Annotated in this window: 88 protein-coding genes and 1 pseudogene (1 of these 89 cut by a window edge); 19 read left to right on the top strand and 70 right to left on the bottom strand. The window is 53.2% G+C overall.

The window, feature by feature from the left end; genetic code table 11:
• The 18 genes from WKJ03_RS09700 to WKJ03_RS09785 all read right to left on the bottom strand — a co-directional run.
• Positions 1-378 carry the 5' portion of a hypothetical protein gene (locus WKJ03_RS09700; protein ID WP_337841994.1) on the bottom strand. Its footprint begins 351 nt before the window's first position, so only the first 378 of its 729 coding nucleotides appear in the window; it begins with the start codon at positions 376-378; the stop codon falls past the left edge of the window.
• A complete protein-coding gene (locus tag WKJ03_RS09705; RefSeq protein WP_337841995.1) occupies positions 375-737 on the bottom strand; it encodes a cupredoxin domain-containing protein in 363 nt (120 codons plus the stop codon). Before WKJ03_RS09705 ends, WKJ03_RS09700 begins: the two co-directional genes overlap by 4 nt.
• A complete protein-coding gene (locus WKJ03_RS09710) occupies positions 734-2035 on the bottom strand; it encodes an ATP-binding protein (RefSeq protein ID WP_337841996.1) in 1302 nt (433 codons plus the stop codon). Before WKJ03_RS09710 ends, WKJ03_RS09705 begins: the two co-directional genes overlap by 4 nt.
• On the bottom strand, positions 2035-2694 hold the full coding sequence (locus tag WKJ03_RS09715; protein ID WP_337841997.1) for a response regulator: 660 nt from the start codon (positions 2692-2694) through the stop codon (positions 2035-2037). The genes WKJ03_RS09710 and WKJ03_RS09715 overlap by 1 nt, the downstream gene beginning before the upstream one ends.
• A 9-nt stretch (positions 2695-2703) precedes the next feature.
• Positions 2704-3348, bottom strand: coding sequence for a hypothetical protein (locus WKJ03_RS09720; protein WP_337841998.1), 645 nt, complete (start codon positions 3346-3348; stop codon positions 2704-2706).
• Positions 3345-4139: an SDR family oxidoreductase gene (locus WKJ03_RS09725; RefSeq protein WP_337841999.1), complete on the bottom strand. Its 795-nt coding sequence runs from the start codon at positions 4137-4139 to the stop codon at positions 3345-3347. The genes WKJ03_RS09720 and WKJ03_RS09725 overlap by 4 nt, the downstream gene beginning before the upstream one ends.
• The gene (locus WKJ03_RS09730; RefSeq protein ID WP_337842000.1) at positions 4136-4816 is read right to left on the bottom strand and encodes an iron-containing redox enzyme family protein; all 681 of its coding nucleotides are present in this window, start codon (positions 4814-4816) and stop codon (positions 4136-4138) included. Before WKJ03_RS09730 ends, WKJ03_RS09725 begins: the two co-directional genes overlap by 4 nt.
• On the bottom strand, positions 4791-6251 hold the full coding sequence (locus WKJ03_RS09735) for an AMP-binding protein (protein WP_337842001.1): 1461 nt from the start codon (positions 6249-6251) through the stop codon (positions 4791-4793). Before WKJ03_RS09735 ends, WKJ03_RS09730 begins: the two co-directional genes overlap by 26 nt.
• The gene (locus WKJ03_RS09740; RefSeq protein WP_337842002.1) at positions 6248-6940 is read right to left on the bottom strand and encodes a thermostable hemolysin; all 693 of its coding nucleotides are present in this window, start codon (positions 6938-6940) and stop codon (positions 6248-6250) included. The genes WKJ03_RS09735 and WKJ03_RS09740 overlap by 4 nt, the downstream gene beginning before the upstream one ends.
• Positions 6941-7087: 147 nt before the next feature.
• Positions 7088-8908 (bottom strand): ferrous iron transporter B, encoded by a 1821-nt coding sequence (locus WKJ03_RS09745; RefSeq protein WP_337842003.1) that lies wholly within the window; start codon positions 8906-8908, stop codon positions 7088-7090.
• A gap of 28 nt (positions 8909-8936) precedes the next feature.
• On the bottom strand, positions 8937-9173 hold the full coding sequence (locus tag WKJ03_RS09750; protein ID WP_337842004.1) for a FeoA family protein: 237 nt from the start codon (positions 9171-9173) through the stop codon (positions 8937-8939).
• Positions 9174-9269: 96 nt separating this feature from the next.
• On the bottom strand, positions 9270-10028 hold the full coding sequence (locus WKJ03_RS09755; RefSeq protein ID WP_337842005.1) for a 4'-phosphopantetheinyl transferase superfamily protein: 759 nt from the start codon (positions 10026-10028) through the stop codon (positions 9270-9272).
• An 89-nt stretch (positions 10029-10117) separates the two neighbouring features.
• Complete coding sequence (locus WKJ03_RS09760) at positions 10118-10297, bottom strand: hypothetical protein (protein ID WP_337842006.1); 180 nt, start codon at positions 10295-10297, stop codon at positions 10118-10120.
• Positions 10298-10319: 22 nt separating this feature from the next.
• Positions 10320-12140, bottom strand: coding sequence for an ABC transporter substrate-binding protein (locus WKJ03_RS09765; protein WP_337842007.1), 1821 nt, complete (start codon positions 12138-12140; stop codon positions 10320-10322).
• Positions 12140-13084, bottom strand: coding sequence for a prohibitin family protein (locus WKJ03_RS09770; protein ID WP_337842008.1), 945 nt, complete (start codon positions 13082-13084; stop codon positions 12140-12142). The genes WKJ03_RS09765 and WKJ03_RS09770 overlap by 1 nt, the downstream gene beginning before the upstream one ends.
• Positions 13081-14715: a cyclic peptide export ABC transporter gene (locus WKJ03_RS09775; RefSeq protein WP_337842009.1), complete on the bottom strand. Its 1635-nt coding sequence runs from the start codon at positions 14713-14715 to the stop codon at positions 13081-13083. The genes WKJ03_RS09770 and WKJ03_RS09775 overlap by 4 nt, the downstream gene beginning before the upstream one ends.
• Before the next feature lie 35 nt (positions 14716-14750).
• Positions 14751-15836 (bottom strand): DUF481 domain-containing protein, encoded by a 1086-nt coding sequence (locus tag WKJ03_RS09780; protein WP_337842010.1) that lies wholly within the window; start codon positions 15834-15836, stop codon positions 14751-14753.
• 87 nt (positions 15837-15923) lie between these two features.
• On the bottom strand, positions 15924-16484 hold the full coding sequence (locus WKJ03_RS09785) for a DUF697 domain-containing protein (protein ID WP_337842011.1): 561 nt from the start codon (positions 16482-16484) through the stop codon (positions 15924-15926).
• A 401-nt stretch (positions 16485-16885) separates the two neighbouring features.
• On the opposite strand from WKJ03_RS09785, the gene WKJ03_RS09790 reads away from it, so the two are divergent.
• Both WKJ03_RS09790 and WKJ03_RS09795 read left to right on the top strand, forming a co-directional pair.
• Complete coding sequence (locus tag WKJ03_RS09790; protein ID WP_337842012.1) at positions 16886-34774, top strand: amino acid adenylation domain-containing protein; 17889 nt, start codon at positions 16886-16888, stop codon at positions 34772-34774.
• Position 34775: 1 nt separating this feature from the next.
• Positions 34776-46235, top strand: a complete 11460-nt coding sequence (locus WKJ03_RS09795) for an amino acid adenylation domain-containing protein (RefSeq protein WP_337842013.1) — start codon at positions 34776-34778, stop codon at positions 46233-46235.
• Here WKJ03_RS09795 and WKJ03_RS09800 read toward each other — a convergent pair.
• Both WKJ03_RS09800 and WKJ03_RS09805 read right to left on the bottom strand, forming a co-directional pair.
• Positions 46224-47387 (bottom strand): ABC transporter permease, encoded by a 1164-nt coding sequence (locus WKJ03_RS09800; RefSeq protein WP_337842014.1) that lies wholly within the window; start codon positions 47385-47387, stop codon positions 46224-46226. The genes WKJ03_RS09795 and WKJ03_RS09800 overlap by 12 nt on opposite strands.
• Positions 47384-48343 (bottom strand): ATP-binding cassette domain-containing protein, encoded by a 960-nt coding sequence (locus WKJ03_RS09805; RefSeq protein WP_337842015.1) that lies wholly within the window; start codon positions 48341-48343, stop codon positions 47384-47386. Before WKJ03_RS09805 ends, WKJ03_RS09800 begins: the two co-directional genes overlap by 4 nt.
• 249 nt (positions 48344-48592) lie before the next feature.
• On the opposite strand from WKJ03_RS09805, the gene WKJ03_RS09810 reads away from it, so the two are divergent.
• The 6 genes from WKJ03_RS09810 (at position 48593) to WKJ03_RS09835 (ending at position 54297) form a co-directional block, all read left to right on the top strand.
• Positions 48593-50923 carry a catecholate siderophore receptor Fiu gene (locus WKJ03_RS09810; RefSeq protein ID WP_337842016.1) on the top strand — a complete coding sequence of 777 codons (2331 nt, stop codon included), beginning with the start codon at positions 48593-48595 and terminating at the stop codon, positions 50921-50923.
• Positions 50924-51065: 142 nt separating this feature from the next.
• Positions 51066-51746 carry a Fe2+-dependent dioxygenase gene (locus WKJ03_RS09815; protein ID WP_337842017.1) on the top strand — a complete coding sequence of 227 codons (681 nt, stop codon included), beginning with the start codon at positions 51066-51068 and terminating at the stop codon, positions 51744-51746.
• Positions 51743-52426: an energy transducer TonB gene (locus tag WKJ03_RS09820; protein WP_337842018.1), complete on the top strand. Its 684-nt coding sequence runs from the start codon at positions 51743-51745 to the stop codon at positions 52424-52426. The genes WKJ03_RS09815 and WKJ03_RS09820 overlap by 4 nt, the downstream gene beginning before the upstream one ends.
• Positions 52427-52471: 45 nt before the next feature.
• A complete protein-coding gene (locus WKJ03_RS09825) occupies positions 52472-53227 on the top strand; it encodes a MotA/TolQ/ExbB proton channel family protein (protein ID WP_337842019.1) in 756 nt (251 codons plus the stop codon).
• Complete coding sequence (locus WKJ03_RS09830) at positions 53228-53641, top strand: biopolymer transporter ExbD (RefSeq protein ID WP_337842020.1); 414 nt, start codon at positions 53228-53230, stop codon at positions 53639-53641.
• A 194-nt stretch (positions 53642-53835) separates the two neighbouring features.
• The gene (locus WKJ03_RS09835; protein WP_337842021.1) at positions 53836-54297 is read left to right on the top strand and encodes a hypothetical protein; all 462 of its coding nucleotides are present in this window, start codon (positions 53836-53838) and stop codon (positions 54295-54297) included.
• A 71-nt stretch (positions 54298-54368) separates the two neighbouring features.
• Here WKJ03_RS09835 and WKJ03_RS09840 read toward each other — a convergent pair whose 3' ends face one another.
• Positions 54369-55784, bottom strand: coding sequence for a serine hydrolase domain-containing protein (locus WKJ03_RS09840; protein WP_337842022.1), 1416 nt, complete (start codon positions 55782-55784; stop codon positions 54369-54371).
• Between the two features lie 145 nt (positions 55785-55929).
• Between WKJ03_RS09840 and WKJ03_RS09845 the strand changes: the two genes are divergently transcribed.
• Positions 55930-56166, top strand: a complete 237-nt coding sequence (locus tag WKJ03_RS09845; RefSeq protein ID WP_337842023.1) for a hypothetical protein — start codon at positions 55930-55932, stop codon at positions 56164-56166.
• A 167-nt stretch (positions 56167-56333) separates the two neighbouring features.
• On the opposite strand, the gene WKJ03_RS09850 is transcribed toward WKJ03_RS09845, so the two are convergent.
• The 8 genes from WKJ03_RS09850 to WKJ03_RS09885 form a co-directional block, all read right to left on the bottom strand.
• Positions 56334-56855: a transglycosylase domain-containing protein gene (locus WKJ03_RS09850; protein WP_337842024.1), complete on the bottom strand. Its 522-nt coding sequence runs from the start codon at positions 56853-56855 to the stop codon at positions 56334-56336.
• Positions 56856-56977: 122 nt separating this feature from the next.
• Complete coding sequence (locus WKJ03_RS09855; RefSeq protein WP_337842025.1) at positions 56978-57472, bottom strand: hypothetical protein; 495 nt, start codon at positions 57470-57472, stop codon at positions 56978-56980.
• A gap of 104 nt (positions 57473-57576) precedes the next feature.
• Positions 57577-58191, bottom strand: coding sequence for a hypothetical protein (locus WKJ03_RS09860; protein ID WP_337842026.1), 615 nt, complete (start codon positions 58189-58191; stop codon positions 57577-57579).
• 106 nt (positions 58192-58297) lie between these two features.
• Positions 58298-59575: an RES family NAD+ phosphorylase gene (locus WKJ03_RS09865; protein WP_337842027.1), complete on the bottom strand. Its 1278-nt coding sequence runs from the start codon at positions 59573-59575 to the stop codon at positions 58298-58300.
• A gap of 445 nt (positions 59576-60020) precedes the next feature.
• The gene (locus tag WKJ03_RS09870) at positions 60021-61970 is read right to left on the bottom strand and encodes a DUF5060 domain-containing protein (RefSeq protein ID WP_337842028.1); all 1950 of its coding nucleotides are present in this window, start codon (positions 61968-61970) and stop codon (positions 60021-60023) included.
• A gap of 15 nt (positions 61971-61985) precedes the next feature.
• Positions 61986-63167: a hypothetical protein gene (locus WKJ03_RS09875; RefSeq protein ID WP_337842029.1), complete on the bottom strand. Its 1182-nt coding sequence runs from the start codon at positions 63165-63167 to the stop codon at positions 61986-61988.
• A gap of 160 nt (positions 63168-63327) precedes the next feature.
• Complete coding sequence (locus WKJ03_RS09880) at positions 63328-64329, bottom strand: alpha/beta hydrolase (protein ID WP_337842030.1); 1002 nt, start codon at positions 64327-64329, stop codon at positions 63328-63330.
• Positions 64330-64389: 60 nt separating this feature from the next.
• Positions 64390-65523, bottom strand: a complete 1134-nt coding sequence (locus tag WKJ03_RS09885) for a glycoside hydrolase family 43 protein (RefSeq protein ID WP_337842031.1) — start codon at positions 65521-65523, stop codon at positions 64390-64392.
• Positions 65524-65819: 296 nt separating this feature from the next.
• Between WKJ03_RS09885 and WKJ03_RS09890 the strand changes: the two genes are divergently transcribed.
• Complete coding sequence (locus WKJ03_RS09890; RefSeq protein ID WP_337842032.1) at positions 65820-66494, top strand: GDSL-type esterase/lipase family protein; 675 nt, start codon at positions 65820-65822, stop codon at positions 66492-66494.
• A 35-nt stretch (positions 66495-66529) separates the two neighbouring features.
• Here WKJ03_RS09890 and WKJ03_RS09895 read toward each other — a convergent pair whose 3' ends face one another.
• The 17 genes from WKJ03_RS09895 to WKJ03_RS09975 form a co-directional block, all read right to left on the bottom strand.
• Complete coding sequence (locus WKJ03_RS09895) at positions 66530-67903, bottom strand: MATE family efflux transporter (protein WP_337842033.1); 1374 nt, start codon at positions 67901-67903, stop codon at positions 66530-66532.
• Positions 67904-68167: 264 nt separating this feature from the next.
• Entirely contained in the window at positions 68168-68653 is a 486-nt protein-coding gene (locus tag WKJ03_RS09900) for a transposase (RefSeq protein WP_337842034.1), read from the bottom strand.
• 113 nt (positions 68654-68766) lie between these two features.
• Positions 68767-69300 carry a hypothetical protein gene (locus WKJ03_RS09905; protein WP_337842035.1) on the bottom strand — a complete coding sequence of 178 codons (534 nt, stop codon included), beginning with the start codon at positions 69298-69300 and terminating at the stop codon, positions 68767-68769.
• Positions 69297-70346 carry a multifunctional transcriptional regulator/nicotinamide-nucleotide adenylyltransferase/ribosylnicotinamide kinase NadR gene (gene nadR, locus WKJ03_RS09910; RefSeq protein WP_337842036.1) on the bottom strand — a complete coding sequence of 350 codons (1050 nt, stop codon included), beginning with the start codon at positions 70344-70346 and terminating at the stop codon, positions 69297-69299. Before nadR ends, WKJ03_RS09905 begins: the two co-directional genes overlap by 4 nt.
• Positions 70343-71149 (bottom strand): nicotinamide riboside transporter PnuC, encoded by an 807-nt coding sequence (gene pnuC / locus WKJ03_RS09915; protein ID WP_337842037.1) that lies wholly within the window; start codon positions 71147-71149, stop codon positions 70343-70345. Before pnuC ends, nadR begins: the two co-directional genes overlap by 4 nt.
• 6 nt (positions 71150-71155) lie before the next feature.
• A complete protein-coding gene (gene leuE, locus WKJ03_RS09920) occupies positions 71156-71782 on the bottom strand; it encodes a leucine efflux protein LeuE (protein ID WP_337842038.1) in 627 nt (208 codons plus the stop codon).
• A 69-nt stretch (positions 71783-71851) separates the two neighbouring features.
• On the bottom strand, positions 71852-72097 hold the full coding sequence (locus WKJ03_RS09925) for a VF530 family protein (RefSeq protein ID WP_337842039.1): 246 nt from the start codon (positions 72095-72097) through the stop codon (positions 71852-71854).
• 37 nt (positions 72098-72134) lie between these two features.
• Positions 72135-72545, bottom strand: coding sequence for a VOC family protein (locus tag WKJ03_RS09930; protein ID WP_337842040.1), 411 nt, complete (start codon positions 72543-72545; stop codon positions 72135-72137).
• Positions 72542-73069, bottom strand: coding sequence for a GNAT family N-acetyltransferase (locus WKJ03_RS09935; protein WP_337842041.1), 528 nt, complete (start codon positions 73067-73069; stop codon positions 72542-72544). Before WKJ03_RS09935 ends, WKJ03_RS09930 begins: the two co-directional genes overlap by 4 nt.
• Positions 73070-73331: 262 nt before the next feature.
• Positions 73332-73574: a hypothetical protein gene (locus tag WKJ03_RS09940; RefSeq protein ID WP_337842042.1), complete on the bottom strand. Its 243-nt coding sequence runs from the start codon at positions 73572-73574 to the stop codon at positions 73332-73334.
• Positions 73575-73594: 20 nt separating this feature from the next.
• The gene (locus WKJ03_RS09945) at positions 73595-73738 is read right to left on the bottom strand and encodes a hypothetical protein (RefSeq protein WP_337842043.1); all 144 of its coding nucleotides are present in this window, start codon (positions 73736-73738) and stop codon (positions 73595-73597) included.
• A gap of 7 nt (positions 73739-73745) precedes the next feature.
• Positions 73746-74282, bottom strand: a complete 537-nt coding sequence (locus tag WKJ03_RS09950; protein WP_337842044.1) for a DUF4256 domain-containing protein — start codon at positions 74280-74282, stop codon at positions 73746-73748.
• Positions 74283-74350: 68 nt separating this feature from the next.
• Positions 74351-74710: a hypothetical protein gene (locus WKJ03_RS09955; protein ID WP_337842045.1), complete on the bottom strand. Its 360-nt coding sequence runs from the start codon at positions 74708-74710 to the stop codon at positions 74351-74353.
• Between the two features lie 130 nt (positions 74711-74840).
• Entirely contained in the window at positions 74841-75521 is a 681-nt protein-coding gene (locus WKJ03_RS09960; protein WP_337842046.1) for an endonuclease/exonuclease/phosphatase family protein, read from the bottom strand.
• Positions 75522-75944: 423 nt separating this feature from the next.
• Positions 75945-76736 (bottom strand): hypothetical protein, encoded by a 792-nt coding sequence (locus WKJ03_RS09965; RefSeq protein WP_337842047.1) that lies wholly within the window; start codon positions 76734-76736, stop codon positions 75945-75947.
• 164 nt (positions 76737-76900) lie between these two features.
• Positions 76901-77467, bottom strand: a complete 567-nt coding sequence (locus WKJ03_RS09970) for an HD domain-containing protein (protein WP_337842048.1) — start codon at positions 77465-77467, stop codon at positions 76901-76903.
• A 136-nt stretch (positions 77468-77603) separates the two neighbouring features.
• Positions 77604-78437: an AraC family transcriptional regulator gene (locus WKJ03_RS09975; protein WP_337842049.1), complete on the bottom strand. Its 834-nt coding sequence runs from the start codon at positions 78435-78437 to the stop codon at positions 77604-77606.
• 219 nt (positions 78438-78656) lie between these two features.
• On the opposite strand from WKJ03_RS09975, the gene WKJ03_RS09980 reads away from it, so the two are divergent.
• On the top strand, positions 78657-79448 hold the full coding sequence (locus tag WKJ03_RS09980; protein ID WP_337842050.1) for an alpha/beta hydrolase: 792 nt from the start codon (positions 78657-78659) through the stop codon (positions 79446-79448).
• 198 nt (positions 79449-79646) lie between these two features.
• Here the strand turns inward: WKJ03_RS09980 and WKJ03_RS09985 are convergent, their stop codons facing one another.
• From WKJ03_RS09985 to WKJ03_RS10005, 5 genes are all read right to left on the bottom strand, one after another.
• Positions 79647-80231, bottom strand: a complete 585-nt coding sequence (locus tag WKJ03_RS09985) for a hypothetical protein (RefSeq protein ID WP_337842051.1) — start codon at positions 80229-80231, stop codon at positions 79647-79649.
• Between the two features lie 552 nt (positions 80232-80783).
• A complete protein-coding gene (locus tag WKJ03_RS09990; RefSeq protein WP_337842052.1) occupies positions 80784-81722 on the bottom strand; it encodes a DUF6602 domain-containing protein in 939 nt (312 codons plus the stop codon).
• Between the two features lie 131 nt (positions 81723-81853).
• Positions 81854-83164, bottom strand: coding sequence for a serine hydrolase (locus tag WKJ03_RS09995; RefSeq protein WP_337842053.1), 1311 nt, complete (start codon positions 83162-83164; stop codon positions 81854-81856).
• A 52-nt stretch (positions 83165-83216) separates the two neighbouring features.
• Positions 83217-83738 (bottom strand): transglycosylase domain-containing protein, encoded by a 522-nt coding sequence (locus WKJ03_RS10000; RefSeq protein WP_337842054.1) that lies wholly within the window; start codon positions 83736-83738, stop codon positions 83217-83219.
• Between the two features lie 122 nt (positions 83739-83860).
• Positions 83861-84355: a hypothetical protein gene (locus WKJ03_RS10005; protein WP_337842025.1), complete on the bottom strand. Its 495-nt coding sequence runs from the start codon at positions 84353-84355 to the stop codon at positions 83861-83863.
• Positions 84356-84484: 129 nt separating this feature from the next.
• Here WKJ03_RS10005 and WKJ03_RS10010 point away from each other — a divergent pair, with 129 nt between their 5' ends.
• Entirely contained in the window at positions 84485-85639 is a 1155-nt protein-coding gene (locus WKJ03_RS10010; protein WP_337842055.1) for an IS110 family transposase, read from the top strand.
• 396 nt (positions 85640-86035) lie between these two features.
• On the opposite strand, the gene WKJ03_RS10015 is transcribed toward WKJ03_RS10010, so the two are convergent.
• The gene (locus tag WKJ03_RS10015; RefSeq protein ID WP_337842056.1) at positions 86036-86611 is read right to left on the bottom strand and encodes a hypothetical protein; all 576 of its coding nucleotides are present in this window, start codon (positions 86609-86611) and stop codon (positions 86036-86038) included.
• A 98-nt stretch (positions 86612-86709) separates the two neighbouring features.
• A complete protein-coding gene (locus tag WKJ03_RS10020) occupies positions 86710-87009 on the bottom strand; it encodes a hypothetical protein (protein WP_337842057.1) in 300 nt (99 codons plus the stop codon).
• Between the two features lie 628 nt (positions 87010-87637).
• On the opposite strand from WKJ03_RS10020, the pseudogene WKJ03_RS10025 reads away from it, so the two are divergent.
• Positions 87638-88681, top strand: a pseudogene (locus tag WKJ03_RS10025) (integron integrase).
• 88 nt (positions 88682-88769) lie between these two features.
• Here WKJ03_RS10025 and sucD read toward each other — a convergent pair.
• From sucD to sdhC, 8 genes are all read right to left on the bottom strand, one after another.
• Complete coding sequence (gene sucD / locus WKJ03_RS10030; RefSeq protein ID WP_337842058.1) at positions 88770-89642, bottom strand: succinate--CoA ligase subunit alpha; 873 nt, start codon at positions 89640-89642, stop codon at positions 88770-88772.
• A gap of 10 nt (positions 89643-89652) precedes the next feature.
• Entirely contained in the window at positions 89653-90819 is a 1167-nt protein-coding gene (gene sucC / locus WKJ03_RS10035; RefSeq protein WP_337842059.1) for an ADP-forming succinate--CoA ligase subunit beta, read from the bottom strand.
• A gap of 145 nt (positions 90820-90964) precedes the next feature.
• Positions 90965-92158: a 2-oxoglutarate dehydrogenase complex dihydrolipoyllysine-residue succinyltransferase gene (gene odhB / locus WKJ03_RS10040; RefSeq protein ID WP_337842060.1), complete on the bottom strand. Its 1194-nt coding sequence runs from the start codon at positions 92156-92158 to the stop codon at positions 90965-90967.
• Between the two features lie 137 nt (positions 92159-92295).
• On the bottom strand, positions 92296-95103 hold the full coding sequence (locus WKJ03_RS10045) for a 2-oxoglutarate dehydrogenase E1 component (RefSeq protein WP_337842061.1): 2808 nt from the start codon (positions 95101-95103) through the stop codon (positions 92296-92298).
• 102 nt (positions 95104-95205) lie between these two features.
• Entirely contained in the window at positions 95206-95925 is a 720-nt protein-coding gene (locus WKJ03_RS10050) for a succinate dehydrogenase iron-sulfur subunit (protein ID WP_337842062.1), read from the bottom strand.
• A gap of 12 nt (positions 95926-95937) precedes the next feature.
• Positions 95938-97710, bottom strand: coding sequence for a succinate dehydrogenase flavoprotein subunit (gene sdhA, locus WKJ03_RS10055; RefSeq protein ID WP_337842063.1), 1773 nt, complete (start codon positions 97708-97710; stop codon positions 95938-95940).
• A complete protein-coding gene (gene sdhD, locus WKJ03_RS10060; protein ID WP_337842064.1) occupies positions 97711-98058 on the bottom strand; it encodes a succinate dehydrogenase, hydrophobic membrane anchor protein in 348 nt (115 codons plus the stop codon).
• Positions 98049-98426 (bottom strand): succinate dehydrogenase, cytochrome b556 subunit, encoded by a 378-nt coding sequence (sdhC, locus tag WKJ03_RS10065; protein WP_337842065.1) that lies wholly within the window; start codon positions 98424-98426, stop codon positions 98049-98051. Before sdhC ends, sdhD begins: the two co-directional genes overlap by 10 nt.
• A gap of 432 nt (positions 98427-98858) precedes the next feature.
• Here sdhC and gltA point away from each other — a divergent pair, with 432 nt between their 5' ends.
• The 3 genes from gltA (at position 98859) to WKJ03_RS10080 (ending at position 101875) form a co-directional block, all read left to right on the top strand.
• Positions 98859-100139 (top strand): citrate synthase, encoded by a 1281-nt coding sequence (gltA, locus tag WKJ03_RS10070; RefSeq protein WP_337842066.1) that lies wholly within the window; start codon positions 98859-98861, stop codon positions 100137-100139.
• Positions 100140-100210: 71 nt separating this feature from the next.
• Positions 100211-101419 carry a cysteine desulfurase gene (locus WKJ03_RS10075; RefSeq protein ID WP_337842067.1) on the top strand — a complete coding sequence of 403 codons (1209 nt, stop codon included), beginning with the start codon at positions 100211-100213 and terminating at the stop codon, positions 101417-101419.
• On the top strand, positions 101420-101875 hold the full coding sequence (locus tag WKJ03_RS10080; RefSeq protein WP_337842068.1) for a SufE family protein: 456 nt from the start codon (positions 101420-101422) through the stop codon (positions 101873-101875).
• Here WKJ03_RS10080 and WKJ03_RS10085 read toward each other — a convergent pair whose 3' ends face one another.
• Entirely contained in the window at positions 101876-102877 is a 1002-nt protein-coding gene (locus WKJ03_RS10085) for an NAD(P)H-quinone oxidoreductase (RefSeq protein WP_337842069.1), read from the bottom strand. It abuts the gene before it with no gap.
• 112 nt (positions 102878-102989) lie between these two features.
• Here WKJ03_RS10085 and WKJ03_RS10090 point away from each other — a divergent pair, with 112 nt between their 5' ends.
• The gene (locus WKJ03_RS10090) at positions 102990-104180 is read left to right on the top strand and encodes a class I SAM-dependent methyltransferase (protein WP_337842070.1); all 1191 of its coding nucleotides are present in this window, start codon (positions 102990-102992) and stop codon (positions 104178-104180) included.
• A gap of 37 nt (positions 104181-104217) precedes the next feature.
• Positions 104218-104787 carry a YceI family protein gene (locus tag WKJ03_RS10095; RefSeq protein ID WP_337842071.1) on the top strand — a complete coding sequence of 190 codons (570 nt, stop codon included), beginning with the start codon at positions 104218-104220 and terminating at the stop codon, positions 104785-104787.
• 49 nt (positions 104788-104836) lie between these two features.
• Here WKJ03_RS10095 and WKJ03_RS10100 read toward each other — a convergent pair whose 3' ends face one another.
• The 6 genes from WKJ03_RS10100 to WKJ03_RS10125 all read right to left on the bottom strand — a co-directional run bounded on the left by WKJ03_RS10100 (position 104837) and on the right by WKJ03_RS10125 (position 112223).
• Positions 104837-105136 carry a PilZ domain-containing protein gene (locus tag WKJ03_RS10100; RefSeq protein WP_337842072.1) on the bottom strand — a complete coding sequence of 100 codons (300 nt, stop codon included), beginning with the start codon at positions 105134-105136 and terminating at the stop codon, positions 104837-104839.
• Positions 105137-105234: 98 nt separating this feature from the next.
• Positions 105235-105624: a response regulator gene (locus WKJ03_RS10105; RefSeq protein ID WP_337842073.1), complete on the bottom strand. Its 390-nt coding sequence runs from the start codon at positions 105622-105624 to the stop codon at positions 105235-105237.
• 67 nt (positions 105625-105691) lie between these two features.
• The gene (gene hrpA, locus WKJ03_RS10110; protein ID WP_337842074.1) at positions 105692-109573 is read right to left on the bottom strand and encodes an ATP-dependent RNA helicase HrpA; all 3882 of its coding nucleotides are present in this window, start codon (positions 109571-109573) and stop codon (positions 105692-105694) included.
• A 106-nt stretch (positions 109574-109679) separates the two neighbouring features.
• On the bottom strand, positions 109680-110099 hold the full coding sequence (locus WKJ03_RS10115; RefSeq protein ID WP_337842075.1) for a CBS domain-containing protein: 420 nt from the start codon (positions 110097-110099) through the stop codon (positions 109680-109682).
• A 44-nt stretch (positions 110100-110143) separates the two neighbouring features.
• A complete protein-coding gene (locus tag WKJ03_RS10120) occupies positions 110144-111163 on the bottom strand; it encodes an isoaspartyl peptidase/L-asparaginase (protein WP_337842076.1) in 1020 nt (339 codons plus the stop codon).
• A gap of 115 nt (positions 111164-111278) precedes the next feature.
• Positions 111279-112223 carry an endonuclease gene (locus WKJ03_RS10125; RefSeq protein ID WP_337842077.1) on the bottom strand — a complete coding sequence of 315 codons (945 nt, stop codon included), beginning with the start codon at positions 112221-112223 and terminating at the stop codon, positions 111279-111281.
• 309 nt (positions 112224-112532) lie between these two features.
• Here WKJ03_RS10125 and WKJ03_RS10130 point away from each other — a divergent pair, with 309 nt between their 5' ends.
• Positions 112533-114164 carry a response regulator gene (locus WKJ03_RS10130; protein ID WP_337842078.1) on the top strand — a complete coding sequence of 544 codons (1632 nt, stop codon included), beginning with the start codon at positions 112533-112535 and terminating at the stop codon, positions 114162-114164.
• 16 nt (positions 114165-114180) lie between these two features.
• Here the strand turns inward: WKJ03_RS10130 and WKJ03_RS10135 are convergent, their stop codons facing one another.
• Both WKJ03_RS10135 and WKJ03_RS10140 read right to left on the bottom strand, forming a co-directional pair.
• Positions 114181-114675: a DUF1543 domain-containing protein gene (locus WKJ03_RS10135; protein ID WP_337842079.1), complete on the bottom strand. Its 495-nt coding sequence runs from the start codon at positions 114673-114675 to the stop codon at positions 114181-114183.
• Entirely contained in the window at positions 114675-115271 is a 597-nt protein-coding gene (locus WKJ03_RS10140; RefSeq protein WP_337842080.1) for a nucleoside deaminase, read from the bottom strand. Before WKJ03_RS10140 ends, WKJ03_RS10135 begins: the two co-directional genes overlap by 1 nt.
• Positions 115272-115343 lie beyond the last annotated feature (72 nt).

Genomic DNA, 115343 nt, shown 5'->3' on the forward strand with positions numbered 1-115343 from the left:
GGCGATAGCCTGCCACTGGCTTGCTTCATGCCAGAGACCTGTGCCATACAGGCTCAGGTTGAGCAGATGAATGCCACATAAAACCGTCAGCGACAATGACAGCGCCCTTTGCCTGTACTGACGGGAACGGGCGGCAACCAGCAACGACAGCGTTCCGATCAGGTACAGCATGCAATAACTCCAGTCCAGTCCCATGCCATCCAGACTGCTGAGCAGCTCGTCCAGAAACCACCAGGCTGGCAACAGCAGCAGCGCAGTCTGCAACAGCACCGGCAGCAATAAAGCCCGTAGTCCGGGTTGCAGCCAGGCCAACGCAAAGCTCAGTAATATCACCAAAGGCAGTAACTCGCGCAGCCACATCAGCAGACTGTTGATCATGGCTGTTGCTCCCGTTTGGCCCATTCGTCCGCTGGTAGCGCTATCAGCGTGCCTTGGGCGCTGTCCGGGTTAAATTCACCAAAAAACGGATACTGGCCTGGTTGTAGCGGCCCCAGATACAGCAGTGCAGCCCGTTTGCCCAAAATGACCTTTTCCCGGTTCAGGCTGAAACTTTCAAATTCTTCAGGGGTTGGGTCCAGATTACTGACTTTTAACCGGATTTTTTGCCCGGCCGGCACATACAGCACTGAAGGGCTGAATAAATGTTGCCGGATCTCCAGTTCAAACTGCAGCGGCTCTGCCTGCACAGCGCCACAAAGAAAAACCCCAAGTGCAGCAAGCCGGTACATTGCGCTCATAAAGGCAACTCCACTGTCACTTTCAGCCCAGTCGCCCATTGCGAATGACTGAGCCAAACGCGTCCCTGATGCAGCTTCACCAGCTCTTTGACAATGGCCAGGCCCAGGCCAGAACCTGGCGTACGGGATTGGTGCCGGTCACCGCCCACGCGGTAAAAACGGTCAAATGCCCGTTCAAACTCCTTTTCATCCATACCTGGTCCGTTATCCTCCACCTCAAGCCGGGCCATATTAGGCATCCTGCTTAGCTTCAGCTGTAGCTGGCCCCCTGCAGGGGTGTATTTGCAGGCGTTTCCCACCAGATTGCTGATCAGCAGTTTCAGCGCGAAAGGATCAGCCAGTACCGTCAGTTGTTCTTCGCCAAGTAATTCAATTTGCTGCTGTTTTGCCTCAAGCTGAGGATACCTCTCGGCAATCACTTCCCGGCACAATCCGGCCCAGTCCAGGGGCTGCATTTGCGCCTGAAATACCTCCGGGTTGGTGCGGTTGAGCAGCATAATTTGTTCAATCAGCTGGCTCATCCGTTCAACCCCCTGCTGCAATTGGGCCATTGAATGCTCGCCCTGGGGCTGGCCTGACTGTTGCCAGGCAGACAACGCATTGTGCAGATTGATTTGCAGTGTGCTGAGCGGATTGCGCAGTTCATGCGCCACATCAGACGCAAACCGCTTTTCCCGCTCAAAGGCTTCATGCAGCCGGGTCAGCAGCTGATTGGTCGTGTTCAGTACCTGCTGCAATTCCTCCGGCACTGCGGGGAGCTGCACCGGTGTTAAGTCGTTGGCTTTTTTGCTGGCAAGCTGTGCCGAAAAACGTTTCAGCGGCGCCAATGCCCGGCTGACCACCAGCCAAATCAGCAGGGCCTGTAATGGCAAGCTCCAGAGCACAGGGTAAATGGATGCAATGACGACTTCGTCGGCCAGCGATTGGCGTTGCTGCAATGGCTGCGCTACCACCACCCACCAGTCATCCTGCTGATGGGCGTAGACACGCCAGCGTTTACCGGCAAAGTTTTGTTCGGTAAAACCGGGGGTTTGGGTGATGCGATGCTGTGGCGCTAAGGCGCTGGCAAAGCGCAACTGCTGGCTCTGCCATAACTGAATGGCCAGGCTTTCCAGCCCTTCCGGCGCTTTGGCGCCCACATTGGCCAGCACAGCAGCAGAGAGCAGCTGCAGGTCCTGATCAAACAACTGCTCGGAACGGGCCACACTTTGGCGATAACTTTGCACGGCCGCCAGGAAACTGGTCAGCGTTAGCAGCGCAATCAGAATGGTCAGCAAATAATGGCGGACAGAGCGCATCAGTGTTGGCTTACGCTGTAACCCACCCCACGGATGGTTTTAATAAAGCCATTGGGCAGTTTCTTTCGCAAGTTGGAAATATGCACTTCCAGTGCATTGCTGGCGACTTCCTCACCCCAGGCATAGAGGCTGGCTTCCAGTTGCTCGCGGGTTTTAATGCGCCCTGCCGATTCCATCAGGGCTTTGAGCACCATGTATTCGCGGCGGGACAGATCCAGTGGCTGTTCCGCCAGAAACACTTGCTGCTGGCTGCTGTCGAGCGCCAGCTCTCCCACCCGCACCAGAGAACTTGAGGCCGTACCAAGACGCCGCTCGATCACCCGAAGTCGTGCGAATAACTCAGCCATGGCAAAAGGTTTGACCAAATAATCATCGGCGCCTAAATCCAGGCCTCGAATGCGATCGTCCACACCGTCGCGAGCCGTCAGAACCAACACAGGCAAACGCGCAGCTTTCTGACGGGCATACTTCAGCACCTCAAGGCCGTCCATATCGGGCAGGCCAAGGTCCAGGATCACGGCATCGCAGTCAGAGGTGCGGATCACCATCTGCGCTTCCCGACCCGTGCTGACCGCATTGACCACAAAGCCCTGCTCGGTCAGCGCCAGTTGCAGCGCCTGACAAAGCGCAGCATCGTCCTCCACCAGCAAAATCCGCATTCGTTCACCTTAAGATTTTTTTAGCTTCTTCTGAAGTTTCTGTTCCAGCAAAGCAATCTCCTGTTGCCGTCCGGCATCGGCACTCAAGCGATCGGGTCTGGCCGGTGCCTGTTTGGCTTTTTGCAGGTAGTCCCAGGCTTTTTTATACTCGCGCTCTTCCGTGAGAAACTCAGCATAAAAGTAATTGGGATCAATACCTTGTGGATTTAAGCTTACTGCTTTTTCCAGTAACTGTCTGGCTTTTTTATCGCTGCCAAAACCAATGGGCCAGCCCGGCACTTTAAAATACAACGCCCCCAGACTGGTGTACGCCGACCCCTGCAAGGCGTCCGGGTTCAGTTCCAGCGCTTTTTCCAGATCCGCTTTGGATTCTTCACAGAGCTCCAGTGCCCCCAACCCACCTTTGGCACCGGCGTAACTGGATTTAATAATACCACGCCAAATCAAAGCTTCGGCTTGCCCTGGGTTGGTTGCCACCACCTGATCAGCTTGGGCGGCCAGCTCGGCAAAGGCCTGCTCTTTGGCTTTTTCGGCCAGGCTGTAATTCACTTCAGCCCAGCGCTCCTGCAGCGGTTTAATATCACTTAATACATCAGCCTGGCTGGCAGCACTAAAGGCCAACGCGCTTAACAGCACTAATTTTTTCAGCATCATCTTGGGTTCTCCTGTGATTTATTCAGCGCAAAATGTTTGATTTGTTTCAGTTTATGTTTAAGACCCACATCCAGTATCGCCGGGCACAAGCCATTCAGACGGACCAATAAACGTTCTGGCCAGCCGATAAAGCGGCGTTTGCGGCCTTGTTGCAGTTGCTGCACTAACAACTGAGCCACCAGCTCCGGGCTGTCGACCCCTTGTTGCATCGCCTGATTCAGCGCATCAACTTCTGCAGAGTTGATGGCGGTACGGGTAGCCCGTGGCGCCAGATACAGCACAGCTAAATCGCTGTCGGCGCTTTCCCGCAACAAAGCTTCGGTAAAGCCCCGCAGGCCGAATTTAGTGGCGCAATAGCCGGTAAAACCGGGAAAGCCTATGGAACCAAAAGCGGAACCAATATTGACCACAGCCCCACGACGGGCCCTCAACATAGGCACAAACAGCTGGCACAGCTGCATCGGCACCAGCAGGTTCACCGCCACCAGCGCGGCCAGTTGTTGCTCCGCCAGCAAACCAAACTGCGAAATACCGGCGTTGTTAATCAGCACATCAATACCGCCCTGGCTGCGGATAAATTCATGCAGCTGAGTTTGCGTGTCGGTATCCGTTAAGTCACCGGAAAAAAACACTGCATTGCCCGGCAGTTGCTGCGCCAGGTTTTTCAGTAACGCCCTGTCACGGCCGGTCAGAATCATGCGCGCCCCTTCGGCAGCCAGCCGCTGTGCAATGGCCTGACCTATACCACCACTGGCACCGGTTAACAGCACCGTTTTGCCCTGTAGTTTCATACCACTTGCTCCAGTTTATTCAGACCGTGGGGTTGTTCCAGGCTGCGGAAGATATCGCCATACAGGTGATAAAAACGTCTGGCGGCATGCACAATAACCGCCTGCTCGGCAGGGTCTGTGATGCGGTTCATCAGGCTTTCAAAAAACTTAATATGGTCCTGATCCAGGGCCCCATGCGAATTAAGGTAACTGAAGGCCTGACGCGGCAACTGCAAGGTACCGGCAATAGTGCTGGCAGCACGCTCCGCCAGCGCTGTAGAGGTGCCTTCCAGCACCAGCACCATGCCAAAAAATGCCAGGGGGCTGACACGGCGTACCGAGTCATAGGCGTAGGCCACCATCATTTCGGTGGCGAAGGCCGGCGTGCTGCGCCGCGCCTGTTCTTTGTCATAGCCACAGGCGGCAATATCGTTGAGCACCCATTCCTGGTGGCCAAGCTCCTCTTCAATGTATTCAGCCACAGCTTCACGCAACCATTCTTTGCTTTCGGGTAACAGTGCACCAACCAACATCAGCAGCGGTATGGTGTGTTTCACATGGTGATAGGCCTGCTGCAAAAAGGCGACGTAGTGATCCAGCGTAAAATCACCGGCAAAACAGCGTTGGATCATTGGCGCACTCAGAAGGTAAGCTCGCGCTTCGCTGGTTTGATCAAGCAGAGATGGATAAAAAGTCATGACGCACTCCTGAATACAACTGATAAATGTGCTGCTGATACAGCTGTTGAATAGCCTGACGGCGCAAGCGGCCATTGTCGGTCAGGCTGCCTTCGGCCACAGAAAAGGGTTGGCTGAGCCGGTTATAACGGGCGATGCGGGCATAATCCGGCAGCTGGGCGTTCATCGCCTCAACCACTGCAGCCAACTGTTGATCGCTGACTTCAGGCCGGGCAAACAGCAAAGCAACACAGGCTGGCTGACCGTCCCCCAATACGATCGCCTGCAGCACGGCGCCCGTGCTGATCAGGGCGGATTCCACCCACTCGGGCGAAATATTGCGGCCAAAACTGTTGATCAGCAGGTTTTTCTTACGGCCTGTGATCAGCAGCTCACCATTGGGTCCCCAACTGGCTAAATCGCCGGTGCGAACTTCAAGACTGGCACTGCCAGGGTCTCCGAGATAGCCTAAAAATGGGGTCTGCACCACCAGTTCGCCGTCGTCTATCCGCACTTGCCGTCCAGCCAGCGGCAGTCCAACGGACGCGCCCGCCAGTTCGGCGCGCTCGACAGACAAGGCGACCACAGACGCACATTCACTTAAGCCATAGCCCTGGTACACGGGTAAACCGGCTTTGGCGGCGGCTTGCAGTAAGCCAGGTGACACCAGGGCTCCGCCAACCGCAATAAACTCCAGACTCTTTGGTGGCTGCCAGCCCGCTTGGATGGCTGCCAGCAGAAATTGCAACAACTCGGGCACCAGGATCAGGCTTTTCGGTTGCACAGCACTTATCAGCGCCAGCAGTTTTTTCGGTTCGGTTAACCTGCTGCCGCTAAAACCGCGGTCGGCATCCTTGGCCAGCACCACTTCGCCGCCTTCCAGCAGTGGCGCATAAATACCGGCGATATTTTCCAGCAAGGTCGGTAATGGCAGCAGACACAAGTGCCGTGGCGTGCCAGGACTGACCTGCTGCACCCTGGCTGCCAGCCAGAGCGCAACATCCAGCTGCTGGGCTGCTGACAAACAGACGCCTTTGGGCTGGCCGGTGGAGCCCGAGGTAAAGGTAATTTTCTGCGTGCCCGCCGGCACCGCAGGGGCCGCGCTGACCTCACAGCGATACAACGACAGGCCTGCATATTCTTCCAGCGGTTCGGAGTACTGAGGCAACAACCTGTCTGTGATGTACAGATCAGGTTGCACCTGCGCCAGCACAGCCTGACGTTGGGATGCACTTAAATAGGTCGGCAGCGGCACCAGCAGCAAATCCGCCGCCAGACAGGCCAGGTCGACCATAGCCCAATGAACACCTGAATCAGCGTCCAACACAATACGACGGGCGCCATAGCCCTGCAGTAACTCCTGCCAAATCTGCACTTCACGCAATAACCCGGGTTGAGACAGCGACTGGCCCTGCCATTGGGTTAAACGGGCACTTTGGGGCAATTGCAGTGTCATGGCCGCACCTCCTGCAGCTCTGCCACTAAGTGATGTAAATCCGGCCAGTGCTGATGGATCAGCGCCTGCAATTTAGCGTCCTGTCCCAGCCTTTGTGCCACCTGCGCCAGCGACAACGAACAGACACGAGGCTGAGTCTGGTAATAACTGCCCCATAAACTGGCGTGTTCACCCAAACAGGCTGGGTCGGCAGCGCCCAAATCGGTCAGCTCAATACCGTGGCGCTTCAGTAACAACTGCACATCGCGGGTGGCACTGAACAGCAGCCGGGTCAGTCCCAGTTGATGCAGTGATTGCGCCATCAGCACAAAAAGTTGCATCAGAGCCTGACGGTTTACGGCCAGCAAATGGCCGATTTCTGCAATCTCTTCCCGTCTGGTGCTGATGCCGTTTTGCTGCAGCACCTGCTCTGCCGGGCTTTGCAGATAACCTTCAGTGAACAGCCTGGCTGAGGCCGCAAAGCGGATACCCAGCGCTGCCAGCCAGCCGTCCGCACTGCGCACACCCAGCAGCTGCGGCATAAAATCGGGGATCAGCGCCTGATAATGCTCGGCAAAACCTTGCTGAATAAAAGCTTGCAGTGACCCGCGCTCAGGGTCTTCCACAGGAACCAGCAACAGTTGATGTGCCGCAGTGGGCGTTGTCTGCCGTGGGCTTGGTACGGTCTGACATAAGGGCAAGCTACTCATAAGCGACTCCGGTTTCTCTTACTGAAACCAAGTCTGAGTGATAAAGCTTAAAGCAATCTTAAGAACTGCTGGGGGTGAACAGAGTTTGAAAAAATGGGGGAAAAAAAACAGGGAGCAGCAGGCTCCCTGTGTTTAATTCGCGTTGGATCAGCCAATAATCTGATAAGCCGCCATCGCCAGCAGGTACGCCAGCAGGCCGTAGCCAACCACCACGCTGAGCACCAGCCTGCCACGGCCTGTTTCCGCTTTTAAGGTCGCGACAGTTGCCACACATTGCAGCGCCACCACATAAAACAACAGAATACCTATACCGGCGCCAAGGGCCAGGCCGTCGGCCTGCAGTTGTGATGCCAGGTCACCAATATGCTCGTCGGCCCCATCAATCCCAAACAGGGTACCCAGCGCACCGACAAATACTTCCCGCGCCAGGAAAGACATCAGAATGGCGACACCATAACGCCAGTCCAGGCCAAGAGGCGCAAAAATCGGATCAATCCAGTGGCCGATCATGCCGAGATACGAATCCTGCAGGCTGCCATTTTGTGGGAAATACCCCAACACCCAAATGACCACAGACACTGCAAAAATAATGGGTCCAGCCCGGTAAATAAACAGCTTGCCGCTTTCCACTACCCGGCGGATCAGCGGTTTCCAGTGTGGTAAGCGGTACGAAGGCAATTCCAGGATAAAAGGCATATCGGATTGTTTACCGTCCAGAGCCGATGAACGGGATAACAGCAGGCTGATACACAGCGCCGTGACAATACCAAACAGGTACAAGCCAAAAAATACCACGCCCTGCAAACTGACCAATCCACCCAGATACTGAGTCGAAGGAACAAATACCGCCACCAGCAATGCATACACAGGCAAACGGGCCGAACAGGACATCAGCGGAATGGTCAACATGGTGATCAGACGCTTGCGTGGCGATTCAATGGTTCGCGCCGCCATAATGGCCGGTATAGCGCAGGCATGGGCTGACAGATAAGGCACGAAACTGCGGCCGGAAATACCAAAGAAACTCAAAGGCCGGTGACAAATCAGCGCGGCACGCGCCAGATAACCGCTGTCTTCCAGCAAGCCTATCACCAGAGTCAGCACCATAATTTGTGGCACAAACACCAGAAAAGCGCCCACACCCCCAAACAGCGCGTCACGAATAAAATCAGCGGCCATGCCCTCGCCCATCAGGCTCAGGCTCCATTCTGCAATCGCAGCTATACCCGCTTCGACCCCGTCCATCAAGGGCGTGGCAAAGGTAAAAATACTCTGGAACAGGAAAAACATCACCAGCAGGAACATCAGACTGCCACTGGCATGGTGCAATAGAAAGCTGTCGATCCGGTTTTGGTTTTTCAGCAGGATATCGGCTTTGGCCCCATAGCTTGCGGCCATCTGCCGGGCTTTTTGCTGAATGAGTTCAGGAGCCGCACTGAGCTGCTCTGGTTGCGCCACAGGTTGGTGGCCGCCGGCAATAGCTTTCAGTGCCTCTTTAAACTCGGCAATGCCAAACAAGGTACGGGCAGACACCGCAAAGACCGGACTGCCCAGTTCAGCACTGAGTTTTTCCGTGTCTATCGCATGGCCTATTTTCTGCATTTCGTCATAGAGGTTCAGCGCAAACACCACGTTTTTATTGTGCTGACGGGCCAGCGCCTGCATATGCAACGCAAACACCAGGCTGCTTTGCAGCCGGGTCGCATCCAGGTTACACACCAGCAATGCGGTGTTGTCGTCCGCCATGGCTTTATTGATTTGCGCAATCGCAATGTCTTCGTCTTTCGACAAGGTATGCACTGAATAAGCGCCAGGTAAGTCCACCAGCTCAAACCCGTCAAACTTGCCGGTTTTGATGTCCACTGTCACACCGGGGAAATTCGCCACTTTCTGGCGCAAACCTGTCAGCTGGTTAAACAACAGGCTTTTGCCTGAATTGGGTTTCCCCACAAGTAAAATTCGTTTCATAGATTAACTGCTTTATCGGAAATTGAACTCAGGCGGCGGGAGCAACAAGAATGCTGCTGGCAATTTGCCGTTCCAGCGTAAAGACGGCATCGGCAACGGACACCACCACAGGACCACCTAAAAATCCACGTTGCAGGCATAACACCTGCTGCGCCGGAGCGAACCCCATATCATGCAGCCGCAGCACCACCTCTTTGTTCAGGCTGGGCTCCAGAGCGGCAATCACAGCCGTCTGTCCTTTGGGAATATCCCACACACTTCGCATCAGCTACCTCTGGGAAAATACGATTTATTCTTATTTAGTATGGTATCATTAAAAATCGGCCAACCGGCAAGTTTTTCAGCCTGGGAAATCAGAAGCCTATCGTAACTCTGCTGAAGAACCACTGTGCAAAATGGTGAAAACATGTTCAGGCAGCAACTGATAATTCACAGAATAACGCTCTGCAACCTGCCAGGCTTTAGCCAGCTCGGGTTTCAACTCTAACCAGACGGTACCTGGCTCTGCGGTTTTTACTGTGGCCGCATCAAAGCCAAAAAACTGATGGGCATAAGGATGCACTGCTTTAAACAGACTTTCTTTCGCTGAGAAGATTAATGTGGTCGCTTGTGCCGCAGTCAGCCCCAGACTGCAGAGCAGTTCCTGTTCTTCTCTGTTGTGTATTTCGCCACACAGCTGCCGAGCTTGCTCAACCGTCAGCCACGTCTCCAGATCAATTCCCAGATAGCCGGTTTGCTCCGCTCTGCTGATCAGACAACAGGCCCAATGTGCAGCATGAGTGATAGAGCCCAACGCGCCTGCAGGCCAGAGCGGCTGCCGCTGAGCTGCAATGCCAATTTGTGGCAATGGCCGTAAAGGCCAAAGCAGTTGCATCGCCTTGAATGCTGCATAGCGGCCCGCCAGAAACTCGGCCTGACGCTTAATCACCGATGCCTGAAGGGGGGCTGGCATCTCAATAGCCATCGACGCGTATAAATCCGGCCTGTAGTGTTGCAGTTGGAAGTGGCAACACACCAGCACCCAACCTTGTGGATGCCGCCAGCACTCCAGGCTGTCAATAAACTGGTCCGGATACGAATTACTGTGAAGCGCTGCTGTATGAAAAGACAATAATGGCATTGAACAACTTCGGAATAAAACCAGAGGACTGATCGGTCACTGACACATTTTTGCAGTCAAACACAGACCGATCAGGATCAGAGACAGCTTTAGCTGGCGTCAGAAGACGCAGCCGCCACCGTTTTTTTGTCTGAAGCCAATAACAAAATAACGCCTACCAGAGGGGTCAGCAGGATGGAGGCAAACAAATACCCCCAAAACCCTAACTTCCGTTCTTTACCAAAATAGGCGACTACTGAACAAATAATTAAATACAGCAATACGTACATACCATGCTCCTTTTCCAGTTAGTTAGTGTGGAATGAGTTTCCGGACCCACATAGGGTCGACCATCACATCCCCCTCTGTTACACCTACATCTGCACAACTAAACATCAAACCTTTATCTGCAATTTCCTTATTGCCTTGTAACGTTAACGTATCGGCAATCACATTCAGCTCAAAGGTATTGGCGGCATTCAGGGTTTCTATCACAATATTGGCGGCCAGGTAGCCCTGTACTGCCCAATGATCAGCTTGTTTCCCATACCGTTGCTGATACTGACTGTCGAACTCAAGCAGGCGCTGATAAGACAGATCAAAACGGGAACATTCATACCTTTTTTTGATACATCCGTCGTTGTCAGCCGTACACTCTTCTGAACTGTCAGCGTTATTATGCTTCTGCTGATATCGCCGAGTATATTCGCTGATATCATGCATGGCTAAAGCATAGACATCTCCATACAATTCGCAATTCTTATCCTGACTGCATTGAGCACTTAGATCATTTAATGTGTTGCCGCCAAATATGGGGCTTTTAATATTTAATTCACGGATTTGCAGAATCACATCCGCCAGTTCTGGCAGAAAACCGGCCACAAAAATTGCGTCCACCTGGCCTGACTGGATCCGTACTATTTTTTTACGCATCTGCTTTAAAGTTTCCAGTCGCAGATCCTGACCAAAATCTACGGCCTGTAAGGTGTGCAAGCGCGGCGGCACACCAGCCTTCAGGTCGGCGGACAGCGTCAGGCTTTCACTGAACTGCTGCTCCAATTCAGTTATTAATTGCTCAACCAGCAGGCTGAACGCCTCCAGTTCCGCGTATTGCTGCTCGCGGTTCATTAAACTCAGGGTGTCCAGATGCCGCTCAAACACAGTATTGAGGTAGGACTGCTTTTTACTGAGCGTCAGCTCCTGATTTAAATACTCAATCAATTTCTCATAGGACAGAGCGGAAAAGAACTGATCGTTCTGGCTTTTATTCGTGCCATGTTCAGACAAAAACCGGATCAACTCCTGCCGTGTGCCCTGCGCTGCTAAGACCCGAATATGGTTCATTCGCTGCAATTGCTCCAGCCTGGCCCGCAACATCGCCAGCTCCTGCGTCAGATTGATGGGTCCAATCCGGGTCCGCAGCGGCGACAAAATAGGCAGAAAATCAATTTGCCCCGGTTCAAAAAAATGCGACGTCGGCACCTGCAAGCCACGTTGCACGGCGTACTCCATCAGGAAGTTAGAAAAATCTGAGCCGTACATATCGCGCTCGTACACCACATACAGGTTAATAAAACCTTCTTTGTACAGGTAATCTGCCAGTAAGGCGGCATTCACATCATCGGCCACCAGATGGCGGAACACGCGGCGAAAATCATAGTGGGTAAATTTGACATGGGTAGCGCCGGACGACAGCATCAAAATACCCTGGCGGTCATAGACTATAGCGGCTGGCACAGCTGCGTCAGAGCGCTGATAGCCAATCACCGCCAGCGTATTGAGGTTATCCGCTATTGCCTTGGCCTGCTGGACTGCATGCTCCCTGTCCTGGGTGCTTTCAGGGTAAGTTTTTAACCGCAACTGCCTTTTGGTGCAGTGTTGGGCCAAAGCGGCCACGCCCTGGCAACCCACCCCCCCTGCCTGATTGGCTAAATCCACCACCAAACGTGCGGCATCTGTGTACCCCTGAAAGGCAGCGCTGTCAGGCCAAACCACGGCCAGGTCCAACGTCTGGCTGGCCGAAATATGCTGTTGCCTCAGCTCAAGTGCAGTCACGGGCTGCGAGTGCATATAAAAGCGCCAGGCCACAAAACACAGGTAGCCAATCAGGCCAAACAAAATAAGCCTTGCCATCAGGGCTGTCCCTGTACTGGGTCTGCCCCTGCCGGACTCCTGCTGGGTTGTTGCTCCGGTAGTTTTACTTTTTCTGCCCCAGTTTCTGCATTCAGGATCACCGGCAAGGAGTTCTTATCGGGCCCGATCATAATGATTTTCGCATTGCTGGAGCTGGCTATTTCTTTAGTTGCTTCAATGCCTTTCCAAAGCAGAATATCCGCATTCAGGCTGGCATTGACAATGCTGTTGTAGCGGTTAAGACCTTCGGCCTCCACTCGTTTGCGTTCGGCTTCTTTTTCTTCACGCACGATACGGAAGTCATACGCCAGTGCCAATTGTTGTTGCGTCAGCTTTTCCTGAATGGCCTGATCAATTTGCGGCGGTAATAAAATGTCGGTAATCATGACCTCGTCAACAGTAATAAATTTGCGGGCTACCCGGCCTATGGCTTCATTCACTGCTTCCTGAAAAGTCGATTTGTTCGCCAGCGTCGCGTAAATATTGGTCAAATCATCATCCACCACATAAGAACGGACTGTGGCTTCAATTTCCGGCAAGACCACAATCTTGAAGTAGTCTTCACCGACAAATTTATGCAGCACCCCCACCATATTGCGATCCGGGTGAAAGCGAATTGCCATACGCACATTAAACTTCAGACCTTCTTTGGTCAGCACATTCAATTCGTGCATCACCGTCTGCACCCTAAGGTTGTACACCGCCATTTTGTTCCACGGAAAAATCAGATGCAGCCCTTCACCATAGAGCTCATCCACCACAGTTCCCCCGGCGAAACGCCGGTATAACACTCCGCCTTCACCGGCCTGCACTGTAATAAAAATGCGGTTCCAGAACAGGATCAGCAGAAACAGCAGCACAAAGACGATGATAATAATGTTGGGCAAGTTATCATCGACCTTTTTATGCACCCAGTCTGAACATTTTCGAATTGCGGCAATCATAGATGTTCCTGCCTTTGCACCGTGGCTACTTTGCCATATTCCAGTTTGATTAAGGTGTCAGCGACATCAAAGTAGCGGTCATCATGGCTGACCAGAATGATGGTTTTATTCTGGCGTTTTAATTCAGGCAGTATCACCCTGTAATACTCCTCACGGAATTCAGGGTCCTGATCGGCTGCCACTTCGTCAAACACCATAATGGGTTTGTCTTCCAGCAGCGCGACAATAAGGGCTATCCTTTTGCGCTGCCCGGTGGACAAATCCAGGTTGGTAAAACGGCCATGCTCAAACCGGGTTTTGCTTTCAATCTGCATACGTTTAAGCAGCGCATTGACCCGCTCGTCACTGTAGTTATGCAAGCCATACAATTTTTCAAACAGGTGGAAGTCGGTCAACACCATCGAAAACAGGTTGCGGTAATCGTCATAATCTTCTGCTTTGATAACATACTGATCGACCAGCACAGCGCCGGCACTAGGGGTATAAAGGCCGCACAGGTTTTTCAGTAAGGTAGTTTTGCCGCTGCCATTGCCACCCACCAGGAAAATAATTTCTCCGCGCGCAAAGTTCAGGTCAACAGGGCCAATGCTGAACATGCGTTGTCGGCTTTCATCCAGGTAGTCATAGGTTAAACCGCGCAGAGACAGACTGCTGAACAGGTTAAAATGCCCAGGCCTGTTGTGTTGCTTGCATTCAAGTGCCTGGTCAATTTTTTGCTCCATTTTGTCCAGATTGGCCAGGGCAATATCGGCTTTCATAATCAGCGGCATGGCTTCAACCAGCAAACCTATGGCACCTGACATAAAGAGCACCACAGCGGTAATAGACATCAGCACACTGGGTTCGGCGTCATCCAGTTGCGGCAACAAAAACACAATACAGGCCATCAGTACATAAAACAGGCTTTGGATAAAGGTGGTATTGGCCACGACCTTTTGCTCGGACAAAAGTTTAAGCCGCACCGACTGGTGCAGGTTCTGACTGAACTCATTCAGATAGATATCATCACTTTTTTCCCGGGAAATTTTCAGCTCTTTAAAGCCATCCAGAAAATGATTCAGCGCGTTGAAAAACTCTGCGTCTTTGGCCTGAAACTGGTGATACAGCGCCACCACCTGCTTTTGCGCCGTTTTGTAGGTGAAAATGCCGACAGCCAGAATCACAGCACAAATCCAAAAGGCGATAGTTGACATCCAGGCGATATAGAAAAAACAAAACACCAGCATCACGGACGCTGTGGCTATGTGGATCAGGATCCGCGTCGACTCATAGATGATTTGCGAATTTTCCAGCAAATTGGTGATCACACTCATCTTGCCAATTTTTTCGTAATGGCTGAGTGAGCTTTTGCGTAACTTGTCAATGATTTGCAGGTGGCGCTGCGCTATCGCCGACTGAATGCAGGCCTGAGTGTTGTATTCGGAGAAACGCCGGGCATAAATAAAACCGGAAATACAGAGCGCAAACAGGCAAAGATTACGGAAATTGATTTCATTAAAATCTTTGGCTGCATCGTTAATCACCAGCATCACCATGCCATTCGCCAAGCCAGCGAATACAATAGAGCTGATGATTTTGTTACGTTTTTCCCCTAACTGACCCAAAATAAAGCTGATCAAGTTAAATCTCATACATCCCCTGTGTTCTGATTTTTTCCAAGGTTCTGTTACTGAAATGTGGCTCTGATGCTCAGGCTATTGCTGGTGTCCGAGTCTTTTACGTTTAGCCAGGGCAAACTGTCTTTTTCGTAGCTGTAGTTGTACAGCAATGAAATGGCCGCGCTGATCTGATATTCCAGACCCAACATCAATTGCAAAGTCGATTTATTTTCTTCATTGACCACGCAGTAACTGGCTGTCGCGGAAAAGCTGTACAGACAAGCCGGATTGACCGCTTCCCCTGCAAGACTGGGCGCGAATTCAGGCATATCGTCCAGACTGTACACCCAACTCAGGCTTTGGTTCAGGTTGATCCGATCCGACAGTTTCCAGGTCAGTTCCTGCACCGCATAAGTCACGGCGTAATCCAACGAGCTGACACCTGTCAATACGGTTTGAGATCGCACAAATTTGTCGTCCTGATACCCCCCTGCCAGCATAGTGCTTAACGTCACATGCTGATTATTCACCAGATGCGCGCCTGCGCCGGCATAGAGAACCTGCTGCAAATCAAGCAACTGGCTGGTGTCCTGCTGTGCTATATAGCCCAGCTGGCCATACCAGGTCTGGTTGAAATCGTAACGGCCGCCATAGTTGAACGCATACTTTTTGGTGTCCAGTGCAACGATACCGGACTGTTTCACATCGTCTTTCTGATAAATCAGGCTGAGTAAATTGGTCCAGGCGGCATAACGGGAAAAATAGTTGGCACTGAGATCGTATTGCTCACCTTCAACATTGCCGTCCATCAGTTCAAGATCGGCGCTTAGCTGAGCCACATGCCACCATTGTTGTTTCGGCTGGCCGCCGTAGTAAGAGCTGGCGAACCACCATTTCCCTGGAGGGGGCGCAGTTTCTGCTGCCGCTGCAGTTTCAGCCACAGGCGCTGCTGCTGTGCTGTGGCTGGTTGCAGTGGCGGCCTGACATTCAGGGAGTTTGGCTTGTGTGCGACAGCGTTCAATCTGCATTAATTGCTGATACAGCTTGGGATTTTGTTGCTTCAGGTACCCTATATCAATACTTTGTGCTGCAGCTGACACAGAAAACCCGCTGCAACACAGCGCCACCAGGCTCAACCCCTTGCCATTGTTCATCACCACTCCGCAATTCAGTGTTTTACTAAAAATCCTTCTTGGGCAGAAACCTGCCTTCAAAAGGAAGGTTCAGCCCGTAAAGCCGGATTATTTGGCTGCTTTTTTGGCGCTTTCAGCCACTTGTTTGCCAATTTCAAACTCTTTGACAAAAAAGGCTTTCATTGCCGCGACATCAAAATCAAGGAAAGTCCCGCCTGAAGCGAAGTGACGGTCAAACACCCGGCCTATGGCATAAGTTGATGCTCCACCGAGGATTGACATAGTGATGGCTCCGGTAGTCTGGCCGATCAGCGGAATGGCTTTTATCAGACTGGCGACCGGCTGCACTATGGCCACTGGAATAAAGCCGCTGACCAGAGAGCCAATAATGGCTTTGCCTTTCGCTTCCGAAAATTCAATTTTGTATTTTTCTGCTAACTGACTCAGCATCTTCAGCTGAATGGCCGTCAAGCCAATAAAATCAACCCAGGGAATTGGAATTAACCCTACCCCTGCGGCGGCATAAGTATGATGACGGACTATGCTTTCTGCATCGGAATCACCGGCCTTTGCGCTTTGCGGATCGGGTTGTGATGTTGCAGCAGCCTGCTCTGCTGTACCGGCCTGACTGGCGTCCCTGGCTGACGCGGCTGCTTTGGTAGTTGCCATCTTCATATCCCTCGTAAGTTATTGGGTTTGAAAACCTCATGTTAAACAAAGAGTTCTAACGACTGCTCAGTAAATATACACAGGGTTCAGAATTTTGTAGTTTTTTTTTTCCTCAATTTGACAAGCCTCGGTTTTACTCGACTAAGCTGGTATGGCTTCGACAAGCACCAATGTTGCGGCTGACGGGCGCCAGAGGTGAATCAGGTTGTCAGCAGAAAATTTGCCACAATTTCGTTTACAGATTTGCCTTCAGCACAAATATTCACTAATTTGAAACAAATAGCGGATACAACAAGAAACAAATGTAGTTAAAACAAATACAAATAACAAGATTCGCTTTTATCAGAAATAATGCAGTTGTGAAGCGTCTCTGAGCCATCAGACAGGAGAGAAGAATTAATATGGCCCTGAGCAGCAGTTCTGAAGAGTTAGTTTTCCAGTGTTTCGCCAGTCCTCTCAGCCCTCATAATAATGCCATTCTGATCTACCGGTTGTCCGGTCCTCTGGACGTCGGGGATTTTTTACAGGGATGCCTGCATTATCTGGATTTAACTCTGGCAGAAAGACGGGATCTGGACACTGCCTACCGTCCTTCGGAGCAAAACACCACAGCTGCGGATTATCTTCAGTACCTGGACAGTATCGATCCGAATTGTTGCATTTATGAGTACATCAAACAGCTGACCAGTCAACCCTACGACTTGTCCTCCGCTATTCAGCCTCACCTTTTTTTGCTGCGCCAGGATACCAGCCTGCACTATTTTGTCGTCAATACCTTTGAGTTTGAGCTGACTGCACCTTTGTCACGTTGGTTGCTGCAGCAAATCTGGCAACATTGTTCAGACGCCGGCCAGGAGTTACAGCCGACGCTGGTCTGGCCCGAACAGGAACTGCAGCAGGAGCCGCCGCCATCGCCACAACAACTGGACTATTGGCGTCAGCAGTTGGACGGTATTCCGCTCTTTACCCCGCTGCCATTGCAACCGGAGCGGTCTGGTCGTTTTGTATCAAGGCAGTTCGGCTGGCCCCTGGCTGAGCTTCAGACCTGGCAACAACTGGCGGAGCAGCTGGACACAGAAGTAATGCCTTTGTTGGCCGCAGCGTTCAGCTGCAGCCTGGGTTTATTGATTGGTCAGTCACAGTTGCTGATCTCTGCACGGGATCTGAGCCGGTTAAGCCTGCAGCCGCTGGCGAGCAGCCTGCCACTGCGCTGTGATTTGCGTGCCGGTTCAGTGCAAGCGCAGAGCCAGGCATTGATTGAGCAGTTCCGTCAGGCCAGACAGCAGGGCTTGTCTGCATTAACTGCAGTGCTGCTGGAAAAACGTCAACACTGTGGGTCCGGCGCTGGCCTGAACATAGATTTTTCCCAAACCCTGCTGTCTGAGCTCGAATTGAGCGCTGACCCCGTGGCGGTCGCCCCTGTGCCTGTGCCCTGGACCACCACCGAAGATTACGATCTGTCCTTGCAGTTTGAACTGGCTGCTGACCACTGGCATTTTCAGTTACTGGCCAATGCAGCGCACTTCTGTGCGGACGATTTATCAGCTTTACAACAACAGATGCAGGACTTTGGCCTGGAGTTAGCCGCCCAGCTTTCCCAAGCGTCGTCGGTCCGGGGACTCTGTCTGCATCAGTGCTTTCAGCAGAGAGCACAGCAAAAACCTCATCAGTTGGCGCTGGTGGATGGCAATACAAAGCTGAGTTACCGCCAGTTAGATCAGTTAAGTGACCAGCTGGCCGCCTTGCTGCACACCAAACTTGCCTCTGCAGGACCTGTGACCGACCAGCCGGTGTTGTTAATGCTCAGCCGCAGCTGGCATGCCATTGTCGCCATGTTGGCGGTTCTCAAGGCAGGCGCGGCTTATGTGCCGCTGGACCCGGATGTGCCGGCCGAACGGCTGCAATACATAGCGTCGGACTGCCAGGCCGCTTTGTTGCTGACTGAAACCGCGTTGCAACACCTGGCACCGACCGGGCCTGAAGTGTTATCTGTTGATCAGTGGCTGAATGCGGCACTGGCCCAGTCTGACCGCATTCAGCCGGACCACAGTCCCGCCATCCCGGCAGTGGCCAGTCCCGGCCAGCTGGCGTATATCCTCTACACCTCCGGCACCACAGGCCAGCCCAAAGGGGTGATGGTGGAACACCGGAGTATCCTCAATACGCTGGAAGCACTGCGCCCGCTGTATGCGGTGCCGGGGGCCCGGGTGGCGGCCTTCACCAGTTTTGTGTTTGATGTGTCAGTGTCGGAAATTTTTGCCACCTTGCTGGCGGGCAATACCTTACATCTGCTGAGCCAGCCGGTGCGCCAGGACGCTTATCTGTTGTCGCAGTACCTGAAGCAACACAACATTCATCTGGTGTATTTGCCACCGGCCATGCTTGCGGTGTTGCCCCGGGTGCCTTACCCGGCCTTGTGTCAGATTATTTTTGCCGGCGAACCCTGCGATCAGAAAGTCGGTGCCTATTTTGCGGCGCGTTATGCCTTGTACAACTACTATGGCCCCACCGAAACCAGTATTTATGCCACTGGCAAAAGGGTGGATCCGGCTGACGTCAATGAAATAGGTTATGCGCTGCCGAATATCTGTGCTTATGTGCTGGATGAGCAGTTGCGCCCTGTCGCCATTGGTGCCACTGGTGAGTTGTACCTGTCGGGTCCGGGCCTGGCCCGGGGCTATCTGAATAAACCCCAACAAACAGCTCAGAGTTTTATTGCCAATCCTTATGCAGCACAACATACCGACCCCGCCCAGCACAGCAGGCTCTACAAAACCGGTGATTTAGTGCGCTCCGCCGCCGATGGCAACCTGAAGTACCTGGGCCGCAATGACTTCCAGGTCAAAATTCACGGTTTCCGTATTGAGTTGGGTGAAATTGAAGCGGCTTTATCAGCGCTGGACCCCACAGGCCAATGCCTGGTGCTGGTCAAAGAACGTAACGGACTGAAACGGCTGGTGGCTTATTACCAGGCGTTGCAGGCCGTCGACGAACAATGGCTGCGCGGGCAACTGGCCAAACGGCTGCCCGGTTATATGTTGCCGCATTATTTTGTTGCACTGCAGGCGTTTCCGCTGAACACCAACGGCAAAATTGATCGTCAGTTGCTGCCGGAGCCCAACTGGCCACGCCATGTCGGTGCCGTGCCACAAAATGCGCAGGAGCAACAAATGCTGGCATTGTGGCAACAGGTGCTGCAGTCCGATCAGTTTGGTGTCACCGATAACTTCTTTTTGGCCGGTGGCGATTCGTTAGCAGCAATGCGGCTGTCCCTGTTATTGCGGCAACACCAATTTGCTGCCAGCACGGCACTGCTGTATCAGCACAACACAGTGCGTTCTTTGTGTCAGCACCTGCACCAGGCCGAGCAGCAGCCACTACGGTATCAGGCGCTGGTGCCGGACCAGCTCAATGAAATGCAGCAGTTGATTTTAAACCACCAGTTGCTGACCAGCCCTGTGGTGTATAACGAAAACCTGAGCATTGATTTTGCCGGTATGGCGCTGTGCGAACAGGCGCTGCAGCAGGCGCTGCGCCGTTTTATCAACCATCATCCGGCGCTGCGGCTTTGTGTTGACGACGATTTGCGCCATTACAGCACCAGCGCGCCGCTGGAACTTGGCCCTGTGCTGCTGCATGAAGTGCTGCCCGACGCACTGGAGCCTGCACAACAGGAACAGCATTACCAACAACGCCTGAGTCACTGGCTGAACCGGCCCTTTGATTTGCAACAAGGGCCTTTGTACCGTTTTGTCCTGTTCAGCCGGCAACAACTGCCGTGCAAGCTGGTGTTTATCCACCACCATCTGATTGGCGATGGCGAAGCCATGTACAACCTTTTTGTGCCGCAGCTGTACGCCTTGCTCAAAGACCCTTTGGCCACCTTGCCGCCTCAGGCCGGGCAGCCGATGTTACCGGCACCATTGGCGCCGGACCCGGCCTGGCTGGCCGCCTTGCAGCGGGTTGATCTGTTCCAGGGCAAACGCAGCAGCCAAAGCGACGGCCTGTTTTTGCGTTATGCCTTCAGCACCGAACAGACCCGCCAACTGGAACAGCTGGCCTGGCACCATAAAATCAGCCTGTATGCACTGCTGCAAAGCCTGGTGGCTGTGCTGGTCTGTAAATTTTCCGGCCAGAGCCGCTTTAGCCTGGGGGGCGTCAAATCGGCCCGTGGCCTTGGCACCGACGGTCTGTATGGCAATTTTTTGTGTAATGACATCAGCCACTGCGAGCTGAATGCCCAACAAAGTTTTATTCAGCTGGCAAAAGAGCGTTTCGCCGACATTCAGCAGCGGCTCGATCAGTTTTTCAGTTACCAGTTGCTGCTGGAAAGGCTGCGCCAGGACGGTGAACCGGACGACCGCCTGCCCGGGGTTTATCTGACGCTCGAACCCAAAAGCAACATTGAGCTGCCCTGGCGCATCAGTCAGAACGATGCGTTACCGGCGCAGGTCAAATACCCGCTGTATTTTGAGTTTGATCATCAGCAGCAGTTATTGTTACGGCTGGAATACCGCACTTGTGTATACAGCACAGCGCAGGCCGAACAGCTGCTGCAGGCCCTCTGTCTGCTGACCGACCAGTGCCTGAGTGCGCCGCACAGCAGCCTGGCCGCCTTGCAGGTGCTGCCGGCAGCACAGCGGCAGGCCTTGCTCGCACCACCAACTGCAACCCCCGCCATCCCAGAAGAACAGCTGCTGCAGCTGTGGCAGCAGTCAGTCAGCCGCTTTGGCACTCAGACGGCGATCCACAGCAACGAAGGCCAATGGACTTACCAGCAGCTGGACCGCGAGTCCAGCCAGCTGGCGCTGCTGATCCGCCAGCAGATCGAGGTCAGTCCCGATGACCTGATCGCCTTGTTGTTGCCCCGGGGCTGGCACACAGTACTGGCCATTCTGGCGGTGTTAAAAGCCGGCGCCGCTTATGTGCCTGTGGATGTCAGTTACCCGGCCGAACGCATCGGGTTTATTTTGCAGGACACCGCCGCGCCTTTAGTGCTGACCAGCAGCGCTTTTACCGCGCAGCTCACTGGGTACCAGGGCAAATGCCTGGTGCTGGATCAGGCCGACTGGTCAACGCTGGATCCGGCTCAACTGCAGGTGACGGTGACACCGGCGCAACTGGCTTATGTGATTTACACCTCAGGCAGCACAGGCAAACCCAAAGGGGTGTTGCTGGAGCATCGCCAGGTAGCCCGGTTGCTGCGGGCCAGCGAAGCAAATTACGGTTTTAACAACCAGGACGTCTGGTGCCTGTTTCATTCCTATGTGTTTGACTTCAGTGTCTGGGAGCTTTGGGGCGCTTTGGCCTACGGCGGCACCCTGCTGATCCCAAGCCTGGCTCAGGTGCAGGACACTGAGCAGTTTGTGCAGTTTTGTGCGACACATGGCCTGACGGTGCTGAACCAGACCCCTTCGGCTTTTTATAACTTCAGCGCCGAGGCCTGCCGTCATGAGCGGCTGAAGGCCTTGCGTTATGTCATTTTTGGCGGTGAAGCGCTGAATCTGGTGCAGCTGACCGGCTGGTTCAGTCATTACGGGGATCAGCAGCCCTTGCTGGTCAATATGTATGGCATCACAGAAACCACAGTGCATGTGACCTATAAAGCCATCCACCTTGGGGATATAGGCGAATTGTCGCTGATTGGCCGGCCTTTGGCCGATTTGCAGGCCCTGGTGCTGGATGCAGAGCTGCAGCCGGTGCCCGCCGGTGTCACAGGGGAGCTGTATATTTCCGGCGCTGGCCTGGCGCGCGGCTACCTGAACAGGCCCGAGCTGACCGCCGAGCGTTTTATCCGTCACCCCTACCCGACACCAGGTTTTGAACGCCTGTATAAAACCGGCGACTTGGCCCGTTACAACGCCGAAGGCGAACTGGATTACAGCGGCCGGATCGACAATCAGGTGAAGATCCGTGGTTACCGTATTGAACTGGGTGAAATTGAAGCGGCCTTGTCCGCCATCAGCGGCATCAGCCAGTGCCTGGTGCTGGCCAGAGAAACCCCGTCCGGCAAAGTGCTGGTGGCCTATTACCGGGCTGATCAGACTTTAGATCCCTCTCAGCTGGCCGGGCGGCTCAGCCAGAGTCTGCCGCCTCATATGGTGCCTGTGCATTACCTGCAGGTGGACGAATTCCGCCTCACCGTCAACGGCAAACTGGACCGCAACGCTTTGCCGGCCCCTGTCGTCAGCCACAGCACAAAACGGGTCGCCCCGGTCAGTCCACAGGAGCAGCAGGCCTGTGCCATCTGGCAGGAGGAACTGGCGGTACCACAGATTGGCCTGACCGATGATTTTTTCCGCAGTGGTGGTGATTCCATCAGTGCCATCCGGGTGGTGGCACGGCTCAAAGCGCTGGGGCTTGGCATTTCAGTGCGGGATATTTTTCAGCACCGCACCATAGCCGCTTTACTGGCTCAGGCCAGCCAGCTCAGTCAGGACCAGCCGCCAGCTTACCAGCCGTTCTCTTTGGTCAGCCCACAGGTGCGCCAGCCTTTTCATTTGGCCTTGGACGATCTGTACCCGGCCACCCAGCTGCAACAGGGCATGTTTGTTGAAACCGAAAAAAATGCCGCCGTGTACCACAATATTGAAGTGAACCTGGTGACTCAGCCTTTTGACGAAGCCCGTTTTGTCCGGGTCTGGCAACAACTGGTCGACAAACATCAGTTGCTGCGTGCCAGTTACCACAAAGACCCGGCTTTGGGTTACCTGACGCTGGTGCACAGCAGCCTGTCCGTGCAGCACAAAATAACGCAGTACCAGGACTACTCCAGCGCTTATCAGCAGGAACTGCAGACCCCCATTCCGACCGACCAAGCCGGTTTATTCCGCCTCGCGCTGGTAAAAGAGCCCCAGCAGTTCCGCCTGCTGTTTACCTCACACCATGCCATTGAAGATGGCTGGAGTGTGGCGTCCCTGCTCAGTGAATTTATCCACTGCTACAGCCAGGATCTGGTCCCCCAGAGCGGCCATGCGCTGAGCTTTGCGCATTATGTGCAGCAGGAGCTGCAGGCGCTTTCAGACCCACAACAGCGCCAGTTCTGGGTTACTTACCTCAAGGGCTATGAGCCAGGCCAGCTGCAGCTGCGAGACAGCAAACCAGCAGCGGCTGAACCTGTGCTGCTGGAAGTCAGCCACCCGCTGAGCGCAGCCCAATGCCAGCAGGCACTGCAGCTGGCCTTTGCCCAGTCTGTGCCGGTGGACAGCCTGTTTCTGGCGCCTTATTTCACGCTGTTGCAGCTTTTTACCGACAGCAGCGATCTCTGTGTCGGTTTGGTGGTCAATAACAGACTGGAGCAATTGGGAGGCGACAGCCAGTTCGGCCTGCATTTAAATACCATGCCGCTGCGTATTCAGCTTGAGCAGGCGCAAACCACAGCCAACAGCAGCCATGCCTTAGTAACGGCCATTCAGCAGCAACGGCTGCAGCTGATGCCCTACAAAGTCTACCCTTACAGCCAGGTGAAAATTGATTTGGCGCAGGAACAGGATTTATACCAGGCGGCTTTTAACTACATTCACTTTTATCAGAAGCAGCAAACCTTGGCTAACACCGGCGCCAGGCTGCTGGATGTGCAGGCCATTACCAATATACCGCTGGCGCTGGTGGTCAGCCGCGACGGCGATCAGTTTGAACTGAGCTTGCAAGGCCACAGCCACTGTGTCGACCAGCCCCACCTGCAGTTAATGTTGCAGCATTATTTGCATCAGCTGCAGCAGTTGCTGGACCAGGGCCAGGTGACAGAGCTGCTGACCCCCACCCATCGCAGCGCACTGCTGGCCAGCCAGCAGCCGGATTTACCACCGGCTCCGGCTCTGCTGCACAGCTGGTCGGATGCGGTGCGCCGCTTCGGCACCGCTGTTGCCGTGCAGGATGCACAGGACACATTAAGTTTCGAGGCGCTGGACCGTCAGTCTTGTGCGCTGGCCGCGCAGCTGCAGCCGCTGTTGCAACAGAGCCCAGCCACGAAAGCCGGCAGCCAGCCCCTGGTGGCCGTGCTGACCAGACGCCACAACCAGATGCTGGTGGCGATACTGGCCGTACTGAAAACCGGGGCTGCTTATGTGCCTGTTGACCCGGCCTACCCGGCCGACCGTATTCAATTTATGCTGCAGGATTGTGGCGCCAGTCTGCTGCTGGGTGAAGCGCGTTGGCTTTCGCTGCGCCAGCATGCTCCAGAACTGCCCTGGCTGACCCTGGATGCGCCGCTGCCACAGTCCGGCGGCGACAGCTTCCGGCAAGTCACTGTACCTGCCGAAGCACTGGTGAATGTGATTTACACCTCAGGCACCACAGGCCGGCCCAAAGGCGTGATGGTGCAGCAGCAAGGCCTGATCAATCTGATCCAAAATCAGCAGCAGCTGTTTCAGCTAAACCCGTCCGATCGGGTGCTGCAGTTTGCGTCCTTCAGCTTTGACGCCGCCAGCTGGGAGATTTTTGCCACTTTGCTCAGCGGGGCCCGGCTGGTGATTTGCCCCGATTCCTGCAAAGAAAATCCCGCCGCTTTGCTGCAGCTGCTGGAGCAGCAGCAGATCAGCGTCGCCACCTTGCCACCGGCTTTGCTGAACCTGATGCCAGAGCACGAGCTGCCGGCTCTGCGGCTGCTGATCGTGGCCGGCGAAGCCACGCCCGAGGAGACGATGCGTCGCTGGAGCCAGGGCCGTCAACTGGTGAATGCCTATGGCCCGACTGAAACCACTGTCTGCAGCACAGTGCATTTTTATCAGGCCGGCGACAGTGCCAGCCGTATTGGCCGGGCTTTGGCCGGGTTGCACTGTTATGTGCTGACCAGCCAGGGCGGGCTTGCACCTTACGGTGTACCCGGCGAGCTCTGTGTGTCTGGCATTGGTATTGCCAAAGGATATTTGCACCGGCCAGAGCTGACGGAAGAACGTTTTGTTGCCAACCCTTTTGACCTGCGGCCCGAGCACCAGCGGCTGTACCGCACCGGCGATAAAGTCCGGCTCTTGCTGGACGGCAGCCTGGATTATCTGGGTCGTATCGATCATCAGGTGAAAATCCGCGGTCACAGGGTGGAGCTGACGGAAATAGAAGCTGTGGTCAGGCAATACCCCGGCGTGGGTCAGGCTGCGGCTGTGGTGCGCCAACTGCAGGACCAACAGGTACTGGCGGCTTATCTGACGTCAGAACCTATTGCCCCTGCACAGGAAGATATGCTGCTGACCAACTGGAATCAGGTGTATGAAGCCGAATACGGTAAAAAAACCGCGGCCGACCTGAACCAGGCCGATTTTGATGGCTGGAACAGCTCCTACACAGGCCAGCCGGTTGAGCTGAAAGCAATGCACGAATGGCGCGATGCGACAGTAGCGCGCATTCTGGCCCAGCAGCCCCGCCGTATTCTGGAATTGGGATCAGGCGCGGGTTTGTTGTTTTATCCGCTGCTGAGCGCCGTTGACTTTTATTTTGCCACTGACTTCTCGGCGCAGGCCATTGCCAAGCTGCGTTTTGGTGCCCGTGAACTGGCGGCAGAGCACAAAACCGCTTTTGCCGTCTGTGATGCCGCATCCTTTATCCAGGTGCTGGAGGACTATCAGCCGGACCTGATAATTATCAACTCAGTGGTGCAGTACTTTCCGTCCCGCGACTACCTGCTGCAGGTGCTGCGCCACTGCGAAACCCTGCTGGCTGGCCGGGGCAAAGTCTTTCTGGGCGATCTGCGTGATCAGCGCCTGCTGGAGCAGTTCCACTACAGCATTGCCCGCTACCGCCTGCCTGACGCAGCGGAACCTCAACTGCGCCAGCTGGCACAACAGCTGCAATTAAAAGACAAAGAGCTGCTGATAGCACCGCAGTTTTTCCTGCAGCCCCAGCTTTGGCCACAGTGCCGGGTGGATTTGCGGTTAAAAGCCGGTCAGCAGTCGTCCGAAATGCTGGACTACCGCTACGACGTGCTGCTGGATTTCAGTGAGACCAGCCAAAGCCCGGCCGCTCCAGCGCTGCCAGCGCGGTTCTATTTTTCAAAAAACCTGCAGCTGGCAGAGTTGTGCCCGCAGCACCAAAGTGGTTTTGTCGTGCATCATTACCCAAACCTGCGGCTCTACCCCAGCTACCTGCAGCACAGCAACCAGCCCGCCGATGAGGCACTGTCCCAGGTGCTGAATTACCATCAATTGCAACAACTGGCGCAACACCACCAGCTTGACTTTTATGCGCTGCCCGAGCCGGACCATATCGCCTGTATGACGCTGGTATTCAGCCGGAATCAGGCAGCGCTTTGCAGCCGCTCGCTGTTTCAGTCGCCAGAGCTGCCGCTGGCGCATTGGGTGCGTGAACCTTACTACCCGCTGGATCTGCAGGCAATTCGCCAGTTCCTTGAACAGCGGCTGCCCGCTTATATGGTGCCCAATCATCTGGTGCAGCTGGAGCGGCTGCCCCTGACCGCCAATGGCAAGCTGGACCGCAAGGCCTTGCCTGAACCTGATACCGGCCTGCAGCACTGTGGTTATCAGGCGCCTGTGACTGAGTTGGAGCAGCAGTTGTGCCGGCTGTGGCAGGAAGTGCTGGGGGTGGCACGGGTCGGAACTCAGGACGACTTCTTCCAGCTGGGTGGTCATTCGATTCTGGCGATCCGGCTGGTGCAACGTATTGCCGAGCAGGTGCAGCGAGAGCTGACAGTGGCCGCTTTGTTTGAACACCGCACCATAGCGGCTTTAATTGAGCATGGGTTGCACCGCCAGCAGCTGCAGATCCAACCAGCGGCTTCCGATGAAAAACCCCTGTCTTTTGCCCAAAACCGGCTTTGGTTTTTGGAGCAGTACGACCCGGACAACGGCGCTTACCATATTCCGCTGTGGTTAAAACTGCACAGCGCCGATACAAGCTGGCTGCCACCTGTGCTGCACCGCCTGGTGGAGCGCCATCAGGTGCTGCGTTCTGTCTACCGCCCTGCGGGTGACAGCACCGTGCTGCAGCTGGAGCCGGTCAGCCAGTTTAGCCTGCAGCAGTTGCAACTGGAGCCGGATCAGCTGGAAGCCCGGGTGCAGGCCTGCATCGGACAACCTTTTGCGTTACAGCAGCAGTTGCCAATCCGGGCTACTGTGCTTCAGGCCGGGCCAGACTGTTATTTGCTGCTGGTGATCCACCATATTGCCTTTGATGGCTGGAGCGTTGATCTGCTGCAGCATGAACTGGCGCTGGGCTACCAGCAGTATCAGCAGCACCAGCCGCTGCTGCCGGACGAGTTGCCACTGCAATACAGCGACTTTGCGCTGTGGCAACAGCAGTTTTTATCCGGCCCTGAGCTGAAACGCCAGCTGGCATATTGGCAACAGCAACTGCAGGGGTTCAGCCCGCTGCAACTGCCGTTGCAACATCAACGCCCGAAAAACTTTGATTACCGCGGCGCTGATCTGCAATGGTCTTTACCGGCCGGGCTCAGCCAGCAATTGCTGAAACTGGCCAAAGAGCAGCAGATCACCGCCAACAGTTTATTGTTGGCGGCCTACAAACTGCTGTTGTTTAAATACACAGGGCAACAGGATCTGCTGCTCGGCGTGCCCGTTGCCAACCGGCATTACGCCGGAACTCAGTCGATCATTGGCTTTTTTGTCAACGCACTGCCGGTGCGATGCCTGCTGGACCCGGCACAAAGTTTTACCAGCTGGGCCCAGTTGGTACACCAGCAACTGGTGCAGGCGCAAGGCCATCAGGATGTGCCTTTTGAACTCATTGTTGACAGCCTGCAGCTGGAGCGTGACAGCAGCCGCCATCCGGTGTTTCAACTGATGTTTGCGCTGCAAAACTTTGGACAGACGCCGCATGAGCCCTTTGAGCGGCTGGACACCAGCGCCTTGTACCCTGTAGCCAAACATGATTTGACCTGGTTTATCCGCCAGCAGCAGGACCAGCTGGTGCTGGAGCTGAATTACGCCAGTTCTTTATTCAGCGCTGGTTTTATCCGGCAAATGGCCGCCAGTTACCAGTTGCTGCTGGAGCAGCTGGTGACCACACCACAGCAGGCGCTGCGGCACTTCTCCCTGGCGCAGCAGGCCCTGCTGCCTTCTGCACTGACCCCCAGGCAGTGGCCAGAACAGCATCTGCTTGAGTTCTGGCAGCAGCGGCTGGCGCAACAGCCAGCACAGCTCGCCCTCTGTGAAGGCACAACCAGCCTGAGCGTGGCCGAACTTGATCAGCAGGCCAACCGGCTGGCGCAGCAGCTGATACGCCATATCCGCCTGGGTCAAACAGCGACACAGGCTCTGGCAGGCAACCCGACCGCCCTTTGGCCTGACCCTGTGGCGATTTGTCTGCCGCGCAGCCCGCACATGCTGGTGGCCCTGCTGGCCTGCCTGAAACTGGGCCTGCCTTACCTGCCGGTGGACCCTCAGACACCGGCAGGCCGGGTCGCTTTTATGCTGCAGGACAGTCACGCCCGGTTGCTGCTGACCCAGGCTTCATTGCTGGCCCTGTTACCAGCACCTGAGAGTCTGGCCTGCACAGTGCTCTGTATGGACACTCTGGAACAGCAGCCTGACGACGGAGCCGCAAGCCAGGCTCCGGTCATGCTGAGCGGGGCGGCGGCCGATCAGCTGGTGTATATGCTGTACACCTCTGGCACCACAGGCCAACCCAAAGGGGTGCTGGTGTCGCAGCAAAATCTGGTCAATTATCTGGCCAACCTGCGGCAGCACCAGGTGCTGGACGGCCAGAAAGTGGATTTTTCCTCCAGCCTGGCCTTTGACCTGAGTGTTACCACCAGCCTGGCCGCCTTGTTGTTAGGTGCCCCAATCCAGATCTTCCGTGAGGAACAAAAATACCTCGATCAGTACAGCCAGCATTTGCGTCAGCATCAGATCAGTTTTGCCAAATTGGTGCCCAGTCTGGCTGAACAGCTGTTTTTGCAGTACCCGGAGCTGCAGCTGGAGGTGCTGATGCTGGGTGGTGAGAAACTCAAAGCCAGCACCAAAGCCTTGTTGCAGCGTCACTGCAAACGGCTGCTTGATGAGTACGGCCCGACCGAAACCACTGTAGGTGCCTGTCTGGCCGATTTAAGCCGGGATCAGGGCATAGGCAGGCCTTATCAGAATATCCTGCCTTATGTGCTGGATGCGCAGATGCAGCCATTGCCACCTGGCGTCTGGGGTGAGTTGTATCTGGCCGGCTGGAGTGTGGCTTTGGGTTACCTGAACCGACCTGAACTGACAGCACAGCGCTTTTTGCCGAACCCCTTTTGTCAGCAACCCGGATTTGACCGGCTGTACCGCACCGGCGATCTGGTGCGTTATCTGGAGTCTGGTGAGCTGGAGTATCAGGCCAGAACCGACAGCCAGGTGAAACTGCGGGGTTACCGCATTGAACTGGCGGAAATTGAAGCGGCGCTGCTGGCACAGCCCGGCATCCGCCAGGCCCTGGTGCTGCTGCGTCAACTGCAGCCGGAGTCAGACCAGCGCAGCGGGCAGCTGCTGGTCGCTTATTATGTTGCTGAGCAGCCACAACAGAGCGAACAGCTGCACAGAGCGCTGGCTCAACTGTTGCCACACTATATGTTGCCTGGTGCTTTTGTCGCACTGCCCGCGTTGCCACTGACCCTGAACGGCAAACTGGATGAACGGCAGTTACCGGCACCGGACCTGCTGGCCCAAAGCCAAACGGCGGCCGACACCCCTGTGGAGCAGCAGCTGTTGACTATCTGGCAACAGTGCCTTGGGGCGCCGGAACTTGGAGTGGAGCAGGATTTTTTCCGCGCCGGTGGCGATTCCATTTTATCCATCAGCCTGGTATCCAGGTTACGTCAGGCCGGTTTTGCCGTCACAGTGCGGCAGATTTTTGACTGCCGCACTGTCCGGGCTTTGGCCCGCGAGTTGTCAGCGCAGCCCATGCACTCAGCCCAAGCACAGATCAGCAGCCAGCTGCCGGCTCAGTATGGGCTGCTGCCGGTTCAGCACTGGTTTTTCCAGCAGCTGGAACAAGGGCTGCTGCCTGAACCCCAGCACTGGAACCAGAGCTTTTTTATCCGGGTGCCCAGGCTGGACCCTAGCCGTCTGCAACAGGCACTGAATGCCTTACTGAAGCGCCAGCCTCAGCTCTGTGCCCGTTTTGCCCGGGATCCGCAGGGCCGGTGGCAGCACCAGTTCAGGCCGGACAGCGGGCTGACACTGACCTTGCTCAAGGCCAAAAATCAGACCGGGCTGCAACAGTCTCTGAACCAGCTGCAACAACGCCTGAATTTTATCGAAGGGCCACTGCTGCACGTTGCTTATATAGAACTGGCGGACCAGGCGGAACAGCCCCTGCTGTTTATCTGCGCCCACCACCTGCTGCTGGATGCAGTGTCCTGGCGTATTATCGCTTCGGATCTGGCCGCTTTGTACCAGCAGCAGAGCCCGGCGCCAGTTCGCAGTCAGTACCCGGACTGGGTCGCTTATCTGGCCGCCTATCCGGCGCAGCAGCCACAGGAAGCCGCGTATTGGCAGCAACAACAAAGTGCATTACAGGAAGCATTGCAGCAGTTGCCGGCCATCAGCACAGCCTGGCTTGACTACCAGATCGATTTCAGTCCGGCCTTGACCCAGGCCCTGCTGGGGCCAGCCCATCAGGCGTACGACAGCCAGGTGAACGACCTGCTGCTGACGGCCCTGTATCAGGCCATGGGCTTGTGTTTTGGTAACCAGACGCTGGCGCTGACCATGGAAAGCCACGGCCGCCATGCCCTGCCGGGCGCACCAGATTGTGGCCATACGGTGGGCTGGTACACCAGCCTGTACCCTGTCTGTCTGAAGACTGATCTGGCCCCAGAGGCGAACCCGGATTGGGGGCAGTTGCTGCGTTGTGTGAAACAACAGCTGCGTCAGGTACCGAACCAGGGCCTGGGTTTTGGCGCTTTTGCCAGCGCACTGCAGCTGGAATTGCCGCCTGTACAGCTGAACTACCTTGGAGTGCTGGACGCGGACCAGAACGATGGCCAGCTCTGGACAGTGCAGCTGGACCAGCTGTCCGAAGGCCTGTCGCCGCAGAATCAGTCGCCGCTCTGGTTGTCTTTGAATGGCGCCGTCGAACAGGGTTGCCTGAGTTTCAGCCTGCGCAGCCGTTTTCCGGCTCCCCAGAGCGAACAACTCGCCGCCGGATTTCAGCGGGCACTGGAGGCGCTGGTGGACCATTGCCTGGCACAGCCAGTTGCCAGCCTGGCGCAGCAGGTGCCGGCCGATTTTGGTCTGCCCTGTTCCCTGGCCCATTATGACCAGCTGCTGCGCCGTCAGAGGCTTGAAGCAATCTGGCCTGCCAGCTCGTTGCAGCAGGGTTTTATTGCCCATATGCTGGCCCAACCGGACGATGATGCCTACCGCGTGCAATTGCTGCTGGACTATCCCAATGAACTCAATACCTGCTGTTACCAGCAAGCCTGGCAGTTGGCGGTGCAGCATTACCCGGCTCTCAGAACCAGTTTTGACTGGACTGAACAGCCGTTGCAACTGGTGCACCCCAAGGCTCAGGCGCAGTTTGAACTGCTGGATTTCAGCGACCAGCCCCAGCCTGAACGGCAACTGACGCTGCTGCAGCAACAAGACCGGCTGTTGCCTTTTGACTTAAGCCGGCCCTGCCCGCTGCGGCTGTATCTGGTGCGCCTGGCGCCGGCTCATTATGCGCTGCTGCGCAGTGAACACCACAGCATCAGCGACGGCTGGAGTGGCAGCCGTCTGATGGAGTTTGTTCATCAGTGTTACCTGGCGTTGTGTCAGGGGCAAACCCCATCCCATGAACAGGACCACAGCTGGCACCAGGCGCAGCGTTATATGCAGCGCCAGCAACAGGCGGCGTTGGCACAGTGGCAACACTGGCTGCCGGATGAACGCACCGATCTGTCAGCGCTGTTTGACCTGTGCTCTGGCCAAAGCGCTGAGCCACTGCCAGTGACTCAGGTTGCGTCTGTGCAACGCAGCCTGGATCTGGAGGCGCTGCAACACAGCTGTCGTGAACAGGGCATCACCCTGAACAGCCTGCTGCAGTTTGGCTGGCATCATCTGCTGGCCCGTTACTGTTTCAGCCCCAGCACTGTGGTGGGCACCACACTGGCTGGCCGCGCTTTGCCTGTGCCAGGCATAGAGCACAGCGTTGGCCTTTATATCAATACCCTGCCGCTGCAACTGCATTGGGATCAAGGCCTGACCGTGCTGCAACAACTGCAGCAGATAGGGCTGCAGGTGGCGCAGATGAACCAGTGCTCTTTTGTCAACCTCGCCAGCCTGCAACGTGGCCGTGGCCGCCTGTTTGACTCCATTGTGGTCTTTGAAAACTACCCCGATGTGGAAAGCCCGGCGGCACTGCCGTTCAGTTACCGCGCTGCAATAGAAAAAGTCAATTACCCCCTGGTGCTGGTGGCCTGGCAACAGCAGGGTCAGCTGCAGCTGAAACTGGATTACAGCAGCAGCCATCTGTCGGCTGGCCGCGCTGAGCTGCTGTTAAGTCAGTTGCAGCAACTGCTGTTGTCCTTGCCTGACCAGTTGCAGAGCCCGGTGACCCAGCTTCGCAGCGGTCAGACAGACGTCATCTGTTTACAGGGCCCGCAGCGTGCATTGCCAACCCTGCATTGGCTGCCATGGTTTGAGCAGAGCGCCCGGCTTTATGCCAGCCAGCCGGCGCTGTTGTCCGGACAGCAACAGCTCAGCTATGCACAGCTGAACCAGGCAGCCAACAGGTTGGCGCACTACCTGCTGACAGAACTGCAACCTGCACAGGATGCAGTGATCGCCCTCTGCATGGACAAGTCCCTGCAGATGGTGATCGCCATACTGGCCATTCAAAAAGCCGGCGCCGCTTACCTGCCGCTGGCCCCGGATGCACCGGCGCAACGCCTGCAGTACATGCTGACCGACAGTCAGGCTCTGGTGGTGCTGGCGGACGCTGGTGCAGCGGCACGGCTGGAGAAGCTGAGTTCAGCTGCAGTCTGGTGCCTGGATCAGCTGGATCTAGGGTCCTGCCCGGACCACAACCCGGCGCTGGAGCGGCGCGCCACAGATTTGGCTTACCTCATCTACACCTCGGGCACCAGCGGTCAACCCAAAGGGGTGCAGATTGAACAGGCTGGTCTGGTGAATATCTGTGCGTCGCAGCAGCAGACGCTGGGGCTGAGCCCACAAAGCCGGATACTGCAGTTTTCCAACTATGTATTTGATGCCTCAGTCTATGAAATTTTCCCGGCGCTCTGTTCTGGTGCCAGCCTGCATCTGTTACCCACGGCGCTGCAAACCGATCTGCCGGCGCTGGAGCAGTACCTCTGCCAGCACAGTATCAGCCATGCTTTTATCAGCACCGCTGTGCTGAAGCAGTTGCCGGACTTATCCTGCAGCGCGTTGCAGCTGTTGTACACAGGTGGCGAAGCGTTGCAGGGGCTGCGCCGTTTGCCGCATTGCCGCCTGCTGAATCAGTACGGCCCGACCGAAGTCAGCGTCTGTTCGCTGCAGGCCGAGGTCGGGTCTCTGACCGATATTCCGATAGGCCGGCCTGTGCAAAACTGCCGCGCTTATCTGCTGGACCCCTGGCAACAACCGGCGCTGCCGGGCGCTGTCGCCGAGTTGTATTTAAGTGGGCCTGGCCTGGCACGGGGGTACCTGAACCAACCGGAGCTTGAACAGCAGGTGTTTTTGGCCAACCCCTTCAGCCAGGACAGCGACTACAGGCGTCTGTACAAAACCGGTGATTTGGTGCGTCAGGCCGCCGATGGTCAGCTGCATTACCTGGGCCGGCGCGATCAACAGGTGAAAATCCGGGGCTACCGTATTGAGCTGGCTGAAATTGAGCTGCAGATCCGCACACTGGCGCCTGAACTCAATGTCTGGATCCACCCCTGGCAACAGGGGCAACAACAACTGCTGGTCGCCTATTACCTGGCCGGTACTGAAGTGGACTTGCCTGAGCTGCAGGCTGGCTTGTGCAACCTCTTGCCGGATTATATGCGCCCAGCCGCCTGGGTGGCCCTGACGCAATTGCCATTCACTGCCAGCGGCAAAGTAGATAAAGCAGCCTTGCCTGCGCCTGAATTTAACCACAGCAGCGCAGCGCCTGAAACTGAACTGCAGCGCCAGCTGCACCAGTGCTGGCAGCAGTTGTTGAATGTGCCCGCCTTGGGTATTGATGACGACTTCTACCAGTTGGGCGGCGATTCGATCCTGGCGATCCGGCTGACTCAGCTGATCAATCAGCAACTTCACCTGACAGGCCAGGCCAGGCTGAATGTGGCCGCTGTATTGCAGCAAAAAACCATCAGGGCACTGGCGCTGACGCTGCAACAGCAATCACCACCAGAGACGATGGACAGCGGGGAGATTTAACATGACGGCATTGCAATTGTTGTATCAGGTCAATGCGCTTGGCATGTTGCTGTGGACCGAACGCCAGGGCGATGAAGACAAATTGAAATTCAGCCTGCGCCAACCGCTTGCCGACAAAGAGCAGTGGCTGGCGCTGCTCAAAGCGCACAAAGCCGAGCTGATAGCGCTGCTGCGTACAGCTGGCGCGGATTCGGAGCAGTTTACGCTACCGGCCATTTACCCCGGCCTGGCCGGGCCCTGGCCCTTATCTTATGCCCAGCAGCGGCTCTGGTTTTTGCAGCAGTACCAGCAGGACAGCATGGCGTACCATATTCCGCTGCTGATCCGGCTGCCAGAAGCCAGACCACAGCAGGCATACCAGGCGCTGAACACCATAGTGCAGCGGCATCAGGTGCTGCGCAGCAGCATCCGCACAAGCCAGGGCCAGGCCCGGCTTGAACTTAGGGAGGCCTCAGCGCTTGAGTTTGCCGAAAAAACCACCACAGACGAGAGTGCCATCCACGCAGAATTGAAAGCCGAAACAGCCCGGTCTTTTGACCTGGAGCAGGACTTACCGCTGCGCGCCTGTTATTGGCCGGACTATCAGGGCAAAGCACTCTTGATGCTGTGCCTGCACCATATAGCTTTTGATGGCTGGAGTCTGTCCTGTTTATTGCAGGAATTCAGCCAGCTGTTTGACCATTTCTGCACTGGCCGCTCCCTTGCGCTGCCCGACCTTGCGCTGCAGTACCAGGATTTTGCTTATTTTCAGCACCAACTGCTGCAGGGGGGGCTGGCTGAACAGCAATGGGCCTTCTGGCAACAACAGCTGCATGGGCTGCAAACGCTGGAATTACCGCTGGATCATGCCCGCCCGGCCAGCATTGATTACAGTGGCGCCAGCGAAACAGCGCTGTTAAGCCCGGCGCAGTACCATGACTTGCTGCAGCTGGCCCGCGCTGAACACACCAGTCTGTATGCGGTTGGCCTGTCAGCCTGGCTGGTGCTGCTTGCCACATACAGCCAGCAATGGGATGTCGTCACAGGCACAGCCGCTGCCAACCGGCATTACCAGGGCACAGAATCGCTGATAGGTTTTTTTGTCAACAGCCTGCCGGTGCGTTGCCAGCTGCAGCCAGAGCAAAGCCTGCGCCAGCTGCTGGCCCAGCTGCATCAGCAGTTGTTGCAGCTTCAGCAGCATCAGGATCTGCCCTTTGACTGGATGGTGGACCAGCTGCAATTGCCAAGAGACCCCAGCCGTCACCCGCTGTTTCAGGTGTTTTTCAGTCTGTCCTTGCAGCAGGACGATCCCCAGTCTGAGCTGGAGCTGTTAGCCCCAGAGCAGATTTACCCGGTCGCCAAATACGATTTGTCATTATTTATCAGCCAAAGCCCGGCAGGACTGGCACTGGAGCTGAATTACGCCACGGCGCTGTTTGCGCCACAGAGCGTGCGCCAGATGCTGCAGCACTACCAGCGGATTCTACAGCTGTTCCGGGAGCAGCCAGATACCCCGCTCGCCCAGCTGTCGTTGTTATCGGCAGAAGAAACTCAGCAGTTGCTGTTCGACTTTAACCAAAGCCAGCAGCCATTGCCCCAAGGCGCGTCGATGCCCCTGTTATTCTGGCAACAGGCGGCGCTGCGGCCAGAGCAGCAGGCGCTCTGGTTCAATGGGGAGTCACTGAGTTACCGGCAACTGGACCAACAAAGTTCCGCACTGGCACAGGAGCTGAAGCCACAGCTTGCCGGTCAGACCGAGGCTATAGTGGCGCTGCTGCTGGAGCGGTCGCTTGAGCTTGTTATCGCCATTCAGGCCATTTACAAAGCCGGTGCAGCTTACCTGCCAATAGCACTGGAACTGCCACAGCAGCGTCAGGCCTTTTTGCTGCAGGATTCGGCCGCGTCGGTGCTGCTGACCCAAAATTCGTTGCTCCCCAGGCTGGCCCAACTGAACTACAGCGGTCCTGTGCTGGCGCTCGACAGCTGGCGTGCTGAGCCTTCAGCCGCAGCTCCCGCTGAGCCCCCCAGCTGGCCAGCGCCGGCTGCCCATCAACTGGCATACCTGATTTACACCTCAGGCACTACAGGTCAACCCAAAGGGGTGATGCTGGAGCATCAGGCGCTGCTGAACCGGCTCGACTGGATGCAACGCGCTTACCCTATAGGGCCGGGCGATAAAGTGTTGCAAAAAACCCCTTACAGCTTTGATGTGTCAGTGTGGGAGCTGCTGTGGGCCACGGCACAGGGTGCGGAAATAGTGGTGGCCCAGGCCGGTGGCCATAAAGATCCGGATTATCTGTACCAGCTGATGGAACAGCAGCAGATCACTGTGGTGCATTTTGTGCCGACCATGTTGCAGGCCTTTTTGGATGACCTGCTGTTTCGTGGCCGGCGCCTGCCGGCCAGCCTGAAGTACCTGTTTTGTTCAGGTGAAGCGCTGGCCCCGGCCACTGCCGCGCTGTTTTACCGGCTGAACAGCCAGGCGACTTTGCATAACCTGTATGGCCCCACCGAAACCGCCATCGACTCCAGCTTTTACAACTGCCAGCCTAGCGATGCCGTGGTGCCTATTGGCTACCCGGTGCAAAACACCCAGCTCTATGTGCTGAACCCGCAAGGCGCGCTGGTGCCCAAAGGCGTGGCCGGTGAGCTCTGTATTGCCGGTGCCGGGGTGGCGCGCGGCTACTTAAACCGGCCTGAGCTGAGCGCAGAGCGTTTTATCTCCAACCCGTTTTTTAACCCGGAGCAGCCTGAAGCCGCCGGGCCACGGCTCTATAAAACCGGCGACCGGGTGCGGCAGCGCCAGGACGGTTGTATTGAATACCTGGGCCGTTTTGATTTCCAAATCAAATTACGGGGTATGCGTATTGAGCTGGCTGAAATTGAAGCAGCGCTGTGCCAGTTGCCAGGCGTCAGCCAGGCGCTGGTGCAGCTGCAGCCTGTAGCCGGACAACAGCTGTTGATTGCGTATTGCCAAAGCCCGGCACCGCTGCAGAAGGACAGCGCCCGTCAGGCGCTGCTGCAGCAGTTGCCCGATTATATGGTGCCCGATATTTATGTGACGCTGGAGCGTTTTCCGGTTGGCGTCAACGGCAAACTGGATCGCCAGGCCCTGCCTCCACCGCCTGTGCCGGAACGCGGCCACAGCGCTCCCGCCAACGCCACGGAGCAGCGGCTGCTTTGCCTGTGGCAACAGCTGCTTGGGACTGAACAGTTGGGGGTGGACGATGATTTTTTCCGCTCCGGCGGCAATTCCATTCTGGCGATCCGGCTGTGCCATGCGATGTCGGAAGTCTTGGGTGGGCATTACCCGCTGGCCCGGCTGTTCCGCGATAAAAGTATCCGTCAGGTCGCCAGTCACTGGGACAGCACAGAGGCGACAGCCGAAATCCCGGCGCCACAACCCGGGCAGCACAGCCCCAACAGCCTGCTGTCTTTTTCCCAGCGCCGTTTATGGTTTTTGCAGCAATACGACCCCCAGAACACCGCCTACCATGTGCCGCTGTTGTTTCAGGTGCAGCAGGGCCAGCGCGCTGACTATCAGCAGGTGCTGCGTCAATTGGTGGAGCGCCAGCAGATTTTGCGTTGCCTGATCATAGCGGATCAGGGCGAGGCCAGACTGGCGCTACAGGCAAGCGACCAGTTGCAGCTGCCAGAAGTGCAGCTGCCGCCCCAAGGCCTGATGCCTTATTTGCAGCAGCTGTGCAGCACCCCTTTTGATCTGTCGCAGGAATGGCCGCTGCGGGTGCGCTGGCTGCAAAGCCCGGGACAAGCCCCGGTGCTGCTGTTGCTGCTGCACCATATAGCTTTTGATGGCTGGAGCCAGGCCGTGCTGCAGCAGGAGCTGACTCAGTTACTGCGCCAGCAGCTGCAGCAGTGCCCGGCCCAGTTGCCGTCGCTGCCGCTGCAATACGCCGCTTATGCCGGCTGGCAGCGCCACAGTTTTGCACAGGGCAAACTGGCACCGCAGCTGCAGTACTGGCAGCACCAACTGGATCAAACCGAGCCGCTGTCTTTCCCAACCGACAGAGCAAGACCAGCTCGGCTCTGCTATCAGGGGGATAACCTGATCTTTGCCCTGCCCCAGCCGCTGGCTTCCGGCTTAAAACAGCAGGCCGCCCGGCTGCAGGTCAGTTTATACAGCCTGTTGTTGTCGGCCTTTGCACTGCTGGCCGGCCGTTACAGCGGCCAGCAGGATCTGCTGATCGGAAGCCCTTTTGCCAACCGGCAACTGGCCGACAGCCAGCATTTGATTGGCTGTTTTATCAATACCCTGCCACTGCGGCTGCACTACCAGCCACAGCAGCGCTGGTCTGACTGGGTCGCAAGGGTGGACGCCACAGTGCAGCAGGCGCAGCAGCATCAGGACCTGCCTTTTGAGCATTTGATTGAACAGTTGAACCTGCCACAGGACCCGTCGCGCCACCCGCTGTTTCAGCTGCTGTTTTCGCTGGATCAGTTCAGCCAGCAAAACACCGGCGACAGCAGCGCAGCGCTGGCGCCTTTCCTGCAGCCGATGGACCTCGGCAGCAGTTATCAGGTGGCCAAATACGACCTGTCGCTTTATCTGATCGATCAGGACACTACTTTGTCCGGAGCCCTGAATTTCAGCACCGCGTTATTTGACCGCGCCACTATGCAACGTTTTTCTGAACGTTATCTGCAGCTGTTGCAGTCGGCGCTGGACCATCAGGATGCGGCTGTGGCAGAGCTGAACTGGTGGAGCCCGGCCGACCCCATACCAACAGCACCGGACAAAGCGTCCAGTTACCGGACCCTGCCACAGCTGTTCAGCGCCCAGGTCCGCCGGCAACCCGACGCCATAGCCCTGGTCTGTGAGCAACAGCAATGGAGCTATCTGCAGCTGGACGAGGCGTCCAACCAGCTGGCGCATTATCTGCAGCAGTCCGGGCTGCAACCCGGCGATACGGTGGCGCTGGCACTGTCACGCACCGAACACTTAATTCTCGCCTTGCTGGCGGTGCAAAAAGCCGGCGCCGCCTATTTGCCGCTCAGTCTGGACAGCCCCATCACCCGGCTGCAGTTTATGCTGGACGACAGCCAGAGCTGCCTGCTGCTGACCGACCAGCCACAGCTGGCCCAACAGCTGTCCATTGACAGCTACAACCCGACAGAGCGGCTGCACCAGAGTGCAGCGAAAACCGCCTTGCCGGTGCACTGCCGGGCCGAGGCACCGGCTTACCTGATCTACACGTCGGGCTCCACAGGCCAACCCAAAGGGGTATTGGTCAGTCAGGCCAGCTTCTGTGACTTTTTGCTGCACTTTCCGCTGCCCTTGCCTGCACAGCAGCCTGTGCATTGCCTGTCGCTGACAGCCGCCACCTTTGATATTTTTGGTCTGGAATATGGCCTGCCGCTGGTGCGTGGCGGCACCCTGTATTTGTCCTGCCTGGAGCAGGCCAGTGCCTGCCTGGCGCAGCACAAATCCATCAATCTGCTGCAACAAACGCCTTCTGTGCTGCGCACCCTGCTGGAGCTGGGCCCACCGGACCTGTCCGGCCTCTGTTGCCTGGTCGGGGGAGAAGCGCTGGACGAGGATTTAAAACAGCAGTTGTTGCAGCGGTTTGCCACAGTACTGAATGTGTATGGCCCCACCGAAACCACCATCTGGAGCAGCGTTGAACGCTGCAGCCCCGACACCCCAGCCCACTGCATTGGCCGTGCTTTGCCTCATGAAGGGCTGTATCTGTGCTCAGATCAAGGCGAGCTGCTGCCTCCTGGTGTCATTGGTGAGCTCTGTATTGGCGGGGCCGGTGTCAGTCTGGGTTATCTGAACAGGCCCGAACTGGATCTGGAGCGTTTTGTCTACCAGGCACAACTGCAACAGCGCCTGTACCGCACCGGCGATTTAGCCCGGCAGCGGCTGGATGGCCGTTTTGACTATCTGGGCCGGCGTGATTTTCAGGTTAAGATCCGCGGCCACCGCATTGAGCTGGCCGAAATTGAACAGCAGTTGCTGCGTTACCCTGAGCTGCAGCAGGTGCTGGTGTGCCAAAGTCCGGAAGCCGAACCGCGGCTTATCGCCTATTTCCGTGCGAAACGCAGCCTTAACAGCGACAGTCTGCAGCATTTTTTAAGCCAGCAGTTACCGGCCTTTATGCTGCCGGATTGTTACCTGCAACTGGCCAGCTTTCCACTGAACAGCAACGGCAAAATTGACCGTAAAGCGCTGCCGCTGCCTGAGCGTTCAAGCCACAGCCGCCGCGAAGCCAGCACAGAACTGGAGCTGCAGCTGGTGGCTTTATGGCAACAACTGCTGGGCCAGAGACCAGGGCTGGATGATGATTTTTTCCGCCTGGGTGGCAACTCAATAAAAGCGCTGTTACTGGTGCATCAGATGAAAGCGCAGGCGGGCCTGACGGTCACAGTGGCGGATCTGTTTGAACAGCGCACTATAGCGGCCCTGCTGGCCCAACAGCAGACGGACAGCAGTGCAGCGCCAGACCGGCAGATCAGTGGCCCTGTCGCGGCTTCGGATCTGTACCTGGCGCCTTTATCTTCAGCACAACAAAGGTTTTGGTTTTTACAGCAACTGGAGCCGGACAGCGCTGTTTACCATATCCCTATGTTGCTGCAACTGGGGCCCTGTCAGCCAGAGCGGCTGGAGCAGGCACTGCGCCGCCTGATTGAGCGCCACCAGGTGCTGGGGTCGGTGCTGCAGACAAGCAGCCAGGGAACCTGCCAGCGTTACCTGGGGCCAGCAGCTTTTGAACTTCAGCGCTTCAGAGCCGAGCCTGCCGGGCTTGCGGCCAGCTGGCAGGCCTTTATCGCCCGGCCTTTTGTGCTGGAGCAGCAACTGCCGCTACGCGCCGCACTCTGGCAGCAGGCGGACGGTCAGCACTGGCTGCTGTTAGTGCTGCACCACATTGCTTTTGATGGCTGGAGCATGGATCTGTTTTTTGCTGAACTGGATGCGTTTTACCAGGGACACCCCGACCCTCTGCCGGCACTGCCTTACCAGTACCGCGATTTTGCCCGCTGGCAACAGCAGCAATGCAAAGCTGAGCAGCTGGCGCAGCATGCGCCCTATTGGCAACAATTTATCGAACCGGCAGCCTTGTCGCTGCCCTGCGATAAAGCCCGGCCTGCCGCTTTTGACCACAGAGGCGCTGAGATCCACTTCAGCCTGAGCCCTGAACTGACGGCCGCATTGCAGCAGCTGGCAGAACAGCAGCAACTGACTTTGTACAGCCTGCTGCTGAGCGCCTGGGCCATCACGTTGCAAAAGCTCTGCGGCCAACAGCTGCTGCGCATCGGCACCCCAAGCGCCAACCGCCAGCTGACTGGCACTGAAGCGCTGATCGGTTGTTTTATTAACAACCTGGTGCTGCAGCTGCAGATAGAGCCCCAGATGGCGGCAGATCAGCTGATGCAACAGGCGCAGGCCCAGCTGACGCTGGCACAGCGGCATCAGGACTTTGCCTTTGAGCAGTTGGTAGAACAGCTGCAGTTGCCTGCAGACCCCAGCCGGCACCCGCTGTTTCAGGTGATGTTTTCAGTACAGAACTTTGCCGCCAAAAGTGAACAGCTCGGCTGGTTAAGCCCGGCAGAGCTACCTGAGGCCGCAGTGTCCGCCAAGGTCGATTTATCCTTGCTGCTGGAACACAGGCCACAGGGCTTGTCGGCTGTACTCAATTACGCCACCTCTTTATTCAGCGCCGAACGGGCGGCGCTGTTTCAGCGCTGTTTTGTGCAGTTGCTGCACCAACTGGTGGTCAACCCTAGTCAGGCCGTGGCGGACCTGTCACTGCTCAGTCCGGCAGAACGAAGCAAGGCACTGGCCATGGGTCAGGCGCAACAAGCGCCGCAGCACAGTGGCATTGCCCGGCATTTGCTCAGCCATTTCCGTCGGACTGTTGAACGTTACCCGCAGCAGCAGGCTGTAATACTGGGAGCACAGCACCTGAGTTACCGCCAGCTGGACCAGGAGTCCAGCCAACTGGCGCACCTGCTGCGCTGCCAGGGGGTGACAGCGGGCCAGTTTGTGCCGCTGCTGCTGCCACGCAGCACCCAGATGATGGTGGCGCTGCTGGCGGTATTAAAAGCGGGTGCCGCCTGGCTGCCGCTGGAGCCCGATACCCCGACGGAGCGGCTGCAGCATATACTGCAGGATTGCCAGGCACCTTTGCTGCTCAGCCTGAGCAGCTGTGCCCCTGCCACCTCAACAGCAGTGCTTTGCCTTGATCAGCTGGACTTCAGCCATTACCCCACCAGCGCGCCTGAACTGGCGGAAGACCCAGGCGCTCTGGCCTATCTGATTTACACCTCAGGCACCACAGGCCAACCCAAAGGCGTGATGGTTGAGCATCAGGCGCTGCTGTCCACCTTGCTGGCACAGCAACAGCAGTACAGCTTTGGGCCGGATTCGGTGTTGTACCTTGGCCTGTCCTACGCCTTTGATGCGTCGCTGGCGGTGATCTGGAATGCCTGGTTAGCCGGTGGCACGCTGTTGCTGACCCAGGACATTGATTTCAACCACCCGGACCTTCAGCGCGTCAGTCATTTAATTTTGTCCGGCGCCGTACTGGATGCACTCACCCCACAAGCTTTGCCTGCGCTGAACTACCTGATTTATGGCGGCAGTGCGGCCAGCCCGGCGGCCTTACAGCGTTTTGCCGAATCTGAGATCTATGTTGAATATGGTGTGACCGAAGCCGCTATTACCTCCAGCTACGGCCGGGTCAGCGCCGGTGTCGCAGGTTACGCTGGTTTCGCGTTACCAGAAACCAGCCTCTATATTCTGGATGCTGCACTGCAGCCTGTGCCTGCCGGCATCATCGGCGAGCTCTGTATTGCCGGGCCCGGTCTGGCGCGTGGTTATCTGAACCAGCCGGAACTGACGGCAGAAAAATTTATCGCCCATCCCTTTGAGCCCGGCCAGCGGCTGTACCGCAGCGGCGATTTGGCCTGCTGGCGGGCCGATGGCAGCCTGCAATTGTGTGGCCGCGCCGATCAGCAGATCAAACACCGGGGTTACCGCATTGAACTGGCTGATATTGAACAGCAGTTGCAGCACTACCCAGCAGTGCAGCAGGTGGCGGTGATCCAATGCCATCAGAGCGGCCGGCCACAACTGCTGGCTTATCTGGTAGCTAAACCGGACGCCGGACCTCTGGACCTGACCGCAGTACAGGCAATGCTGCGTTGCCAGTTGCCGCTTTATATGCAGCCGGACCATCTGATGCAGTTAGCCGCCTTGCCGCTCAGCCGCAATGGCAAACTGGACCCGGCCCGCTTACCAAGGCCAAGCCTCAGCGACAGCTGCGAGCCGCCTGAAGGGGAAGCAGAGCTGCTGGTGGCGCGGTGCTGGCAGCAGCTGTTGCCCGGCAGCACCCCTGGCCGGATGGATGATTTTTTCCTGAGCGGCGGCGATTCCATTCTGGCGATGCAGCTGCTGACGTTGCTAAAACAAGCTGGTGCGACCCTCTCGCTGAAGCAACTGATGCAGCAGCGTTGCCTGGCCCGTATTGCCAGTGCTTTGCAACCAGCGCAACAGCAACCTCAGAGGGTGGCCGAACAGGGGGTGCTGTCCGGCGACTTCGACCTCTTGCCCATTCAGCGTTGGTTTTTCTGCCAGGTAGCCTCAGGCCGCATCGATACCCCAGCTTACTGGAACCAAAGCTTTTTGATCCGGGTGCAGCCGCTGGACCTGCAACGACTGCAGCTGGCCTGTGACCACTTGCTGTATCAGCACGATATGCTGCGCGCCCGCTTTATCCGCACCACAGAAGGCTGGCGCCAGACTTATGGCCCGGTGCTTTCTGCACAGATCAAGCTGTTGGACCGCAGCAACTGCACTGAGCAAGAACTGGAACAGCAGTTAAGCCAGTGGCAAGCCGGGTTCGACCTGGAGCAAGGCCCGCTGCTGCAGCTGGGTTATCTGTACAACTACCCGGACGGCAGCGCCCGTATTTACCTGGCCGCCCATCATTTACTGCTGGATGCGGTCAGCTGGCGTATTCTGCTGGACGATTTAAAACAGCTGTACCATGGCACGCCGCTCACCGATAAAACCAGCAGCTACCGCCAATGGGTGCTGGCTCAGGCCGATTTATTGCCAGTCTACCCGATTTGGTATTGGCAACAATTGCTGCAATCTGTGCCGGCCCTGCCTCTGCCAGCTGCCACAGCCCAGGCCCGCAGTCAGCACCGTTGGTCGGTGCAGGAAACCGGGCTGCTGCAACAACAGGCTGAGCGTCTGAAGGCTTCAGTGCAGGATTTATTGCTGATGGCCTTGGCCCAAAGCCTGGCGAAGCTGACAGGCCAAAGCCAGCAGTTAATCTGGCTGGAAGGCCATGGCCGACAGCAGCATCAGAGGTTGGATCTGCACCGCACTGTGGGCTGGTTCACCAGCCTGTTCCCGCTGCGGCTGGATGCGGCACAAGACCCAGCGGCACTGTTGATGCAATGCCAGCACAGCGCCCGGCTGGCCCAGCAGTATGGTCAAAGCTATCTGCAGGCCAGCTGTCTGGGGTTGGACGCCGCCGCCCCTGTGGTGTACCTGAATTATTTAGGCCAGCTGGGACAAAGTGACGATGACTGGCAACTGGCTGCCCAAAGCAGTGGCGCCAACTATCCGGCCTCGCAGCAGGCGCTGGAGCCTGTGTCAGTATTGGCACTGCAACAAAGTGGTCAGTTGCAGCTGGCCGTCAGCAGCCGCTTTGGCGAGCTGTTTACCGACCAGTTGCTGCAGCAGCTAAATCTGCAGTTGCTGCAGCTGTGTCAGTACAGCTTGCCAGCACTGCCTTTGTGTTATTGGCAGTACCCTGAATTCAGTCCTTACACAGTGCTGAACCCGGCCGGGCAACACAGCCTCTTTGTGTTGCCGCCCGGTGAGGGGGACCCTGAAGCCTTTTACCAGCCTCTGCTGCAGCGGCTGCCACAGACCCGCATAGTGCTGGTGCAAAACTTCTACCGTTATCTGGCCGAACAGTCGCCACAGCAAGCGCAACAGCTCAGCTTCCGCAGCCTGGCGCTGCAGCTGTTGCCGTTACTGCAGCACTGGCAACCCGCCGGGCCTTTCCATTTACTGGGCTGGAGTTTTGGTGGCGTCCTGGCGCTGGAGCTGGCCACGCTGCTGGAACAGCAGCAGTTGCCTTTGGCGTCTGTGCAGCTGGTTGACGCCTATTTTGACTTGCCGAAGGCCAGAGCCAGCTCCACGGCATTGCAGCAGGCATTGCAGGGCTTTGATGCAACAACCGACATCAATGGTCGCCATCAGGCCAGCCGTCCATTACAACAGCAGGTCAGGCTGTACAAAGCAACCAGGCTGTCGAAGCAGCCCCCGAATCCGGTACTGGCCGCACTGGAGCAGGCCTATCTGCCAGTCGCCGACAATTTTATCGGCGCCTATGCCCGTCAGGTGCAGATAGAAACCTTTGCTGCCGGGCACTTTGATGCCATGCCCGCCGAGCTGGCAGACTTACTGGCGCTTGGCTGCTCAGCCCCCTTAACGCGATGACACTAAAAAGGTTTTCAGCAACACAGACCAGTCTGGCTCTTTGCCATACATGCGAATGCCGAGCTCGAAAATCCGGGCTGCGGCAGCCCGGGCCCAATACAAAAAGGCGACCAGCACCAACAAAGAGCCCAGCCACTGCCACCAGGCTACGTCGGTGGACGCCATTCGCATTGGCATGGCGGCATAACTGGTGAGGGGAAACCAGCTTAAAAACTGCATCATGCCCCCTTCAATATTGTCCATCGCACTGAACACCAGAAACAAGGGTAAGCCCGGCAGAAACATCACCACAGACCGGCTGGAGTGGTTCGGATCATCTATGGTGGCAGCAAAACCGGCCATAAAGCTGTTGATCAGCAACAGGCCCAGCATGACAAAGACCAGCGTCAGCACTATATGCAGCGGCTGCAGCGGCAGAGCAAACAAAGCCTTATCCGACAGCATACGGACCGCCTGAATAACCACCAGCATAAACAAGCCAGTGGTCAACATGGTTTTCAGACAAAACAACGAAATCCCCAGAATTTTGCCGTCAATCCACTGAGACGGCGTGATCAGCGTCAGTAACTGCTCCGTCACCCGCTGCTGCTTTTCGCTGGTAATGGCGGTAAACATAAAACCAAAACCGGAAAAGACCCCAATCGACAACAGGATCAAAATGCCGCCGCCTATCAGTTGTTGTTGTTTGTTTTGTTCCCTGCTGTCTTTGTGCAGAAACTCAAATTCCGCTTTGGGTAACTGCTGCACCATGGCTTTTTGTGCCGGTTCCAGCGGCATGGCCGCAATAAGCTGTTGCTGCAGCCAGCGCTGCAGCTCTGGCACCAGCTTGTCTTGCCAGCTGGCGCTATTTTGCGCCACCAGCCTGAGCTGGTCGCCTTCTACCAGCACCAGCAGATCCCAGACCTCACCAAGACCGGCGCGGGCATTGTCCAGCGCCTCTGGCCGGATCTGGCTGATGCTGTACCCGTCCACCTTAGGCGCAGCCAGCTCAGACACCAGCGCCACTTTGTAGTCTTTATCCACCCAGCCCTTGATCAGCGGCCAGGCCGACATCAGGGCCACAGTCAATATCATCAGCCCCAGGCTGACCAGCTCCTGTTTCCACTTAAAATACCGCTGAAATTCAAAGACGGCGACTGTCCATCGGGTCATGCGGCTGCTCCTTTTGTATGGGGTTGACGGGCGTTTTCTGCATTGTGCTGTGCCACAGCGGTCAGGTACAGCTGATGCAAACTGGGTTCAATGCGGCTGAAATCGCTCAGTTCGCCTGCGCTGCCAAGCTGCTGCAACAACTGGCTGACACTGGCCCCCTGAGCCAGACGCAACTGAAAGGCGCTGTCGGACAGCACTTTAAATTCAGCCACTGTGCTCAGCGCCTGCACCATGTCGGCGCGGATGGGCTGGGCAAAACTCACTGCAAACCACTGCTCGGGCGATAACTGCCGGCGGATAGCCGCCAGGCTGCCCTGTGCCAGCTGCTGGCCTTTATTCAGCAATAACATCTGGTCGGCCAGCCGTTCCACCAGCGCCATCTGGTGGGCGCTCAACAGCACTGTGGTACCGGCGTCACGCAGTTCGGTCAGAATCACCAGCAGGTTTTCCTGATTCACCGGGTCCAGGCCGGAAAAAGGTTCATCCAGGATCAGCAGGGCCGGTTTGTGCAGCAGGCAACTAATCAGCTGCACTTTTTGCTGATTGCCTTTGGAGAGCTTGCTCAGGTTGTCATCCAGCTTATCGAGTAAATCCAGTCGGGTGCACCAACGGTCTATTTCTGCGGCCAACTGACTTTTGTCCAAACCGCGCAGCGCACCTATATAACTCAGGTTCTGCCGCACAGTTCGGTCCTGGTACAGCCCCCTGTCTTCCGGCAGGTAACCATAACTGCGCTGCGGCAGTTGCTGCACCACCTGTTCCTGCTGACGGATCAGAATAGCGCCGCTGTCGGGCCTGGTGAGCCCGACCAGCATACGGATCAACGAGGACTTGCCAGCCCCATTGGGCCCCAGCAACGCAAAAATCTGCCCGGGCTCAATGGCAAAACTGATGGCCTGCACAGCGGCAACCTCGCCATAGCTTTTACTGATCTGCCTGGCTTCGATATGTAACATAAATGATCCTTTCCTTTTATTCTCCATAATTTAACATCTGCTCAACATTAGCATGCCACTGTTTTTTGTCGCAATGCCTGCTCTGATTTCGGTAAAAACCCAATTATGCAAATGCAAACTGTTTGCATTTATATTTTGCTACAGATAAAATCGTGCCGCTCCGGCGCCGGAGTCCCTGGTTTGTAAACGACATTTGTAAATAAAAAAACATATCTGCATTCACACAGATTCACACAAGGATTTTGTCCGATGGCTTTTATCAAAGCAAAAAAACACTCGCAGGCGACCCAGTTCAACAGTACCCTGCTGGCTTCGGCTCTGGCGTTGGCTCTTCCTGCAGCGGCACAGGCTCAACAGACGCAAACCGAACTGGATGCAGTGGTGGTCAGTGCAGACGAAGTCGAAGCGCAGTACAAAGCCGACCACGTCAGCTCCACCAAACAAACCCAGCCGCTGGTCAACACGCCACAAACCATAGTGGTGGTGAAAAAAGAACTGATCCAGCAGCAGGCGGCGACCACCCTGTCCGACGCCTTACGTAATACGCCGGGTATTACCATGCTGATGGGTGAAAACGGCAATACCGCCACAGGCGATTCTATTTTTATGCGTGGTTTTGATACCCAGGGCAGCATCTTTGTCGACGGCATCCGTGACTTAGGCACCATCAGCCGCGATACCTTTAATACCGAACAGGTGGAAATTGCCAAAGGTCCGGCCGGTGCCGACAATGGCCGTGGTTCATCTTCTGGTTATATCAACCTGGCCAGCAAAATGGCGACCCTGGAAGACGCTTCTGTCGCCAACCTGACCGCAGGTTCTGGCTCGTACAAACGCGGTACTTTGGATATGAACCGCCAGATTGGCGACACCAGTGCCCTGCGGCTGAACCTGCTGGCGCAGGATTCAGGCGTGGCAGGCCGTGACGTGGTGGAAGACAACAGATACGGTTTTGCCAGCTCACTGGCACTGGGCCTGGGCACCTCGACCCGTACTTACCTGAACCTGTTCCATCTTTCACAAAACAATATCCCGGACGGTGGTATTCCGACCGTGGGCCTGGAAGGCTACTACAACGCCGCCTTTGACGCCGACCCAAGCAGCAACTACCCGAACGGCGGCCCGAATGCAGGCAAAACCATTGCACCGGTCGACACCAGCAATTTTTATGGTTCGACCAACGACAAAGATGATGTCAAAGCCACTATGGCCACAGTGAAGGTTGAGCATGACCTGAACGAACACACCGTGCTGCGTAACACCTCACGTTTTGGTCAGTCGGATCAGGATTACCTGCTGACCGGCGTCAATGCCATTACCACCACCACGGGTTCAGGCGCCGCCGCTGTCGCCATTGACGATCCGAATGACTGGACCATTTCCCGTTCACGTCAGGGCAAAGACCAGCGTAACCGCATTCTGACCAACCAGACTCAGCTGAACACCAGTGTGCAGACCGGCACTATCCGCCATGACATCAGCTCTGGCCTGGAATTTATTTATGAAAGCCAGCGCAACTACACTATGGCTCTGCCAACCGGCACCAGTCAGGGCGCAGCGAATCTGTACAACCCAAGCACCAGTGACAGCTTCGTGGACCCGGTGCGCACCGGTGCCAGCACCGAAGGCAGTACCATGACATCGGCGCTTTATGTGCTGGACACGCTGCATCTGAACGAGCAGTGGCAACTGAACCTGAGCGGCCGCTTTGAACACTACAGCACAGAGACCGATCTGGTCACAGTACAGGGCACCAACACGCCACAGACCATCCCTGTTGGTACTTTATTGGGTAGCACTTTAAAAGCATCTGACAACCTGGCCAGCTACAAAGTGGGTGCTTTGTACAAACCAGCCAGCAACGGCAGCCTGTATCTGTCGTATGCCACCACCCAGTTACCACCGGGCGGCGCTAACTTTGCATTAAGTGCCACAGCCAACAATATCAACAACGCCAATGTGGACCCACAAAAAGGCACCAACCTGGAGCTGGGCACCAAGTGGGATTTACTGGACAACAAACTGGCCGTCACCGCAGCCGTATTTGAAAGCACCAATGAAAATGAAATTGCCACAGACCCGACCGGTGTCGCTGCTCAGGTGGGAGAACGTCAGGTACGTGGTGTCGAACTGGGTTTAGTGGGTGCTATTACCCCGGCCTGGCAAATCAGCGCCGGTGCGGCCTACCTGGATAGCGAAATTACCCGCGGTAACCAGTCCGGTACCAACCCGACAGATGGTGGGGTGATCCAGTGGACACCTGAGCTGACCCTGACGCTGTGGAACAGCTACAGCTTTGGCAATGGCCTGGTGCTGGGTGGTGGCCTGCGGTATGTCGATACGGTGTCCCGTTCCAGCAGCACCACACTGAACCTGGCGAAAACTTCGGTGCCAGCAGTGCCGGATTATTGGGTGGTGGATGCGATGGCGTCATACCCCATTACCCCGACTGTGGATGTGCAGCTGAACCTGTACAACCTGTTGGACGAAGAGTATATGTCGTCGCTGAACAACGGTGGCTCCCGTTATTTTATGGGCACTCCACGCTCTGCCCGTCTGGGTGTCAATGTGAAGTTCTGATCGACAACAGAAAAGGCGTTGGACCTGTCACGGGCGCGGCAAGCTGCGCCCCTACAGTGAAAATGGATCCGTCAACATTGCCTTTGTGTAGGGGTGGGGTTTACCCCACCTCTTACGCCACAACAACAGACTCAGGTTTTTTATGTTATTGCATATACCCGAAGTATTAAGCAAGGCCCAGGTGGCGCAGTTTCGCCAGCAACTGGCTGCAGTGAACTGGACAGACGGCCGCGAAACTGTGGGGCCACAGGGCGCTTTGGTGAAACGCAACAAACAGCTGCCAGTGGACTCGCCGCTTGGCCGCGAGCTGGGTGCCATTATTCTGCAGGCGCTGTACCAGCACCCGCTCTTTATGGCGGCAGCCATTCCGCTGCGCTCTGTTCCCCCGCTGTTTAACAGCTACCAGGGGGGCGAACATTATGGTTTGCATGTAGACGGCGCTATTCGCAGTGTGCCGGGCTCCAGCCTTAGCCTGCGCACTGACTTATCGTCCACCCTGTTTTTATCCGAGCCGGATGAGTACGAAGGCGGCGAGCTGCAAATTCAGGACACCTTTGGCTTGCATGAAGTCAAACTGCCAGCGGGCGATTTAATTTTGTACCCGTCCAGCAGCCTGCATCAGGTAGTGCCAGTGACCCAAGGCGAACGGGTCTGCAGTTTTTTCTGGACTCAGAGCATGGTGCGTTCTGCCGAACAACGACAAATGCTGTTTGAACTGGACCAGGCCGTTCAGGCGTTGCGCCAGCAGTATGGCGAAAGTGCGCAGACAGTCGCCCTCACCTCGCACTACCACAATTTAGTGCGTATGTGGGCCGAGCTGTGAAACGCCCTGCACTGCTGTTTACTTTGGTGTTGGCCCTGCATCTGGCCGGTATTACCGCTGCCGTCAGCCTGGGCTCAGCGCCGCTGCCGGCGCCTGTGGCCAAAACCATTGAAGGCGTGATTATCCCAGTGCCAATCCCTGTGGCACCACCTGCTATTGAGCCACCCAAACCAAAGCCGGTTGAAGTGGAAAAACCCAAACCGAAGAAACCAACACCGGTCAAACCCAAAGCAGCGAAAACGAGGCCCAAACCGGCACCTAAACCTGTACCAGTGGCCGCAGCTTCAGAGCGGGCTGTCAGTGCGCCTGAGCCAAGCGCCAGAAAAACCGATCCAGCGCCCACGCCTGCTGTGCCGGTGAAAACCGCCGCGCCAGAGCCCAGCAGTACACCGCCCGTGGCATCCGCCAATAAAGCGGTGAACAAAGCGCCGGTCTACCCCAAGCTGTCCCGCCAGCTGAAAGAGCAAGGCACAGTGGTGCTGGACGTGCTGGTGCTGAAAAGCGGCAAAGTGGGCCAGTTGAACGTAAAAACCAGTTCCGGCTACCCACGACTGGACCAGGCGGCCGTTAATGCAGTGCGGCACTGGACTTACAGCCCGGCCAAAGCGATGGGCCAGCCGGTCGATTTCTGGTTCGCCCAGCCTGTGGTGTTTCAGCTCAATCCGGCGACTAAAAGTTAATGATGATCGGTCAGAAAATTTTTAAGGATGCAGAGAATAGTACCTATGAATGACGTGTTAACAGGAACCACCCTGATGCAGGAAAACCCCTACGGCATCGCTGCCCTGTGGGCCCAAGGCGATTTTGTCATTAAAACAGTGGCAGTGTTGCTGCTGTTGATGTCGGTCGCCAGCTGGACAGTGATAGTGCTGCGGGCGCTGAATTTATGGCGGCTGAAAAAAGTAGCGGCCGCCAGCCGCGATTTCTGGCACGCCCAAAGCTTTACCGAAGGCCTGCGTATTTTAAGCTCGGCTTCTGAGCAAGCTGGCCCGGCCAACCCATTCCGCTATGTGGCCGACGAAGGTCAGGCCGCGCTGGATCACCACCATAGCCACCAGCAGGATTTACACGGCCATTTGCCTTTGGCCGACTGGCTAAGCAGTTGTATGCGTGGCGCCATCGACGAAAGCGCCCAGCAAATGCAAAAAGGCCTGGCCATTCTGGCCTCCGTCGGTTCCACCTCCCCTTTTCTGGGCTTGTTCGGCACCGTCTGGGGCATTTACCACGCTTTGGTTGGCATTGGTGCTTCAGGCCAGGCCAGCATTGATAAAGTGGCAGGCCCGGTCGGTGAAGCACTGATCATGACGGCCTTTGGCCTGGCGGTGGCTATTCCGGCCGTGTTGGGTTACAACGCGCTGCAACGCGGCAACAAGGATGTGCTGGCGAAACTGAACCGTTTTGCTCACCAGTTGCACGCCTACTTTTTAACAGGTGCCGCGCCGAAAAGCGCCCTGGTGGTGCCATTAAAGGAGGCAAAATAAATGGCCTTTGGCGGCGGATTTGACAACGACGACGAGGTGATGAGCGAAATCAATATGACGCCTTTGGTGGACGTGATGTTGGTGCTGCTGATCATCTTTATTATCACAGTGCCGGTGATCACCCATAGCGTGAAGGTGGATTTGCCACGGGTCAGCAACGAACAGAACCAGACCAAACCCAGCACCATCACCTTAACGGTGAAAGCCGATGGCAGCGTATTCTGGAATAACAACGCCATTAGTCGGGAAGCCCTGCCGGTGCAACTGGCCGAACAGGCAGCCCTGCCCCAGCAGCCGGAAATTCATATCCGCGGCGACAAAGCCACGCCTTATGAGCAGGTGCTTAGCGTAATGGCGGCAGTGCAGCAAGCCGGTTTGCTCAAACTGGGCTTTATCAGCGAGCCTGCGTCCTAGGCCGCCCCCACCTGTTTACACGTAGAGGCGGGGTTTACCCCGCCTTTTTCTCCCCGGCTTTACTTCAGTCCGCGCCAAAATTTAATCAACCATTTACAACAAAATTACAGCTGACAAAAATCGCACAATCAGCGAGCATGATGAGCAAAGGAACAGATCACCCTCAGCGCTGCCGAGCTCACAAGGTCAACTGTATGAACTTTAAATTGGCGTTTCATTACCTGAGTTACCTGCAATACCCGCTGATGCTGTCGGCGCTTTATTGCGCATTCAGCCCTTACCTGGCAGGCTTTTCCACCCTCAAAGCCAACCCCAGCCTTATTTTTGAAAGTCTCAACACCGCACTAATTTTTATGGGCCTGGGCCTTAGTTTTTCGTCCTTGCAGGACACCAGCAAAATGCAGAACAAATTTTCGCAGAACATCTGGCAAAACCCGGCCAAAGGCAAACTGGCGATCGGCCTGATGTGTGGGATGATCCTGCTGTTTTTACTGATGGGTTTAGCTGGCTACTTCTTTAGCAGTCAGGGCATTCTGAAAGACTTATCCGTCGGCACCATAGTGCTGGCGCTTGGCATGTTTGGCTTTTTAAAAGCAGCCTTAGAGATTTTTGAACAGCACAGGCTAGATAAAAAGCCCGATACAAACAGCCTGTGAATTGGGCTTTTGTCTGAAAAGAAAAAAGCGCAGCACCAATAGCCCGGCGTGGACCATTGGTGCTGGTGTCATTACTGGTAAAGCGCAATAAGCTCGTTAATTTTTCTGCGCATTGGGCCTACAACGCCGGATTGGTTGGCCAGAATTACCACCACAAAACCTTTATCAAGATGAATATCCAACCTGCTATCGACACCCAAATAAGCGCCGCTATGGCCCACGATGCGATTGTCCGGCTTGCCACCCACCGCAAAACCATAGCCATACCAGGGCGCAGAATTAAACTCTGTTTTGGCTGAATAGGCTTGTTCCGTCAGTGCTTTGCCCAGCAGTTTGAATTCGGTCAGCGCCAACGAGAACTGGTATAAATCGTCAATGGTGGAAAAGCCGCCGCCGGCCGGGCTGCCTTTAATTTCTCTGGTGTACACACTGTCGACCCAGTCGTCGCTATGCATCCGTTTTAAATAGCCAGAGGCGATGTTTTCTGTGGTCGAATCCAATTCAAAACTGCCTGAGCCAGGCATCTTGGCTTTGTCGTAGATGTGCTTCTGGATATAGTCGTAATAGCTTTCACCGCTTACTTTTTCAATCACTAAGCCCAGCATCAGCATGCCGGAATTGCTGTAACGGTTTTGGCTGCCCGGTGTAAATAACAGCTCCGATTTGGCAATCAAGGGTTTGTAGCCGGCTAAGTCTCGGTAGATCTCTTTATTGCTTTGAATAAACGCATCATTAAAGAAATTGCCCAAGCCTGAGGTATGCGTCAGCAAATGCCGGATAGTGATAGCCTCGGCATGTTTCATCGGCAGCCAGCTTTTATCAACAAACTGGATCAGTTTGTCATCAAACGTCAGCTTGCCTTGTTCAATCAGCTGCAAGGCGGCAATAGCGGTAAACATTTTGTTCATCGAGGCTAACGAAAATCGGGTATCCACAGTGTTTTTCACTTTCCAGCGCCTGTCAGCAAAACCCACTGCGCCTTTAAAGATCACCTCTTTGTCTTTGGCTACCAATACAGCACCAGAAAATGCGTCGTGACTGGCTACCTTGTTAATAAAACCGGAAAGCTGCTGAGCAAACTCTGTGGCGGATACCGGCGTTTTGGCTTGGTCAACCGACCCGGCAGAGAGGAACTCAAAGTAGTTTATTTTGTGCGGTTCCTGCGGCTCTTTGTTAATGGTCAGGTTGTATGTAAATTGATTGTTCCCGGAAATCACTTCAAACACATCATTGCCATCAGCGTCTGGTAGGGTTTTGACAAAGGTCAGTTTGCCATAGGTGGCCTGGTCGCCCAGAAACATATCCACCTGAGCATCAAGACCATAAGTGTCGAGCTGGCTCTTCGCCATATTATCGCTAAGGTACTGAATAATCTGGGCCCGCTTGCCCTGGTTAAACATCTGGATAAAGGCAGGCTCAGCTTGACTGCCGGCATACAAAGGTAAAGACCAGATAAAAACCGACAACCACACTAAATATGCTTTCATTAACGCCCCTTGTCTTTTTTAATAATGATGCAAAAACCCGGCCCCCCGCAGTCAACGCAGCGGTTCAGCCTTAGTTTCCAATAAAGGTTGGCACAACAATGAAGGAGTTTGAGTAGCGGCTTTACAACACAGCGTCCGCAGGTCGATGCAATTCCCTTTGCTTGTGAAACCTGATGTTAAATATTCTGCAACAGAGCAAAAACAAATCTATCAGCAAAATTTTGCTTTGAAAACAGTTTGTTGTCAGAAAACCGAGTGCCTGATAATCCTGCTGTTTTTGCTGCTGGGTTTGGTCGGCTACTCTTACAGCGGCCCTGGTATTCTAAAGGATGTATCTGTCGGCACCATTGCACTGGTGCTTGGTATGTTCGGTTTTCTATAAGCCGCTATAGAGATTTTTGAGCATCATCGGCTGGATAAAAACAGTTTGTAGCTGAAGGGGTTTTGTTCTGTTGCAGCGACAATCCGTATAGAGTCTGGACTGGCGTTGCGACTTATATTTTGAATGGTTTTAAGGGCGGCTTTGAGCGAATAGCTGACATTAACGCTTCAAGCAACGGTGCGAAGCATCCGATGCCTTGACTTGTTAGTTGCACGCTGATGTCTAGCTTTAATATAGAGAGCCCTATGATGAATCTTACCTTCCCATCTGACGACATTGGTTGAAGGTTTTGGATACTTTAATCTGGCGACAATTAAAATTATTTGTTTTTCAGATGCTTGCTGAATACTGTTACCCAATATACTTTCAACTCCCTTTGTTCCAGCGCAATTATGACCATAATAAGCAATTGCCAAATATGCCTTAGCAATGTCCTCTTTACTTCTTTTCTTTGTGAGTAGTATTGCCAGCATCTGCTCTTTGAGTTTTCTTAGAATTGAATGCGAGTAATCACCTGTCACAACACGGACGAACTGTTGCTCAATGGTGCTTGCACCTTGAGTTTCCCCGTTTAAAATTCTACAAAACAAAGCCCGAAATATTCCAATATGATCAACTCCATAATGAAACGGGGATCGGTGGTCTTCTGCTGCAATTAAATAGGACGTGAATGAATCTGGTATTTCCATGCTCCTAGCATCAATAACCTGAATACACCTATGCAATTTCTCTTTAAAGTTAAAAGCATTAAAAATAAGAAAAAAACAACCTATTAAGTGGGCTGGTACAGTAAGAAAATAGTATATGTATCTCAAAATGGTTCTCTTTGGCATTTTACGGTGCCATCTTGGTTAGCTACCATGGAATTAAAAGCACCTATCATTTCTGACTCAGACTTTACCAACAAGTCATAGAAGTTTGTTGATTGTCTCCCGTGACCATTTTCCACTGAGTGAAGGTAGACTCTATCTTTGCCTAGATAATTTTTCTGGATATAGCCTTCTATCTCAGCTCTAGTTCTGTCATTTCCATTGTACTCACGCTCCCCAGTAGAAGAAATCTCGTATATTTTTTCAGCACTACCTTTTATGATATTTCCTTCTTTCCAGATAATAATCACATACCTGAGGATCATATCTTTGTAAGGGTTATAGGCTGTATTTACCGTAACCATTTCCAAGTACCACCTTCCCGTAACTTCAGGTATAGGAAACAGCTTCTCTCTAGCGAAAAAGAATAGAAATGTTAAGCCGACACCTCCAACTAAGGTTGCGATGATGTCAGCCCAAAAGCTTCCAAAGTCCATAATCTCTCCTTAATTGATTTCAGCAACTAACGCCCGCCACAAACGCGAGCAACTTGTTGCGAGTCGAGCCGCGGAGCGGCGTTTTGATGGCGCTTGTTAGGTATTCATTTAGTCCATGCTTTTTTTACTAATGGTCCAGATATACCTAGCTGCATTGCTGTTAGAGCGCTAACGTCATATATACCATGTGCAATTACTGGAAGTCCTGAAATTAATACAATAAATACGGACAAGCCCCAATCACTACCTGTACGCTCATTTAGTAGCTTTCTTTTACTCTGTGCGGTAGCTCGATGCGCCCTAGCTATAAAAGCTGACTCTGTAATTAAAGCTCCTATACACCCCCAGAGATAGACATTTCCCACTCCGGTTACGATTAAAACACCAGCAGTTGCACCTACACTTGAGTGAAATTTGGCCTTGGATTTTTTGGGGTAAAGAAAAGACTCAAGTCCTTTGAGACTTGTTATATTCAATGTTGCGTCAATAGTTAAGGAAACAAAAAAACTATAATGAAACATTATCGACATATTCGACAATGAACTATCAACAAAATAAAAATAAAAATAAGATATGGCTGCTGATGCGATAGATATTATTAAGCTTTTCTCTAAACTAAACTTTCTATTGTGCTTTCTTGTGAAGTAAAAAACTAAAACCTGAGCAATCGCAGCTCCACTCAATGCCCAAGCTATAATCATGGTTTCAAAATCTGTCATTTGATCATCCTTGTATGCCTAACGCCCGCAGCACGCGCAGCTTTGCAGTGAAGGCGAAGCCGCAACGGAAAAGATGTCGCCGTGCCTGCGATTGTTAGGTGCTAGCTCAATCACTATCAATCAGCTCCGACAACACTTTTACCGCTTTTACCGCATGTAAGTTAATAGATTCGTTTTCACAAAGTAATACTGGCTCGATTGAGTAACCTTTATATTTAAAATCAGAAAAATACTTATCATCTGAAAAAAACTGCTCCACTGAGCAACCGTGAGGATAATAGATCTCCCCTTCGCCATTTTGTGTTACCGAGTACTCAGGAAACAAAACTACATTTTTCCCCCTACCACCCCTTTGAACCGAAGAAAATGCGATGCCATGTACTTGATTCAGAAAGTTAACTCTTAAAACCTCGAAAAATAACTGAGTTAATCTATAAGTTTTGGCGTCTCCTGCGGTAGAAGGTTTTACCAGCTCCGAATATAGCTGACTAAAAAAGTAAACGGAGTCGATTTTATTGCCTAGACCTTCTTGGAAAGGATCTTGGTGCCAGCCAATATCGGAAGGCCTGATCTTTTGAAGTACGTCTAAATCGATTAACTTAAAACCGTTTATTGCTTTGAAAGCGCATGTAGCGATTTTTACTCCAGCTATTGGCCTCAACTCTGCTTGACATGTCTCTCTGTCCAGTGCGCCATAGAATGCAGAAACCCCGCTCGGTGTCATTCTCTGCTCAGAAGCTATCTCAACTGGTGGTGGTCCTAGCTGACGAAAAGGAGCGAGTTTAATATCTTCCTTTTCTTTATTGCTATTAAATATCCTACCACGGTACAGGATAGATCCTTTATTTATCCTTTTAAGGTATTTATTTACAAGTTTACCGTTTTCAACTGCAGGAGATAGTATTAACTCAATTAAGGATGTAATTTCTCTATTTGAATATCTATATTCATGATTTAGCTTGTTAACACAAATAGACCATTTCAATGAGTGTGATGAGCAAGTATCTTCAGGGTAGCGGAAAGAATCAACCAAGGAAATCAGAGGCTCTTTGCTGAAGAAATCATTTATATAATCGAGTAATTCATCAAAAAACATGCTGTTGAAAAACTCTTCATACCACTGAAAGAATTCGTAACCATCTGAATAAACAGTAATGTCCTCGTGAGCGTGATAATAATGTCCTTGCAGCTTGGTATAGTAGGAAAGAGGAGTTAGCAACTCTTCAAGCTTGGACTTTATGTATTCAAAAATGGTATCTCGTTGTAGCGTGAAATTTTCATTATCACCACAATAGCTACAAACAGAATTTTTACCATTATCGCGAATATACTTTTCAAGTGAGTAGATTGAAGCGCAACGTGAACAGACTAATTTTTCGCTCAAAATACACTCCAATAGTTCAAGATGTGCCTCTCACCTAACAATTTAATAGAAGGCAAAAAGCTCGCAAGTCGAACATTTTTCTGCCTTCTTTCATGATTTTTACTCATACCAAACTAACGTTCACGTACCTCTATTTCAACAACTTTTTCTAAAATCCATAAATTTATGCCCGACAAAATCTATACAGACAGTACGCTAGTTGTTCTTGAATTTACTCAAGCTATACACTTGGGAATTCATCCAGCGGTTTGTGCCAGTAAAAGCAATGATGAGCAGGGATTTACCACAATGCCGAATGTCAGGTATTGGCACAAAGTGACGATGCCGATGAGTCTGGGAAACGGACGGGTAACTGCGTTGCCGTTGACCGCTCCGTTGGATTCGGAAAAACATACTTCGCTTATTTTTCAATATCGCCTGAACATCAAATCAATCGAAACAGCCCTTATTGCTCCAACAAAATTTTTGCTGCCCAGTCGCGGCTGGCGATTTGTTTATCTTGCGGAAAAGCCGGTAGCACTAAAGTACCTTCATTATTCGCTGTTATAGAAAGCGGTTTTTGCCATTGACCATTGATTGGATCGAACCATTTCAAGCTATAAGTTTTACCTGGCAAGAAGCCTTTTAGCTTTGGCAACACAGCTTTGTTTTCAAAATACAGCAACGCCAGGTCTTTTTCTGCAGTGCGCATCATATACGACCAACCATCCAGCCCATCGTCCGGGCTGCCCGGGGCTTTGCGCACCGAAAGATCCTCTGAGGCTAAATCTAAATCCTGATAGCGGCGGCCTTCTGACAACATAAAAGCCTGCAGATGCTGCATATAGCTGGCGGATCCATACTTTAACGCATCCCAAAACTGCGGCCTGGCACCTGCCGGTTCTCCGGTTGAGGTGAGATCATAAGCCGCTGTGCCATGCACATGGCCGGATAAGCCACCCGACAGCACAGAGCCATACATTTGGGCGCGGGCAAAATAATTATCCCGTGCTGAATTGGCGGGCGGCTCTTCACCTGCGGGTTTGTTTATTTCGTGCAGCCAGCCGGTGTAATAAGGTTCGAAGTTAATAGTGGGATAAGCCGGAGTCAGCTTAAATTGGGTTTCCAGCGCGGCCCCCACTCTATGATCCCTTGGTTTATTGCCCACACTGTGCATGGTCAGCCAGGGCACTTGCCCGGCATGGCCAAAGGCGTCATAGGTAGAGCGGTCAATCAGCACTGTCACAGGCTGGTTAAAAGGTGGTGGGCCGTATTTTTTTAAGTGATACGTCAGCGCTTCATTAAATTGGGCCGCTGTCAGGCTGAAGTCTTTGGGGATCCAATCCAAATGAATACCGCTAAACACCAGGTTGTTGGCACCATAACGCGCAATTAAATACTGAGTGTAACGGGCGAAACTTTCATTAAAATCAAAATAGGCATGCCAGGAGGGGCCTACGTCGCGACGCACAGTTTCCAGCAGCGGCACAAAACCTTGTTGCGACAAATACTGCATTTTCCGGTCCAGGCTTTGGAAATAGGCCGGGTTGATGCGGTTAAAGTCCGACACGCCTTTATGCTGTGCCGACATCGCAAAGGGTAAATGGCCGTATTCATCGCGCATACTTTTGGCGGTAAAAGAGCCCCAATAACTAACGCCACCTGAGGCATCTGTGCCTTGTTCGCTTACAACGTCGTAACCGAATTTTTCCCAGGCATTGCGCAGGTAAACGCCATTGTGATCGGCATGGGTGCTGGGGTTTAGATCGGCATCCCAATTGGGAAAGGCGGCAATCATACTGACCGAGTTAAAGCCCTGTTGCTTGCGATAAGCCACGGCATCCTCAAAACCAATACCTGGGCCTGGTTGGTAATCTGCTGAAGTGGCGGCGCCACGAAACGGCAAGCGCCAGGTGCTGCCCGCCAGCCAGGTATCACCGACCATAAAAAAGGGGGTGCCATCGGCATATTCAAGGGCGTGGCCGTTGTTTGCTACCCGCACGAAACCTTGCCGGTTCGGGTTCTGCTGTTTTTCAGCCGCTGTCCATGCCACGGCAGTAAACGCGCCTGAGTGGCCATTTAAACCCGCATCATCCGGCTGGTTAGACGCACTTTGCCAGGTCCATTGGCCTGGCGCTGTGGCCACTACACGCACCACAAACCTGTTATCGCCATCCCAAAAGCCATACACGCGTTTATCAAACCCCGGCCCTTTTAGCTGCACCCAGAGATCAACCTCGGTGTAATAATTGGCGTAAGGTTTGGCTGCCAGCAGCACAATTTCCTGCATCTGCCAGGTATGGATTTGCTCGGATGCCGCTGTGTTTGTTGATGGCGCTGAACAGCCTGCAAGGGCCAGTGCAGCAATGAGCGTCAGTACTTTGTATCTGGAGAGCAGTTGAAGGAATCGATTCATGGGAGCCTCAGCTGGTTATTGCACGCTGCTACTGAAATGCAACTTAGGCGCCTGGCTGCCATCGCCATGCTCAGAGTCATAAAAGGACACTTTAATCGCACCTAAAGGCTGTAGTAACAGGCCACGCGTGGTGCCATCAAGCAAGCGTTGCAGCACTGGGCGCGGAATAGTCACTAGCGTTTTGCCTTGTGCGGGCGCCACTTCGGTATCAAAAATCATCTGGCCGTTAATAGCAGCTTGCAGCGCTTTGCCTTGAGTAAAACTCTGGAAGGTCACGTTATGTTGTTGCCAGTTTTTTTCACCCGCCAAAATCTCGAACACCCGCACTTTATCGAATTCAATACCAAAGTCCTCACCCAAAGCAGCAACGTAGTTACCGCCTTTTTGCAGTGACTGGGTGGTGAGCTCCAATACGCCGGCTGTATCAGCTTTTTGGCCGCGAAAACTTTGTAAGTCCCAGCGCAGCAAGGGGTATTGCCCGGCACTGACGGTGAAAACCCGGGCATTGTCGGAAGTCCAGTTGTTGAAGTTCACTAAAGGAAAAGCCGAATTAATGCTGGCATCCTGATTGACCTTCAGATGCTGTTTAAAGTTTTCCAGTGCAGGGATAGGCGGATGATAGACCAGAGGTTCGCCTAAATCGGCTTTGGCATTCTTCACCGGCACCACTTCAGCGCGGTAATAATCCACATCGAGATGGTATTGGCCTGGCCCCCAGTCAGTAACGCCAAGTTGCACATTCACCTGGTCACCCGGCACAGCGTCTAAATTGCGGGTGGTCATGCTGATCACTTGCCAGTCTGTGGTCTGGTCCAGATCATATTCGCGTAAATGTTGGTGATAATCCGTGGTGCGCTGGGTGTTGATCATAAAGTTGACCCGCCGTGGCGCATGGCTGGCCCGCACCCGCGCTTCCACACGCAGTTCGTAGTCCGGGCTTTTGAGTTTTTCCATATCCAAAGAGGGTGCAACATCTCGTTTGATAATGGTCCAATAGATATTGTGCTGGTCCTTAGTGGCATCGACCTGCATGCGGGCAAAGCCATCCATGGGGATAAAAGTTAACTGCGCCTCACCGTCTCCGGTCAGGCTTTGCCAGCCTGCAACTGAGTGATTAAAGTCGTCGACAAAGTCGGCATAAGCAAGCGGTGTGAAGATAAAGAGCCCGCCTAACAGAGTGGTTTTTATAGTTTTCATTATGCTTCTCTCTTGTTTGGTTGATGTAGAGCTGGCCCATAGGACCTGGATAAAGTGAGGAGCCCGGCAGAACATCTGAAAAACGGCGCCGACAAGGGGCGCCGCTACAGTAACAACCTAATAAATAACACAGCAGGAGGCGCTCATCGCCAGCTGGCTTTTAGGCTTTAGGTTGCATCATGCCGTGCATTTGCAGCCAGCTGGCGAATGCATTAAACCAGCCGGTACTGGTGGTTTCTTTGGGGTACATGCCAAAGCCGTGGCCGCCCTGCTCGTAGAAATGGAATTCCACCGGTTTTTTCGCAGCTTGCCAGCTTTCAATTAAGCCGAATTTGCTGTGGGCAAAAAACGGATCGTCGGCCGCCAGTGCCACAAAAAGCGGTGGCGCGTCTTGTGGCACTGGCACTGCGTCCAAAGGGCCGTAAATATTACCGATAAAGGCCGGCCTGGCGTCTTCCCCCACCAAGGCCGTCGCCATGGTCAGCATAGCGCCGGCCGAAAAACCCAGCATGCCAATGCGGTCTTTGTCGAGTTTCCACTCCGAAGCCCTGGCGCGCACCAAGGCAAAAGCTGCGCGGGCATCGGCAATTTGTGGCGCCAGCTGTGCTTTCATGGTGGAGGGATCAGGCCGAGGTGGGCGGCGGGCGGTGCCAGAAAACATTTGCGCCATTTCTTGCTGAAAGGCGGCCATATCGGCTGGTGTCTGGTTCAGCCGGTATTTCAGCACAAAAGCCGTGACCCCTTTGGCGGCCAGGGCTTGTGCTACTTGCCAGCCCTCATTTTCCATCGACAGGGTACGAAAGCCACCACCTGGTGCGACTATCACCGCCGCCCCACTGGCTTTGCCGGGTTCAGGAAAAAATGGCGTTAAGGTGGCTTGCGTGACATTACGGGTAAACTGGCTGCCGTACTGCGAATGCCAGGCTTCTGCGGCTTTGGCATTGGGCAGCGGGCCTGTGTCAAGCTCAATGGCCGTGGGCTGAGCCGGTGTGACTATCGGCGTCATGGCGTCATTCGCCTGAGCAGCTGCCTGGCTACTTGCCAACAAAGCCCAACAGGTAAGGCCAATACTGGCCAGTCGCGTCAACACCGCTTTGCGCTGCCGCAGTGCTGCATGGGGTTGCCGCCAGATGGCCTGCAGGCCAGTGCTGTGTGGGGTCATCCTATCTTTCTCCTTCTGGTCCATCGTAGAAGACCGCCGTTTCAGGCGGCCATGCCTGGGTTATTTGCTGGTGCGGACAATGGGCTTGATACTGCCGTCCGCGTTGAACACCACCCGGTCCAGCGCCACAGAACGGCGGTAATTGCCACCGCCCGGCAGGTCGGCGTTGTGGTAGGCCAGATAGGTGTGGCCTTTAAACTCAAACAGCGCCGGGTGGATAGTGGTGGTATTGGGTAAGGGGTCCATCAGAATACCGCGGTACTGCCAGGGCCCTGTGGCCGAGCTGCTGGTGGCGTAGGCCAGGCTTTCCGGAAAACCGGCGGCATACACCAGGTAATACAGGCCGTTATGCTTAGACACATAAGGCCCCTCTTCAAAATTAGGTAAGGTCTCCACCGCATGAATTTGCACCTGGCTGGCGTCGCGGTTTTGCATCTTGCCCTCTGCATCCAGACTGTACTGCTCGCCTTTGAGGTGAACCAAATCGTCTTCCAGCTCCACCCACCATAACTGTTTGTTGCCCCAGTACAGGTAAGCGCGGCCATCATCGTCGACAAAGACGGCCGGGTCTATATTGCGCCAGCTGTGGTCTTTGTAAGCGGCGGTGTCTTCCAGCAGGATCATCGGCATGCCACGTGGGTCGGTAAAAGGCCCGGCCGGGTTATCCGACACCGCCACCCCAATAGCAAAACCAAACTGGCCGCCGGTCTGGCCGCCTTCCACCGCGGCATAAAAGTAGTAACGAGCCTTGCCGGATGCGTCTTTACGCTGGATCACATGATGGGCATAAGCATTGCCGGTTTTTTCATCGCCGCGCGCCCAGTCAAAGTCGGAGTAACGAAACACAGCGCCTTTGTTTTGCCAGCTGACTAAATCTTTACTGGTCCAAAGCCGGTAGTCGTACATACGATAATCCTGGCCTTCGGCACTTTGCTCATCGTGCGTGCTGTACAGGTAGACGGTATCGTCCAGCACCATCACGGCCGGATCAGCAGTGTAAATAAGCTCCCCCACCTGGTGGGTCGGGTCAGCTGTGTCGTATTTAATAATGGGGTTGGCAAAGCTGTCGGGCACGGCCATGGCCGCCCTGTGTGTGTCCGTCTGTGGGGCTTTTTCCGCCGGGCAGGCCCAAAGCCCACCCAGCACTGCGGCCAGCAGCAGAGGCCTGAAGTGGTTAGCTGACATGCCACGCATGCGTTTCGTCCTGAGACTTGAGAAGTCAGTCATTGCTCATGGCCATAGTTTTTAAAGAAAAACGCGCCATAAGCCCATTACGAAAGCTGGGGACAGCTTTACCTTATTTTGCCTCTGGCCTCACTGCAAAGCCGCCCGCCAAAAGCAAGGTTGAGTTTGACTGAAGCCCTGGGCCAGGCCGCATATGCCAGGGGCCTTTCCACTTCAATTTGTCCAGGTCAAACCGCTTGACCCAGCGCCACAAAACTGAAAAATTAGCGGCCAGCTTAACGCCCCTGCCGCCAGCGGAGCCTGCCTTGACTGACACAGCCGATACGCCAAGCCCTTATGCCATCGCCCGATATGCCGGTATGGCGCATTACCAGAATGCCAACATGGCCTTGGGGCCGCCGCAGCCGGATGAGCGGCGGGTGGTGTTTTTTGGCGATTCCATTACCGAGTTTTGGCCGCTGCTGCAGCCGGAGTTTTTTACGCAACATGGGTTTATAGGCCGGGGCATTCGCAGCCAGGTCAGCCATCAGTTGCTGCTGCGCTTTCGTCAGGACGTGCTGGCACTGCAGCCCAAAGTGGTGGTGATTTTGGCGGGCGTAAATGATATTGCGCAAAACAGCGGCCCTGTGCCGCTGGAACAGACAGCCGGAAACTTGTTTTCAATGGCAGAGCTGGCGCTTAGCCATGGTATTCAGCCTGTTTTGTGTTCGGTATTGCCTGCGATTGATTTCCCCTGGCGGCGTGGTTTACAACCTGCAGAGTCTATTCAGGCGCTGAACCAGCTGATTTGCCACTATGCCAGCCAGCATCAGCTGATTTATCTGGACTATTACAGCCAGATGGCCGACCAGGACGGCGGCCTGAAAGTGCCGGATTACACCAGTGCCAACGACTTAGTGCACCCGAATAAAGCGGGTTATCAACTGATGCAGCAGTTGGTTTTATCCGCCATCCAACAGGCGCTGGCCGGGGCTGACTGAAGCTTAAACGGTCTAGTTTGCCCGCAAGCGCCGCTCTACAACTGCGGCGATGTCTGCACCGGGGCGGCAAACAACCCGACACCACGTTTTTTCATTTGCCGGTCCAACCAATAGAGCGCCAGCACAGCTTGCAGCAGCACTGTCACCACCGAGGTCCACCAGATTTGTTCGGCATCAAATCCAGCTTGTTGCTGCAATAACAGCACAGCCCCCATAAACAGCAGCAAGCGGCTTAACGACGCCAGCAGTGAAGGTAAGGTGTTGCCGAGCGCCTGGAACATGCCGGAGCAACACAGCACTAACGAGGACGTCAGGAAGTTCCAGGAGCTGATTTTGATAAATAGTGCCCCGGCTGCAATCACTGCGACGTCTGAGCTGAAAAATGCCACCAGATGTTCAGCCTGCCACTGCATCAGCAGCAAAGCGCAGCCCATCAGACCAAAGGAGATTTGCGCCGCTGCGACAAAGGTCTGACGAACCCGGTCGAGCCGTTTGGCACCAAAATTTTGCCCGGCCACTGCAGGTATCGCAAAGGACAGCGCCACAGCGGGTAACGACAGTGCCTGCACTACCCGCAAACCTATGCCAAAAGCCGCCTGTATTTCAGTGCCCATATCGGCAATCACCCAATACACAAAAGCGCTGTACAAAAAGATAATGCCGTATTCACCACCGGCCGGAAACCCCACCTTCAGCAGTGGCTGACTTAACCGCGCCGATAAACGCGTTGGTTTGGCACCACGCACAATAGGGCTTTGTTCACGCCGGACAAAACGGTACAGCAACCAAAACCCAAGCATACCGGACAAGGTACTGGCGAGGCCTGCACCCGCCACACCCAGCGGCAGCCCTGTGCCCCAACCGGCAATCAGCACCGGTGCCAGCACAATATTGCAGCCCACCGATGCCAGTTGCACCAGCATCGCCGGTTTCACAATACCTAAGGAGCGCAGGCCAGAGCCTAATACAGTCGACACATAGGCAAGAGATAGTCCCGGCAGATAGGCTTGCAAAAAGGCGTAGCCCTGGCGCTGCACCTCCGGGTCATCCGACAGCAGCTGCATATAATGGCCAATGCCAACAAACCCCAGCAGCGCCGTCAACACCGTCATGCCTAAGGCCAGGGTTAAGCCTTGCTGATACAGCTGGCGGGCTTTACGCCGCCGTTTGGCGCCAATTGCCACCGCCATCAGGCTGACTGTACCGACTCCCAGCACCTGGCTGAACGCCATCACCAAAAACATCAGCGCCGCCCCAGCCCCCACAGCCGCCACCGCGCTGGCCCCCAGCTCCGACACAAAATACAAATCGACAAACAAATACAGGCTATGTACGACCATGCCGATCATCATCGGCAAGCCCATACTGACCAGGTGTTTATGAATAGGCCCTTGGGTTAAATCTGTCATGCTTGGTATCTCAGTATTTGGTAATCCGGGCGGGGTAAACCCGCGCCCCTGCACCAAATTGTTGGTTGGCGGTAACCCACGCATTTTTATCATCGTAGGGGTGTAGCTTGCTGCGCCCCAAAACACCATCAACCGCCTTATGCCGCGCGGGGTAAACCCGCGCCCCTGCACCAAATTGTTGGTTGGTGGTAACCCACACATTTTTATCATCACAACGGTGTAGAGGCCTAGCTTGCTGCGCCCCAAAACCCATCATCAACCGCCTTATGCCGGGCGGGTAAACCCGCGCCCCTGCACCAAATTGTTGAAATAATCCAATTGCCATTGCAGGTGGTTATTTTTGATGTACTCCGAAATTCGCAGAAAATCCAACTCTGAACGTATCACATGGTCATAAAAACCACGTTGCCATAACTTTTGGGGGCTAAAGAGCTTACTGCTAAGCGACTTAAAAACACGAATAGGGTCATGCAACTTCACTTGCTGCGCTTGTGTCTGACAGGTCAACTCCACTAAGCCATGAAAGTGGTTTGGCATGATGCACCAGCTATGTAACAACAATCCAGTGAAACGTTGCGGAAGTGACAGCCAAAGGCTGCAGACTTCATCTGCATGCTCTTTCGGATGCCAGCCAGAATCGTCAATCCAACCCAAATGGTGCTGCCGGTGTTGGCAACAGACCGTCACAAAATAAAACCCTGGAGTTGCATAGTCGTAATTTGCCAATCTTGCTGATTTACGTTGAAGCATCCTTGCCTCCGTTATTATTCCCGGGCGGGGTAAACCCCACCCCTACGATTTGTATCTACTCCGGTCCAACTGGATAGCGTAGGGGCGTAGCTTGCTGCGCCCGTTTTAGCCGGTTAAAGAGTGCTGATGAATGCTTTCCAATACTGCCGCCAGGGTTCCAATTCAGCTTCGGCTTTCAGTTGTTCGTGCTGCACCGACAGCTGCGCTTTGTCGGCCGTTTTCTGGCTGAACATCACCACCAGTCGGCTGCCATCAGCCAGGGCGCAGCGCCAATAACGCCAGTTGGCACTCTGGCTGACCGCGGGCGGCTTGCTGATGGCCACCTGATTAAACTCAGTGCGGCTTTGCACATGGCGCAGCCACAATTCCAGCACCTGGTCCATGCTGCCGCTCAGGGTTTTATTGACCGACAACTTAAACTGGCCGGTGCAATCCTGCCCTGTCACCCGGCGGCCAATATGCTGTTCAAAACGCACAGTCAGGCTTTGCGCCCACCAATCTGTAACACCAGGCTGCGCCCGCAACAGGCTTGCGATGGCTTTGTGGTCGAGCTGCTCAGCTTGTTGCTGGTGCAAAAACTGCAGCCAGTGATCCCAACTGTGTCCTGTGGTGTCAGCAATAGTCTGTTCGTTAATGGCTTGACTCATAGCTTACCTTTTTCTCCATAAAGCAACTGTTCAACAGCGGCTATACAGGCGTCCAGCCGCTCCAGATAATCGGGCGAGTCCACCACCAACAGCTGTTCAGGTTGAAAGCCGTACTTCAGGTACAGTGCCTGCAGCTGCTCAAAGGCCTGCTGACGCACGGCCGGATCGCCCAGCTCACGCATGCCGTCGGCCACCCAGGGCACTGTGGGTTTCAGCAAAATCACTAAATCGTACTGAGTCGGGTCAATAAAGCTTTCAATACGGCTGGCCAGCGTGCCGAGCATTTGCTGGCTGAAAAAGGCAGTGACTACAGCGTCGGTGTCAAAAAAACACACTTTATTGGCACTGCGCAGCGCTTTTTGGTCCTGCTCGTACTGCAAATGGGCAATACGGTTAAAGTCTTCCAGGTTGAATAACTCCCCATTGCCTGCCACCACCTGCTCCTGATAATCCCGGCCCAGCTCTTCTGACCAGGAAGTGCAATACACTTTGGCCAGCTTACGGGTTAAGGTGGTTTTGCCACAACTTTCCGGGCCGGAGATCAGCACTTTACGGGCGAAAAACGGCCGCGCCGCACCGGCAATATAGTCCCAGTGCAAATAAGGCTGCTGACGTATTTCAGTGCCGCTAATCGGCCACTGGGTGCGCTGCGGGTCAATCAGCTGGTAATCAATGCCCGGGAAATGCTGGCTGTGGCCCTGACGGTAACTTTCTTCGCCGCCGAAAATCACGTGAACAGGCTCAGGCACCGCCGCTGTCAGCAGCGCGGCATACTGAGCCCAGCCATGCGGAAAGGCCGGAATGGCACTTTCGTCCAGCAGGACGATCTGAATACCTAACCCCACCAGTTCCTGGGCCAGCCAGCGTTGACGTAATACCCCCGGAATATAGGGGCAACCGGCCTGCCCACACAGCAACTTATCTTCGGTCTGGTGTTCGCTGATCACCACATAAAGCCGGTCGCACATGGCATGTGCGCGCAAGATGGCGGTTAAATGGCCGCGATGTGGTGGTAAAAACTTACCCGGAAAAACCCCAATCTTCATTTGTGCTGCGCAGCTCCTCTGCTCCAGTTGATGGCACCGTACACTGAATTGATAAAAAACGCGATCCACATCAGCAAGGTGGGCACGGCATAAGGCGCACTGTCTGCCGTGGTCAGCAGCACCACAGACCAGGCCAGAATATTCAATAAGTTGGTGAGCAACCAAAAAGTCCACTGCGCGGCAAAAAAGCGGATCATCAACAGCTGCGCCGCTATCTGGAACACCACTGTGCTGGCATCCAGCATGGGCCCGGCCAATGCAAAGCCGCTGTAGTTTTGTAGCTGCTGGTAAATCATTGAATTGCGCGCCAGTGCACTGCTTACAAAACCATCCACCTGGGTTAAAAACCAGCCAGTAAGGCCAATGCTCAGCAGCACCAGCGGTGTCAGCCACAACCAGTGTGTGCCCAACTCACGCATGCGCACCAGCTGAGTCTCACTGTGCAGCTGGTTTTTCCAGCACCACCAGACAAAAAACTGCGAGGGCACAAAATAAAACCAGTTCAGCAGCCAGTCGCCGTAATAGCCGGAAGTCCAGGCCACCAGGCCATAACAGGCACAGCTGAGCAGGCCCCATACCCAGTTGGAAATCAGCCCCTTGGCCACCAGCACCACACAAAACACGCCACTGATAGCGCTGATTGGGCTGACCAGCCAGTTCAGCACAATGGAGTAAGCGGAATTCCAGTCGGTGCCAGTCGCACTGAAATAACAAGTTGCGGCCAATACCAGCAGGCTAAAGCCCACTAACCACGCCCGCTCAGCCCTGTTTAACCGGCGTAAATCTGCCCATAGTTGGCTCATAGGCGGTTACACCATCACCAGCCGCACGGCAAAACCGGTAAACAACAACCCCAGTGCCAGGTTACCGACCTGCCCTACTTTGGGCTGATGGCGGAAAAACCCGGCAATGGCGGCACCGGCGTAAATCAGCAGGGTTAAATAGGCCAGACTGACCAGCTCCAGCACCACAGCCAGCGCCAGATAAGGCACCCAGGCCGGGCTGTAACTGGCGTCAATAAACTGAATAAAAAACGACAGGTAAAACAAAATGGCTTTGGGGTTAGTCAGGCTCAGCAACAGGGATTTGCGAAACACAGAACCGGCTTTTGGCAGCGTATCAGCCTGCTCAGACTGACCAAGGCGCAGGCTTAGCAGAATTTGCACGCCCAGGTACAACAAATAGGCAGCGCCCAGATAACGCAGTACAGTAAAGGCCTGTGGCGACGCAGCCAGCAGTGACGCCACCCCGAGATAAGATAAAAAGATTAAGATCCCATCGCCGATCAGCACCGCCGCCAGTGCCTGCCAGGCTTTGGCTGGCCCCTGGCTGATGCTGGTTTTCAGCACAAACAAACTGTTCGGCCCCGGCATTAAAATAATTACGATCAGCCCGGCTAAAAAGGTCCAGAACTGCAACACCCCAAAAACGTCCATTACATCCTCGCCATCGACCTAACCCATTCCGCTTCTCTGGTACAGCATGCTGCAGCAGCTGCTTTTAAGTCAGGCGCCCCAGGGAGAGCCAGCTGCCTGATGGAAAGTCCGTACATACAAGGCTTCCACCTCAGTGCGTGCCCACTGGGTTTTGCGTAAAAACTTCAGACTGGATTTAATCGACGGGTCCTGCCGGAAGCAGTTGATCTGCACCAGAGCGCCAAGCTGCTCCCAGCCATAGTGCCCGGCTAACCGGGTGACAATGGCCTCCAGCGTCAGGCCATGCAAAGGATTGTTCGGTTGTGTACTGCTCATGTGGAATTCACCCTGGTGATGACAAAGATGCCGTAGTTTAAACGTCTGGCGCTGCATGCACCATCCAGCGTACACCAAAGCGGTCAATACAGGCCCCATAAAGGCCAAATGGCTGTTCACTCATCGCTTCAGTCACTTGTCCTTGCGCCGACAGCTGCGCAAACAAGGCCCGGCTTTGCGCTGCATCGCCTTCAGAAACAAACAGGCTTAATGTGTTGCCCTGTATCGGACGCTCAGTGGGGTGCAGCCAGTCAGACGCTGAAATATCCAGCACTTCTGAGGTCAGGCGGCCATTAAGCACCTTTTGCTGTGCTTCAGCGCCAAACATGGCCGCCATGGGTGACTGCCCCACCAGAGTGTACTGCAGCTCACCACCAAACAGCTGTTGATAAAACTGCAGCGCTTGCAGGCACTGGCCATCAAATATGGCATATGGACTGACGTTCATTGTTGCTCCTGAGCAAGGTGCAGCCGAAAACCAAATACCGGCATGCTGACCTGGGTAAAATCAATATCACTAAAGCGTTCAAAGCCCAAACGCTGATACAGGCGCCAGGCACTTTGCATCGCAGCCGTGGTATGCAGCAACATCACCTGATGCCCACGGGAGTTCGCTTCGTCAATACAGCGCCGGGTTAACTGTTCGCCTATGCCCCGGCCCCGACAGGCTGCATCAACCGCCAGCAGTCGGATCCCTGAGGCCCGCCGGTAACTGGCTGCCGTACCGCCGGAGCCATAATGCGCCATATCAGCAAAATACAGCACTCCACCACACACCTGGCCAGACTCAGTTTCAGCGACAAAAATCTGCACACCGGGTTGTCGGGTAAACTGCCCCACCTGACTCAGCATCTGGTAGTACTGGGGCTGTTGCTCTGGCCCCGGAAAACCGGGCAACTGGCTATAACTTTCAACCAGCAGCTGGCCGTAAGCGGCAAAATCATGTTCCGTAGCGACCCGTACCTGAATCATTTATCCCTCCAACCCCGCCCTGATCAACACGGCACCATTCGAAAACGCCAACACTGCATCATAGGGCTCTGTGCCTTTATGGTAAATACGTCGTCAAAACCAACGCATGGCATGATTCACAACTCAGGGGTGGACAGCCTCTGCCGGATCTCCTGTTCAGATCGGTCAGCAGCCGCTATTTCGCCAGTCTGAACCAGGACTCCGTCATGCGCAGGCGGCAGAATCGACCGGCGCTCTGAGGCGCGCCGGTCTGGATTGATGGTCAGGCCCGGCCCCGACCAAGAGGTTCGCCTTTGATTTTGCAAATCAGCAGAAAACCAGCCGCAATGGCAACTATTGAACTCCAGAAATAAAGCGGAGCCTCATCTGGCGGAAAACTGTTACCGGCAAGAAAAACCAGCGCAATAGCAATGAATAAAGAGCACCAGCCCAGCCAGTGACTGGGGCGCCACCAGCCAAAACCAAAAGGAGTTGCAGAAAACCAGTACCGATCGTTAGTTGCCATTACTTTGTCCCCGTGCATTGTCAGTTGCAGTAATAATGACAGATAAAGCGACAGGCGTCTAAAGACCAGATCACGGAAAAAGCAGCGTCATCCTGCTCCCAGGCAGGTCGCCGGTATGACACCAGCTCTTTATCAACAGACAACACCGGCATGCAGGGTTTCATGCCGCTATCACAGACGCAACAACACCCGAAAGCCTCTGGAGGCGTAATAGGACTGAGCCCCATTGTGGTAGATAAAGACCCGGCCGTAACGGTAGTCACCAAAAATGGCGCCACCTTCGGCCCGCACCTCTGGCGGTGTTGCCAACCAGCTGGATGTTTTCTGATCAACAGGGCCACGTTGCTGCAACCGCCTGTATTCCTCCTCCGTCAGCAGGGTTACACCATACTGAGCCGCCAGCTGCATCGCCGACCCGGCCGGTTTATGTTCTTTGCGCTGCGCCAGGGCCGCCTCGTCATAACAGAGGCTGCGCCGGCCCTTGGGGGTTTCGGCACTGCCATCGGCAATCAGGTAATCACCGCTGTGTCCGTCAACCCCAATCAGCGCCGGTTCACCGCCACTGTCCTCCATCCACTGCAAGGCCCGTAGTTTTTCCGGTGCCTGTTGCAAGCGGCCACCAAATTCAGCCCAATCTGGTGTCAGCTCTGCCACCGGCTGCGCCACAAAACGTTGCTGTACTGCTTCAAGAATTGCCTGCAAAGACATCACGCTGCTCCTGTTTGCGCTTAAAAGTGACGGGTGTTTGAATGACCGAACCCGGCTTTCGCCTTTGGTCAGTCAAGAAACTGCCATGAATCTGCACCATCAAACTGCCGTACGGGTATCTTGTCCAGCAGTTTTGGATCGAAATTACGAAGGTTCACTCCATGGCGGGCCCCCGCAACCTCAGGCAAGGGGACCCAGTGGGTCACACATCCACAATGAGCGCAGCGCACCGTCGCCAGGGTTTTATCGCCTTGAACGTACTGCTGCGTATGCTCAGGGTGACCTTTCACCCGCACAGTACCAAATTCGTAATAGCCCCAAAGCCCGGCTATTCTGCGGCACAGCGAACAATTGCAACTCGTCAGTGTTTGTGGGAGGCAGGGGATCTGGATAGTTACAGCGCCACAATGGCAATGTCCTTTAATCATGACTCCCTCCTTGATGTTTGCGTCTGAACAATCATTTAATGTCCCAGACACCTTTGTGTGAGCTCAACCCAGCCAACGAGAGGTGTCGGCACTGCATCTGCCTGGCCAGAATAGCGAGTTCAGAAGGCGATCACCATGTAAAATTTTGCGGAAAATGGTCCGAAGCCGCCAGCAGCTGGCCTGAACTGACAAAAGCAAAACCTCCGGCATTGGTAATAGCGTAATCCAGCAGGCCACCGCCTTGTTGAGTGGCATGATTACCGCGCACCACAGCACCAGCTGGTGGTGCAACAAAAGCGCCTGAGGTTGGGTCGGCATTAAAATCCCCCACCACAGCCCAGGAGCCACCACCATTAATGGCAGCAATTTGTGGATTGGTGTAGCTGCAGGCATTGGCAGTGCCGGCTGAGGGGGCGTGGTACGAATAAATACGCAGCAGGTTGCCGCCCTCATTCACTGTCATCCAGGGCAGATTACGTGGGTTGCCCGGCTGGTACCCCGGAGGCGCCACCACCACAGGCTGATGAATACCCCAGGCACTAATGGTCAAACGGCTCATAATAGCCAGACTGTTGCGCGGGTTGTCGTCTACAGTGTTGTACCAGAACACCACATCGTAGATATGGTTGCCATTGACATAAACACCTGTGACTGAGTTTGGAAACCCAACTATTGCATTGCGGTTTTGCAACAAATGGGTCATATCGCCACTTTCCTGCAGGCAAATAACATCCGGGTTGTTTTGTGCCATCAGTGCCCCTAAGTACAATTGATTGGTACTGCCTTGCATATTCCATGTGGTAATTCTCATCGCTAAGCCCCTTGATTGGTGGTGAGGTAAATACCCAAAATAGAACCATGCGCTCCTGCCTGTCCAGCGCCCGCACTGAAATAATTCGCAGCTCTATCGGCCTGTCTGCACCTTGCCATTAAGTTTTTCACGAAACACTAACCAATTGATTTCTAATGAATTTACCTAATGACATTGCGGGTGTGGCTATATTTCTCCAACAAAATGGACGTTCGGCTCCATCCGCTGGCAGTTTCGTTTGACAAGGCTGGGCATCTGGAGCCGCGGTGAGTGGAAGAAATAGCCAGCAGAGCTGGCTTAAAAGGGCTCCAACCAGGCGTCACAGCGAGGTAAGGCAAAGGACGAAGCAGCCCCGCCATCACGCCCTTTGTTCTGCAAAGGGCCGGACACCGAACAACAGGCTGTGCTGCCTTCAGGGCTGGTTTAGGGCAGAAGGTGCGCCTGTGCACCGGGCTGCACCACATCAGGCCCACAACGCCCGTGCCGGACAAACTGTGCAATCAACTGGTTAATGGTTGCTTTTAATGCCTCAGAGCCTTGATCGGTTAAATCGTTATGGCGGGAACCCGCTATGGTACTGACACAGACCGACTTTCGCTGCTCCTCTGCCGTGGGTAATACGCCTGCATCGGCAGGAAAATCGCTGCCGCGGACAGACAGCACCTGCACGGCGTCGTGGCGTGGCAAGGGATAGCGCCTGTTATCCAGTGTGATCAGCCTGCTGGCAAAACCGGGCGATTCACGCAGAAGCAACGCAGAAATGTCGCCGCCATTGGAATGACCTATTAATGTCAGTGCTGTCCAGTCAAAGGCGGGGTAACGAGTTGCAAGGTGCTGCCGGACAAAACGCAGATTCTGCGCCCCCCGCTGCCACATGGGCAGACGAATACGGAACAAATCGCCGGTTTTAGCCAGCGGCGGATCCGTAGGTAAATCATGCTGCACCGCTACCACCAGATAACCTTCAGAGCGCAGCTGCTCCGCAATAAAGGCATAGCCGGTATGCGGCACTCCATACCCAGGGCTGAGCATCGCCACAGGGCACTGCTGTTCTGCTGTGCATTGCGCCTCATTTGGCCTGTACAACAGCACCGGAATAGCTCTGTTGCGGCTGTTGTCCTGCAGTATCTGAACTTCTGTTGTTTCTGCCTGAAGCTCATAAGCAGCCAAACCTACGGCCAGGCTGGCCAGTACCAGCCGCCTTAATAACTTCATCGGGTTTCTGTCTGTTGTCATCAGTGTTATTGGGACTTGCAAATAAAGCGCGGATATTACGCTTGTTTGCCAGCTTTTGCGCGTTGTTGTTTTAATAGCAAGGCCGCATTTATATTCATCCACAATCTCCTTTTGTTTGAATTTTTTGGGTTGGCAAGTGCCGCCTACCAGCGAAACATCGGCAATGGGTTAAGCGGGTGCCGGAAAAACCAGGCCATACCACGTTTGAACAAAAACCAATGAAAGCCCAGGTTGGGAAACTGACGTTTCAGTGCTGAGATGGTACTGCGTGGCAACCCCATCGCAAACACCCCCAGTGAAAAATCGGCAATGTCGGCGCGGCGAAAATTCTCTACCAGACGGCTGTGGTCCGCCGCGCGGGACCGCACCGCATGGTGCATTTCTATCATGGCACTGATTTCGTCAATCCAGCCCTCTTTGCCAATGTGGCGTAAATAATCAGCGGCACCATGCGCCGAGGGTGGCAAATAGTCCAGCGTTTGCGCTGTCCACAGCCCTATGTCATGAAAGGCACCGGCGATTTGAATTTTTTCGATGTCCTCAGCTGTGTTTCCTGCAAAGGACAGGCACAAATGCACCACCCGGTACACATGGTTACGGTAGCCTGCATAACCGGAGCCCAATCGGTGTTGGTGACTGGCCAAAATCTGCTCAACCAGAGGTAATGCATAGACAAGGCTGGCTTGCCTGTGCTGAAGGTCTGGGTTCATTGTGCTTCCCTTGTGTTCAACCGGGTTAACGGGCACTGGCCTGGTGGATCAGGCAACAGGGTTAACTGACTTTCCAATGCTTTCAAGGCCTCCGTCTGATAGTCCGGCACAAAATGCCCGCTCAGGTCTTTTTTATTCACTGCTGCAACTGCAGCCATTCTCTTGGGCTACTGCCGGTTTTTCGCCTGAAGGTGCGGGCTAAAGCCGAAGGACTTTCATAACCCACTTCATCAGCTATCAAAGCGACAGGACGGCCTTCCCTTAATAATTTTTGCGTCAGGCTCACCCGCCAGCTGACGAGATATTCCGCCGGGGTAATACCCACCACTTTATGAAACTTGGCGGCAAAACTGGCTCTGGACATACTGGCGGCGCTGGCCAGTTCAGCCACAGACCAGGCCCTGGCGGGCTGGTCGTGCATTAACGTCACAGCTTTTGACAACCGTACATCGGCAAGCCCGGCCATCATGCCTGTGGATACACTGCGATTAGCCATCATATACCGCAGCAATTGGATCACCACCAGCTCAAACAAGCGGTTTAATACCGCATTTTTGCCGCAATGCTGCGCAAAGGCTTCATCAAATAACCAATCCAGATTGCCACTGAGCATGGCAATGTCAGCCAAAGGCATCAGCACATAAGCAGGTAAAGCTGTGGTTAACGGATTATCTAAACCGCCGTCAAAACTCAGCGCAGCTGACACTAATTGTGGATGCTGAGCGCCCTGCAGCCCCACTGCCGGGCCCAGGCGATGACAACAAGGCCGGGGGATAAATAACAAACTGGGTTCAGTGATCAAAAGCGGCTTTTGCGGGTCCGGCTGAAACAGCAACTCACCGGAACGCAACAAATGCAGTTTGGCCGTTCTGTCTGCAGCATCAAAACGAAGTTCAGAGCCAAGCACACCAGCAAAGATGGTGGTGGCATGCATACCAAATTGCGCGAGCAGGGTCGATAAACGGTCCACACCAGTCCTCACACTGTAAAACAAATCAATTTAGACGATCTGTTGCATAACTTAGACTATTTGAAGCCAAAAAGAAAGCCAAGCCCCTTACTATAACCACAGCCGTTCACAAAGGGAAAACAACAGACCCGGTGCGAAGCGAGCAAAAACTACAGAGGTCGGCGCACCAAGAAGAGCCTGACCAATGAACTAAGCCTGCAAATCCAAAAGGAAACTGACATGACTCACTTTAAATCACCTTTATTTACCGCAGCCATCGCCACACTGGGCCTGGCCTTTGGTGCCACCGCATATGCTGCCGACAAACCCACAGTGGTATTGGTACACGGCGCTTTTGCTGAATCGTCCAGCTGGAACGGTGTGGTGGCAGAACTGCATGAACAGGGTTACCCGGTCATAGCGCTGGCAAACCCGCTGCGCAGCGTAAAAAGTGATGCCGCTTACCTGTCAGATGTAGTAGCCACCACCAAAGGCCCGGTGGTTTTAGTCGGCCACTCCTATGGCGGTTCAGTGATTAGCCAGATCACACCAGACCAAAATAAAGTAAAAGCTTTGGTTTATGTTGCCGCTTTTGCTCCTGAACAGGGTGAAAATATTGCCGAATTATCAGGACGTTACCCTGGCGGCACCTTAGGCCCAACCCTGGCTGCCCCTGTGGTGTTAAAAGATGGCAACAAAGATTTGTATATTCAACAGGACAAATTCCACACCCAATTTGCAGCAGACGTACCGGCTGCCGAAGCGGCCTTGATGGCCGCCACGCAGCGCCCCGTGACAGAAGCCGCGTTGCATGAAGCGTCAGGGGCACCCGCCTGGAAAAAAATTCCGTCATGGGCCATTTACGGCACAGCCGATAAAAATATCCCTGCCGCAGCGATGAAATTTATGGCAGAGCGCGCCGGAGCTAAAAAGATTGTTGAAATCGAAGATGCCTCTCATGTGGTGATGACCTCTAAACCAGAGCAAGTGGCACAGCTGATTGTTGAAGCCGCAGAAGCAACGGCGAAATAACCCCGCCGGTACAAGCAAACCACACGAGCCCTGAGCCAGAGTCAGGGCTCATTTTTTTAAAAAATAGCCGCACCAAGGAAAAATGGGGATACCTCAGATAAAAACCTCCGGCTATGCTTAACCAAAACATAGCCGGAGGTTAACTACTACACCCTAAAGGTTGGATGTCTTTGCTTTTAACTTTTGTCAAATCACATTTTAGCGACTTTTAGTTAAAATAAGCCCTTGGCGTTCCATTTCATCGGCAACCTGGTCAGCCGTTTTTTCGATCAGACTGTCCACATTGCCAGGGTTCTTGCTTTTGCTTTGTCCACCCCATACCAGCTTGTTTTGAGGTAACGCATACACAAGTGTCTCAATGACAAGTACAGTGTCAGACTCCAGGTTAGAGCCCCATCCAGGCCCCAAATTTCCTCCAATGAATCCACCAAAGGTTGGCCCCGAGTAACCTCTGGAGGATATCTCCTTATCCAGGTGCACTGGTCGCATAACCACTATCGCAGTGACTCCCGCCTTCTCTGCTGCGGCACGAACCCTGGCTTCGTCCACCACACTATCATTGGACGGCTTGTTCAGTGGTAATTCGGGTGAAGCGTCTCTTGGCAACGCCTGTGCGAGTGCTGCAAGGGGATCTGTCTTCGCCTGCTTTTCAACCGCATTCAAGTCACTAGCGGAAGGCTTGGGCATAGGCCCTCCCTCAGCTATTGCCTGTGTGAATGCGGCGAGAGGATCTGCCTTGGTCTGTGCTTCAGCCACATCTAAGTCTTCAAGCAGTTGATACATAGGGAGACCCTGGACTCCACGAGCGGACAACTCACGCGCGAGCGCCTCCTCCCCAGCGAGACGAATAGACGGATCATTTGCTATAACCACGGCAGCCACCTTCTCTCCATGCAATCTGAATGGTGCCGTACCGGGAGCCTTCCAGGAGGAAATGAGACTGTTAGTGCACCCCGATAAACCAACAACGGTGCACAACCCCATCGACAAATAGAACTTTCTCATAATTGTATTCTCGTTCAGAGTGATTTGTAGCCCAGCATCTGCGCTTAAGCGCTCCGGACAATGGTGTACTGGTCGTCAATATGCAAAATGTGCATGCTCTTCCAACCAGTGCTGAAACGCAGAATACCAGCAGCTCGTCGACGAGAAGTCAGGAAAGGGTCGGAATTAGGTCAGAAATACTCCTCCGACCGGTTGTACTTAGCGTTCCACCCGGAATAAGGCAATACAGATGAATATGCTGACTGATTACCCTTCACATAATGCTTCAAAAACCGGCGCGGCTTGCCGCGTCCGGCGTCAAAAGCGCACAGTTGATTGATTTGTTAGAAATCACCTTAAATCTTGCTCTGAGTCTATAAATAGAACATCTTCTCTATCGGAAATATAATTTGCCATTTCAGGAAATAAAACAGACACACTAGATAATGCTGTATACAGCATACTTGTAAAATGGCGTACATGCTCGAACGAACCTTTTTTAGGAGCAATAAATCTATGCTTCATTAGTTCAGCTGTTAGTCTAACTTCTTTAACTTGATCAGTACCATGGCAGTCATATTTAATTGTTGCTTTTGATGGAAACGGGTACGAAAATCCATCAGGATGAAGGTAAGTCAACAATCCATCGTTTATGCTCAATACCATGTTATGCCGATGACAAAATGGCCTATATGGAAGGTCATCTCGATAACAACTAAAACTATTAAACAGATTGTTATGTGAGTCGAATGAAAATTCTTCGCATATTATAAATGTTATGATCTGATCTCTTTCATCTATTTCAGGTTGATAACGACCACTTAAGCCTTCTTCTTTCCTGCTGTATATGTAGCATGGATTGTATAAATGATCTCTTAATGATTTAGTGTCTGCCAGTTTTCTAAGCGATTTTTTAAGATCATATTGCGATAATTTAGATTTTATTTCCCCGACACAAACGACAGATTCAATAGGAAAGAAGCGCTGCCCGCTCTCATTTCGAATTAGAGGCGTGACTGATTTGTCATAAATAATAATGTCACATTGAGTGCTTATCTTTCCTCCTGAAGTAACAATGAAACCTGACTCCATTCCCATTCTTTCAGGGAGAATATTGGTTAAATATTTTTTAACAACACCTTCTCTATAAGCACCAAATTCTCCAGGATGAACCAAATTACCTTCTGAATTTACAAATAAAGATCGTGAGCTATCAATAAATGATGCTTTAAATTCTCCGATCTTCTCATCCAATAGAATATCAATGGCATTTGTATTTTGCTGGTTCATCTTACTCCTTGTGTTTCTAACGCCCCGTTTACCCGCACATACTGCGGAAAGCGTTTTTGTGTATAGTGGCGCGAAGCGACACACAAAAACGAGCGTAGCAGTATGTGTCGGCGTGCAGCGTTTTGTCAGCCTTAGTTTTTGTTTTTTAGGTATTCCGCTACAGCTTGGTAAGCAGGCAGAGACGTTGGATCTATCTTTGCGTTTTTGGCCGTAGGGAAAGATGAGTACCGAACAATAACCATTTCAGCGGTCGGATCTATGTAAATCGTCTGCCCATGGACACCGCGAGCCGCTATGGCACCATGATCATTATGAAAAACCCACCACATGCTTTTATAGCTACCGCCGGGAAGAGTTTTGTAACCTGCCTTGGCAAAAGCGGCTTTATCACCACCGGCTAAGATGTTTTTAACAACCTTCTCAGGGAAAATTCGTTGTCCATTGATCTTCCCCCTATTAAGCATTAACTCCCCAATACGCCCAAGGTCTCGCAGACTAGCGCTAAGCCCGCCGCCAGCAAAAGGCATCCCTTTAGCGTCAACCGTCATATACCCATCCTGCTCCGCACCTATTTTGCTCCAGATACGCTCCGACAAAAGATGTGCAACGTCTTTACCAGTAACTCTGGCAATGATCCAGCCTAGTGCATCAGTATTAATGGTCTTGTACCCAAAGGCCTCTCCGTGAGCACCACTTTTCCCAACAGTTTGTAGATACTCAAGATAGCCATTCGGGCCTTCGTAATCTTTCGGCTTCGGTAAAGGGCTTGCCGCCTTGGAGTAAAGCCAGATATCGGCATTTGGATCAGAATAGTCCTCGCTGTACTCCAGAGCAGTTGTCATATCCATTACTTGCCGAACTGTCGCACTGCCAAATGCACTATCTTTGAGTTCTGGAATTATTGAAGATACTTTAGCGTTCTCGTCAAGTCTGCCTTCAACGACCATCATTTCTGCCAAGAGCCCCGTAAGAGACTTAGTCATCGACATTGCAGCGTGCTGCCCCAACTCGTTTAAACAACCCAAATATTTTTCATAAACAATCTGCCCCTTGTGCAGGATAAGAATACCGTCGGTATAGTTTTCTGACAGTGATGCGGCCCATGTTATCTCAAGCTCACTATTGAGCGGCTTGAACTTTATTGAATCGATATTTTTATCTTTGGCGTAAGCGAAAGAAGTTGGCGCACCGATTCCCCTGCTTACTTGTTTAGTCGGCATCAACTCTCGGATGTGGCAAACAGTCCACCTCATTTTTGGGAAACTAAAAAAATCAGATTCCGGCTGCATAATAAGTTTATCTGCGGATGGTGGAAATCCAACCATCCAATCCATTTTCACCGGGTCCGAATCTTCAGCACTCAAAATATTAGATGATGAATTACTTGAAAAGCTTAAACTGCTCAACGTCAATGAGAACAATATAATTGTTATTCTTATCATTATTTCCCCTTATTCTCCACTAATGTTGCTGCTTGGATTTCAGGCTAACGCTTTAAGCAGTGGTGCGAAGCATCCGATGCCTTGACTTGTTAGTTGCACGCTGATGTCTAGCTTTAATATAGAGAGCCCTATGATGAATCTTACCTTCCCATCTGACGACATTGGTTGAAGGTTTTGGATACTTTAATCTGGCGACAATTAAAATTATTTGTTTTTCAGATGCTTGCTGAATACTGTTACCCAATATACTTTCAACTCCCTTTGTTCCAGCGCAATTATGACCATAATAAGCAATTGCCAAATATGCCTTAGCAATGTCCTCTTTACTTCTTTTCTTTGTGAGTAGTATTGCCAGCATCTGCTCTTTGAGTTTTCTTAGAATTGAATGCGAGTAATCACCTGTCACAACACGGACGAACTGTTGCTCAATGGTGCTTGCACCTTGAGTTTCCCCGTTTAAAATTCTACAAAACAAAGCCCGAAATATTCCAATATGATCAACTCCATAATGAAACGGGGATCGGTGGTCTTCTGCTGCAATTAAATAGGACGTGAATGAATCTGGTATTTCCATGCTCCTAGCATCAATAACCTGAATACACCTATGCAATTTCTCTTTAAAGTTAAAAGCATTAAAAATAAGAAAAAAACAACCTATTAAGTGGGCTGGTACAGTAAGAAAATAGTATATGTATCTCAAAATGGTTCTCTTTGGCATTTTACGGTGCCATCTTGGTTAGCTACCATGGAATTAAAAGCACCTATCATTTCTGACTCAGACTTTACCAACAAGTCATAGAAGTTTGTTGATTGTCTCCCGTGACCATTTTCCACTGAGTGAAGGTAGACTCTATCTTTGCCTAGATAATTTTTCTGGATATAGCCTTCTATCTCAGCTCTAGTTCTGTCATTTCCATTGTACTCACGCTCCCCAGTAGAAGAAATCTCGTATATTTTTTCAGCACTACCTTTTATGATATTTCCTTCTTTCCAGATAATAATCACATACCTGAGGATCATATCTTTGTAAGGGTTATAGGCTGTATTTACCGTAACCATTTCCAAGTACCACCTTCCCGTAACTTCAGGTATAGGAAACAGCTTCTCTCTAGCGAAAAAGAATAGAAATGTTAAGCCGACACCTCCAACTAAGGTTGCGATGATGTCAGCCCAAAAGCTTCCAAAGTCCATAATCTCTCCTTAATTGATTTCAGCAACTAGACATAATGACTCCACAAGGTGCTGACCTCCGAAGACGTGGGTTAGCTTTGCAGCCAGAGCCATACTGTATTTGTTTACGATACATTACTGGAGGTCAGCATGGATAACAATAGCATCACTTTCATAGGTTTAGACACGCATAAAGAATTCTTTGAAGTGGCTTATATCGACGATAGCCGCGATTCCAAACCTGTCAGTCTTGGACGTATTAGCGGCACTAAACCAGCGTTGCAAAAACTGGTTCGCCAGTTCGAATCCAAACACCCTGGGTCTACATTGCACTTTGTGTATGAAGCCGGCCCTTGTGGTTACTGGATTTATCGCTATCTCACAAGTCTTGGTCATTGCTGCTATGTTGTGGCACCATCTTTAATTCCTAAAAAAGCCGGTGAACGAATTAAAACCGATAAACGTGATGCCCTTAAACTCGCGGTTCTGCTGCGTTCTGGTGATATTGACCCTATTTATGTACCAGAACCAGAAGATGAGGCGGTGCGAGATTTATCCCGTGCCCGTGAAATCTCCATGAAAGACTTAAAAGACGCTAAATATCAGCTCAAAGCCATGTTACTGCGTAATAACATTCGCTGTGACGTGCAAGACAATTGGTCGACCAAACACCTGCGCTGGCTGACTGAACTCATCTTGTCGCATCCCGCACAACAAATTGTGTTGCAGGAAGCTATACAGACTATTAGTGAGCGTATTCGTCGTTTAGAACGACTGGATAATGAACTCAGTTATCACGTCAAAAATTGGCGCTACTACCCTGTTGTTAAAGCTATACAGGCTATGCGAGGAGTCCGGCTGCTGGTCGCTGTTGGCGTGATTGCTGAGCTTGGCGATTTAGCCCGTTTCGACCATCCCAGAAAGCTTATGGCCTATCTGGGCTTAGTGCCATCCGAGCATACGAGTGGCAGCAAGCGCAGGCAAGGCTGCATTACCAGAACAGGGAATACCAGAGCCAGGAGGCTGTTGGTTGAAGGCGCACACACCTATCGTTATGCGGCCAATATCTCCACTGAATTGCAAAAACGACAAGAAAGCCTTCCTAAAGAAATCACTGATATCGCCTGGCAAGCCCAGCTTCGCCTCTGTCGTCGGTATCAGCGGTTAATCAAGCGCGGTAAACATTACAACCTTGTAGTGACCGCCATTGCCAGAGAGATGATTGCCTATATATGGGCTATCTCCCGGGAAGTTGTGCTGACACCAGTGAACCCAGCCAAACGGTTATCCAGGGTGCCCGCATGAGTGACAGGTTAGAGTTAATGCATTGGATCAAGCATCGAGTGTGGCACAACCACCGACGGCGTTAGGATGGCAGCAGCCTTACAGTTGCTGAACCTCGAACCTAGACTGAAGACAGGTGCCACGGCGGAATAAGTAAGGTAGGCTCTGTTAGCGCAAGCTGATAATCCACGTATACCAGCATGACAACCGACGAACATTACCTGCTTCATCTGATGCATTAACTCGCTTTAACAGCAAAATAAGGGCTCTTAAATGAGTAGGAATTTACTCAACCTGCTTGACGTGGGGAGTCATACCAACGCCCCAGTAAGCGGCGCAAAATAGTTGGCTGAAATTAGCGAAGAATGAACGCAAGCCAACTGTTTTGCGTCCGTTCTTGACTGGCTTGTTATATTTTTATGTCATTACCATTGGGTGAAGCTTCACGTGCTTTTCATTCATGTTTTTCATAAACTCAGTTTTTACTTGAAAGTTTATGAAATCATTTTGCGTAAAACTGAGTTTGCCCTTATTAAAAAGGTGCTCTATTGTGGTTAGCAATATTGATTCATTCAAGAAGCAAAAACGGTCTGACATTAAGTGGCGATAAGAAAATATAACTTGTGATTTAAAATATGATTTAAAGCCTCGAGTTAACTCTTCATTTTTACCAATAAGGCAGGATGAGAATATAATTACTTTATCATGATTTTTCTGCGGAAAATCTTTCAACTCATTTCCAGTAAAACATTCACCGTTAGATAAGTAAAAGCCATCTTCATTACCGTGACCAGAAAAGATGACAATGTCTTCTTTTATTTTTTTAGAAAAAAAATACTCTAAATCATTTAGCGAATGAACTCTTTCATGACTGAATTTCCAGCCTGCAGACTTACAAAAAGGTTTCCAAAAATCAGCTGAGTTTCTTGATACGGTATCTTTAATGTGTAGACCATCTAGAACAGTATCAAAAACTCTAATCCCATTTAGCATGAAAGCTCCTTAAAAATATAACGCACACAACACGGGCCGGAAACGCTTAGCGTGCGGAGGTCCAGCGCCACGCAGTGGTGCGAACGTGATTGTGCTTGTTAGGGACTTGATTTAGCCACTTCATCGTACAAGTCCATTGCTTTCTCTTTAGCCTTTACTCCGGCCACGATGGGCACAAGATAGACAAGCGCAAATAACCCGACATTCGCCCAAGTCATTCTCTGAATTATTGCGACAAAAGAAAAAGGCTCCTGGTTTCCGAAGATTGCCGCTAGAAACGCTGTAAGCGGAAAGACGAAGATGCTGACAAGGACTGCGCCATGAAGCGTGTTCGCAACCGCCATCAAGCTGTCGGCAAACTTTTCTTTCGATTTGGGTGACCTATCGCTAAGCTTCAATTGGATACTCCCTAACGCCCAAATTTAGCGCGGAAAACCGCGCAGCGGGTTGACGTCGCAGCCAGCGCTTTTTGCTGGCGATAATATTTGATTGTTATGTAACGTTTACTCCGGTTCATCGCTGTACAGCCTGAATGAAAGTATTGCTGCTAATGCCCCCGAGATCCCCGCTACCCCAGAACCACTGAACCCAGCGATAATTACAGCAGGTTTTAATATAAAAAAATGAAAGAGAAATGCTAAGGGGAGCAGTATTGCAAGTATCTTCCAATTTATCTTCATTTTTACTTTTTTGCTGCAATGAGGGCATTTCCTCTCTTTTCCGAAACCGTTTAGTGCTTTAGAGAAAAAACCAATATTACCTTTGCAATGAGGGCACTTCATTATCTATCCATAGTTACATAACAATTTAATAGAAGGCAAAACGCCCGCAAGTCGGAAATTTTTTTGCCTTCTTTCCTGATTTTTACTCATGCCAAATTAACGCCGAAGTTCCTATAAATCAACAACTTTTTCCAAAACAGAAAATTCACTAGCCCGAAAAAATACGTACTTGAAGTACGCTAGTTGGTGGATTTTTTACTCAGGGTGAATCACTGTTTATTTAAACAGTAGTTGGAGGCAAAAAATGGCTTCACCTTTTTTGGACTACGTGCGGGAGTTTATGGTGTCAAGACGATACGCAAAGCGTACTGTGGACACTTACCTGTACTGGATTAAGTTTTACATTCTCTTCAACCATAAATGCCATCCAAATCAGTTGTCTGATACAGATGTTGAACGTTTTTTGTCTTATCTGTCCAATCAACGCTCTGTCGCTGTGAAAACTCAGGCCACGGCTTTAAATGCTCTAAGTTTCTTGTATCGGCATATCATTCTCCGGCCGCTATCATTGGAGTTGAATTTTAACAAATCAACAATCTGCCAAAAATTGCCTGTGGTGCTTACCCGCATTGAAGTACAGCAGTTACTTGCCTTCATCGATCCTAAATACAAATTGCTGGCGCAGTTGATATATGGCAGCGGTCTAAGGCTGATGGAGGCGGTAAGGTTACGGGTTAAAGACCTGGATTTTGATTATTTGTCGGTATTGGTCTGGCAAGGAAAAGGCAATAAAAACCGCAGGGTTACCTTGGCCCCTGAGCTTGTGCCCAGCCTCAAAGTGCAAATTGAACATGTAAAGCAGTACCTGAACACCGATTTACATAACCCTGCCTATGCAGGAGTCTGGTTGCCCAACGCCCTTGCCAGAAAGTACCCTGCTGCCCCCAAAGAAATGGGCTGGCACTATATGTTTCCTTCCGCGTTACTGAGTCAGGACCCTGAATCCAAACAAATCCGTCGACATCATATGGATGAAACCAGCGTTCGTAGAGCTATTAAAGCCGCAGCCTATCAGGCAGGAATTGAGAAAAATGTCACCTGCCATACGTTACGTCACTTTTTAGAAACTACCTCCCTGTAGTTTCCCCTGCGGGCCAGCCTTCGGCTGTTCAAATTCATTCCCGATGAATTTGTCACTACACACTTGTTAGAATCTGGCGCCGATATCCGTACCGTGCAGGAGCAATTGGGCCACAGCGACGTAAAAACCACGCAAATTTACACCCATGTCTTAAATCGTGGCGGAAATGCGGTGAAGAGCCCGTTGTCGTTACTTTTGAATCAATAAAGCACGACACCTGAAATCCAAAAAATAAGGGCGGGTTAAACCCCGCCCTTATGGCAATTTACCGAATGGGCTTTAGCCCAATGGCAACTTACCAGCCAGTAATTTCTTTCAGAGCTTTACCGATATCGGCCAGGCTCTTCACTGTTTTCACGCCTGCGTCTTCCAGGGCTGCGAACTTCTCGTCTGCAGTACCTTTACCACCAGAGATGATGGCGCCAGCGTGGCCCATACGCTTACCAGCTGGTGCAGTGACACCGGCAATGTAAGACACAACAGGCTTGGTTACGTTTGCTTTGATGTAAGCAGCAGCTTCTTCTTCAGCAGAACCACCAATTTCACCAATCATGACGATGGCTTCAGTCTGTGGATCGTCCTGGAATAATTTCAGGATGTCGATGAAGTTAGAACCTGGGATTGGGTCACCACCGATACCAACGCAAGTAGACTGACCGAAACCGAAATCTGTGGTTTGTTTCACAGCTTCATAAGTCAGAGTACCAGAACGTGAAACTATACCAACTTTACCTGGCTTGTGGATGTGGCCTGGCATGATACCGATTTTACATTCGCCCGGAGTGATGACGCCTGGGCAGTTAGGGCCGATTAAACGTACGCCTAACTCGTCACATTTTACTTTGGCATCCAGCATGTCCAGCGTAGGGATACCTTCAGTGATACAAACGATCAGTTTGATACCGCCGTTGGCCGCTTCCAGGATTGAATCCTTACAGAAAGCAGCTGGAACGTAGATCACAGAAGCTTCAGCGCCAGTGGCTTCTACCGCTTCTTTGACTGTGTTGAACACTGGCAGGCCCAGGTGAGTCTGGCCGCCTTTGCCCGGAGTTACACCACCAACCATTTTGGTGCCGTAAGCAATGGCTTGTTCAGAGTGGAAAGTACCCTGAGCACCAGTGAAACCCTGGCAAATTACTTTGGTGTCTTTGTTAATTAAAACGCTCATTCTTTACCCCTTATACGCCAGCAGCTGCAGCGACGACTTTCTTGGCAGCGCCAGTCAGGTCTGTATCAGCGATGATGTTCAGGCCGCTTTCAGACAGCACTTTAGCACCCAGTTCAGCGTTGTTACCTTGCAGACGAACCACAACAGGAACTTTTACGCCAACTTCTTTCACTGCACCTATTACACCTTCAGCGATCATGTCACAACGCACGATACCACCGAAGATGTTGATGAATACGGCTTTCACAGCGTCATCAGACAGGATAATTTTGAATGCTTCAACCACGCGCTCTTTGGTCGCGCCGCCGCCAACGTCCAGGAAGTTAGCTGGTTGGCCACCGTGTAATTTCACGATGTCCATAGTACCCATAGCTAAGCCGGCACCGTTTACCATACAGCCGATGTCGCCACCTAAAGCGACATAGTTCAGCTCCCACGAAGCAGCGTGTGCTTCACGTGGATCTTCCTGTGAAGGGTCTTGCATGGCTTTCAGTTCTGGGTGACGGTACAGAGCGTTGCCGTCAATCACCAGTTTGGCATCCAGACAGTGCAGATTGCCTTCTGGCGTGATCACCAGTGGGTTGACTTCTAACAGCGCCAGGTCTTTTTCCTGGAACAGTTTGGCTAAGCCTAAGAAGATGTTAACGAATTGGTTAACTTGCTTGCCTTCCAGGCCCAGTTTGAACGCCAGTTCACGGCCCTGGAATGGCTGTGCGCCTACCAGTGGGTCAACAGTGGCTTTTAAAATTTTCTCTGGAGTTTCGTGGGCAACTTTTTCAATTTCCACGCCACCTTCAGTAGAGGCCATAAACACGATGCGACGTGAAGAGCGGTCTACTACTGCACCCAGGTACAATTCTTTGGCGATATCAGTACAGGTTTCCACCAGAATGCGGCTAACCGGCTGACCTTTTTCGTCTGTCTGGTAAGTTACCAGGTTTTGGCCCAGCCATTTTTCTGCGAAAGCGCGGATTTCGTCTTTGCTCTTAACCAGTTTCACACCGCCCGCTTTACCGCGACCACCAGCGTGAACCTGAGCTTTAACAACAAACATGTCGCCGCCGATCTGATCAGCTGCTGCAACTGCTTCTTCCACAGTGGCAGCGGCGATGCCTTTCGATACAGGCAAACCATATTGGGCAAACAGTTGCTTCCCCTGATACTCGTGCAAATTCATGGCTATTTTCCGTTCATTTTGACATTAAGGCTGCACCGGGGGATGCAGCCAGACTTTAAACCGGCACGGATTATAGTGCCGATCGGTTCGATAAAAAATGCCGGGGGTACAAATAAACCGGCATTTTTTTACCTGTTCGCTGAAATTAGATATCCAGCAGAATACGGGTTGGGTCTTCCAGCAACTCTTTTACAGTCACCAGGAAGCCGACTGACTCTTTCCCATCGATGATACGGTGGTCGTATGACAGAGCCAGGTACATCATTGGCAGAATTTCCATTTTGCCATCCACGACCATCACGCGGTCCTGGATCTTGTGCATACCCAGAATAGCGGATTGTGGTGGGTTGATGATGGGCGTAGACATCAGAGAACCAAACACACCACCGTTGGTGATAGTGAAGTTACCGCCAGTCAGGTCGTCCATGGCCAGTTTGCCGTCACGGCCTTTAATGGCTAAGTCTTTGATACCTTTTTCAATTTCAGCCAGGTTCAGCTTGTCACAGTCACGCAGTACTGGCGTGACCAGGCCACGGGGTGTAGACACCGCAATGCTGACGTCGAAGAAGTTGTGGTACACAATGTCGTCGCCATCAATAGCGGCGTTCACTTCCGGGAAGCGTTTCAGCGCTTCAGTGACCGCTTTCACATAGAACGACATAAAACCTAAACGGATGCCGTGTTTCTTCTCGAACACGTCCTGGTACTGCTTACGCAGGTCCATGATGGGCTTCATGTTCACTTCGTTGAAGGTGGTCAGCATGGCCGTGCTGTTTTTTGCTTCCAGCAGACGGTTGGCAATGGTCTTACGCAGACGTGTCATAGGCACACGTTTCTGTGAACGGTCACCAGTGACTGGTGCTACGACTGCGGCAGCAGCAGGAGCCGCTTTGGCCGGAGCAGCGGCAGCTGGCGCGCCAGCCAGGAATTTCTCTACGTCTTCTTTGGTCACACGGCCGTTTTTACCTGAGCCTTTGATTTTGCTGGCGTCTAAGCCTTTTTCTGCAATGAGGCGGCGTACTGACGGTGTTAATACATCGTCGCTGTCTGCCGCTTCAGCAGCCGGAGCTGCTGCAGGGGCAGCGGCGGCTGGTGCAGCAGCGGCTGCACCGGCGTTCAGGTGGCCAATGACTTGTTCAGCCAGAACGGTAGCGCCTTCGTCGTGCAAAATGTCGCCCATCACGCCATCGGCCTGAGCAACCACTTCTAACACCACTTTGTCTGTTTCGATATCGACCAGTACCTGGTCACGGCTTACGGCTTCACCTGTTTTTACATGCCAGGTGGCGATTGTTGCATCAGCAACTGATTCTGGAAGTACCGGGACTTTAATTTCCACTTTGTCACCTATTCTATTGGTCAGAGTTCAGTTTCATCTGCCAGCTTTCTGCTGGCAGCTAAAAGCCAAAGTCAGAGGTCCGCAAACCGGCCCCTGACTGGGATACAGCAAAGCGCGGTTCCAGACCGCGCTTTTAATTACACAAGAGTCAGGGCTGCGTTCACTAAAGCCTGTTGTTGCTTGTTGTGAACGGACAGGTAACCAACCGCCGGAGAGGACGATGCCTCGCGGCCAGCATAAGTCAGCTTGGCACCGGCCGGGACTGACGCCCAGAAGTGGTGCTGACTGCAGTACCAGGCGCCCTGGTTCTGCGGTTCTTCCTGACACCAGACAAAATCTTTCACGTGCTGGTAATCTTTCAGCGCTTCGGCCATTTCTGCCGCCGGGAACGGATACAGCTGTTCAATCCGCACAATGGCAATATCGGTGATATTGCGTTTACGGCGCTCGTCCAGCAGGTCGTAATAGACTTTACCGCTACACATCACCACGCGTTTGACGTCGCTTGGCTTCAGGGTGTCGATTTCACCAATCACGTTGTGGAACACACCGCTGGCCAGCTCTTCCAGTGAAGAGGTGGCTAATGGGTGGCGCAGCAGCGACTTTGGCGACATCACAATCAGCGGACGACGCAGTGGGCGCACCATCTGACGGCGGATCATCGCAAACACCTGCGCAGGTGTGGACGGCACCACCACTTGCATATTGTGGTCAGCGCATAATTGCAGGAAACGCTCCAGACGGGCTGAGGAGTGTTCCGGGCCCTGGCCTTCATAACCATGAGGCAGTAACAGGGTTAAACCACACAACCGGCCCCACTTCTGCTCGCCTGAGCTTAAAAACTGGTCGATCACCACCTGAGCGCCGTTGGCGAAGTCACCAAACTGGCCTTCCCAAATGACCAGTGCAGTCGGTTCAGCTGTGGCATAACCGTATTCGAATGCCAGCACGGCCTCTTCAGACAGCGCGGAGTCATACACCTGGAACGGGCCCTGGTCAGCACTGATGTGCTCCAGTGGCGTATAGGTGGATGCATCAGCCTGGCTGTGCAGTACGGCATGACGGTGGAAGAAGGTACCACGGCCAGAATCCTGACCGACGATACGGATGCGGTTACCCGCACCGACGATAGAGGCATACGCCAGAATTTCAGCGAAGCCCCAGTCGATTTTCTTCTCGCCTTTGAGCATCAGCGCACGGTCTTCGTACACTTTGCCAACCTGACGTTGCAGTGTGTGAGATTCCGGGAACTGAATGGCTTTGTTACCTAAATCCACCAGTTTTTCGACTGGCAGTGCAGCGTCGTAAGGCACATCCCAGTCTTTACCAATGTAGGGAGTCCAGTCGGCCATGCTTTCCGTCATGGGACGCCACTCTTCCACCACACAGTCGCCTTTATCCAGCGCGTCACGGTAGCCGTCGATCAGCTTCTGCACGTCGTCTGCTGCAATCACACCTTCCAGTGCCAGTTTCTGAGCGTACAGTTCGCGTGGCGTCGGGTGCTTTTTGATTTTTTGGTACATCAGCGGCTGGGTTGCATTCGGCTCGTCCGCTTCGTTGTGACCGTTACGACGGTAACACACCAGGTCAATCACCACGTCACGTTTAAAGGTGTTGCGGTAATCCACAGCTAACTGAGCCACAAAAACCACAGCTTCAGGGTCATCGCCATTCACGTGGAAAATTGGCGCCTGAACCATTTTGGCGATGTCAGTGCAGTACGGCGTAGAACGGGTATCTTCCGGGTTCGACGTAGTGAAACCAACCTGGTTGTTCACCACGATACGGATAGAACCACCCACTTTGAAGGCACGGGTCTGAGAAATGTTGAAGGTCTCAGCGACCACCCCCTGGCCTGCAAAAGCAGAGTCACCGTGGATGGTGATGGGCAGTGCCATAGAGCCGTCGACACAACCACGACGGTCCAAACGGGCCCGCACAGAACCCATCACCACAGGGTTGACGATTTCCAGATGCGACGGGTTAAAGGCCAGTGCCAAATGCACGTTGCCGCCTTTGGTTTCGAAATCTGACGAGAAACCCATATGGTATTTCACGTCACCGGCACCGACCACTTCGTATTTACCGGCAAATTCGTCGAACAGCTTGCTTGGGTTTTTACCCAGCACGTTGATCAGGGTGTTCAGACGACCACGGTGAGCCATACCAATGACACAATCTTTGGCGCCCTGCTCACCGGCACGGTGGATCATCGCTTTCAGCATGGGCACTAAGGCGTCACCACCTTCCAGACCAAAGCGCTTGGCCCCTGGGAATTTTGAGGCCAGGTATTTTTCCAGGCCGTCAGCCGCCACCAGGTTTTTCAGGATCTGCAGCTTCTGTTCTTTGCTGTAATTGGCCTGCGACTGCACAGACTCCAGGCGTTGCTGGATCCAGCGCTTTTCGTCAGTGGATACAATGTGCATATACTCAGCACCAATGGTGCCGCAGTAGGTACGCTCCAGGGCTTTGTACAGATCGCCCAGCTTCATGCTGGTTTCACCGCCGGCGAAGGAGCCTACGTTAAATTCACTGTCAAAGTCGGCTTCGGTCAGATCGTGGTGAGATAATTCCAGATCACGCACCCGTGGTTGTTTCCACAGGTTTAAAGGGTCGAGATTGGCGTGTTGATGGCCACGGAAACGGAAGGCGTTAATCAGTTGCAGTACTTTGACCTGACGCTGATCAGTACCACCGCCTGCCACCGTAATGACTTCACGGTGTTTGTTTTTCGCCAAGTCTAAGAACTGAGCGCGGACATCGCTGTGGCGGGTTTCAAGATCAACACCGTCAATCTTCGGAAGGCTGGCAAAAAACTGACGCCATTCTTCGTCAACACTAGCCGGGTCGGCTAAGTAGGATTCATAGAGTTCGTCCACATAGGCCATGTTGCCACCGCCTAAGTGCGAAGACTCCAACCACGCCTTCATTACACCTTCGTGCATTTGGTTTCCCTTTATTCGAAGCACCTGGAAAAACTAGCAATGCTATTGCTTGATGATTTTCACCAAGGCTTATTTTTCGACTTTGAACTAACGAAGGGCGCTTTACAGCGCCCGGTTTAATAACATGGATTTGATTTGACCAATGGCCTTGGTCGGGTTCAATCCTTTTGGACATACGTTGACACAGTTCATAATGCCATGGCAGCGGAACACGCTGAACGCGTCATCCAAATCGTTTAAACGTTGCTCAGTGGCCGTGTCACGGCTGTCCGCCAGGAAGCGGTACGCGTGTAACAGACCCGCTGGGCCGATAAACTTGTCCGGGTTCCACCAGAATGAAGGACAAGAGGTTGAACAGCAGGCACACAGAATACACTCGTACAGGCCGTCTAACTTCTCACGCTCTTCCGGGGACTGCAGGTATTCACCTGCTGGTGGTAAACCGTCGTTGATCAGATAAGGTTTTACTTTCTCGTACTGAGTGTAAAACTGAGTCATATCAACCACTAAGTCACGTACCACAGGTAAACCAGGCAGCGGACGGATCACCAGCTTGCCACCTTTGCCTTTGCCTAATGCAGACAATGGAGTGATACAGGCCAGACCGTTTTTGCCGTTCATATTCAGACCGTCTGAACCACAGACACCTTCACGGCAGCTGCGACGGAAGCTTAAGGTTGGGTCCTGTTCTTTTAATTTCAACAGGGCATCCAACACCATCATGTCGCGGCCTTCCGGATTGTCCAGCACATAGTCCTGCATCCGTGGCGCCGTATCCACATCTGGGTTGTAGCGATAGATAGAGAATACTAACTTATTCATTCTGTATCCCTCTTAATAAGTACGGGCTTTAGGTGGGAAAGCCGGACGGAACTTGGTTTCCATATTCACTTTGCGTTTGAACATAGATTCAGTCTCAGGCGAATAAACGCTGTGGCACAACCAGTTCTCGTCATCACGCTCCGGGAAGTCAAAACGGGCATGGGCGCCACGGCTCTCGGTTCTGTAGTTGGCAGCAACTGCAGTAGAGAACGCGGTTTCCATCAGGTTGTCCAGTTCCAGACATTCAATGCGCTGAGTGTTGAACTCTTTGCTCTTGTCGTCCAGACGGGCATACTTCAGACGTTCACGGATCACTTTTAACTGCTCTAAGCCTTCAGCCATAGCCGCACCTTCACGGAATACCGAGAAGTTCAGTTGCATACATTGCTGCAAGTCTTTTTTGATTTGCGCCGGATCTTCACCCTGACCTGGTTTGCTGTCTTCCCAACGTTGAGTACGGGCCAGCGAGGCTTGCAGATCAGAGTCAGAGGCTGCACGGTATTCGGAGCTTGCCGCCAAGGCTTCGCCCAGGTGCAAGCCAGTTGCACGGCCAAACACCACCAGGTCCAGTAACGAGTTACCACCCAGACGGTTTGCACCATGGACAGACACACAAGCGATTTCACCACAGGCGAATAAGCCTGGGATCACTTCTTCACGGCCATCAGCTGTTGGACGCAGTGCCTGACCATGAACGTTGGTCGGTACACCACCCATCATATAGTGACAGGTTGGGATCACAGGAATAGGTTCTTTTACCGGGTCCACGTGCGCGAAGGTACGAGACAGTTCACAGATACCTGGCAGACGGCTTTCTAAAACTTCTTCACCCAGGTGATCCAGCTTCAGCTTGATGTGTGGACCCCAAGGACCATCACAGCCGCGGCCTTCACGGATTTCTGTCATCATAGAACGGGCAACCACGTCACGACCGGCCAGGTCTTTGGCGTTTGGCGCATAACGTTCCATAAAACGTTCACCGTCTTTGTTCAACAGGTAACCACCTTCACCGCGACAGCCTTCGGTCACCAGGACGCCGGCACCGGCAATACCTGTCGGGTGGAACTGCCACATTTCCATATCCTGCATTGGCACGCCTGCACGCAGTGCCATACCCACGCCGTCACCAGTGTTGATGTGCGCGTTAGTGGTAGAAGCGAAGATACGGCCCGCACCACCAGTGGCCAGCACCACTGCACGGGATTTGAAGTAAACGATTTCACCGGATTCGATGTCGATAGCGGTACAACCGACCACAGCGCCGTCCTGGTTTTTCACCAGATCCAGGGCATACCACTCAGAAAACACCTGAGTTTTGTTTTTTACGTTTTGTTGGTACAGCAGGTGCAATAAGGCATGACCTGTACGGTCCGCTGCTGCTGCGGTACGGGCGGCTTGTTCGCCACCGAAATTCTTCGACTGACCACCAAAGGGACGCTGATAGACACGGCCGTTCTCGAAACGGGAGAAAGGTAAACCCATGTTTTCCAGTTCAGTAATGGCTTCAGGACCGGTTTTACACATGTATTCGATCGCGTCCTGGTCACCGATGTAGTCGGAGCCTTTAACGGTATCGAACATATGCCATTCCCAGTTATCAGGGTGCGAGTTGCCTAACGCAACTGTGATACCACCCTGGGCAGACACAGTGTGAGAACGGGTTGGGAAGACCTTAGATAATAAGGCACAGGTCAGGCCTGATTGAGTGATTTGCAGTGCGGCGCGCATACCTGCGCCACCTGCGCCGATCACCACGGCATCAAATTCGCGTACTGGAATAGCCACTTAAACACCCCACAAAACAAAGAGACCGACAGCTACATAACCGAAAGCCAGCGTGTACAGCAAAAACTGCAGCACAGCGCGCAGACGGGCGTTTTTGACATAGTCAGTCAACACCTGCCATAAGCCGATTTTGGTATGAACCGCGATACAAACTAAGGCTAATAAAGTAAAGGCTTTCACTAATACGTTGGAAAACAGCCCTTTCCAGCTGTCGTAGGTCACCTCTGGTGTACAGAGGAAATAACCCAGAATAAACAAGGTGTACAACGTCAGAATGATGGCTGTTGCACGCAGCGAGACATAGTCCTGAACACCGTCACGCTTTAAACTGGCTTGATTCAGAACCATAACCACACTCCTGCTACTACTGCTAACACAATCCACAATGCGATCGTTACTTTGGCGCTGGTGTTACCAGACTCCAGCTCTTCCCAGTGACCCATATCCATCACCAGGTGACGCAAACCACCCAGAATGTGATAGGTCAGCACTGTGATAGTGCCCCAAGCAATAAACTTGGCAATAAAGGATTGCATTACAGATTTGACGGTCTCGAAGCCTTCCGGAGAAGACAGAGACACTGCCCAGGCCCAAATTACGAACACCAGTGCAAAGAACATGGCAACGCCCGTTACACGGTGAAGAATGGAGGCTCTGGCAGACGCAGGAAAAGAGATAGTTGTAAGGTCGAGATTTACAGGTCTTTGCTTTTTCACAGTTTCTTGCCCATCGACGCCCTTTTACGAGCTTTGTTGTCATTATTTGTTGCTGATTACTCAGTCAACGCCCAATGGATATACAGGCTTTCGCTTTGAGAGGTTCAGCCAGGGTCTTATCTATCAAGCACTGAACAGGTTTAAAAACCCGCGACAGTATATATTTCGCTAATTCGGATTACAATTTACATTTGAATCCAAATCTTAAATTCTTCCTACAAAAGCGACCCAAGTGGTTTATTCCTAAAACCTGCTGCATCAAGTTATAGAAAAGATCAATCTGTTTAGCCTAACGAATGTGCAAAATCAGGCAATACGACCAGAGTCGAATACTTATTATGCATTCGCGCATTAAAATTGACTTTTACTCTGCGGTTGACGTTAGAATAGCCGCGATAAAGGTTCAACCCAATTAAAAACAGGAGAAATCCAATGACAGGCAAAAAAGCTGTCTTGCAGATCGAAGGCCAGGCCCCTATCGAGCTCCCCATTTACTCTGGCTCAGCTGGCACCGACGTAATTGACATCCGTACTTTAGGTCAACACGGTTACTTCACCTTCGATCCAGGCTTTATGGCCACCGGCTCCTGTGAATCAAAAATCACCTACATTGATGGCGACAACGGCGTGTTATTACACCGTGGTTACCCAATTGAACAACTGGCTGAAAAGTCAGACTATTTAGAGCTGTGCTACCTGTTGTTGGAAGGCGAATTGCCGGGCAAAGCTGAATACGAACACTTTGTTCATACCATTACCCGCCATACCATGGTGCACGAAAAGCTGGCGTCCTTCTTCCAGGGTTTCCGTGTCGACGCACACCCTATGGCCATGCTCTGTGGTGTCGTGGGTGCTATGTCTTCTTTCTACCACTCTGACCTGGACATCAACGACCCGGCACAGCGCAAGCGCTCTGCCCACCGTTTAATTGCCAAACTGCCAACCATTGCGGCTATGGCCTACAAATACACTGTCGGTCAGCCATTCGTGTATCCACGGAACGACCTGAGCTACGCCGAAAACTTCCTGCACATGATGTTCTCTGTGCCGGCAGAAGATTACAAAGTCAGCCCAACGCTGGCCAAAGCCATGGACCGCATTTTCATGCTGCATGCGGACCACGAACAGAACGCGTCCACCTCGACAGTGCGTTTAGCCGGTTCTTCAGGCGCGAATCCTTATGCCTGTATCGCTGCCGGTGTCGCATCGTTATGGGGTCCTGCACACGGCGGTGCCAATGAAGCCTGCCTGAAGATGTTGCAGGAAATCGGTTCTGTGGACCGTATTCCTGAGTTCGTCGCCCGCGCCAAAGACAAAAACGACAGCTTCCGTCTGATGGGCTTCGGTCACCGCGTGTACAAAAACTTTGACCCTCGCGCCAAAGTGATGCGTGAAACCTGCCACGACGTGCTCAAAGAACTGAATATCAAAGACCCGCTGCTGGATGTAGCCATGGAGCTGGAGCGTATTGCACTGTCAGACCCCTACTTCATTGAGAAGAAACTGTACCCGAACGTGGATTTCTACTCAGGTATCATCCTGAAAGCCATCGGCATTCCAACCAGCATGTTCACCGTAATTTTTGCGATGTCCCGCACTGTTGGCTGGATTTCTCACTGGGATGAGATGCTGTCTGACAAAGGCCACAAAATTGGCCGCCCTCGTCAGCTGTACACAGGTTACACTCAGCGCGATTTCGTGAAAAAAGACTAAGTCAGAAAGCACTTAGCATAACAAAGGCCGGATGTTAAAATCCGGCCTTTGTGTTTTCAGAGGCCTGACATGTGACTTTTTCAGCAGAGCTTTTTCGCGCCGAGTTTGGCTTTTTTCAGCAGCATCCGGAGTGGATCTACCTGGATAACGCCGCCACTATGCACAAGCCTGCAGCAGTCCTTGCGGCAGAACAGCAGTTTTATCTGACCCAGAACAGCAACGTGCACCGTTCAGCCCATGGCTTAAGCCAGCTGGCCACCGCCGCTTTTGAACAGTCTCGCCAGACAGTTGCACAGTTTCTGAATGCAGGTTCGAGCCATCAGGTGATTTTCCAGAGTGGTGCCACCGCCGCATTTAACCAATTGGTGTTTGGCCTGACAGGCACTGTACTTAAGCCGGGCGATCGGGTGCTGCTGACGGTACTGGAACATCATGCCAACCTGGTCCCCTGGCAGCTGCATGCCAAATCTGCCGGTATTGAGCTTGATTTTGTCCCATTAGACCAGCACAACAGGGTGGATTTGACCGCCTATCAGCAATTGTTACAACGCCAGCCGAAAGTCGTCAGTTTTGCTCAGGTGTCCAATGCGTTGGGTCATATCCAACCGATGGAGCAGATGGTGACGATGGCCAAAGCGGCTGGAGCTCTGGTGGTGGTGGACGGTGCCCAGGGCGTGGTCTGGCAACAACCCGATCTGCAGCAATTGGATATAGACGCCTATATTTTCTCCGGCCATAAACTCTATGGACCCACAGGTATTGGTGTGCTTTGTGCCAAAACTGAGCTGCTTGAGAAGTTAAGGCCGCTGTTTGGCGGTGGTGAGATGATCCAGCATGTCAGCCTGGATGCGGTCAGTTTTGCTGCCCTGCCTTACCGGCTGGAAGCCGGCACGCCCAATATGGCCGGTGCTGTTGGCCTGGCTGCTGCTATTGCCTGGTTGCAGAAACAGGACCAACAAGGCTTAAAACTGCATAAAACCCAGCTGTTGCAGCAACTTTATGCAGCCTGTATGCAGATCCCCGGACTGGAGCTGTTATCACAGCCCGATCTCAACGCAGGGATCCTGCTGTTTAACCTGAAAAATGAGCATCCTGCGGACGTGGCTGAAGTGCTGAACCAGTTTAAACTGGCCGCCCGGGCTGGTACGCATTGCGCCATGCCGCTTTTTCAGCAGCTCAATGTCAAAGGGGCGGTACGTTTATCGCTGGCTGGTTACACAACTGTCACTGAAATTGCGCAAAGTATCGACATACTGACGAAATTACCGGAGTTCTTTTAAGTGGTCCGACAAGATATCTTTACAAATACAGCGGTGGCGCTGGATACCATTTTGCAGGAACAGCTGCCGCTTTTGCTGCAAACCAACGACTGGCAAAGCAAATACCGGTCTTTAATGCAGTTGGGCAAACTACTGCCCACCCTGCCGGACGAGCTGAAACGGGATGAACTGAAAGTTCGGGGCTGCGAAAGTCAGTTTTGGCTGGTCCATTACAAAGATACAGCCACACAGCGGCATTATTGGGCTTTCGACAGCGACGCCCGCATTATAAAAGGCCTGGCCTGCATTCTGATTTGCCAGTTGAATGGCTTGCCGTCCAGCCAGTTACAGTTGGCACAAGCTGAGCAGTTGCTGGCTACACTGCAATTGGCCCAAAACTTAAGCCCGTCGCGCAACAATGGCCTGTATGCAGTGCTGGAAAAAATTAAAGTTCAGGCTGGCGTGAACCCGTCCTAGCTACCAACAGAGCACTAATTTGCCCACCACACTGTTGCTTTGCAGCAGCGCATGCGCCTGCTCAGCATCGTTAAAACAAAAGCTCTGCGCCAGCACGGGCTGAAGTTGCGACCCCAATGCCATACCACAGCGCTGCACAAAGCTCTGAATAAGCTTTGCTTTGTACTCATCTGTTCTGTTACGTAAAGTCGAACACAGCAACTGGCCACGTTTTTTCAGCATCAGCGCCATATCCAGCTCTCTGGCATACCGACCGCCCAGCATCGACAGAACCAGGATTTGTCCGTCCATGGCCAACAGTTGCAGGTCTTTGTTCAGATAGTCGCCGGCAACCGGGTCAATCACCAGATCAAATCCGGCGGGGCTCAATTGTTTGAATGCAGTAACAAAGTCCTGCGCCCGGTAATTAACCGCATAATCAGCACCAAGCGCCAGGCAAGCCTGAGCTTTCTCGTCGCTCCCCACTGTCACTGCAACTGTAGCCCCGAACAATTTTCCCAGCTGTATTGCAGCAGTACCAACACCACTGGCTCCGGCATGCACCAATAAGCGTCCTTGTGCAGGCAAATGCGCCACTTCGGCCATCGCCTGATAGGCAGTCAAAAACACCTCGGCGCAGGCCGCCGCCTGGCTAAAACTCCACTCAGGTGGTTTTTTCATCAGATGCGCGGCAGGCAATGCCACATACTCGGCATAACCGCCCCCCGGCACCAGGCCAAACACCTGTTGCCCCAGCCAGGGTTGATGCTCTGTGTCTGCGGCGGCGACAACAGTACCGGCCACTTCCAGGCCTAAAATGTCGGACTCGCCTGGCGGTGCTGGATAGAGCCCCTGGCGCTGCAATAGATCAGCCCTGTTTACGCCAGCTGCCGCAACTTTCACCAGGACCTGACTTGCCTGCAGTTGCGGAACCGCCCTTGAGTTCACTTGCAATGTGCTGGCCGGCCCTGCATTTTTCACTTCGATGCAACGCATCTGCGCCGGGATGCTCAGGTTTTCCATGGCTATGTCCTTGTATTTATCTGCCGTTTTTTATGGTTTTACTTTAGCTTTGCCCAATGCTTCACTAAAATGGCCGCCTTTTGATAGAGCTTTACTTTACCGGACCTGACTTATGAGCCACAGCATCATTTTACAAGCTGACCGCGAAAAATCGCTGAAACGTCGCCACCCCTGGGTGTTTTCCAAAGCGGTAAAAGCGGTTCAGGGTAACCCCAAAACCGGTGATACAGTGGATGTGCTGTCGGCCGACGGCCAGTGGCTGGGCCGTGGCGCCTATTCACCGGATTCACAAATCCGGGTGCGCATCTGGACCTTCGACCAGCAGGAACAGATAAACGCAGATTTTTTCAAGCGCCGTCTGGCGCGTGCCTGGGCTGTGCGCACCGATTTATTCGATGTAAACCAGACCAATGGTGTCCGGGTAGTCGCTGCCGAATCCGACGGTCTGCCGGGTGTCACCATTGATTTATACCACACTGTTCTGGTCTGTCAGTTGCTGTCGGCCGGTGCCGAGAAATTCCGCACCGAGCTGGTTGCCGCGCTGACAGAGCTCTTCCCTGGCTACAGCATTTATGAGCGTTCCGATGTGGATGTCCGTAAAAAAGAAGGCCTGGAGCCGGTCACCGGCTGGTTGCATTTGCCGCGTGACAGCGGTGAAGTGGTGATGCTGGAACATGGTCAGCAGATTATTGTTGATGTGGTTAATGGTCATAAAACCGGTTTTTATCTGGACCAACGGGATTCGCGTGCCGCCGCTGCCCGTTACGCCAAAGGCAAAGACGTACTGAACTGCTTCAGTTACACCGGGACTTTTGCCTCAGCTTGTCTGAAAGCCGGAGCCAGCCATGTCACCAATGTCGATATGTCTGAGCTGGCCCTGAAAACCGCAGAACGAAATATTGAACTCAATACACTGAACCTGAACCAGCTGACCAATGTCCGACAGGACGTATTCAAACTGTTGCGTCAGTACAAAGAGCAAGGCAAGCAGTTTGATATGGTGATCCTGGACCCGCCCAAGTTTGCCGACAGCAAAGCCCAGCTGATGAGTGCCGCCCGCGGTTATAAAGACATTAACCGGGTGGCGATGCAAATTGTTAAACCCGGTGGCTTGTTGCTGACGTTCAGCTGTTCAGGTCTGATGGACGAAATGCTGTTCCAGAAAATTGTCGCCGACGCGGCGCTGGATGCACAACGCGACTGTCTGTTTATCGAGAAGCTCAGTCAGGCCAGCGATCACCCTATTGCCAGTTTCTACCCTGAAGGCCATTATCTGAAAGGTCTGGTTTGTAAAATTTATTAATGTTGTCAGCCTGTTGCTGACCCATAAGGAGATTTGTATGAAGAAGATTGTCGTAGTGCTGGCGTCGGTTTTAAGTTGTTCTGCACTGGCGGACTGGTCGGTGGACAGCCAGCAGTCCAGCCTGTCTTTTGTTTCTGTCAAAAATGAACTTATCTCTGAAACGCATCAGTTTAAACAACTGCAAGGCACATTGTCAGACGCCGGTGTGCTGGATCTGTCCATTCCTGTCAGTGGCATTGAAACCCATATCCCGCTGCGTAACGAACGTATTTTGCAATACACCCTGCTGAGTAAAGACTTTGCCGCCATCAACGCCACGGCCAAAGTAGATATGAGCAAAGTGGCTGGGCTGAAAGCGGGTCAGACCCTGGCTGTACAACAGCCACTCGACCTGACCCTGCTGGCTCAGAGCCAGACCATCACGGCGCCCTTGCAGGTCGTGAAATTGTCTGACAAACAATTGCTGGTCTACACCACAGCACCAGTAGTGTTGGATTTGACCAAATTTAAACTCGAAGCGGGCATTGAAAAACTGCGTGAACTGGCCGGTCTGAAAACAATCAGCCCGCTGGTCCCCGTCAGCTTTAGCGTGACGTTCACTCAGTGATATGAAACAGTGGCCTAAGGGCGCAGCTAGCTGCGCCTTTTTTATCGGATTAATTCATCTCGACAATTTGCACACCGAGCTGATAACAGTCTTCATGCTCCTGAGCACAACGCACCACTTTGGCATGTGCCGACAAAGGCGGAATACTGGGATTGTGGGTTTCCATTTTAATAAACAATAAAATGCCCATTTCCAACGGCTCGTCGACTTCCAGCGACATCCCGGTTGAACTTAAATCGCGGCAAATCCCATCAATCACCCGGCCCGTCTCCGGATCGGTGATCATGATTTGCACCTGGGAATTCACCATCATTCGGAAGTAATTGCGCTTATCATTTTGTCCGAGCATAAACTCCACCTGAGAGCGAGTTGGGTTTGAGGAGATTTACAAAGGTTCGCTCTGCCAACCTGCCCTGTTATAGACAAGTGTCGGATGACTGTAAAGCCTTATTTATGCACGTAACTGCACAATAAATCATCAATCAGGGAATGAACCTGCTGTACATGCAGCGGTTTACTGACAAACGCATCGGCACCTGCATCCAGCGCGTGCACTTCGTCCTGCATTCTGTCCATACCGGACATCATCAGCACTGGGATATGGCAGGTTTCAGGGGCGTTTTTTAGTAAGCGGCAGGTATCCAGGCCATCCAGGCCAGGCATACAAATGTCCATCAGCACTAAATCAGGTTTGGTCTCCAGCACCAGTTGCAGGGCCTCAGTGCCACTTTTGGCGTAATACAGCTGGTAATAAGGTGACAAGTTACTGTCCAGATAACGCAGCATAAAGTCTTCGTCATCCACCACCATCACTTGTTTACGTCTGATTTCATTCATAGCCTTCCCCGCCACGCCAAGTCCCTGAGATCCCAGTGTAAAAGCTGTTTCCGTTTTTGCCAAGCCGTTACTTCAGTTCATTGACGGCCAACAGAATACGTTTTACCGAAACCGGATAAGGCGTACCCAGAGTTTGAGCAAACAAAGATACTTTTAGTTCCTCCAGCATCCATCGCAACTCCAACACGGGTTCCGGCACCAGCCGTCCGGCGTATTTGCCCAACAGGTTCAGGTAGGCATCTTCAGCTTTGGCGTATTCCTGCGCCATCAGCCGGTCTCTGTGCGGGTCTATCGGCAGTTTTTCCTGGCGTTTTTGCAGTGCCTGCAAATAACGCAGCACGCTGTCCAGCCGCGCTGCGCCATGCTGGCTGACAAAGCCCTTAAATACCAAGGCATCCAGTTGCTGCTTAATTTCGCCCTGCCCCTGCACATGCTTTAATTCGACTTTGCCTTTAAGTTTTTTCTGAATATCGTGCGACAGCGTCAGGATCTGTTCCACTTTCAGCGCAATTTTAACGACAGCGTCTCCCAATTCAGCCCGCACTTTTTCTTTTAATGACAGAAACTGTGCTTCATCCTCCGGCCATGGGTGTTCGTTCACCAACTGATCAACAGCAGCCGCAATACAGTCATCAATCAGCTCCAGCACTTTGCCAAAGGGGTTGAAGTAAAGACCAAGTTTGGCCTTGTTTGGTAAGGATTCCTGCAGGTATTTGATTGGTGACGGCACATTAAGCAACAACAAGCGACGCAGACCGAAGCGGGATTGATGCCTGGCCTGCTCCGGGTTATCCAGCAGTTTGATCGACACTGAGGTTTTATCGTCCACCAGCGCCGGATAGGCCTTAATTTCGTAACCCGCCTGCAGTTTCACATATTCTCTGGGCAGCTGGCCAAAGCTCCACTGCGTGAGCTCCTGTTGTTCTATGCCCTGCTCCGCCACCTGACTCAGGTTCTGCTGCACCTTGCCCTGCAACTCCTGTTTGAGCAGCAACAGGGACCGGCTTTGCTTAATGGTCTGCCCTTTGTCGTCCACCACCTTAAAGTTCATTTTCAGGTGCGTGTCCAGTTCGCTCAGTTGCCAGGCGTCCTCTGGTATAGTCACACCGGACATCCGTTTTAAGCGCTGCGTGATCACCTCAAGCAGCCTTCCATCATCGGGCTGAATACTTTGCAGCAGAGCGTCGGCGTAATTGGGCGCTGGCACAAAGTTGCGCCTGTACTGCTTGGGCAAACATTTAATCAATGCGACCAGCAAGTCATGCCGAAGCCCGGGGATCAGCCAGTCAAAGCCCTGGTCCTCCAACTGATTTAACAATGAAAGCGGCACCAGCACACTGACACCATCGTCCGGTGCCCCGGGTGAAAAGTGATAATCCAGTGGCAAGGTCAGATTGCCCTGACGCCAGAACTCCGGAAACTTGTCTGCGGTGACATCGGCGGCAGCATGGCGGCGCAACTGCTCCGGGTCAAAATGCAGCAGTTTCGGGGTTTTGGCTTTGGCCTCTTTCCACCATTTAGCGAAGTCGATGCGGTTATTGGCCCAGACTGGCACCTTTTCGGCATAAAAGGCCGCCAGGCTGTCTTCATCCACCAGAATGTCGCGGCGGCGTGATTTCTCTTCCAGTTCGGTTACTTCATCAATCAGCCGCTGATTGTGCTGTAAAAAACCTTCATTCAGGCCCAGCTCCTGATTGACCAGCGCCTCACGCACAAAAATCTGATGGCAGACCACCGGATCAATTTTGCTGTACAGCACAGGACGGCGGCCAACAATAATCAGGCCATACAAAGACACCTGTTCAAAAGCCACCACAGCGCCTTTTTTCTTCTCCCAATGCGGTTCGCTGTAATTGCGGTTGACCAGGTGCAACGCCAGTGGTTCTATCCACTCAGGCTCAATTTTGGCGACAGAGCGGGCGTACAGCCTGGAGGTTTCCACCAGTTCAGCCGCCATCACCCATTTGGGTTTGCGTTTAAATAACCCTGAGCCTGGAAACACATAAAACCGGCTTTGGCGTGGGCCCAGATAATCGGCTTCACTGTCCCGGCTGCCCACCTGGCCCAATAAACCACTTAACAGTGCACTGTGGGTTTGTTGGTAACTGGCTGGCTCCTGGTTAAAGGTCCATTGCTGTTCGGTGCAGATTTGGCTCAACTGGCCATACAGATCCTGCCATTCCCGCACCCGCAGGTAGTTCAGCAGCTCTTGTTTGCACAGACGGCGGAACTGGTTGTTCGACAGCTGTTCCTGCTGCGCCTGCAAATAGGCCCAGAGGTTCAGCCAGGCGTTAAAATCCGAATCGTTGTCGCTGAACCGGCCATGAAGTTCATCGGCTTTTTGTTGTTTATCCAAAGGCCGCTCGCGTGGGTCCTGAATAGACAGTGCCGACACTATCACCAGAACTTCCTGCAAACAGCCGGTTTTTGCTGCCGTCAGCACCATCCGCGCCAGACGGGGGTCCACTGGCAGCCTTGACAGCTGTTTACCCAGTTCGGTCAGCTGCAGCGTTTTCACGCCTGCGCCGGTTTTCAGCGCGCCCAGTTCTTCCAGCAGCTTCACACCGTCGTTGATAAAACGGCTGTCGGGTTTTTCGATAAAAGGAAAGGCCTGAATATCTCCCAGACCCAAAGCCAGCATTTGCAGAATAACCGAGGCCAGGTTGGTGCGCAGAATTTCCGGATCGGTAAATTCAGGCCGGCTGATAAAATCCTCTTCGCTGTACAAACGAATACAGATACCGGCTGCCACCCGGCCACAGCGGCCCTTACGCTGATTGGCACTGGCCTGACTGATGGCTTCAATTGGCAGCTGTTGCACTTTGGAGCGGTAACTGTAGCGCGACAGGCGGGCTGTGCCCGGGTCAATCACATACCGAATGCCCGGCACGGTCAACGAGGTTTCGGCCACGTTGGTAGACAGCACAATACGCCGCCCGGCGTGACTTTGAAAAATACGGTTCTGTTCGGCCGCACTGAGCCGCGCATACAAAGGCAAGACTTCAGTGTGTGGCAGTTTGAGTTTTTCCAGCGCATCGGCCGTGTCGCGGATCTCCCGTTCGCCGTTTAAGAAAATCAGAATGTCGCCCGGTGGCTCCTGATACAGCTCCTGCACCGCATCAAAAATCGACTGCAGCTGATCGGCGTCTTTGTCGTCATTTTCAGCGACAGGCCTGTACCGCACTTCAACCGGGTAAGTCCGCCCCGACACCTCAATAATGGGCGCATCATAAAAATGTCTGGAAAAACGCTGCGGATCTATGGTGGCCGAGGTAATAATGACTTTCAGATCCGGCCGTTTTGGCAGTAACTGCCGCAAATACCCCAACAGGAAGTCAATATTCAGACTGCGCTCGTGCGCTTCGTCAATAATCAGCGTGTCGTATTGGTTTAAAAAACGGTCTTGCTGAATTTCCGCCAGCAACACACCGTCTGTCATCAGTTTGACCAGCGTAGTGGCCGCAGTATGGTCACCAAAACGGATTTTAAAGCCCACCTGCTGGCCCAGCTCTACCGACAACTCTTCGGCCAGACGGGCTGACACTGAACGGGCCGCCAGCCTGCGCGGCTGGGTATGGCCAATCAAGCCCGCGACACCCCGGCCAAGCTCAAGGCAAATTTTAGGAATTTGGGTGGTTTTGCCTGAGCCTGTTTCACCGGCAATAATGACCACCTGGTGTTTGGCAATGGCGGCTTTGATCTCGTCTTTTTTGCCCACCACAGGCAGTTCGGCCGGGTACTGAATACGCGGCATCGCGGCCTGACGGCTGGCCCGGCTTTGCACCGATTTTTCCATGCGCTCTGCCAGTTGGCTCAACTGTTTTTGCTGTTGTTCCGGGGTCTGGTCAGAACTGATGCGCTTCAGCGCCTGACGGAATTTAAACTGATCTTTCAGCAAACAATTGGCAAGGGTCTGAGTCAGAGCGGAGATAGAAACAGTCAACAGCATGGTCCTCTTTAAATAGGCCGCCATGCTATCAAGTTCACAGGGGGAAAATCCAGTCAGAACAAGGCGCAGCGTCGGCAGACTGCGCCAGTTTTATCGCCCTTTACGCTTAACTGACCGCTTTGTAATGGGCATGCAGTTCCAGATCGATGGCGCGTAGCACGTCGGAGCGACTGATCACCCCCAATAACACACCGTTATCATCCACCACAGGGTAAATTTTTGGTTTGGCCAATAACATGGTTTGCGCCAGATCCACTATACCGTCATACGACTTCACGGTCAGCACCTGCTGACGCATCACATCCCCGACAGTGGCGCTTTGGGCCAGGTGGTAGGTGTCTGACAACATACGGGCCAGACAATCCTGCTCTGAGACAAAACCTATGACTTTTTTCTGAGCATCCACCACGGGGCCGCCCAGTTGTTCGGCAATAATCAGTTTATTGACCGCTTCTTCGACCGACATTTCCCGGCTAAAAGTCACAGGATGGCGGTTCATATGATCAGCTACTTTCAGTAAGTCCATAATTCCCTCAAGATGTTGACTGGCAACATCTTAAGCGTAGCCGGTTAAAATGAACTCTCCTTAAAAATTTCGGTAACAGCGTCAAAGCCCTGCACTTTGCGGGCCCTGTACATCCCTTCAGTATTAAAACTCCAGCTGACATTGCCTTTGCGGTCGATCAGGATCACGCCGCCTGTCCCTCCGACTTTGGCCAGCTCCTGCTGGATCACCTGATCGGCGGCTTTTTGCGCACTGATGCCCTGATATTTCACCCGGGCACAAATATCTGAGGCCACACGGTAACGAATAAAAAACTCGCCATGACCAGTTGCTGACACAGCACAGCTTTGGTTGTCAGCATAATTACCAGCACCAATCACAGGGGCATCACCAATACGGCCATAGCGTTTGGCCGTCATGCCGCCTGTGGAGGTAGCGGCCGCCAGGTTGCCGTTTTTGTCGATCGCCACGGCGCCCACAGTGCCCATATTCCACTCCGGCTTCCAGGGCGCCTGTAAACGGAAATTCAGCGCCTGTTGAGGCAGTTTCTGCATACTGGCTTTGGCTTTTTTCAGCGCTTCCAGACGAAACTCGGTGTCAAAATAACTGTTGGGGACCAGTTCCAGTTTCTGCTCGGCGGCAAATTGCTCTGCACCTTTGCCTGACAGCATCACATGATCGGATTTTTCCATCACAGCACGCGCCAGCAGCACCGGGTTTTTCACTGTGGTGACACCAGCAATAGCCCCGGCTTCCAGGGTGTCGCCGCGCATAATGGATGCATCCAATTCGTGGCTTTCATCAAAAGTGTACACAGCGCCTTTGCCAGCATTAAACAGCGGTGAGTCTTCCAGCACCAGCACCGCCTGAGTGACCGCATCCAGGCTGTTGCCGCCTTTTTCCAGCACGGCATAACCTTGTTCTACCGCATGTTTTAAGGTGGCATGGTAGGCTTGCTCCTGGGCGGCAGACATCTGTGCTTTTTCGATGGTACCGGCACCGCCATGGATCACAATGGCAATGGGGGGCTGTGCAGCCAAAGCGGCCACAGGGAACAAAGCAGAGGCAATCAGCAGGCGTTTCATAGGTTATCTCGTTGATTTAATTCAGACATACCCTTGTTGTACCTCAGAGCGGAGTCAACAACAAGGCTGTCACGGCAAATTCACTGCAAGCGTCGCCGAAGCTGGCTGCCAGCTTTCAGTCATCCGCCAGATGAGGGTCAGCGGCTTTGCAGTTGCCGGCCAGGCTAAAACCGGCCTGCTGAGCCTGCTGCTCGGAATCAAACAGCACCTGGTTGCGCTCTGCAATCTGACGAAAACCACTGCAATGGCTGAAGTGGTATAACTTACTGTTTTTATTTCCTTTCACCGCAGAAGCACTGAGCTGCGCGGGCTTGGCGGCGCTGTCAGACTGAACCGCAGCTGTCAGGCCAAAACGGCTGGGCTGATAGTTCAGATTCCAGTGTTTTTTGCCGGTGACAAATTCATTGGCATGCCCCATGTGCTGGGCCAGCCGCTGCTGCATCTGCTGCTCAGCACTATCCACCGGGTCTTGCTGGTGCCAGGCCATAAACAGCTGCTGCTGCGCCCTGGCCAGCCTGATGCCGTATTTATCGGCCATATAAAAATAAATACGGGCAATGTCGCCGCGAATTTCCGGCCTGGGCTCTACGAGTCTGGCCTGAAAATCAATTTTTACCGGACACTGGCCGTACGCTGAGAGTGATGATGGCAACAAACCAAACCTGTAGTGCGCCCTGTCACCATTCACTTCCCCAATGGCCGGTTTGAGGTTAAATAAATCCGCTTCCATCCGCTGAAACAATTCGTCGTTGGCCGCACAGGCTTTGCGCCCGCCCTGTTGCCAGCACGGCAATGGTGAGCCAAACTGCTGAGCGGGCATCACATGCTCCCACTCAATACGGCTGGCGCGTGGGCCGTTTTTCCGCACTTTGTAACCACAGCTGTTCAGATCAGGAATGCCCTTCCCACCTTGCCAGCGGATAGTACAACCACAATAAAACTCTTGCTTTTCTGACGAATACATCCGGCCAGCGACTTTTTTTGCGCTTTCAAAACTGGCTGGCGCAGCAACCAGTCCCAAGGAACTCAACCCCAGAACTACACAAATCCAAAAATGCACAACACAACCCTTGACTAGCTATTTCAACCGCTTCACCACAAAAGCAGCTTTCGTCTGTTACTTTACACAAATAACTACCTTGATCCAGCTGATAACTGGCCTGAAAACAGAAAAATGTGAAAAATGTTCTGGCTTTGAAAGCGCGGCGTTGGCGAACTAAATGACTGGTTTTAAACACAATAGATAAAATCTTCTGGTTAAATTTATTTAACACAGAATAAACAGACTTTACACAAGGCAGCTTGCTTTGTAGGATGTGGTTCTGTCGCTTATTTTTGTTTATTTATCGCAACGATTCGGGTTACCCCCATGGACCAGGCATTTTTCCGTAGTAAAAAAGTGTTGGTCATTGATGACTGCGCCCCTGTGCGGGCAACCGTCAAAGGAATGTTACAACTGATGGGTTTTGACGCCATTTTTATGGCGAAAGACGCGGACGAGGCCATTACGGCCTGTCATGAGCTGCCGTTCGACCTGATTTTGTGCGACTTTAACCTGGGTCCATGTAAAGACGGCTATCAGCTGTTCGAATACCTCAAAGACAGCCAGCTGTTAGCGCCGCTGTGCTGCTTTATTGTGATCAGCGCAGAAAACCAGCGCCAGATTGTGCACGGCCTGATTGAGCTGCAGCCCGACGATTACCTGCTGAAACCTTTTAGCCAACCGGCCTTAATCGAGCGTATCAGCCGCGCCATGCTGCAAAAAAGGGCGTTGCGCAAAGTGTTTTTTGCCTTGTTTGAACAGGATTACCAGGCGGCGATCGATGAATGTGACCTGTTGCTGAGACAAAAAACCGAACACAGCCTAATGCTGCTGCGGCTAAAAGGCGAATTACTGCTGAAACAAAAACGCTACAGTGACGCCGAACGCTTTTACCAGGCCGTTCAAAAACAAAAAAACTACAACTGGGCCCGGCTGGGGTATGCCCTCTGTTGTTTTTATTTGCAGCGCTGGGAAGATACAGAGCTGGAGCTGGCCGATCTGACTCAGTTCAGCGACACCAAAGTTGAAGCACTGGACTGGTTATCCCGCCTGTATCTGCGTCATGGCCGCTATCAGCTGGCTTATGACAGCCTGCTGCAGGCCTCGCTGTTATCGCCAAAAAACATTAGCCGGCAGCAGAACCTGAGCCTGATCAGTGCGTTATTGCAGGATTTCCCGGCAGCAGCCCGCATTCGCGGCAAAATAGTGCAGTTTGCCCGCTATTCGAAAGACGATACCCCAGACAACTATCTGAACTACGCTCGGGCTTTGGTGGATCAGGCACAGGATTTAAACCTGCTGGAAAAAACAGTTCAGCTGCAAAACGCCAGTAAATCACTGGATGAGCTGCATAAACGCTTCAACCCTGAACAGTTGCAACAGGCAATAGGGATTTTGCGCAGCCGGATGCTCAGCGCCAAAGCACAGCTGAAAGATGCCCGCCAGCAACTGCAACACATCAGCATGGCTGATATTCAGCAGTTGTCGGTGGACACCTGCCTGGATGCGCTCAAAGCCTATTACCAGCTTGGCGATCTTTATGCCTGCGAACTTTGTATCGCCCGCCTGGATGCCCTGCTGCAAGGTCAGGATTATCTGACAGAAACCCAACGTATTCTGCTCACTTTTGAGCAACAAAAACACGACCAGCTGAAGCAGCAACTGAAACAAATCAACAGCGAAGCCACCGACGCTTATCAGCAGGGGTTGTATGGTCGTGCCGTAATGCTGTTTTGTGAAACCCTGGATTTTATGCCCACCAATCCTATGGTGGCGTTGAATGTGCTGCAGTCGATGAGTAAAGCGGCAGGTTTAACCAGTGAAACCCTGCCTTATGCCAAACAGGCCGCCAAAGTGCTGCGACAACAGGAATTGCCTTCTAAGGACCAGGCCCGCTTCGAACGTTATGTCAGTGTGCTGAAATCGCAACAACCTGCGTTGGCACAAGTACAGCTTTAATCAGCGGAACGTCAGGCTAACCCAGCACCAGGTAATCCGACTGTTGCACCAGCTCGGCGTGGGCGCCAGGCACCAGATGCAGGTACTTAGCACCCACCTGTTCAATGGCCAGACAATCGTCAATATCAATCACAGCGTCGGTGTGGGGTTTATCCCACAGCTGCGGATAACGCTGTTTACCCAGCGCTTTGGCCTCTGCTTTGTCATGCGCCAGCTGCAACACAAACTGATGTTCTTCGCCGAAATTACCCGGCAGATAACCGCCAAAATTGAGTAAAAACAGCTTCAATGCACCGTCCTCTGGTGGCGTGTCACTAAAACGCACCTGGTAACCCTCAACCCCGTCCACTTGCAGCCAGCTGTCGATATGCATACCAGGCAGGCTGCCAAACCAGAGCTCCCGCAATTGGGGGTAACAGCTTTCAAGACTGTCGCCTTCGACAAAGACCACATCATGCACTTCAATATTGGCCTTGGGGTGTTTACCTCCAAGCATCACCACATAGAGCATCAAGCCTCCTTTCCGTTGTATATACGCCCGCCAGAGCTTTTGTAATGGTCCAGTACGGCTTTGGCATCGGCGCGTTTGAACTGACGTACCACCTCAATACCGGCATTTCGCAGGTAATCATACGACTGCTCGAACACCGGACCTTCATCAAAACCAATGGCGCGCGCGTCTTCAGCAGCCCCGGCACAGACCAGCCTGTTCACTCCACTCCACAGCACGGCCCCCATGCACATGGCGCACGGCTCACAGGAGGTAAACAGCTCGCGCCCTGTATCCAGCGCCAGGCTAAAGGTGCCCAGCGCTTTTTCGGCCAGCATAATAGCAACGGTTTCGCCATGCAGGGTGCTGTTGGTCAGGGGCACCACCCGGTTTACGCCCACACCGAGCAACCGGCCTGACGCTCGGTCAAAAATAGCGGTACCAAAGGGCCCACCTGTGCCACGCAACACGTTTTGTCTGGACAGCTCAATGGCCAGCGCCATCTTTTCATCGTCTGTGCTGTACTGTTGATCCCAGTCAACCAATTCAGTCACCCAATCAGGCAACTCGACAGTCACTGCGCTGCCCGGCTTTGCAACAAAGGGAATTTTATTCATTGTGTGTGTCTCCATTCAGGCGCACCTTGTACCGCAAGGCGCAGGCTGGTACAAGTGAATTTTCTTCCTGTA

This window comes from Rheinheimera sp., assembly GCF_037442525.1.
Lineage (GTDB): Bacteria > Pseudomonadota > Gammaproteobacteria > Enterobacterales > Alteromonadaceae > Pararheinheimera.

Excerpts from the sequence above, each read along its gene's own strand:
- WKJ03_RS10090 (WP_337842070.1), top strand. The coding sequence starts at position 102,990 with ATGAGCCACAGCATCATTTTACAAGCTGACCGCGAAAAATCGCTGAAA.
- WKJ03_RS09875 (WP_337842029.1), bottom strand. The coding sequence starts at position 63,167 with ATGAAAACTATAAAAACCACTCTGTTAGGCGGGCTCTTTATCTTCACA.
- WKJ03_RS09785 (WP_337842011.1), bottom strand. The coding sequence starts at position 16,484 with ATGGCAACTACCAAAGCAGCCGCGTCAGCCAGGGACGCCAGTCAGGCC.
- WKJ03_RS09750 (WP_337842004.1), bottom strand. The coding sequence starts at position 9,173 with ATGCGAAGTGTGTGGGATATTCCCAAAGGACAGACGGCTGTGATTGCC.
- WKJ03_RS09980 (WP_337842050.1), top strand. The coding sequence starts at position 78,657 with ATGACTCACTTTAAATCACCTTTATTTACCGCAGCCATCGCCACACTG.
- WKJ03_RS09805 (WP_337842015.1), bottom strand. The coding sequence starts at position 48,343 with ATGTTACATATCGAAGCCAGGCAGATCAGTAAAAGCTATGGCGAGGTT.
- WKJ03_RS09945 (WP_337842043.1), bottom strand. The coding sequence starts at position 73,738 with ATGAAACCCTGCATGCCGGTGTTGTCTGTTGATAAAGAGCTGGTGTCA.
- WKJ03_RS09850 (WP_337842024.1), bottom strand. The coding sequence starts at position 56,855 with ATGGAAATACCAGATTCATTCACGTCCTATTTAATTGCAGCAGAAGAC.
- sucC (WP_337842059.1), bottom strand. The coding sequence starts at position 90,819 with ATGAATTTGCACGAGTATCAGGGGAAGCAACTGTTTGCCCAATATGGT.
- WKJ03_RS09720 (WP_337841998.1), bottom strand. The coding sequence starts at position 3,348 with ATGATGCTGAAAAAATTAGTGCTGTTAAGCGCGTTGGCCTTTAGTGCT.
- WKJ03_RS09755 (WP_337842005.1), bottom strand. The coding sequence starts at position 10,028 with ATGCCATTATTGTCTTTTCATACAGCAGCGCTTCACAGTAATTCGTAT.
- WKJ03_RS09930 (WP_337842040.1), bottom strand. The coding sequence starts at position 72,545 with ATGAACGTCAGTCCATATGCCATATTTGATGGCCAGTGCCTGCAAGCG.
- WKJ03_RS09765 (WP_337842007.1), bottom strand. The coding sequence starts at position 12,140 with ATGGCAAGGCTTATTTTGTTTGGCCTGATTGGCTACCTGTGTTTTGTG.
- WKJ03_RS10100 (WP_337842072.1), bottom strand. The coding sequence starts at position 105,136 with ATGCTCGGACAAAATGATAAGCGCAATTACTTCCGAATGATGGTGAAT.
- WKJ03_RS10135 (WP_337842079.1), bottom strand. The coding sequence starts at position 114,675 with ATGCTCTATGTGGTGATGCTTGGAGGTAAACACCCCAAGGCCAATATT.
- pnuC (WP_337842037.1), bottom strand. The coding sequence starts at position 71,149 with ATGAGCCAACTATGGGCAGATTTACGCCGGTTAAACAGGGCTGAGCGG.
- WKJ03_RS10045 (WP_337842061.1), bottom strand. The coding sequence starts at position 95,103 with ATGCACGAAGGTGTAATGAAGGCGTGGTTGGAGTCTTCGCACTTAGGC.
- WKJ03_RS10085 (WP_337842069.1), bottom strand. The coding sequence starts at position 102,877 with ATGGAAAACCTGAGCATCCCGGCGCAGATGCGTTGCATCGAAGTGAAA.
- WKJ03_RS09745 (WP_337842003.1), bottom strand. The coding sequence starts at position 8,908 with ATGAAACGAATTTTACTTGTGGGGAAACCCAATTCAGGCAAAAGCCTG.
- WKJ03_RS09885 (WP_337842031.1), bottom strand. The coding sequence starts at position 65,523 with ATGCGTGGCATGTCAGCTAACCACTTCAGGCCTCTGCTGCTGGCCGCA.
- WKJ03_RS09895 (WP_337842033.1), bottom strand. The coding sequence starts at position 67,903 with ATGACAGATTTAACCCAAGGGCCTATTCATAAACACCTGGTCAGTATG.
- hrpA (WP_337842074.1), bottom strand. The coding sequence starts at position 109,573 with ATGCTGTTGACTGTTTCTATCTCCGCTCTGACTCAGACCCTTGCCAAT.
- WKJ03_RS09815 (WP_337842017.1), top strand. The coding sequence starts at position 51,066 with ATGTTATTGCATATACCCGAAGTATTAAGCAAGGCCCAGGTGGCGCAG.
- WKJ03_RS09840 (WP_337842022.1), bottom strand. The coding sequence starts at position 55,784 with ATGAAAGCATATTTAGTGTGGTTGTCGGTTTTTATCTGGTCTTTACCT.
- WKJ03_RS09970 (WP_337842048.1), bottom strand. The coding sequence starts at position 77,467 with ATGAACCCAGACCTTCAGCACAGGCAAGCCAGCCTTGTCTATGCATTA.
- WKJ03_RS10000 (WP_337842054.1), bottom strand. The coding sequence starts at position 83,738 with ATGGAAATACCAGATTCATTCACGTCCTATTTAATTGCAGCAGAAGAC.
- WKJ03_RS09790 (WP_337842012.1), top strand. The coding sequence starts at position 16,886 with ATGGCCCTGAGCAGCAGTTCTGAAGAGTTAGTTTTCCAGTGTTTCGCC.
- WKJ03_RS09960 (WP_337842046.1), bottom strand. The coding sequence starts at position 75,521 with ATGAGAATTACCACATGGAATATGCAAGGCAGTACCAATCAATTGTAC.
- WKJ03_RS09770 (WP_337842008.1), bottom strand. The coding sequence starts at position 13,084 with ATGATTGCCGCAATTCGAAAATGTTCAGACTGGGTGCATAAAAAGGTC.
- WKJ03_RS10005 (WP_337842025.1), bottom strand. The coding sequence starts at position 84,355 with ATGGACTTTGGAAGCTTTTGGGCTGACATCATCGCAACCTTAGTTGGA.
- WKJ03_RS09995 (WP_337842053.1), bottom strand. The coding sequence starts at position 83,164 with ATGATAAGAATAACAATTATATTGTTCTCATTGACGTTGAGCAGTTTA.
- WKJ03_RS09845 (WP_337842023.1), top strand. The coding sequence starts at position 55,930 with ATGCAATTCCCTTTGCTTGTGAAACCTGATGTTAAATATTCTGCAACA.
- WKJ03_RS09735 (WP_337842001.1), bottom strand. The coding sequence starts at position 6,251 with ATGACACTGCAATTGCCCCAAAGTGCCCGTTTAACCCAATGGCAGGGC.
- WKJ03_RS10095 (WP_337842071.1), top strand. The coding sequence starts at position 104,218 with ATGAAGAAGATTGTCGTAGTGCTGGCGTCGGTTTTAAGTTGTTCTGCA.
- WKJ03_RS09900 (WP_337842034.1), bottom strand. The coding sequence starts at position 68,653 with ATGCTTCAACGTAAATCAGCAAGATTGGCAAATTACGACTATGCAACT.
- WKJ03_RS10115 (WP_337842075.1), bottom strand. The coding sequence starts at position 110,099 with ATGGACTTACTGAAAGTAGCTGATCATATGAACCGCCATCCTGTGACT.
- WKJ03_RS09830 (WP_337842020.1), top strand. The coding sequence starts at position 53,228 with ATGGCCTTTGGCGGCGGATTTGACAACGACGACGAGGTGATGAGCGAA.
- WKJ03_RS10105 (WP_337842073.1), bottom strand. The coding sequence starts at position 105,624 with ATGAATGAAATCAGACGTAAACAAGTGATGGTGGTGGATGACGAAGAC.
- WKJ03_RS10140 (WP_337842080.1), bottom strand. The coding sequence starts at position 115,271 with ATGAATAAAATTCCCTTTGTTGCAAAGCCGGGCAGCGCAGTGACTGTC.
- WKJ03_RS09740 (WP_337842002.1), bottom strand. The coding sequence starts at position 6,940 with ATGAGTAGCTTGCCCTTATGTCAGACCGTACCAAGCCCACGGCAGACA.
- WKJ03_RS09800 (WP_337842014.1), bottom strand. The coding sequence starts at position 47,387 with ATGACCCGATGGACAGTCGCCGTCTTTGAATTTCAGCGGTATTTTAAG.
- WKJ03_RS09940 (WP_337842042.1), bottom strand. The coding sequence starts at position 73,574 with ATGGCAACTAACGATCGGTACTGGTTTTCTGCAACTCCTTTTGGTTTT.
- leuE (WP_337842038.1), bottom strand. The coding sequence starts at position 71,782 with ATGGACGTTTTTGGGGTGTTGCAGTTCTGGACCTTTTTAGCCGGGCTG.
- gltA (WP_337842066.1), top strand. The coding sequence starts at position 98,859 with ATGACAGGCAAAAAAGCTGTCTTGCAGATCGAAGGCCAGGCCCCTATC.
- WKJ03_RS09925 (WP_337842039.1), bottom strand. The coding sequence starts at position 72,097 with ATGAGCAGTACACAACCGAACAATCCTTTGCATGGCCTGACGCTGGAG.
- WKJ03_RS09965 (WP_337842047.1), bottom strand. The coding sequence starts at position 76,736 with ATGAAGTTATTAAGGCGGCTGGTACTGGCCAGCCTGGCCGTAGGTTTG.
- WKJ03_RS09730 (WP_337842000.1), bottom strand. The coding sequence starts at position 4,816 with ATGACTTTTTATCCATCTCTGCTTGATCAAACCAGCGAAGCGCGAGCT.
- WKJ03_RS09715 (WP_337841997.1), bottom strand. The coding sequence starts at position 2,694 with ATGCGGATTTTGCTGGTGGAGGACGATGCTGCGCTTTGTCAGGCGCTG.
- sdhD (WP_337842064.1), bottom strand. The coding sequence starts at position 98,058 with ATGGTTCTGAATCAAGCCAGTTTAAAGCGTGACGGTGTTCAGGACTAT.
- WKJ03_RS09905 (WP_337842035.1), bottom strand. The coding sequence starts at position 69,300 with ATGAGTCAAGCCATTAACGAACAGACTATTGCTGACACCACAGGACAC.
- WKJ03_RS09810 (WP_337842016.1), top strand. The coding sequence starts at position 48,593 with ATGGCTTTTATCAAAGCAAAAAAACACTCGCAGGCGACCCAGTTCAAC.
- WKJ03_RS10010 (WP_337842055.1), top strand. The coding sequence starts at position 84,485 with ATGGATAACAATAGCATCACTTTCATAGGTTTAGACACGCATAAAGAA.
- WKJ03_RS10015 (WP_337842056.1), bottom strand. The coding sequence starts at position 86,611 with ATGCTAAATGGGATTAGAGTTTTTGATACTGTTCTAGATGGTCTACAC.
- nadR (WP_337842036.1), bottom strand. The coding sequence starts at position 70,346 with ATGAAGATTGGGGTTTTTCCGGGTAAGTTTTTACCACCACATCGCGGC.
- WKJ03_RS09775 (WP_337842009.1), bottom strand. The coding sequence starts at position 14,715 with ATGAGATTTAACTTGATCAGCTTTATTTTGGGTCAGTTAGGGGAAAAA.
- WKJ03_RS09780 (WP_337842010.1), bottom strand. The coding sequence starts at position 15,836 with ATGAACAATGGCAAGGGGTTGAGCCTGGTGGCGCTGTGTTGCAGCGGG.
- WKJ03_RS09725 (WP_337841999.1), bottom strand. The coding sequence starts at position 4,139 with ATGAAACTACAGGGCAAAACGGTGCTGTTAACCGGTGCCAGTGGTGGT.
- WKJ03_RS09990 (WP_337842052.1), bottom strand. The coding sequence starts at position 81,722 with ATGAACCAGCAAAATACAAATGCCATTGATATTCTATTGGATGAGAAG.
- WKJ03_RS10130 (WP_337842078.1), top strand. The coding sequence starts at position 112,533 with ATGGACCAGGCATTTTTCCGTAGTAAAAAAGTGTTGGTCATTGATGAC.
- WKJ03_RS09795 (WP_337842013.1), top strand. The coding sequence starts at position 34,776 with ATGACGGCATTGCAATTGTTGTATCAGGTCAATGCGCTTGGCATGTTG.
- WKJ03_RS10120 (WP_337842076.1), bottom strand. The coding sequence starts at position 111,163 with ATGAAACGCCTGCTGATTGCCTCTGCTTTGTTCCCTGTGGCCGCTTTG.
- WKJ03_RS10050 (WP_337842062.1), bottom strand. The coding sequence starts at position 95,925 with ATGAATAAGTTAGTATTCTCTATCTATCGCTACAACCCAGATGTGGAT.
- WKJ03_RS09880 (WP_337842030.1), bottom strand. The coding sequence starts at position 64,329 with ATGACCCCACACAGCACTGGCCTGCAGGCCATCTGGCGGCAACCCCAT.
- WKJ03_RS09935 (WP_337842041.1), bottom strand. The coding sequence starts at position 73,069 with ATGATTCAGGTACGGGTCGCTACGGAACATGATTTTGCCGCTTACGGC.
- WKJ03_RS09825 (WP_337842019.1), top strand. The coding sequence starts at position 52,472 with ATGAATGACGTGTTAACAGGAACCACCCTGATGCAGGAAAACCCCTAC.
- WKJ03_RS09760 (WP_337842006.1), bottom strand. The coding sequence starts at position 10,297 with ATGTACGTATTGCTGTATTTAATTATTTGTTCAGTAGTCGCCTATTTT.
- WKJ03_RS09950 (WP_337842044.1), bottom strand. The coding sequence starts at position 74,282 with ATGTCTTTGCAGGCAATTCTTGAAGCAGTACAGCAACGTTTTGTGGCG.
- WKJ03_RS09705 (WP_337841995.1), bottom strand. The coding sequence starts at position 737 with ATGAGCGCAATGTACCGGCTTGCTGCACTTGGGGTTTTTCTTTGTGGC.
- WKJ03_RS09855 (WP_337842025.1), bottom strand. The coding sequence starts at position 57,472 with ATGGACTTTGGAAGCTTTTGGGCTGACATCATCGCAACCTTAGTTGGA.
- sucD (WP_337842058.1), bottom strand. The coding sequence starts at position 89,642 with ATGAGCGTTTTAATTAACAAAGACACCAAAGTAATTTGCCAGGGTTTC.
- WKJ03_RS09985 (WP_337842051.1), bottom strand. The coding sequence starts at position 80,231 with ATGTATCAACTGCTTGAAGACTTAGATGTGGCTGAAGCACAGACCAAG.
- WKJ03_RS09835 (WP_337842021.1), top strand. The coding sequence starts at position 53,836 with ATGAACTTTAAATTGGCGTTTCATTACCTGAGTTACCTGCAATACCCG.
- WKJ03_RS09870 (WP_337842028.1), bottom strand. The coding sequence starts at position 61,970 with ATGAATCGATTCCTTCAACTGCTCTCCAGATACAAAGTACTGACGCTC.
- WKJ03_RS09710 (WP_337841996.1), bottom strand. The coding sequence starts at position 2,035 with ATGCGCTCTGTCCGCCATTATTTGCTGACCATTCTGATTGCGCTGCTA.
- WKJ03_RS09860 (WP_337842026.1), bottom strand. The coding sequence starts at position 58,191 with ATGACAGATTTTGAAACCATGATTATAGCTTGGGCATTGAGTGGAGCT.
- WKJ03_RS09955 (WP_337842045.1), bottom strand. The coding sequence starts at position 74,710 with ATGATTAAAGGACATTGCCATTGTGGCGCTGTAACTATCCAGATCCCC.